63 protein-coding genes, 1 pseudogene and 1 riboswitch (1 of these 65 only partly in view) are annotated in these 84,458 nt (G+C 40.1%); of the genes and pseudogenes, 52 read left to right on the top strand and 12 right to left on the bottom strand.

Going from position 1 to position 84,458, the window contains the following annotated elements:
* Positions 1–196: pseudogene (locus tag BMX21_RS09295) on the bottom strand (ISNCY family transposase); the annotation flags it as partial.
* A gap of 172 nt (positions 197–368) precedes the next feature.
* On the opposite strand from BMX21_RS09295, the gene BMX21_RS09290 reads away from it, so the two are divergent.
* From BMX21_RS09290 to BMX21_RS09190, 21 genes are all read left to right on the top strand, one after another.
* Positions 369–647: a hypothetical protein gene (locus BMX21_RS09290; RefSeq protein ID WP_092043659.1), complete on the top strand. Its 279-nt coding sequence runs from the start codon at positions 369–371 to the stop codon at positions 645–647.
* 54 nt (positions 648–701) lie between these two features.
* Positions 702–1,967 (top strand): alpha/beta hydrolase family protein, encoded by a 1,266-nt coding sequence (locus tag BMX21_RS09285; RefSeq protein WP_092043656.1) that lies wholly within the window; start codon positions 702–704, stop codon positions 1,965–1,967.
* A 571-nt stretch (positions 1,968–2,538) separates the two neighbouring features.
* Entirely contained in the window at positions 2,539–4,662 is a 2,124-nt protein-coding gene (locus tag BMX21_RS09280; RefSeq protein WP_092043653.1) for an HD-GYP domain-containing protein, read from the top strand.
* Positions 4,662–6,776 (top strand): HD-GYP domain-containing protein, encoded by a 2,115-nt coding sequence (locus tag BMX21_RS09275; RefSeq protein ID WP_092043650.1) that lies wholly within the window; start codon positions 4,662–4,664, stop codon positions 6,774–6,776. The genes BMX21_RS09280 and BMX21_RS09275 overlap by 1 nt, the downstream gene beginning before the upstream one ends.
* Positions 6,777–7,280: 504 nt before the next feature.
* Positions 7,281–9,836: an HlyD family efflux transporter periplasmic adaptor subunit gene (locus BMX21_RS09270; RefSeq protein WP_092043647.1), complete on the top strand. Its 2,556-nt coding sequence runs from the start codon at positions 7,281–7,283 to the stop codon at positions 9,834–9,836.
* Positions 9,836–10,567 carry an ABC transporter ATP-binding protein gene (locus BMX21_RS09265; RefSeq protein WP_022757385.1) on the top strand — a complete coding sequence of 244 codons (732 nt, stop codon included), beginning with the start codon at positions 9,836–9,838 and terminating at the stop codon, positions 10,565–10,567. Before BMX21_RS09270 ends, BMX21_RS09265 begins: the two co-directional genes overlap by 1 nt.
* A 45-nt stretch (positions 10,568–10,612) precedes the next feature.
* A complete protein-coding gene (locus BMX21_RS09260) occupies positions 10,613–11,875 on the top strand; it encodes an ABC transporter permease (protein ID WP_092043644.1) in 1,263 nt (420 codons plus the stop codon).
* 210 nt (positions 11,876–12,085) lie between these two features.
* Positions 12,086–12,592 carry an HD domain-containing protein gene (locus BMX21_RS09255; protein ID WP_143057236.1) on the top strand — a complete coding sequence of 169 codons (507 nt, stop codon included), beginning with the start codon at positions 12,086–12,088 and terminating at the stop codon, positions 12,590–12,592.
* Between the two features lie 418 nt (positions 12,593–13,010).
* Entirely contained in the window at positions 13,011–13,217 is a 207-nt protein-coding gene (locus tag BMX21_RS09250; RefSeq protein WP_092043642.1) for a hypothetical protein, read from the top strand.
* On the top strand, positions 13,210–13,749 hold the full coding sequence (locus BMX21_RS09245) for a hypothetical protein (protein WP_092043639.1): 540 nt from the start codon (positions 13,210–13,212) through the stop codon (positions 13,747–13,749). The genes BMX21_RS09250 and BMX21_RS09245 overlap by 8 nt, the downstream gene beginning before the upstream one ends.
* Positions 13,749–14,708 carry a hypothetical protein gene (locus BMX21_RS09240; RefSeq protein ID WP_092043636.1) on the top strand — a complete coding sequence of 320 codons (960 nt, stop codon included), beginning with the start codon at positions 13,749–13,751 and terminating at the stop codon, positions 14,706–14,708. Before BMX21_RS09245 ends, BMX21_RS09240 begins: the two co-directional genes overlap by 1 nt.
* A gap of 112 nt (positions 14,709–14,820) precedes the next feature.
* Positions 14,821–14,919: riboswitch (THF riboswitch) on the top strand.
* Positions 14,920–14,986: 67 nt separating this feature from the next.
* Positions 14,987–16,276, top strand: coding sequence for a bifunctional folylpolyglutamate synthase/dihydrofolate synthase (locus BMX21_RS09235; protein WP_242952904.1), 1,290 nt, complete (start codon positions 14,987–14,989; stop codon positions 16,274–16,276).
* A 126-nt stretch (positions 16,277–16,402) separates the two neighbouring features.
* Complete coding sequence (folE, locus tag BMX21_RS09230; protein WP_022755127.1) at positions 16,403–16,957, top strand: GTP cyclohydrolase I FolE; 555 nt, start codon at positions 16,403–16,405, stop codon at positions 16,955–16,957.
* Positions 16,958–17,024: 67 nt separating this feature from the next.
* Positions 17,025–17,687: an HD domain-containing protein gene (locus BMX21_RS09225; RefSeq protein WP_092043634.1), complete on the top strand. Its 663-nt coding sequence runs from the start codon at positions 17,025–17,027 to the stop codon at positions 17,685–17,687.
* Positions 17,688–17,756: 69 nt separating this feature from the next.
* Positions 17,757–18,611 carry a dihydropteroate synthase gene (folP, locus tag BMX21_RS09220; RefSeq protein WP_092043631.1) on the top strand — a complete coding sequence of 285 codons (855 nt, stop codon included), beginning with the start codon at positions 17,757–17,759 and terminating at the stop codon, positions 18,609–18,611.
* Entirely contained in the window at positions 18,592–19,419 is an 828-nt protein-coding gene (folK, locus tag BMX21_RS09215; RefSeq protein ID WP_092043628.1) for a 2-amino-4-hydroxy-6-hydroxymethyldihydropteridine diphosphokinase, read from the top strand. Before folP ends, folK begins: the two co-directional genes overlap by 20 nt.
* 51 nt (positions 19,420–19,470) lie before the next feature.
* The gene (locus BMX21_RS09210; protein ID WP_092043625.1) at positions 19,471–19,854 is read left to right on the top strand and encodes a DUF5071 domain-containing protein; all 384 of its coding nucleotides are present in this window, start codon (positions 19,471–19,473) and stop codon (positions 19,852–19,854) included.
* A gap of 423 nt (positions 19,855–20,277) precedes the next feature.
* Complete coding sequence (locus tag BMX21_RS09205) at positions 20,278–21,660, top strand: TrpB-like pyridoxal phosphate-dependent enzyme (protein WP_022755132.1); 1,383 nt, start codon at positions 20,278–20,280, stop codon at positions 21,658–21,660.
* A gap of 346 nt (positions 21,661–22,006) precedes the next feature.
* Complete coding sequence (locus BMX21_RS09200; protein WP_027205580.1) at positions 22,007–23,779, top strand: histidine kinase dimerization/phospho-acceptor domain-containing protein; 1,773 nt, start codon at positions 22,007–22,009, stop codon at positions 23,777–23,779.
* Entirely contained in the window at positions 23,780–25,513 is a 1,734-nt protein-coding gene (locus BMX21_RS09195) for an HD domain-containing phosphohydrolase (RefSeq protein WP_051211837.1), read from the top strand.
* Positions 25,514–25,765: 252 nt separating this feature from the next.
* Positions 25,766–28,288: a glycoside hydrolase family 3 protein gene (locus BMX21_RS09190; RefSeq protein ID WP_092043622.1), complete on the top strand. Its 2,523-nt coding sequence runs from the start codon at positions 25,766–25,768 to the stop codon at positions 28,286–28,288.
* A 311-nt stretch (positions 28,289–28,599) separates the two neighbouring features.
* Here BMX21_RS09190 and BMX21_RS09185 read toward each other — a convergent pair whose 3' ends face one another.
* Positions 28,600–29,364, bottom strand: coding sequence for a putative ABC transporter permease (locus BMX21_RS09185; RefSeq protein WP_051199447.1), 765 nt, complete (start codon positions 29,362–29,364; stop codon positions 28,600–28,602).
* A 523-nt stretch (positions 29,365–29,887) separates the two neighbouring features.
* Here BMX21_RS09185 and BMX21_RS09180 point away from each other — a divergent pair.
* The 8 genes from BMX21_RS09180 to BMX21_RS09145 all read left to right on the top strand — a co-directional run bounded on the left by BMX21_RS09180 (position 29,888) and on the right by BMX21_RS09145 (position 41,722).
* Positions 29,888–30,931, top strand: coding sequence for an ABC transporter ATP-binding protein (locus BMX21_RS09180; RefSeq protein WP_022755754.1), 1,044 nt, complete (start codon positions 29,888–29,890; stop codon positions 30,929–30,931).
* Between the two features lie 148 nt (positions 30,932–31,079).
* Positions 31,080–31,952, top strand: coding sequence for a carbohydrate ABC transporter permease (locus BMX21_RS09175; RefSeq protein ID WP_027204260.1), 873 nt, complete (start codon positions 31,080–31,082; stop codon positions 31,950–31,952).
* Between the two features lie 13 nt (positions 31,953–31,965).
* Positions 31,966–32,829: a carbohydrate ABC transporter permease gene (locus BMX21_RS09170; RefSeq protein ID WP_034489943.1), complete on the top strand. Its 864-nt coding sequence runs from the start codon at positions 31,966–31,968 to the stop codon at positions 32,827–32,829.
* 162 nt (positions 32,830–32,991) lie between these two features.
* A complete protein-coding gene (locus BMX21_RS09165; protein ID WP_027204258.1) occupies positions 32,992–34,326 on the top strand; it encodes an ABC transporter substrate-binding protein in 1,335 nt (444 codons plus the stop codon).
* A gap of 154 nt (positions 34,327–34,480) precedes the next feature.
* Positions 34,481–35,824, top strand: a complete 1,344-nt coding sequence (locus BMX21_RS09160) for an MBL fold metallo-hydrolase (RefSeq protein WP_092043616.1) — start codon at positions 34,481–34,483, stop codon at positions 35,822–35,824.
* 100 nt (positions 35,825–35,924) lie between these two features.
* On the top strand, positions 35,925–37,472 hold the full coding sequence (locus BMX21_RS09155; RefSeq protein WP_092043613.1) for a bifunctional metallophosphatase/5'-nucleotidase: 1,548 nt from the start codon (positions 35,925–35,927) through the stop codon (positions 37,470–37,472).
* A 244-nt stretch (positions 37,473–37,716) separates the two neighbouring features.
* The gene (locus BMX21_RS09150; RefSeq protein ID WP_177173985.1) at positions 37,717–38,784 is read left to right on the top strand and encodes a GGDEF domain-containing protein; all 1,068 of its coding nucleotides are present in this window, start codon (positions 37,717–37,719) and stop codon (positions 38,782–38,784) included.
* A gap of 217 nt (positions 38,785–39,001) precedes the next feature.
* Complete coding sequence (locus tag BMX21_RS09145) at positions 39,002–41,722, top strand: beta-mannosidase (protein WP_242952903.1); 2,721 nt, start codon at positions 39,002–39,004, stop codon at positions 41,720–41,722.
* A 125-nt stretch (positions 41,723–41,847) separates the two neighbouring features.
* Here the strand turns inward: BMX21_RS09145 and BMX21_RS09140 are convergent, their stop codons facing one another.
* Together BMX21_RS09140 and BMX21_RS09135 are read right to left on the bottom strand one after the other, a co-directional pair.
* On the bottom strand, positions 41,848–42,630 hold the full coding sequence (locus BMX21_RS09140) for a ZIP family metal transporter (protein ID WP_092043609.1): 783 nt from the start codon (positions 42,628–42,630) through the stop codon (positions 41,848–41,850).
* The gene (locus BMX21_RS09135; protein ID WP_027204254.1) at positions 42,630–43,022 is read right to left on the bottom strand and encodes a pyridoxamine 5'-phosphate oxidase family protein; all 393 of its coding nucleotides are present in this window, start codon (positions 43,020–43,022) and stop codon (positions 42,630–42,632) included. Before BMX21_RS09135 ends, BMX21_RS09140 begins: the two co-directional genes overlap by 1 nt.
* Positions 43,023–43,387: 365 nt before the next feature.
* Here BMX21_RS09135 and BMX21_RS09130 point away from each other — a divergent pair, with 365 nt between their 5' ends.
* Complete coding sequence (locus BMX21_RS09130; protein WP_092043606.1) at positions 43,388–44,875, top strand: Na+/H+ antiporter NhaC family protein; 1,488 nt, start codon at positions 43,388–43,390, stop codon at positions 44,873–44,875.
* Here the strand turns inward: BMX21_RS09130 and BMX21_RS09125 are convergent.
* Entirely contained in the window at positions 44,865–46,115 is a 1,251-nt protein-coding gene (locus BMX21_RS09125) for a GGDEF domain-containing protein (protein WP_092043603.1), read from the bottom strand. The two genes, BMX21_RS09130 and BMX21_RS09125, sit on opposite strands and share 11 nt — an antisense overlap.
* A gap of 498 nt (positions 46,116–46,613) precedes the next feature.
* Between BMX21_RS09125 and BMX21_RS09120 the strand changes: the two genes are divergently transcribed.
* Positions 46,614–47,573 carry an FKBP-type peptidyl-prolyl cis-trans isomerase gene (locus BMX21_RS09120; RefSeq protein ID WP_022756137.1) on the top strand — a complete coding sequence of 320 codons (960 nt, stop codon included), beginning with the start codon at positions 46,614–46,616 and terminating at the stop codon, positions 47,571–47,573.
* Positions 47,574–47,949: 376 nt separating this feature from the next.
* On the opposite strand, the gene BMX21_RS09115 is transcribed toward BMX21_RS09120, so the two are convergent.
* Positions 47,950–49,722 (bottom strand): glycoside hydrolase family 13 protein, encoded by a 1,773-nt coding sequence (locus tag BMX21_RS09115; RefSeq protein WP_092043600.1) that lies wholly within the window; start codon positions 49,720–49,722, stop codon positions 47,950–47,952.
* A 396-nt stretch (positions 49,723–50,118) separates the two neighbouring features.
* Here BMX21_RS09115 and BMX21_RS09110 point away from each other — a divergent pair, with 396 nt between their 5' ends.
* A complete protein-coding gene (locus BMX21_RS09110; protein WP_092043597.1) occupies positions 50,119–51,393 on the top strand; it encodes a hypothetical protein in 1,275 nt (424 codons plus the stop codon).
* Positions 51,394–51,698: 305 nt separating this feature from the next.
* On the opposite strand, the gene BMX21_RS09105 is transcribed toward BMX21_RS09110, so the two are convergent.
* Entirely contained in the window at positions 51,699–52,484 is a 786-nt protein-coding gene (locus tag BMX21_RS09105; protein ID WP_022756140.1) for an SDR family NAD(P)-dependent oxidoreductase, read from the bottom strand.
* Between the two features lie 1,290 nt (positions 52,485–53,774).
* Between BMX21_RS09105 and BMX21_RS09100 the strand changes: the two genes are divergently transcribed.
* Complete coding sequence (locus BMX21_RS09100; protein WP_092043594.1) at positions 53,775–54,173, top strand: hypothetical protein; 399 nt, start codon at positions 53,775–53,777, stop codon at positions 54,171–54,173.
* Between the two features lie 57 nt (positions 54,174–54,230).
* On the opposite strand, the gene BMX21_RS09095 is transcribed toward BMX21_RS09100, so the two are convergent.
* Positions 54,231–55,787, bottom strand: coding sequence for an ABC-F family ATP-binding cassette domain-containing protein (locus BMX21_RS09095; protein WP_022757421.1), 1,557 nt, complete (start codon positions 55,785–55,787; stop codon positions 54,231–54,233).
* A gap of 227 nt (positions 55,788–56,014) precedes the next feature.
* On the opposite strand from BMX21_RS09095, the gene BMX21_RS09090 reads away from it, so the two are divergent.
* The 10 genes from BMX21_RS09090 to BMX21_RS09045 all read left to right on the top strand — a co-directional run bounded on the left by BMX21_RS09090 (position 56,015) and on the right by BMX21_RS09045 (position 67,920).
* Positions 56,015–56,560 carry a tetratricopeptide repeat protein gene (locus BMX21_RS09090; protein ID WP_177173984.1) on the top strand — a complete coding sequence of 182 codons (546 nt, stop codon included), beginning with the start codon at positions 56,015–56,017 and terminating at the stop codon, positions 56,558–56,560.
* 140 nt (positions 56,561–56,700) lie between these two features.
* Positions 56,701–58,335 carry a response regulator transcription factor gene (locus BMX21_RS09085; RefSeq protein WP_092043588.1) on the top strand — a complete coding sequence of 545 codons (1,635 nt, stop codon included), beginning with the start codon at positions 56,701–56,703 and terminating at the stop codon, positions 58,333–58,335.
* Positions 58,336–58,362: 27 nt separating this feature from the next.
* Positions 58,363–59,715 carry a sensor histidine kinase gene (locus BMX21_RS09080; RefSeq protein WP_022757429.1) on the top strand — a complete coding sequence of 451 codons (1,353 nt, stop codon included), beginning with the start codon at positions 58,363–58,365 and terminating at the stop codon, positions 59,713–59,715.
* 269 nt (positions 59,716–59,984) lie between these two features.
* Positions 59,985–61,124 carry an ABC transporter substrate-binding protein gene (locus tag BMX21_RS09075; protein WP_022755763.1) on the top strand — a complete coding sequence of 380 codons (1,140 nt, stop codon included), beginning with the start codon at positions 59,985–59,987 and terminating at the stop codon, positions 61,122–61,124.
* Positions 61,125–61,270: 146 nt separating this feature from the next.
* Positions 61,271–62,788 carry a sugar ABC transporter ATP-binding protein gene (locus tag BMX21_RS09070; protein ID WP_022757431.1) on the top strand — a complete coding sequence of 506 codons (1,518 nt, stop codon included), beginning with the start codon at positions 61,271–61,273 and terminating at the stop codon, positions 62,786–62,788.
* Positions 62,781–63,875 (top strand): ABC transporter permease, encoded by a 1,095-nt coding sequence (locus tag BMX21_RS09065; RefSeq protein ID WP_092043586.1) that lies wholly within the window; start codon positions 62,781–62,783, stop codon positions 63,873–63,875. Before BMX21_RS09070 ends, BMX21_RS09065 begins: the two co-directional genes overlap by 8 nt.
* On the top strand, positions 63,872–64,912 hold the full coding sequence (locus BMX21_RS09060; RefSeq protein WP_027205117.1) for an ABC transporter permease subunit: 1,041 nt from the start codon (positions 63,872–63,874) through the stop codon (positions 64,910–64,912). The genes BMX21_RS09065 and BMX21_RS09060 overlap by 4 nt, the downstream gene beginning before the upstream one ends.
* Positions 64,913–65,206: 294 nt before the next feature.
* Entirely contained in the window at positions 65,207–66,382 is a 1,176-nt protein-coding gene (locus tag BMX21_RS09055; RefSeq protein ID WP_092043583.1) for an ABC transporter substrate-binding protein, read from the top strand.
* 298 nt (positions 66,383–66,680) lie between these two features.
* Positions 66,681–67,064 carry a DUF4342 domain-containing protein gene (locus BMX21_RS09050; RefSeq protein ID WP_027205119.1) on the top strand — a complete coding sequence of 128 codons (384 nt, stop codon included), beginning with the start codon at positions 66,681–66,683 and terminating at the stop codon, positions 67,062–67,064.
* A 433-nt stretch (positions 67,065–67,497) separates the two neighbouring features.
* Complete coding sequence (locus BMX21_RS09045) at positions 67,498–67,920, top strand: metal-sensing transcriptional repressor (protein WP_022755768.1); 423 nt, start codon at positions 67,498–67,500, stop codon at positions 67,918–67,920.
* A 12-nt stretch (positions 67,921–67,932) separates the two neighbouring features.
* Here BMX21_RS09045 and BMX21_RS09040 read toward each other — a convergent pair whose 3' ends face one another.
* Positions 67,933–68,832, bottom strand: coding sequence for an AraC family transcriptional regulator (locus tag BMX21_RS09040; RefSeq protein ID WP_092043580.1), 900 nt, complete (start codon positions 68,830–68,832; stop codon positions 67,933–67,935).
* 384 nt (positions 68,833–69,216) lie between these two features.
* Here BMX21_RS09040 and BMX21_RS09035 point away from each other — a divergent pair, with 384 nt between their 5' ends.
* The 6 genes from BMX21_RS09035 to BMX21_RS09005 all read left to right on the top strand — a co-directional run bounded on the left by BMX21_RS09035 (position 69,217) and on the right by BMX21_RS09005 (position 76,444).
* Positions 69,217–70,587, top strand: a complete 1,371-nt coding sequence (locus BMX21_RS09035; RefSeq protein WP_092043577.1) for an MFS transporter — start codon at positions 69,217–69,219, stop codon at positions 70,585–70,587.
* Positions 70,588–70,789: 202 nt separating this feature from the next.
* Positions 70,790–71,686: an alpha/beta hydrolase gene (locus BMX21_RS09030; protein WP_092043574.1), complete on the top strand. Its 897-nt coding sequence runs from the start codon at positions 70,790–70,792 to the stop codon at positions 71,684–71,686.
* Between the two features lie 170 nt (positions 71,687–71,856).
* On the top strand, positions 71,857–73,704 hold the full coding sequence (locus BMX21_RS09025) for an AAA family ATPase (RefSeq protein ID WP_092043571.1): 1,848 nt from the start codon (positions 71,857–71,859) through the stop codon (positions 73,702–73,704).
* A 94-nt stretch (positions 73,705–73,798) separates the two neighbouring features.
* Positions 73,799–74,302 (top strand): pyridoxamine 5'-phosphate oxidase family protein, encoded by a 504-nt coding sequence (locus BMX21_RS09020; RefSeq protein ID WP_092043568.1) that lies wholly within the window; start codon positions 73,799–73,801, stop codon positions 74,300–74,302.
* A 430-nt stretch (positions 74,303–74,732) separates the two neighbouring features.
* Complete coding sequence (locus tag BMX21_RS09010) at positions 74,733–75,206, top strand: hypothetical protein (protein WP_143057233.1); 474 nt, start codon at positions 74,733–74,735, stop codon at positions 75,204–75,206.
* Between the two features lie 185 nt (positions 75,207–75,391).
* Positions 75,392–76,444, top strand: a complete 1,053-nt coding sequence (locus BMX21_RS09005) for a M42 family metallopeptidase (protein WP_027205541.1) — start codon at positions 75,392–75,394, stop codon at positions 76,442–76,444.
* A 122-nt stretch (positions 76,445–76,566) separates the two neighbouring features.
* On the opposite strand, the gene BMX21_RS09000 is transcribed toward BMX21_RS09005, so the two are convergent.
* Positions 76,567–77,448: a substrate-binding periplasmic protein gene (locus BMX21_RS09000; protein ID WP_022755325.1), complete on the bottom strand. Its 882-nt coding sequence runs from the start codon at positions 77,446–77,448 to the stop codon at positions 76,567–76,569.
* Positions 77,449–77,918: 470 nt separating this feature from the next.
* Positions 77,919–79,103, bottom strand: a complete 1,185-nt coding sequence (locus BMX21_RS08990) for an acetyl-CoA C-acetyltransferase (protein WP_022755323.1) — start codon at positions 79,101–79,103, stop codon at positions 77,919–77,921.
* Positions 79,104–79,488: 385 nt separating this feature from the next.
* Between BMX21_RS08990 and BMX21_RS08985 the strand changes: the two genes are divergently transcribed.
* The 3 genes from BMX21_RS08985 (at position 79,489) to BMX21_RS08975 (ending at position 81,784) form a co-directional block, all read left to right on the top strand.
* Positions 79,489–79,992 (top strand): hypothetical protein, encoded by a 504-nt coding sequence (locus BMX21_RS08985; protein WP_143057232.1) that lies wholly within the window; start codon positions 79,489–79,491, stop codon positions 79,990–79,992.
* 83 nt (positions 79,993–80,075) lie between these two features.
* Entirely contained in the window at positions 80,076–80,573 is a 498-nt protein-coding gene (locus BMX21_RS08980) for a hypothetical protein (RefSeq protein WP_092043555.1), read from the top strand.
* A gap of 128 nt (positions 80,574–80,701) precedes the next feature.
* Complete coding sequence (locus BMX21_RS08975; RefSeq protein ID WP_177173983.1) at positions 80,702–81,784, top strand: alpha/beta hydrolase; 1,083 nt, start codon at positions 80,702–80,704, stop codon at positions 81,782–81,784.
* Between the two features lie 348 nt (positions 81,785–82,132).
* Here the strand turns inward: BMX21_RS08975 and BMX21_RS08970 are convergent, their stop codons facing one another.
* Positions 82,133–84,458, bottom strand: partial view of a pectinesterase family protein gene (locus BMX21_RS08970; RefSeq protein ID WP_177173982.1) — the end only. Its footprint extends 2,330 nt past the window's final position; only the last 2,326 of its 4,656 coding nucleotides appear in the window; its start codon lies beyond the right edge, outside the window — the gene reads right to left on this strand; the stop codon is at positions 82,133–82,135.

The raw sequence follows: 84,458 nt of genomic DNA, 5'->3' as shown, positions 1-84,458 counted from the left end.
ACAGAAGAGCTTTTAAAGGGTATTTACGGGATCTTCCCGTTGATGCATAGAAATGATTTCTAAAGGAAATCGGAATAATTTCATCAAGATCGATATAGGTTTCTAATAGAGACAGAAATGCAGGCTTGTCATTTTCAAATTTATCCTGGCAGTCTGAATAAATATCAGCCAAAGAAAGCTGTTTGTATGGTATCATATATATCAGAATAACTCCTTTCTTGAGTGTTGGTAGGTAGTTTTTGGACAACTCTATTTTACCATATCCGGTGAGGGGTTATTCATTTTTATTGCAATAAAAATGCCGTATTTATGCGGCTTTTGGCGTTTCGCAAACGCCTATAGTTATTTATAAAACGGAGGATAGCAATATGGGAATGATGGAAAGACCCGTTGTCGAGACTTTAAGTGACGGCGGCAAGTATTGGGAACATGAATTCGAACACTTTTATTTAAAGGCCTATGTGCCTGTTAATGACATTGACAGCCAGGCCAATGACTACACATTCAGAGCACCGCTCCTTCTTATCTTCGAAGAAGAAAGACGCAGCAAAGAAGATGCCATCTCTTTTGCCAAAGAGAGCGGCCTTGAGAAGATAGCAGCAAGATATGACTCCAGCGTCCTGTTCGTATATCCTACATGTGACTGAGCATGGGATAGTGCCACAGATGAGCTTTATAAAGAAGTCATCGCATCAGTCAAGATGTATCCTGTATATGAAGACGGCCTTGTAGAATGGAGCGATTTCATCAGTAAGAGATACATGGGTTTCTACATAAGAGGCGCTATCTTTAGAGCTGATATCTATAGTTATGGCAAGTCTGCAGATTATGTTGCAAGGAACCTGTTAAAAACAACTGATGGCCAGTATCTCTGGGGACCTGGCGAGATCACACCTTCTGTATGCTCTATGGAGAGACTTAGTGTAGTTCCTAACGTAGAGAGGAAAGATATAGCTATTGTAAGCGTAGCCAATTCTTCAAAAGTCAACAATGCATTCAAGGACTGTGAACATCTTCTTGTCACAGATGCTGCTGACTATGAGAAGGATTTTGACTCGTTTGTCAAAAAGTATAAGAGATGGTGCGGAGATCTCCAGATAGAGCCTGATTTTGAAGCACTTTCCATGAATGAAGATGTCGGAGTTATAACTGTTAAGACATCTCCTGATAATAAGGGCATATTCAAGGATACCAAGGAGCACAAGATAGGTTATTTTGCTTATTATAATAAGGACATCATGGACGGCTCCAAGGTACCGCTGGTGCTGGGCTTTCATGGAGGCGGAGATACAGCTATGTTCCTGACCTTTGTATCAGGCTGGTATGAAGTTGCTCACAAGTATGGCTTTTTGTATGTTGCTATTGATAACCATCTTGCAGTATCAGCTACAGAGGTTGCAGAGTTCATAGAGAGCCTTAAACTTAGATATCCTATTGATGAGCACAGGATCTACGGAACAGGCTTTTCAATGGGAAGCGGTAAGTCATGGGATATGTTCCAGGAATATCCGGAGATCTTTGCAGGACTTATGCCGGCAAGTGCTCTTTTTCCAAAAGATCATAACCTCTTTGGTGACTATATTGGTGACAGGATCAACAAGACAGTGCCTGTTCCGATCTTCTATTCAGGCGGAGAAGAGTCGCCTCTTCCGGAACTTCCCTTCCAGGCAGCGCAGTGCATTGAAAGAGTTCAGTATGCAGCACAGGTCAATAAGTGCAAAGAAAGGTTCGAAGATCTTGACTTTGAAGACCGTGCTAACTGGGAAGATAAGATTTATGGAAAGAAAGCTGACCGCGTAGAAGTCGTTCATGACGACTCAAGAAACAGCGATCTTACTATACGCTATTATGACAGCGAAGACGGAGTATGCCGCACAGCTTTTGCAAGTGTGAGCCATCAGCAGCATGAATGCCGCCAGCATACATGTGAGAATGCATGGAAGTTCATCTCTAAGTTCACAAGATAACCGGCGCACCGGACGCATACAATTTCAGATTTTAGATACATATAACATAAATATAATCATTGCTATTAACAGCAAAGCCTTAGAGCGATGATCATCTTACGAGATGTGACTTGCTTTAAGGCTTTTTTGTATAAATTAATTCAAACTTCGCACTTGCCAAACATACACCACCCTCTGAGGCAGAGCCGATGCGGCCCGTTTATAATACATTTTCGTATCTTTTGAAGGTGTTATTAAATTCAGGAGCAAGATATCTGGATTTTTATATTCTAGGGTCCACCTGTCTGAGCGAAGCGAGTTTGGACCCTAGAATATAAAGATCCAGATATCTTGCCCTGAATTATAACACCTTCAAGATACGAAAATGTATTATAAACGGGCTGCATCGGCTCTGCCTCGGAGGGTGGCGTATGTTTGGCAAGTGCGAAGTTTAAGTAAATTAAAACTTGATTTTAATTTATATATGTCGATATACAATTTGTAGACTTTTATAATTCAAAAAATACAGATTCATGTTTGAACCGTATGTCATATCTTTAGTTTATTAAAATATTTCATCGGATGGATATTTATGAATAGACTTATAAAAAGCGGATGGATCCTTGGAACTATTATATTTATAATTGCCGTTATCATAAATTGTTTATTTAGTTATATATCTATGAAAATTGGTATACCGCCTATTTTGGGCTTGGCAGGTTCTATGGCTATAGCTATTATGGCGGGATATTTTCCTGCAGTATGGGTTGTTATGTTTACTCATATCATCACAGGTATTTTTATCAATCAGTTTTTGTACTATACTCTCATCAATATTCTTATTGTCATTATTACAGCTTATTATTCTCAAAAAGGTTATTTTAAACGCAGATCCAAGATTGTCAGGTATGTACTGATCACTTCTTGTATTAGTGCAGTTTTAAGCGGCGTAATAGTAGGAGAGACAGGCGAGATCAATGCAGAGATAATGAGAGATTCGATGCCTTTTAATGTATTCTCTCTATCTTCTACGGAACTGCTACTTTTGTTTGCTGTTGCCATTTTTTTTATGGCTATTCCGGCTCAGATCATAGGCCTTGTAATTGCTTTTTTTATAGTCAGGATCATTCCTGAAGATATAAAGAAGACCTTACATGATTTTGGCTGGCTTCAAAAGCCAATCGATGATGAGGAAGTTGAGCTTTTTAACAGGACCAGGACCAGAGTTATTACGACTAATACTGTGTTTATAATCGCGCTTATCTCAACATGTCTTACAGTACTATTATTAGTTGCTTCTATTGGCAGCAGACTCTTTATAGAGCACACTCAGGATGAGCATGAGAAGCTTGCTAAGGGTGTATCTGAGATGGTAGCCAAGGTGGTAGATGGTGACAGGATAGATGAGTATATAGCAAGTGGGGGATATGGTTATGAGTATGAGAAGATGTACAAAGCACTTGAGAATATACGAAGCATATCCGGTGATATCGAATACGTATATGTTTACAAAATAATGCCTGATGGCTGCCATGTTGTCTTTGACCTTGATTCGGAAGATGTTGTAGCTGCAGATCCGGGTGAGGTAGTGCCCTTTGATCCTACTTTTGAACAGTTTGTTCCCACTCTTTTAGAGGGCGGCGATATAGATGTATTTGTATCTGATGACTATTATGGATGGCTGCTTACTTCTTATACACCTATCCATAATTCAAAAGGTGAGACTGTATGCTATGCAGGCGCAGATATATCTATGAAGTATCTGTCCAATTATACAAAACAGTTTTTTATCAGGCTCCTTATTCTGTGTTCAGGAATAATCATAGTGATCATAATTACAGGACTTTGGATAGCCAAATACAGGATCATCTATCCTGTTAATTCTATGGTAGAAAGAGCCAGATTCTTTAAATATGACAGTGAAGAAGCCAGAGTAGGCAATGTGGAACTTCTAGAAGATCTGGATATCCGCACAGGTGATGAGATAGAAAGACTCTATAACTCTTTTTTGCAGGTTACTAAAGACAGCATGAAGAGTTTTAGTAAGATGCAGCAGAAGTCTGATTACATCGAGAAGGTTCAGGCCAATCTCATAGTGATCCTGGCCGGTATGGTTGAGAACAGGGATGAATCTACAGGCGATCATATAAAGAAGACATCCATGTATACCCTTATCATTATGAAGAATATGAGAAAAATGGGTATACACCTTGAAGCCCTTACAGATGAGTATATAGATGATGTCTATAAATCTGCCCCTCTTCATGATATAGGCAAGATCAGAATAACAGATGCGATTCTTAATAAACCGGGGAAGCTTACGCCTGATGAATTTGAGGTCATGAAGCAGCATGCTCTATATGGTGGTGAGATAATCGAAAAGCTCCTTGAATCACTTACTCAGGCAAGCTACCTGGAAGTGGCCAGAGATATAGCCATGTATCATCATGAAAAATGGGACGGCTCCGGTTATCCGTACGGCCTCAAGGGCGAAGAGATCCCGCTTAGTGCAAGGATCATGGCTGTTGCAGACGTATTTGATGCACTTATTTCAGACAGAGTTTATAAGAAGGCATTTTCTTTTGAAAAAGCCATGAGCATAATTCAGGAAGAGTCAGGAACACATTTTGATCCGGAAGTAGTTAAGGCTTTTATGCTGGATCCGGAAGATGTAAGAGCAGCTGCAGATATGCTGAAAAAAGGACAAATAATATAATGAACAAAGTTTCATTGAAAAAATGGTCTGGAGTAATTGCCGTATTTCTATTGGCAGTACTATTCAACTGCATATTGTGTCTGGGGTGTACCAGAATGGGCCTGATGCCGGTATTGGGGATTGCAGGCTCTATGTCTGTTGCTGTTATGTCCGGATATTTTCTGGGAGTCTGGGCTGTGTTTGTGACAGAACTGATCGTCTCATTGTTTATAAAAGAGTACATATACTATGGGTTTGTTAATGTTCTAAGCGTCATTATCACAACATATTATTATAAAAAAGGATATTTCAAAAAAAAGTCCGGTATATTTACATATCTTATCTTTATTGCCGGAATCAATACTATTCTTACGAGCCTTATCCAACTTCAATCAGGTCATCTAAGTGAGGATCTTTTTACGATCAATGCTTATTCGACTGCGGTGGGAAGTCTGCCTGTGAACATGCTTGCCAGGTCGTCTGTCATAGTATTTACTACTGCGATCATATCTCATGTGATATGTCTTATGATAACCTACATTGTAGTCAGGATCGTTCCTGCTGATATCAAAAAACTTCTTAATGAATTTGGATGGCTTCAAAAACCCGTTAAAGATAGTGAACTTGAACAGATCAGTAAGACAGAAACCAGAAAGACTAAGATAGGAACTGTCTTTGCAATATCTCTTATAAGCACATGTCTTATAGTGCTGATCGTAGTTGCAATGGTTGCAAGTTCTCTTTTTGTCCAGCATACAATGGATCAAAGACAAAGACTGGCTGTCGGCGCATCTCATATGGTTGCCAATATCATAGATGGAGACAGAGTTGATCTTTATATACAGAGCAAAGGAAACACTCAGGAATATAAAGATATAAGAGGCGCTTTGGAAAATATCAAAAAGATGTCTGATGACATAGAATACATCTATGTTTATAAGATAACCGAGGATGGATGTGTTGCCGTATTTGATATTGATACTCCGGATATGAAAGCTGCAGATCCGGGTGAACTGGTGCCGTTTGATGCATCAGTAGATGAGTATATCCCTGCTTTACTAAAGGGAGAGAGAATCGAGCCTTTTATATCTAATGAGTATTATGGCTGGCTTCTTACATCTTTTATTCCGGTATATAACTCGGATGGTGAGACTGTGTGCTATGCGTGTGCCGATGTATCTATGAAATATCTGGGCGTATATAGGCGGAATTTCGTAGTACGTATTCTGATCCTGTGTTCAGGAATGATCGTAGTTATCATAATCACAGGACTATGGGTATCTAAGTACAGAGTTGTATATCCTGTTGATACTATGGTCATGATGGCCAAAGATTTCAGGTATGACAGCGAAGAGGCAAAAAAGGCTAATCTTGCGCTTTTAAATAAACTCGAGATTCGTACAGGCGATGAGATAGAGAGGCTCTACAATTCCTTCGTTCAGGTTGCCAAGGACAGTAGTAAGAGTTTTAGCAAGATGGTTCAGAAGACGGATTATATAGAAAAAATGCAGTCTGATCTTATAGTCATACTGGCTGATATGGTTGAAAACAGGGATGAGTCAACCGGTGATCATATCAGAAAGACTTCAATGTATACTCTTATCATCATGAGACAGATGAGGCGAATGGGCATAAAATCAGGCATGCTTACCGACGACTATATACAAGATGTATATAAATCTGCTCCTCTCCATGATATAGGTAAGATAAGGATTCCTGATGCGATTCTTAATAAACCCGGTAAACTTACACCTGAAGAATTCGATATCATGAAAAAACATTCTGTATATGGCGGAGCCATTATTGATGAGCTGATAGAATCTCTTCCACAGGCAAGTTATCTTGAAGTAGCAAGGGATATAGCTTTGTATCATCATGAGAGATGGGATGGTACAGGATACCCTGAGGGGCTTAAGGGTGAGGAGATTCCGCTTCCTGCAAGGATCATGGCTGTTGCAGATGTTTTTGATGCGCTTATATCTGACAGGGTCTATAAGAAGGCTTTTTCATTTGAAAAGGCGATGGATATCATAAAAGAAGAATCAGGAACGCATTTTGATCCTGATATAGTCAAAGCCTTTTTTGCAGTGGCTGATGAAGCCATGGAGACTGCAAAGAAGCAGAGCGGGAAGTAGCAATGGCTTGGCCAAAACGTATGCCGTCCATTGCATCTGTGCAGACACGGGCTGTTTATAAAATCAGACTTTGCCAGGCAATGTGGCATCCACAAAGCTTCGCAAGGTACATTGGCTACACGCAGGCAGATAATAAATCATTGCCACGCTGTTAATTGTTTTATAAATTCATGGCACGATAGCTGGAGTTTTTTATTCTGGGGTCTGAAACTCGCTTCGCTCAGACAGGCAGACCCCTGGCAGAATAAAAAACTTCATCTATCATGCTCATGAATTTTATAAAACAATTAAAAAGCGTGGCAATGATTTATTATCTGCCTGCGTGTAGTCAACGTGCCTCGCAAAGCTTTGTGAATGCCACATCGCCTATCAAAGCCTGATTTTATAAACAGCCCGTGCCAGTATAGTCTTAAGCTACATTTAAGTTTAAATAAAGCTTGCTTTAAATATAGGTCATTATAGTGTACTTCGAAGATTAACGTGAACTATTTTTCGGAGGCTATAATGAAGGATTACGAATTAGATGAGCAGGCAATAGATAATAACGGGGTATATAGCAATGTGGCTGACGGTGATGGAGATATTGCTAATGAAGATACCAGTAGTGAGAGCATTATTGGAGAAGGTGACATTCTTGAGGATAGTAGCAATAAAGATCTGATAGACGAAGATAAGATCTACGAGAAGATGATAGGTGAGGATCTTATTGGCGAATATAATATCCATGATGATATGCTGAGTGATGAGCTTGCGGATGAAGATTCGATCAATGAATATCCTAACAATGAAGAGTCATTTGGTGAAGATTCTATTAATGAAGACTCTAACAATGAAGATATACTAGATGAAGGCTTTGCCTGTGAAGATGAGATTGTAGAAGATGCTTTCGAAGATGACGAGTCTGGTGAATCCGCTTTGTCAAATAAGAAGGATCTTAAGATAAGCCCTAAAGCAGTTCTTATAAAGTGCGGCAATGATATTAAGTCTCATAAGAAGATGGTCTTTGCTGCAATTGCTGTATGTCTTGCCGGCGCTATGGGAGTTTCAGCGTTTTCTTTTGCCAAGGCTAAGGGGGAAGAAGTGGAGGCTGTTCCGGCAGCTACAGAGCAGATCATCAAGCAGGATCTGTCCAAGTCCATAGCAGTAAACGGAACTATTGCAAGCAGTGCAAGTTACAGTCTTTCTAGTGAAGTGACGGATGTTACGGTTAGTGAGCTCAATGTGTCTGTCGGTGACAGGGTCAAGGCAGGAGATGTCATCGCAGTTCTTGATACTACATCTTTAGAAAAATCCCTTGAAATTGCTAACAAGAATCTTGAGACTACCAAGGAAAAAAATGAGCTTGACGTAGATGCTTCAAAGAGAAGCTATTCTAATGCCACAGAGTCAGCTTCTACGCAGAATGAGAGAGCCAAGGATGATGTAGATAAGGCGCAGGATGAACTTAATAAGTCTACTAATGACATGAATACTGCAAGTAAAGATGTAGATACCACCAAGTCTGACTCTCAGAGTAAGGATGCTGCAGTAACAAGTGCCAAAGATGATGTTACCAATGCTACTAATAATGCAAACAGTAAGTCAGATGCAGCTACTAAGACTCAGAAGGAGTATGACAATGCGGTAAGTGCTCTGTCTGATGCCCAGGCGCAGCTTGATACTGCCAAGGCCAATGCTCAGACTGCTATAGATGCTGCCAAGACCAAGGTAGATACAGCACAGGCTGCATATGATACAGCTCTTTCTGACAAGAATACTGCCCAGAGTACTTATGATACTGTCAAGAGTGCCTATGATACAGCTGCAGCTGAACTTGAAGACCTCAGATCTCAGAAAGATTCAGAGAATCCTCCGGAAGATATAGATACACAGATAAGTAATAAAGAAAGCGATGTTGCAACTAAGAAGGCAGATATGGATACAGCCAAGCAGACACTTGATGATAAGACATCTGCCTATGATACAGCTTCATCTACTCTTGACAGTGCTAAAACTGAGCTTAGCAATGCTCAAAACAGCCAGGAGTTAAAAGATGCTCAGGCCAAATATGATGCAGCCCTTGAAGCCAAAAATAAAGCAGAACAGGCCAATGACACCGCACAGACAGATAGTAAGAATGCTCAAAGAGACCTTGAAAGTAAGCAGTCAGCTCTGACAGAAGCCCAGACAGCTCAGTCTGAAGCAAAGAGTAAACAGTCAGAAGCTCAGTCCAAGTATGATACTGCCAAGTCTCAGACCAAGACCAATCAGGAAAGTCTTGATAAGGCCAAAGAGAATCAGGAAGATACTAAGAGAAGTAGTGATAAGAGCGTTGCAGACAGCGCTGATTCTGTAACTAGCAGTAAGCTTTCGGCAGAGTCATCTTTGCTTTCTGCTCAGCAGGAGGTTGACAAGATCACAGCTCAGATTGAGAAGGCTACGATCACTGCTCCTTTTGACGGAGTTATCACAGTCCTGGATGTAAAACAGGGAGATACCTATAAAGGAGGAGAGCTGGCTCTTCTTCAGGATGATAGCGGGTACAAGGTATCAGCTACAGTAGATCAGTATGACATAAGTGATATCTATGAAGGCATGAAGGTTACTATTAAGACTGATACAACAGGTGATGAGCTCATGGACGGAATCCTGACTTTTGTATCACCTGTTCCTAAGGCTACAACGGCATCTTCCTCTACCAATGAATCTGCTGGTGCATCCGCAAGTACAGACTATCCTATAGAAGTTACCATCACTAATCCAAGTGACAGACTTCGTATAGGTATGACTGCCAAGCTTACTATCATCCAGCAGGAAGTTACAGATGCTCTAACTGTATCAGAGTCATCTGTTCAGATTGATGATAACGGTCAGCCATATGTGGAAGTAGTGACAGGAACAGATGCTGACGGCAATCAGACAACTCAGAATATATCAGTATCATACGGACTTAAGACAGACTATTATGTCCAGATAATAGGAGATGGAATCTCTGAAGGCATGGAAGTTAAAATGTCTGATCTTATGACTGATACAGGCAGCAATGAGGATACGGGAGACTTTACGGAAGGCATGTACTGATGAGTGATATTATGATCGATGCAAGAGGCATCATTAAAAGATTTAATATTGGTAAGGAAAATGAGCTTGAGATACTACATGGAGTTGATCTTAAAGTCAGAAAAGGTGAGTTCGTATCCGTAGTAGGTCAGTCAGGATCCGGCAAATCTACTCTTATGAATATAATAGGTATACTGGATAAGCCTACGAAGGGCTCCTATATACTTGACGGAATTGATATTGCTAAGGCCAAAGATAACCAGCTGTGTGCAATACGTAATCAAAAAATCGGCTTTGTATTCCAGACATACAACCTGATCCCCAGAACAAGTGCTCTTAAGAACGTGGAACTTCCCATGCTCTATGCAGGAGTTAAGGCAAGAGAGAGAAAAGAAAAGGCCATGGAACTGTTAGAACTTGTAGGAATGGGCGAAAGGACAGATCATAAGCCTGATGAGCTTTCAGGTGGTCAGAAGCAGAGAGTTGCTATAGCAAGAGCTCTTGTCAATGATCCTGCCATAATCCTTGCCGATGAACCGACAGGAGCTCTGGATAGCGCAACCGGAAGGGCTGTCATGGATCTTTTTCACAAATTAAACGAAGAAAAAGGGATAACCATAGTCTTCATCACCCATTCTAATGAACTGGCAGAAGAAACAGGGAGAATCCTGACACTTCGAGATGGAATGATCATAGGCGAAAGGCAAGGGACTAATCAAAATTCCTATGTTAAGGCAGTCAGTAACTTCTGACCGGATGTTTTAGATTTTTTCATACATAATAAGGAAAAAATAGAAATGATATTAGAAAATATAAAACTGTCTCTTTCAGCTCTCTATGCCAATAAATTAAGAACATGTCTTACGATGCTGGGAATAGTGATAGGTATAGCTTCTATGATAGCTATCATGACAGTAAGTGATGCTATGAATAAATCTACTATGAATTCCATGGGAGATATGGGTGCCAATGTAGTCAGCGTATTCCTCACTCAGAAAGCTGATGAGAACGGAGAATACGCTGAGAATGTCCGCGCCATGAAAGACAAGGACTATGTTTCAAGCCAGATGCTTGAAGGCATCCAGAAGACTTTTGGCAGCAGTATAAGTGGCATCTCCATATCTGCAGAAGTAGGCAGCGTGAAAGTTACTGATAAGAAGAACTATGCCAATATAACCCTTATTGGAAGCAATGCTACAAGTATCAAAAAGAACAATCTTACATTGCTTGCAGGAAGGAGCTTTGTATCAAAAGACTATGAAGATGGCAAAAAAGTCATCCTTGTGAGCGATAAATATGTTCAGAATATGTTCAGTGGTGATAATGAAGGCGCCCTTGGACAGAATGTCGAAGTTGTTATAAACGGCAAATACTACAACTATACTATCGTAGGAGTATATGAATATCATGATACCGGATATAGCAGCGGCATCAGCCAAAAGGACATCCAGACAGGTGCATATATTCCGTATAAGACAGCTGCAAGACAGCTTCGTGACAGCGCCAGGATCACAAGCTTTGATGTGCTGACCAAGGCCGGAGCTGACCCGACACAGTTATCCTTTGATCTTACTGATTATATGAACGAGAACTTCTATAAAAACAATGATGCTTATGAAATCTATGCTTATAGCATGAAGGCTGAGCTTAAAGAAATGGAGAATATGCTTAATACTCAGAAGATGGCCTTCATGGCAGTTGGAGCCATATCTTTACTGGTAGGCGGAATCGGTGTTATGAACATCATGATCGTATCTATTACAGAGAGAACCAGAGAGATAGGCACCAGAAAAGCTCTTGGAGCTACCAATGGTTATATAAGGCTTCAGTTTATTACAGAAGCAGTAGTTGTATGCTTTATCGGCGGAATAATCGGTGTGATATTGGGTATTGTATTTGGAATAGCTGCATCAAATCTCATGAACTATCAGGGAAGTCCGTCAGTAACAGGTATCGCTGCATGTCTACTTTTCTCTATAGTATTCGGAGTGTTCTTTGGATATTATCCGGCAGGCAAGGCTGCAAAGCTCAATCCTATTGAAGCACTGCGGTATGAATGAGGTTACGACTTTGTAAGCCCCCGCCCTGGCGGTGCAGTATCCTCGAAGAATTTGTTCAAGCGGGATAACATCATTAAATATGATCAAATAGTACAATGATAATATAATAAAAATCATAAATACGAAAAATATATTGTTGCAAAAGCATATATTTAAGATTAATATACAAATATCTGTTTGTTTGATGTTTTTTAAAGGATTAAGGTTTTAATGTTGAGGATAAGATACGAAGCACAGGAAACAGTTAAGTTAGTCGGAGCCAAGATCATGGCATCCAGACAGTTTCAGGAAGCAGATCTCCAGACACATCATCACGTTACCACCGTTGCAAGACATAGTTTCAGAGTTGCATGCATATGCTTTTGCATATGTCATTTCCTTTATGCGGTCTTCAAGATAAGGACTAACTGGCAGCTTCTTATCGTATGCGCACTCTTGCATGACCTTGGCATTATAGGCAGACACTTCAAGTATGCAAGTAACTCTGAGTGTTATACGAAACATCCGGTAGATTCAGTTGATATAGCAGATAGTCTTCTTGGTGGACTTGATGATACCGCAAGAGATATCATAGGCAATCACATGTGGCCTGTAACTCCAACACGTCCTCGTACTATTGAGGGATTTATAATAACTGTAGCAGATAAGTACAGTGCCATGACAGATTTCATTCCTATGAATCATAGGCAGATGCTTGTAGAAGCTGCTATTTTATGATGATTATTCTTTTTAACTATTCTTTTAGCCGTCACGTAAAGTGGCGGTTTTTTTAGATTCTATGATTTTTTTTTATGAAAAATATGCTAAATAAATGTCAATAGAACGTTGCTGCGATCGCGAGGTAACGGGATAGCGACATCTACGTGTCGTTCGTCGGATATAATTGACGTTTCGTCAGAATTGCGTGACAAGAAAAATATCAATATTATAATGAGGGCAAAATTTTGTTTTTGGGGAGCAAATTATTTATGGCTTGTAGATGTACAGAAAAAGGTATGTGTGAAAGAGATCTGGTCCGCCTTGCCAGAGCTGATGGATATTATGGTAATTCATCAGAAGATGATGCAGCAATGACGAACAAGTGGTAAAGCGGCTGTGCCCGTCCACTTGACGTCAGATAAAGAAGGCGAGATAGATGCTTCAATCGATGATGTGCATGATGAAATCACCAGTAATATATCGGTATAATGTTAATTCCATAGATTTAGCGTCAGTGGAACAGGTTAACGAAGCTATTGGCCTTGTTGAAGAGGCAGTTGCAAAGCTGGGAATTATCACAGTCACAGAGGAAAGTGTTAAAGACGTGACATCATGGATAAAAGAGGAATCAAAGAATGGTTAAAAATGCGAAGCTTTTTAGAACGATAGTTTTAATTTTATTACTTGTGCTAATTGCTATTGTTATCTTGCAGAGAGAGAATCTTAAAAAAGAAGAGCAATTTAAAAAAGAATTAGAGTTATTATATGAAGATGAGACATTTTCACTAGGAATGGATACATACAACTGTTATAAAGATTTCAGCTATGTCGATGTAAACGTTCTAATCATTAATTTAGCAGCGTATAAGCATTTCAAAGACGGTGAGGAAATAACAGTTGAAGAAGTTAAGACTTTTCTATCTTCGGAATATGATGAAAATGGAGAATTATATGTATTAAATCCGCCAGATGATATAGCAAAGTTTATAAAATGGTATAGAACTGGTGGTAGATCTTTGACGGACAAATATTTTATTTATTTGTGCCGCTATCAAGATGATCATAGCGATAAGTATTCATTAAAAGGTATCACTATGTTGGATGTAAATATGTTATATGAGCTAATAGAAGATTTTGAAAACTGCCCCAATAGAGAGGATTATGAAGTGCATTGATGAAAACCTATTACCACCTTCCAGGGTTATTTGAGTTTTATGAATTTTATAAAGTTTTTTTGCCTATATTTAGGGAACATAGGGAGTATTTCTATGACTGGTGCGATATAGGCTCTATATACGGTGCTCCTGGAGATTGTCTCTGGGGAGGCGGGAGAGTAGGATTTGGAGATGCAGACTCTGTTAAGGTCAAGTCTTTGATGGAAGCATATAACATATCCATGCGTCTTACTTTCAGTAATTCTATGTTAAGACAAGAGCATCTGTCTGACCCAAAGTGCAATGAGCTATGTGCCATGTTTGAGGGTAGGGATACAGTAGCGACCTGCGATTATCCAAAAGCTGTAAAGGGTGTTGCGGGAGCTTTTGAGGATTCAGATGTAAAGAAGAACGGCATAATAATACATTCTGATCTGCTTCTTGAGTATATTAAAAAGAAATACCCGGGCTATTATTTTGTTTCATCCACAACCAAGGTCCTGACTGATTTTGAGGATCTTTGCAAGGAACTTGACAGGGAAGATTTTGACTATGTAGTTCCGGATTTCAGACTCAACAAGGAATTTGATAAGTTAAGCTCCTTAACTGCTGCTCAGAAGGATAAGGTAGAGTTTCTTTGTAACGAGTGCTGTTTCTTTGGATGTTACGATAGGAAGAAATGTTATGAAAATGTCAGTCTCAAGTGCCTTGGACAGAAGGTGGAAGATCATATATGCGTATCTCCTGACAAAGACAAGGGCTATCGCTTCTCAGATGCCATGAACAATCCGGGCTTTATAGGAATAGATGATATTCAAAAAACATACCTTCCTATGGGATTTTCTAATTTTAAGATCGAAGGTCGTAGCCTTGGAAGCGCTATAATCCTTGAGTTCTTGCTATATTATATGACCAAGCCTTCCTATCAGCTCAAGGTAAGAGAAGAGATATATCTTGACAGTTCGCTTGATCTCTTTTAACTAAAATAGAAGTTTAAGATTCTATATTGAATTAATGGATGAAACATAGTAGTATTAGCTACGAAGAAATTCATAGAACGTTTGTTCAAAAACTTTTAAATCAGAATAAAAATGCAGAGTAGATTTCAAAGCGTTAAGTGCTAGGTGAACAGGGAGTTGTCACTTGGACGAAAAGTTAAGTCTTGCGGTTTTGGAGTCGCATCCCGCTGCTACATACCAGGATATTATACCTTCTTATGTAGTTGTCAGGACGAGCATAAGGAGGTTTTTTATTGCAAATGATGAATTATGAACAGGCACTAAATTACATTGAATCAATCGAGAAGTTCGGTATAGACCTAGGACTTGACAGGATGAGAGAGCTTCTTAGGCGCCTTGGAGATCCTCAAGACGGGCTTAGATATGTACATGTAGCAGGAACCAATGGTAAGGGTTCTACAGTTGCTTTTATATCCAATATTCTCATGGCAGCAGGCTACAAGACAGGTATCTACATATCTCCGTCTCTTGACAGATTCACTAAGCGTATTCAGGTTGACGGCAGGGAGATAGACAGGGATGTTCTGGCTGCGCTGACACAGAAAGTCAAAGACGCTGCTGATAGCATGCAGCAAGACGGAATGTCTGTCCCTACAGAGTTTGAGCAGGTCAATGCAATTGCTTTTCTTTACTATAAGCATGAAAAGTGTGATTTTGTAGTACTTGAAGTAGGTCTTGGCGGAAGGATGGACTCTACTAATGTTATTAACTGTCCGGAAGTTGCAGTCATTGCTTCTATAAGCTTTGATCATATGCAGTATCTTGGTAACACCCTTCCTGAGATAGCAGGCGAGAAGGCCGGCATCATGAAAGAAGGCGGAGACGTAGTTGTATATGACCAGGCTCCTGAAGTTATGGAAGTATTTAGAAATGTAGCCAAGGAGCGCGGTTGCAGGCTTCATGTATCAGAAATGCCTGAAGGAGATAAGGCAATAAGATACGATCTTACTGGGCAGTATTTTAAATATGAGTCCGAGATCTATCACATAAGCCTTCTTGGAGACTATCAGATCCGTAATGCGTCGCTTGCTCTGGCAGCTGTTCGTATATTGCAGAGCAAAGGTTATGACAAGATCACAGAAGATGCTATAAGACAGGGGCTTGTTAATACCAGATGGGAAGGCAGATTTGAACTTTTGCAGGATAGCCCCAAGGTGATAGTGGACGGAGCTCATAACCCTGATGGTATCAGAGTATTGTGTACTAGTTTGAAGCGTCTTTTTCCTGATAAGAAGATCATATTTATAGCCGGAGTTCTTGCTGATAAGGATTACAAGAGCATGATGAAGATGGTGGCGCCTCTTGGCAAGGTCTTCCACACGATCACACCGCCCAATAAAAGGGCACTTCCTGCTGAGGATCTTGCGGATACTTTCAGATCCTTTGGTAGTGAGGCTGTATCTCATGGTAGCGTAGAAGAGGCGCTTGATAGTGCGCTAAAAGAGGCAGCAGAAGATGATGTTATATGTGCATTCGGATCACTTTATTATATAGGCCAGATTAGGAAGCTGATCCTTGGAGCGGTATAGAAGGTGTGATCAGGCATTGATTTAGTAGCCACATTATAAAAGTGTCAGTATAGTGATGCTTTTTATTATTCCCTAGAAGAATGGGAATCTATAGATTTATGGTTATATAAACGAGGAGGCAGTACTTTGGACGATAATAAGATTAAAGAAGGCGTAAGACTTATTCTTGAAGGAATAGGTGAAGATATAAACAGGGAGGGACTTCTTGAAACACCCGACAGGATCGCAAGAATGTATCATGAACTGGCAGCAGGATATACTGAGGATGCGGCAACTCACCTAGCCAAGCGCTTTCATGTGGATACTTCAGATATAGTTGTTGAGAAGGATATTCCGCTTTATTCATTTTGTGAGCATCATATGCTTCCTTTCTATGGAACAGCGGCTGTTGCATATATTCCGGATGGAGAGGTTGTAGGCCTTAGTAAGATCGCACGTACAGTAGACGTATTTGCTAAGAGGTTCCAGGTTCAGGAGCGCCTTACATCTCAGATAGCAGATGCCTTTGAGACAGAACTTCATCCCAAGGGAGTTATGGTACTTGTAGAAGCTGAGCATATGTGCATGACCATGCGCGGAATACGTAAACCGGGATCTAAGACAGTTACAGTTGTAACAAGAGGCGCGTTCGCTACAGATAAGAACCTTCAGGACACCTTCTATCGCATGATAGGAAGATAGTTTTAGTCATAAGCTCTGGATGTTCTAACTAATAGTCACTCGTTTTCATTCGTGGCATGAGGCTCATATGAATCATATTGATAACAAAAATAATACTGAAAAAATAAATAATATAAAATCAGTAAATAATAATGAAGCAATAAATAATACTGGAAAAATAGATTATTTAGAAAAAATAAATCATACAGAACATATTTCCAGATGCCAGCTGATATATGATCATCCTCTATATCAGGCGGAGCTTGTAAAAATTGCCGGATATGAATCTGACAGGATCTTTTGCAAGCACACCTTTGAACATTTTATGGATGTTGCGAGGATAGCTTATATTATGAGTTTAGAGAAGGGATATAAGCTTTCTAAGGAGATTATCTATGCAGCAGCGCTGCTTCATGATATAGGAAGAGCTATACAGTACGAAGATGGAACACCTCATGACAAGGCAGGAGCAGAGATCGCAGACAAGATACTTTCTGATTGCGGATTTAGTGATGATGAAAGGAACATGATTGTAGCTGCTATAATAAGCCATCGCGGCAGCGTACATGAAAGCGATATCCATAAAAGTGATAAGGACGCAGAGTATACAGAGCATACAGAGTATACTCGAAATATACTTTCAGCTATCATCTACAAAGCTGATAAATTATCTCGCCAGTGCTTCAGGTGCAACGCTCAAAAAGAGTGTAACTGGAGCATGGAGAAGCGTAATCTTGAGATTAATATATGATGATGTAGAAAAAACTTATAATCCCAACTTGGACAGACATGACTACGACCAGAAAGGTTTGATGACAAAATGAAGATAGGTAACAGAGAATTTGATGTTAATAGTGCTGATCATAAGTGTTATATAATGGGTATACTTAATGTAACACCTGACTCTTTTTCCGACGGAGGTAAGTGGAATACTTTGGGCAAAGCCAGAGACCACGTTGCCGGAATGATAGAAGAGGGCGCCGACATAATAGACGTAGGCGGCGAGTCCACAAGACCCGGGCATGAGCAGATATCTATAGAAGAGGAGATAGAGAGAGTCACTCCTTATATAGAGATGATAAAGAAGGAATTTGACATACCGGTTTCTATTGACAGCTATAAGGCAGATGTTATTGAAGCGGCTCTAAAAAGCGGAGCCGATCTAGTCAATGATGTATGGGGCTTTAGGTACGAGAAGTTCTATGAAGGCTGCGAAGAAATACCAAGGATCGCTCAGATCACCAAAAAGTATGACGTACCTGTATGTCTGATGCATAACAGACCCGATAGAGACTATACTGATTATATAGAAGATGTTATTGCTGACCTACAAGACTCCGTAGATATAGCACTTAGTGCAGGCATTGATAAGGGCAAGATCATCATAGATCCGGGTATTGGCTTTGCCAAAGATCTTGAACAGAACCTTATACTCACAAACAGGCTTCAGGAGCTGGGAAGACTTGGATATCCTATACTTCTTGCAACATCCCGTAAGTCCATGATAGGTCTGTCACTTGACCTTCCATCTGATGAGAGAGTAGAAGGAGCTATTGCAACTTCCGTGTTGGGAGTTATGAAGGGCGCTTCTTTTGTAAGAGTGCATGATGTTAAAGAGAACAAAAGAGCTATAGAAATGACGAGGGCAATTTTAAATGAGCAAAAGTGTTTATGATAAGATCACAATAAAGGGACTTGAGGTATTCGCTAATCACGGCGTATATCCTGAAGAGAACAGGCTGGGGCAGAAGTTTGTAGTTAATGCGGTATTGTATGTTGATACAAGAGCTGCAGGATTATCTGATGATCTTGACTTGTCTGTAAATTATGGAACAGTATGCCATCAGATAACAGATTTCCTTACAGCCAATACCTATAAGCTTATAGAAAGGGTTGCAGAAGAGCTTGCAAGGCATATCCTTATTAACAATCCGCTGGTTCATGAGATAGATGTAGAGATAGAAAAGCCTGGAGCTCCTATAGGACTTCCGCTTGAGACAGTAAGTGTTAAGATTCACAGAGGCTGGCATGACGTAGCTATAGCACTTGGAAGTAATATGGGTGATAGCAAAAAGTTCCTTGATGAAGCTGTAGAGAAGGTTGGACAGCTTCCGGATACCAAGGTCAATAAAGTGGCAACTTATATTACGACTAAGCCATACGGCGGAGTAGAGCAGGATGACTTCCTTAACAGTGCCATGACCATAAGAACTATGCTAACACCAACAGAGCTTCTGGACAGGCTCCATGATATTGAGAGAGAAGCCGGACGTGAGAGAATAATCCACTGGGGACCAAGGACTCTTGATCTTGATATACTTCTATACGATGATCTTGTTATGGATACCGAGGATCTGACTATACCTCATATCGAGATGCATCTTAGAGACTTTGTCTTAAAGCCTCTTGCTGAGATAGCACCCTGGCTTCGTCACCCTGTATATGGCAAGACTGTTGCACAGATGCTGAGCGAGCTTAAGTAGTGAACAATAGAGCAGTGGAGACCGTATATAACACCCGAAAGGATTTTATTTATGAATAGTTTTATGCCTGCAGATGAATCTTTTAATGGAGATATGGAATTTGCAGATCTAATGTCTGATCCGGATGCGCAGCTTCTAATAGCTCAGATCATGGATTGGACACAAGATCCAAATTGGCCTGACACTACAAGAATATTAGAGATATTACATCAGCACGAACAGATCCTGATACCATACATCAGAGATGTACTAAAAAATCAGGACCCGGAATGGAAGGAATGGATCCTTACATATCTCGTTGCATATTTTCCGGATGAATATCTAGCAAAGCTGCAAGAAGAATTAAAGCTAGTCATGAACACAGATATGTATGATAAAGACTATAAAAATATACAAAAAGTAGCAAATGAACTGTATACGAGAATAAAAGGATAATAAACCGCATACAAGTAATTTAACTCAAACTTTCCACTATGACGGTGCAGTATCACCAAAGGCGTTGCAGGGACAGGCAGTATATAGATCATTGCCATGCTTTTTAATCGTTTTATAGAATTCATGAGCATGATAGATGGAGCTTTTTATTCTGCCCGGGGTCTGTATGTTTGAGCGAAGCGAGTTTCAGACCCCAGAATAAAAAGTGACAGCTATCATGCCATGAATCTTAAAACGATTAACGGCATGGCAATGATCTATATACTGCCTGTCCCTGCAACGCCTTTGGTGATACTGCACCGTCCAAACGAGAAGTTATAAAAATATTCCTTAGTACTTTACTCGAGTGCTTTCACGTGGTATTGTGATAAAGTAATTGTCAAAATAGGATTTTTATATGTTCTAAATAGAGAGGAGAGCAGTATGAAAACTGAACAAGATAAGAACATCCCTTATAAGACATACCTTGATGAAAGCGAACTTCCCAAGAGCTGGTACAACGTCCGTGCGGATATGAAGAATAAGCCCGCACCGCTTCTTAATCCTGCAACACATGAAGTTATGAAAGCTGAAGACCTGGCTCCGGTTTTTTGTGATGAGCTTATCAAGCAGGAACTTGATAATGATACAGCTTATTTTGATATTCCTTCAGAGATTCTTGATTTCTACAAGATGTATCGCCCATCACCACTTATAAGAGCATATTTCCTTGAAGAGAAGTTACAGACTCCGGCTAAGATATATTACAAATTTGAAGGCAATAATACTTCCGGATCACATAAACTTAACTCTGCTATCGCTCAGGCATATTATGCCAAGAAGCAGGGACTCAAAGGTGTTACCACAGAAACAGGTGCAGGTCAGTGGGGAACAGCACTTTCTATGGCTTGTTCTTATTTTGATCTTGACTGTAAGGTTTACATGGTCAAGGTTTCTTATGAACAGAAGCCTTTCCGCCGTGAAGTCATGAGGACATACGGCGCCAGTGTAACACCTTCACCTTCTATGGAGACAGAGATCGGCAAGAAGATCCTTGCTGCTCACCCGGGGACTACAGGAAGCCTTGGATGTGCCATCTCTGAAGCTGTTGAGAAGGCTACGTCAACGCCTGGATATCGCTATGTACTTGGAAGCGTACTCAATCAGGTACTTCTCCATCAGTCGGTAATAGGACTTGAGACCAAAGCTGCCCTTGATAAGCTTGGTGTCAAAGCTGATATCATAATAGGATGCGCAGGCGGCGGATCCAACCTCGGCGGTCTTATCTCTCCTTTCATGGGTGAAAAGCTACGAGGAGAAGCTGATTACAGGATCATTGCTGTTGAGCCCGCAAGCTGTCCTTCACTTACAAGAGGTAAGTATGCATATGACTTTTGTGATACCGGAATGGTATGCCCTCTTGCTAAGATGTATACACTTGGACATGACTATATCCCTGCTCCTAACCATGCAGGTGGTCTCCGCTATCATGGTATGAGTTCAACATTGTCTCAGCTTTATGACGATGGTCTTATGGAGGCTGTATCTGTTCCTCAGACCAAAGTATTTGAAGCTGCAGAAGAGTTTGCAAGAGTAGAGGGTATCCTCCCTGCTCCTGAAAGTTCACATGCTATAAGAGTTGCTATAGATGAAGCTTTAAAATGTAAGGAAACAGGCGAAGAGAAGACTATCGTATTCGGACTTACAGGAACAGGATATTTTGATATGGTAGCTTATGAGAAATTCCATGATGGTCTTATGGAAGATTACATTCCTACTGATGCCGAGCTTAACGAGTCTTTTGCCAAGCTCCCTAAGATGGACTAAAAGCTTATTTGAGCATATGTTGTCTTTTTGCGAAAAAACACGAAATAATAATAATTCCTTGTTTGTATACTAATAATGAATTATTATGTTGTTATGATTATATCAATATGTAATAAGCTCTCCGCTTTTTAATAGGCGGAGAGCTTGTTGTGGGTATAAGCGCTTTATATAGGGGAAAGTGTGACCCAAATGGGTGAGGTAAAAGATGAGTGTTGGGTTCAAAAAACGCATACGCACAGCACTGATAGCGATCTTTATGCTATTGGTTTTATGCATGACAATTCAATATTTTAGTATTACTGCTTTTAATTCGACCAAGCATACTTTTAGTAGTATGGATAAAGGGATGATTGATGAGATGTCTGATGAGACTTCAATGGACATCCATTATAGAGGAAATAATACTTCTACATGGATCAAAAGGGACATGGATATCTATGGGATAATATCGGATGTCCGTGTATACAATGGATCTTCTAGTGTTATAAGCTCATGGACGCTCAGAGTTAATATCAAAGGGCCATGTTATATTAATCAGTTCTGGAATGGTGATGTAGAGATACACCAGCATGTGGGCAGGGATGATGAAGTGATCCAGACTTTGAATCTTGCCAATTATGACGAGAAGGAGATCAAACTTGATTATATTATCAATGAGTCTGATCTATTGATTCCACTTGATGAAGGTGATTATTTTGTCTACTATCCTGAGGAAAGTATGCGTGAGATGCCTATAAAATCAGGGGATGAGACAGTAGTTGGCTTTATCATGTACTATGATGATAATATTGATCTTTCAGATTACACTTTTTATTACTATTTCAGTAGAAGTTATTTTGAAGGTCCTGTTTTCCTTATTATCTGTCTTCTTCTTGTATGGGAGTTCTTTGCATTTGGAATGTATCTTACAGCCATGTACGTATATAGAAAGGCTGACAGGGAGATGGAACTTCGTAAGTCCGGCCTTTCGAGCATGTCAGGACTTTATACTATCATTTATATAGTAGATCTTATTGAGGATAAGATCATACCTGTAAGTTACCCTGAAGGACTTGATAAGATCCGTCCCAGAAACCTTGGTGCTAATGATCAGTTCAAGAATCTCTACAAGCTGGATGCTGTTGAGTCTTACATAGAACCTTTGATGGAATTTGGCAATCTTAAAACCCTCCCTAAAAGGATGGAAAACAGAAACAGTATATCAATTGAATATGTAAGTAAAAGGTTTGGCTGGAGCAGGATCAGATTTATCAATATGGATACAGGTTCTGACAGGCCTGTCGAAAAGGTTCTATTCACGATAGAACAGATTAATGAAGAGAAAAAAGAGATAGACAGGATCTTAAGTCAGGTTGAGCAGGCTGAGTCTAAGAGCCGTGTAAAGAGCGCTTTTCTTGCCGGTATATCAAGAGAGATCAGAACACCTATAACCGTGATGCTCAAACTTACAGATCTTATTGTGAATCGCAGTAATGATGATCTTATCAGATCATATGCCAAATCTGTTATAAGCTCCGGCAAAGTCCTTATGGCAGAAGTTAACAGCGTTATAGATTATTCAAATCTTGAAGCCGGTGAACTTGAACTTACCCCGGCAGATTATTCATTAAGAGGATTTCTTGATGAGATGTATGAGCTGATAATGCCGAGGATCAAATATAAAGGAATAGAATTCCAGGTAGATATAACTGATACTATTCCTGATAAGATGCATGGCGACAGCGTCAGACTTATGCAGATACTGATCACACTTATAATGTATACCTTAAGTCGTAATAAAACAGGCGGTATCAGACTTGGTATATTTGGTAAAGTTACAGATGAAAGAAAAGTTCATCTGCTAATATCTGTCAAGGAGATAGAGTCTTCGCGTAGAATTGATGAAAAAACAAGGTCTTATCAGAAGTACATGCAATCTGAAGGTGGACTTCCTCCTGAAAAAGAAAATGAAATAAGTATAGATCTTGTACAAGGCCTTTTGCAGGCTATGGGAGCTATTCTTAATGTTTCAGATACATATGGAGATGGTAATGACTATTACTTTGAGATCGATCAGGAGATAGTCGAAAGAAGCCCTATTGGACAATACAGCCTTAGAGAAAGTGAGATAACCTGGTAAATGATTACTTCCTTTTTTGGTATACTTCTGGTAATATCTGTGCTTGTAATACTATACATGGCACAGAAAAACTATGAAAACATTGATATCTACTACTGGACTCTGGTAATCCTGATTCCTGTTGTGGTTCTTGGATACTGGCTTAAGACTAGAGTTACAACAGTAGAAGGAGCCAAGCTGTGCTTTTGTTTTATCTATATCGACAGTACAGTTTTACTTACTGCAGTGATCTTTAATATCATGCGTTTTATGGGAATCGCAGTTAAATCCTGGATCAAGCTTGTAGCTTATATAGTCGGTTTTGGGCATTTGTTCATTATATGGCTTTGTTTTGACAATGATCTGTATTATAAGAATGTGACGCTGATAGATACAGGACTTGGTACTGCTACTAAGATGGTTAATGGTCCTTTGAAGATTGTTCACTGGATTTATTTGATCCTTGTTCTTGGCATTATTATTGCCCTTATGATAATGGCTATTGTGAGAAAAGGAACTTATTCCAGAAGGACACTGACCCTCTATTCACTTCTTACAGGAGTTGGAATTCTTGTATATATTATTGAGTCAATTCTTGATGTTGATTTTTCTAACCTTCCGGCTCTTTATGTTACGGCAGATATACTTATTGCACTTAATTATGATCACGCGCATACACATGATATAGCATGTCTTATCTCTGAACAGCAGAAATATCACGGGACTAAGGGCTATGTTGCCTTTGATCTTGACAGGAACTTTCTTAGCTGTAATTCAAAAATCTATGATTTTGTTCCGGAATTAAAAAAGCAGATAGTTGATGAAAATCTTCCGCCTGATAGTGAACTTCGAAGCATTTTTTACAGTCTTATAGATGATTACAGAAGAGATTTCAAAAATGTTAAAAAGTTCGACCATGACGGTAGGATATGTCAGTGTGAGATTTCTGAGTTTTCTATAAGAAAAGACGGAAAAGTGCAGGGATATCTTTTTGATATAGATGATGTTACAGAAGAAGAAAAGTTTCTTCAGGTCATGAAGGACTATAACACGACACTTAACAAGGAAGTTGATATTAAGACTGAAAGTATCAAGAATATTCAGGAAAAAGTAGTCCTTGGCCTTGCCAATATGGTCGAGAACCGAGACAACAATACCGGAGGTCATGTTAAGAGAACCAGTGATCTTATCAAGATAGTTGTTAATGAAGCCAAAAGGCAGGGGGTATACAGTATATCCGAACAGTATGCGGAAGATATAGTAAGAGCTGCACCTATGCATGATATAGGTAAGATCACTATTGAGAATTCTATTCTATGTAAACCCGGAGATCTTACCAAAGAAGAGTTTAATATCATGAAGACGCATTCTGTTAAGAGCGGCGAATTCGTTAACCTTATCTTAAAGGGAGTAGAAGAGAAACATTTTGTGGACGTTGCGTACAATGTAGCCAGGTATCATCATGAAAGGTGGGACGGAAGAGGCTATCCGGAAGGCCTTGTAGGCGAGATGATACCTCTGGAAGCAAGGCTTATGGCTATAGCAGATGTATATGATGCTCTTGTAAGTCAGCGTTATTACAAAAAGCCTCTCAAGTACGAAGAAGCTGCCAAGATCATGATTGAAGGCATGGGAAGTCAGTTTGATCCCAATATGTTGAGCGTTTTCCTTGGTTGCAGGCATGAACTTGAAGAATACTATAAGGATATTCAGGAAGATCTCGATGCCCACGATGAGAAGCTTCTGATTAGCTAAGTGTGTTATAAAGTGCGATATATCTGGATATGAATAACAGGCAGGTTCAGAGAGAATTATCTGATACCTGTTCATACGAAAAAGCATGTTAGCTGTTTATGGCTATACATGCTTTTTTATTGTTTGAGATAAAAATATAATTCCCCCCTTTTATTTATAGAACATGTGTGAGATAATCTTAATAACAATAACGGGACACGTGTTCCGTTATAGAAACAGGATATTATTTTTTATGCAGGAGGTTACTTCAATATGGGGAAGTTTTATGCACTTACATCTGATGAAGTTACATCATTAGAAAAGGAGAACCAGGCTCTTGTCAGATTACTTGCCGGAGAATGCATGGTTGTTTTGGAAAACGATGGTGCACTACCGCTTGGTAAAGAGGAAAGAACCATAGTTTTATATGGTAGCGGTGCAAGAAACACAGTAAAAGGTGGCACCGGATCAGGAGATGTTAACTCAAGAGAGGTTATAAATATCTATGAAGGTCTTAAAGCTGAAGGCTTTAATATCCTTTCTGATGACTGGCTTGACAGATATGATAAAACTCTTGAAGATGCTACAAATGCGTACATGGCTGATATTAATGAAAAGGCAGCCAAACAGCATGTTCCGCCTATCATGATAATGTTCTCTACACCTTTTGTAGCTCCGGATGAAGAGTTGATAACACAGGTCAAAGATGCTGATATCGCTATATATGTCATAAGCCGTAATTCCGGAGAAGGTGCTGACAGATATGATGTCAAGAAGGATTATGAGCTTGATGATAATGAGGTCAAGAATATACAGTTTCTTGCAGCAAATTATAAAAAGACCATCGTACTGTTAAATACAGGTGGTGTTATAGATACTAAGGTTCTGAGAAATACTGATGGAATAAATGCAGTGATGATCGCAGGCCAGATGGGTAATATCGGCGGCAATATCGTCAGCGATGTTCTTACAGGTAAGTCAATTCCTTCCGGAAAGCTTGCAGATACATGGGCTGAGAATTATAGCGATTATCCATCATCAGCTACTTTCAGCCATAATAATGGCAATATAGATGATGAATATTATACAGAAGGTATATATGTTGGCTACAGATATTTTGATACTTTTGGTATAAAGCCCGCTTATTCATTTGGTTATGGTAAGGGCTATACTGATTTTGCTTATGAAGTTGATGATGTAATTGCTGATGAGAAGAAGGTATATGTATCTGTAACAGTTACTAATACCGGATCAAAGTATGCAGGACGTGAAGTTATCCAGGTTTATGTAACTTCTCCTGAAGGCGGTATTGATAAGCCTTTCAAGGAACTTAGAGGCTTTGCTAAGACAAGTCTTCTTGGACCTTCACAAAAGGAAACTGTAACTATAACTTTTGATACAGCAAGTATGGCTTCTTATGATATAAACAGAGCTTCTTATGTGCTTGAAAAGGGCAATTACATCATAAGAGTCGGCAACAGCTGTGATAATACAAGACCTGCAGCAGTTCTTACTCTTGATAGAGACGTTGTGACAGTTAAGTGCAGGAATCTTTTTGGACTTGATGAAGCTGTAGAAGAGATACAGGCTCCAAAGAGGGAGAAAGAAGACATAAGTGGTCTTAAGGAGATCGCATTAGACAGCTCAAAGTTTACAACATCCGTGATCGAGTATCAGATTGACAGACCTGTTCTTGAAGATAAGCGCAGCGGCGAAAAGCTTACAATGGATGATGTAAAAGCAGGCAATGCTACCTTGAAAGAACTTGTAGCGCAGCTGACGCTTGAAGAGATGGCAAATCTCTGCGTAGGACTCTTTGATCATAGTGCAAGTAATGTAGTAGGTTCTGCATCAGGATCTGTCGTAGGCGCAGCAGGAGAGACTATAGGAATACCTGACAGGAAGATCATCCCTACTGTTAATGCTGATGGACCTGCAGGACTTAGACTGCAGCCTCACTTTAAGACAACTGCTGATGGTCAGGTTCTGCCAGGCGGAGAAGTTTTTGGAATGTCCCGTAATCCATTCCCTGAAGATACTCCGGAAGATGCTATAGATTATTATCAGTACTGTACAGCAATTCCGATTGCATCTACTCTTGCACAGTCATGGGATATGGAACTTATAGAGAAGATGGGTCATATTGTAGGTACAGAGATGCAGCAGTTCCATGTGCATCTGTGGCTTGCTCCCGGTATGAATATCCACAGGAATCCTCTTTGCGGACGTAACTTCGAGTATTATTCTGAAGATCCGCTTATTGCAGGATCATGTGCAGCAGCTGATACTAAGGGTGTTCAGAGCTTTGCCGGTCAGGGAACTACTATAAAGCACTTTGCAGCTAACTCTCAGGAAGACAACCGTATGTACAATAATGCACATATTTCCGAAAGAACCCTCCGCGAGATCTATCTCAAGGGATTTGAAATTGCTGTTAAGGATTCACAGCCCCTGTCTGTCATGACATCCTATAACCTTATAAATGGTATACATTCTGCCAACAGCAAAGACCTCCTTCAGGGAGCACTTCGTGACGAGTGGGGATTTAAGGGCTTTGTAATGACAGACTGGTTCTCAAGTCAGGATGCAAGATCTATAGGACTTGCTCCTGCCAATGTTAAGTATGACTGTGCATCAAGCCCTGATTGTATCAAGGCCGGCAATGATGTTCAGATGCCGGGAAGTAAGCAGAATGTTGACGATATTATAAAGGGCGTAGAAGATGGCAGGATCACTCTTGGAGATGTACAGTTCTGCGCACTGAACATACTTGGCGTTGTAGCCAAATGCGAATAACTAAGAGCTTATCAGTATAGCAATATAAAATTGCGCTGATACTCTTATGAGTTTAATAAAGTATACATTTTTAACCTCATGTCGCGAGCAAAGCGAGTGACTAATGGTTCAAATTGGTGGAGCTCGCGACACCAATTTGGGTTTGAAAGTGGAACACTTTCAAACTTGGATCTTTGATTCAAAAATGTATACTTTTTGACACTGAGTAAAAAAGGCATCCGGATTCAGAGCATAACTCTGAACTTCGGATGCCTGTTATTAGTGTACTTTACATCGCTTCTTTATGATAAATCAGCACACCTGATACAGTTTCAGATGTCTTTTTCATCAGTCTGTGTATCAACTGATTCAAGCGGATATCCTACAGATATTTTCAATATTCTTATTATTTTTTCTTTGTTTTCAGAAGTGAAGCTGTAGATATTTTTGATAAGATAAGTCTGTTTGGGGCTTAGCTTAGGAACTCTTTTCATGACAGCTTCTTTTATGGCATTGCCACCGTGCTCTTCAATGTATCTGCCGGCAGCATTCTTGCGTTCTATAGCTTCGTGCTCGATATCTTCCATGAGTTTATTAAGATCAGTTATGTTATTGATGGAAAGGAATGTATCACCTCCAAGGAAGCCGGCAAGGAAAATAGCGATCACAGTTGCAGGTTCTGAAGGTATTGAGTCTACAAAGCCTATTATTGGAATAATAGCACCCGGAAGTAATATAACTCCGGCCAGTCCAAAAGCTATGGAACAGGACAAGCATATCCTTCCGTGAATGTTTAGAGGTATTGTAGAATAGTCCCACCATCTTGCGCCAAAGAATTTCTCTAATACAAATGATGTCAGGTATTCGAGAATGGCAGAACTTATCATACATACAAAGAAAAGTTTAAATGGACTACCAATAAATGGCCCAAACAAGGCTGCTGCGATATTGGCGCCAAATCCGTATATGGGACACAATGGGCCATACAGGAAGCCTCTGTTATCGAATTTGCCGGATAAGACTGTATACAGAACTGATTCCCATAGCCATCCACAGAAGCCGAATATTACAAATTTAATTACAAATGCTGCAAACATAATGTTACTCCCTCATCAAAACGTGATAAAAATATACCGCTGTATATTATACATGATAAACAGATTAAAAAAATAGTATATATCTAATCTGTAAGTCAGGTATTATATTATAGGTAATAGAAAATGGTTAATTTGCCCTTTAAAAGTGCTTTAGACACATACATCATAATATATATCGGGAGTATGTGTTATTTTTCTGATAAAACGTAAAAAATAGCAGATGAAATGAACTGTTTTCCTGAAAACTGCCGGTCTGATATAATGTAATGGTCAAAAAGAACTTTCAACATCTGCCTCATAATAACCTTATAAATTGTAAGGATTATAAGTGACAAGTACACTGCACCGTGATAGCGCAGCGCTGTAACAGAGCGAAAAAACGTTAATTTACATATAAAAACGTGCATCATAATTGTAAAATGTGCTGAAAATGGATACTAGATATTGAAAATAGGTACCCATTAATATAATAATTAATAGCTCTGAATATAAATAAGCAATAAATGCAGGGGAGATATACTCAATGAATATCAGAATAGAGAACCTTACTAAGGCTTACGGCGATTTCAAAGCTGTAGACAACATGAATCTGACGGTAGGAGACGGACAGCTTGTCGGACTTCTTGGACCATCAGGTTGTGGCAAGTCTACAACTCTTTTTATGTTAGCAGGTCTTACACAGGCTACTACAGGTCGAATTTTCTTTGGCGATAAGGAAGTAACAAAAGTTGCTCCTGAAGATCGTGGAATCGGTCTTGTATTCCAGAACTACGCCTTATATCCACATATGACAGTTGAAGACAATATCATGTTTCCTTTGATCAACCGTAAGGTTAACAAGCAGGAAGCTAGAAAGATGGCTTATGAGATGGCTGAGCTTGTACAGATTGAAAAGCTCTTAAAGCGTAAGCCAAGTGAACTTTCCGGTGGTCAGCAGCAGCGTGTTGCTATTGCCAGAGCTCTTGTTAAGAAGCCTGAAGTGCTTCTTCTTGATGAGCCTTTATCAAACCTTGATGCAAAGCTTCGTGTAGAAACAAGAGAAGAAATAAGACGAATCCAGCAGGAAGTTGGTATTACAACCATCTTCGTTACACATGATCAGGAAGAGGCAATGAGTATCTCTGATCAGATCGCTGTTATGAAGACTGGTGTTGTTCAGCAGTTTGATGTACCTCAGAATATGTATCTTAATCCTTGCAACAGATTTGTTGCTACATTCCTTGGAACACCTGAGATCAATATCATCGATGTAGAAGTTTCAGGCGGAGCTATAAGGTGCGGCGATGTAGTACTTAGAACAGGTGTTGATGTTAAGAACGGAACATATAAGGCAGGTATCCGTCCTGAGTCATTCACTCACAGAGGAGACGATCACAAGTACAGCGTTAATTCTGTTCGTATGATCGGTAGAGACCTTCTTCTTCATCTTGATATGGCAGGAGGAGATGTTCGCGCTATTACTCATTCAGGTCAGTCCATTTCCGCTGGCGATACAGTTGAGTTCTCAATAAGAGAATCTTCAATCATCTTGTTTGGATCAGATGATAAGGTTATCGGTAAATTCTGATTATAATATTTTGAATCTGTGACTTATTGATCTGCGGGTCAATGAGTCACTACTTCAAAAAGTGAAATAAACAAGAAGCTGACATGTGCGTCTATGAATAAGATCATGAGCTTGTCAGTACATTCGTATCCGGATTGGGAGATCATTTATGGAAAAGAAAAGTATGAAGGGTTGGCTTTATCTGTTGCCGGCTTTAATTATAATTACAGTGTTTACACTGTATCCTCTTGTAAAGGCATTTAGCATGAGTATCATGCTTAATTATGACATGGTACACAATACCTTTACAGGGTATGGCTTTGATGCTTATCAGAAGGTTCTTACTGATAAGACATTTCACAAGGCTTTGCTTAATACAACTATCTATTCTATTGTAGTTGTTCCTTGTTCTATTATTCTTTCACTTTTAATTGCAGCCATGATCAATGGCACTAAGAAGACCAAAGGTCTTTTTCAGACTATATATTTCCTTCCTTACGTTACCAGTGTTATCGCTATCGGTATTGTATGGAGCTGGATCTATAACAGTAGATATGGTCTTTTGAACAGCATCATGGGACTTTTTGGAATAGAGCCTATTCAGTGGCTCAACAAGCCGAAGTATGCACTTCCTGCACTTATCATTTTTGCAGTATGGAAGAGTATGGCTTTCAATATCATGGTATTCCTTGCAGGTCTTCAGACTATTCCCAAAGATGTATATGATGCAGCCAAGGTTGACTCAACTCCAAGATGGAGAGTATTCCTTCGTATCACAGTTCCGGGTATTGCACCTATGATCGTATATTCCTACATCATGGGAATAATCAGTGCATTTAAGGTATACAACGAGGTATATTCACTTTATGGTGGCAAGGCAGGTCCTGCTAACAGCGCTATTACAGTCGTTTATTATATCTGGCAGAAGTTCTACCAGAGCTTCAAATATGATGAAGCAGCTGCTGCAGCAGTTATTCTGTTCTTTATCATTTTGGCATTTACAATGGTTCAGAAACTTGTTCGCAAATTGATGAGTCGATAAAAGGGGCATTACTATGAAATCAACTAAAATTTCCAATATTATTTTGGATATACTTAAATTTGCAATTCTTATATTGGGTGCAGCTATTACTGTGATGCCTTTTATCTGGATGATACTGTCTTCACTTAAGACTGCATCAGAGATCACTGCGATCCCGCCTACATTTTTCCCTAAGGAATTTCGTTGGGAGAATTATAAGGAAGCCTGGAGCAGAGCTCCTTTCCTTAGATATTTCGTTAATACTATCATAGTTGCTGTATGTAGTACTATTGGTGTTCTTATCACCACAGTTCTTTCAGCATTTGCTTTTTCAAGACTTAACTTCCCGGGCAAGAAGGTCATCTTCTCTGTTCTTATGGCTACACTTATGATCCCCGGAGAGATGCTTGTTATCACTAACTACATCACTGTTTTCCACATGAAGTTTGAGATCGGCGGTGTCAGGATCATGGGTATTGATTCTTACGGCGCTCTGATACTTCCGTGGATTGCGAGTGTTTTCTATATTTATCTCCTGACTCAGTTCTTCATGCAGGTTCCGGATGCCATATATCTGGCTGCTAAGGTCGATAAATGTTCCGACTGGAAGTTCATGTGGAAGATAATGCTTCCTATGAACAAACAGGCTGTTGTTACTATTGGTATACTTAATTTTATTAGCAGCTGGAATGCATTCATGTGGCCACTGCTTGTAACAAATGATCCAAGCATGAGAGTATTGTCCAACGGACTTACGCAGTTCCAGTCAGAAGCAGGTTCTGATTATCAGCTTATTATGGCTGCATCCTGTATTCTGGTTATGCCTATCATCATCATCTACCTGTTCCTTAGAAAGTACATCATCGAAGGTGTTACAAGATCAGGTCTTAAGGGATAAGTATTTAAACAGATAATTTAGATAATATATTCAAGACATAATAAAACAGTTTGTCATCTATCATTGATCAGTCGTATGATTGAAGGGGTAGTAAATTGCCTTATGGCAAGTTAACTATACTAGTGCTTACCGTTTATACGGTACAAAAGGAGGATACGTATTATGAAGAAGAAAATGGTTGCAACATTGCTTACAGCAGTGATGGCAGCAGGAGCTCTTGCAGGCTGTGCTCAGAAGGTAGATCCTAATGCAAGTACAGCAGCTTCTAAAGACGAGGCTACACAGGAGACAACTAAGGAAGAGACAACACAGGATGGTACTACAACAGAGCAGGCAACTTCTGAAGAGAAGACAATTGAGCCTTGCGAGATCGAGTTCTGGCATGGAATGTCTAACACACAGGAAGAAGTTCTTACTCAGCTTACAAATGACTTCAATTCTAACAACGAGTACGGAATCACAGTTACACTTGTAAACCAGGGTTCATATGGCGATCTTTCACAGAAGCTTCAGGCAGCTGCAGCAGCTGACGGACTTCCGGATATGGCTCAGGCTTATAATAACTGGCTCAATCCTTACATTGATAAGGTTGTAGACCTTACTAATTTCGTAGAAACAGATTTCGATAACTATGACGATATTATCGAGGCTTATCGTAATGAGTGCAGCGAGTTTGGTTTCATTCACGCTCTTCCTTTCAATAAGTCTACATACGTAATGTTCTATAACAAGACAGTTCTTGATGAACTTGGATTCGAAGCTCCTAAGACATGGGATGACCTTACAACAATTGGTGAAGCTTATGTTGAGAAGTATGGCAACCCGGCATGGGGTGTTGATGACCTTGCAGGTTTCGTAGAGGCTTCTCTTCGTCAGAACGGTGAGGGTTATGTTGATGAGACAGGTGCTCTTTTCAATACAGACGGTGGTCTTGAGACTATGACATACATCATGGACCTTTACAACAACGGATATGCTCGTCTTGTTGGTGAAGACAAGTACTTCTCAAACGTTCTTTCTGCACAGTCTATGCTTGGTTATATCGGATCTTCAACAGGTGCTTCATACATCACAGCTGATGGTTGGGAGATGGGTGTATGCCCTGTTCCTTCAAACAAGGAAAGCGCTGCTTACTGCGCAGGTACAAACCTTGTAATGTTCACACAGGATGCTAACAAGCAGCTTGCAGCTTGGGAGTACATGAAGTGGCTCACATCTGAAGAAGCTACTGTAACATGGGCTACAGGAACAGGTTACCTTCCTGTAAGAACATCTGCTTATGAGTCTGCTGATTATCAGAACTTCATGGCTTCTGATGTAACAGCTACAGCAGCTTACGAGCAGTCTGATGCTTTCTTCACATCTCTTGCATCTTACGATGCTTCTAACGATGTAAGAACAGCTGTTGCTGCTAAGATGGAAGAGCTCATTCTTGATGAGACAGCTCCTCAGGATGCTCTTGATGCTCTTGTAGAAGAGATCAACGCTCAGTTCTGATATAGTATTAGTTAACTTAGAACTATATTTAAGCCGGTGCATATGCACCGGCTTTTTTAGGTGATATTATAATGATATTGGCACATACTCGCTATTGTGATAAAATAGATATCTTGCTCTAGAGATTTTTTCTCACAGGAAAGGAGTAATAGTTATGAGTATGACTAAACTTGGATTTTATAATGGCCTAAAGGAAATAGGCGGGACATTTGTGGTAGTTGAGACTGATACTGCCAGATGTATGTTCGATTTTGGTTTTGCCAATGCTGATATTATTGATAATAAAGTCAGCTGCGCGCCTGGCGATATGGCATATTATTATGTTAATCTCGGTATTCTGACACCGATGGATGGTATATATGATGACAATACTGCTCATAAGCTTGGGCTTAAGTCATTTTCAGAAGATACTAAAAAGAATTTCTTTATTATTTCTCACATGCATATAGATCATATGGGCGGACTTGGTATGCTGGATCCTGATGTTCCGGTATATATGAGCATGGATTCACTTAAGCTTTACAGAGCAATTGCAAGATGCGGTGAAGCAGAAGTTAGAGAACACGCCAACTGCATTGGAGTTGATTATGAAGACAGCTTCACAGTAGGTGATATTACAGTCAAAGTAGTGCAGATAGATCATGATGTAGCAGGTGCCTGCGGATTTATCATTACTACAGCTGATGGAAGTATCTGTTATACAGGTGACTACAGATTCCATGGTTTTCACAGGGATATTACAGAGAAGTTCGCAAGAACCTGCCATGGCGTAGATGTTATGATAACAGAAGGTGTTACTGCAAGCTTTGAAGATATAGATATGCTAAGCCTTGAAGAGCCTGAAGATATGGGCAATTCCGAGGAAGTAGTAGAAGAGTATATGAAGGATAGGATCCGTAATGAAAGTGGTCTTATCGTGATCAACAATTATAACAGGAATGTAGAGCGTATCCACAGGCTTATATCTGTATGCGAAAATGAAGGACGAACTCTCGTACTTGAGCCGATTCAGGCAGAGTATATCAAAGCTTTCTATCCTGAAGATAAGATTAGTGTATATGCACAGAATATTGATGAGTGCAGCTTTACAATATCTCCTGACTGGAAGATGGTTACGAGGAAGGATATACTTGATGATCCTTCAGGATATGTACTTCAGCAGGATTATAAACATATATATGAGCTTATAGATCTTAAAACCGTGCTCTCATTGTATGTTCATATGGATGGTGGCCCGCTTGGTGATTATGATCCTTCATACAAAAAGCTCCATGACTTTATGGAGCAGCTTAACATAAACTACGAGCACAAGGGAACAGGCGGACATTCAAGACCATATTATCTTCGCTATATGATAGATAATATAGCACCCGGTACGCTTATACCGCTTCATTCCTTCAGACCTGAGCAGGTTATGTCTGATAAAGCAGGTTGCAGGATACTGCCTGAGTATGGAGATATCTATACCATGCAGGAAGGAAAATTGTCAAAACGATAATTGATGATTGATTTTTAATTTTAGATTAAGTTTGGACGTTTATACTTACATAAGAATACAAAAAGAACTGACTGATTATAGAAAGTTGAATCAAAGTTTTATGAATAATAACACAAGATCATTAGATATCATATATACATCAGATACACATGGCCACGTATACCCTGTAGATTATGCCAAGAACGGGCCCTCAAACTGCAGCCTTTTGAACATAGCACATGAGATAGACAAGGATGGAAATACACTTGTTCTTGATGGAGGAGATTCACTCCAGGGAACCCCTCTTACTCAGTATTATCTGGCTAACTCAGATAAGTATTCATATCATCCTATAGCCGAAGCTTTTAATGCAATGGGTCTTGACTATTTTACACTTGGCAACCATGACTTTAATTTTGGTTATGAAGTTATCAGAGACTACCTTAATGCAATGAATGCAAAGTGCCTCTGTGCCAATGTGGAAGATCTTGGCGGAGAGTTAAAGCTATATAAGACAGACATAGTAACACTTGATAATGGCCTTAGGATCGGTCTTTCAGGAGTTGTAACAGATTGGGTCAATGTCTGGGAACAGGTAGACAACATCACAAAGACAAGGGTCACAGATCCTCTCAGCGCTGCAGCCAAGGCACTTGCTGAGATTAAAGATCAATGCGATATAACTGTCCTTATATATCATGGAGGCTTAGAAGAAAATCCTAAGACCGGCGAGAAGATGTCTGATACCACCGAGAATATCGGATGCAGAATAGCTCATGAACAGGACTGGGATATCCTTCTGACAGGTCATCAGCATATAGCTAATGAGAAGTTTGTCATAGATGGAACCTATGCAGTTCAGCCGCCTGCCAAGGCAGAGAAGTATATATCCATGCATGTAGAAATGGGTGCACAGCAAGGTGATGATGAACAACTTAAGATCAGTTCTAAGCTTGTAAGTACAGGATCTGAGCATGAAGATATAGTTTATAACAAGATGATTCCACTTGAGCAGGATGTTCAAAGATGGCTTGATATACCGATAGGATCAATAGATGAGCCTATCATACCTGAAGAAAAACTTGATGCAGCACTTAACGGAAGCAGGCTTGCAGCTATTTTTAACCAGACTCAGCTTGAATGGAGCGGAGCGGATTTTTCCTGCACAAGTCTTGGTAATGATCCTTTGGGATTAAAAAAGAATATAACGATTAGGGATATATGTGCTGTTTATCCTTTTTCTAATACAGTATTTGTTGTAGAAGTTACTAAGAAGACTATCAAAGAATCACTTGAAAGGGTTGCTTCATATTTTTCCCTAATAGATGGAAAACCTGCGGTTTCGGAAGAGTTTTTAAAACCCAAGATAGAACATTATAACTATGACTTCTATGCAGGCCTTGATTATGAGTTTGACCTAAGACGCCCTGTTGGCGACAGAGTAGTTAAAATGGTCCGTATTGACGGAACAGAGCTTTCTGATTCTAAAATGTATACACTTGTGACCAGCAATTACAGAGCGACAGGCACAGGTGGATATAAGGCGATTGGAGATAGTAAAGTTTTAAGGAATAGTACAGAGGAAATGCCAGACCTGTTACAGGAATTTATTAAGAAAAACAGTCCTGTTGGAGATATAAAGAATTACAGAATAAAAGTAATATATTGATGTTTCAGATAATTCGTATGCCGTGAAAATATAGTAATTGACCTGGGAACATGCAGTATGTCAGTCATAAGATTTCATATATTGCGGATGACTGATATAAGACAGTTTATAGTATCAGTTACTATAGTACTTGAATAAGATCATTGTCAGATACTATTTCGAATATATTTTCAAGAAACGGGATACAGTACATGTGTTTAGTGATATACTGTTATAGATGCTTGCAAAGAAGGACAATAATCCTATGAAAATATTTAAGCTATTCACCAAAGATGATGATGTTTTTTGCGATTATCGAGATAGAATAAATGAACTGAATTACGAACGTATAGGGAAGCTTTCCATGATGGGAGCCACCCTTCCTATAATGGCTGTAGTATTCTTTTTGATAGTGGGAGATCTTGAGGGAAGTTTCGAATCAGCTATGATCATGATCTATTTTGCCACACTTAGGGTTGTTTATAATTTTCGTGGTAAAGACAGACCATTTAAAAATTCGACAATTATCTTTTATCTTGTAGTAATTCCGATACTTTTATTTGCGGCTTCTGTTGATTCATATTTCGATCCGGAAGAAGAGGGATTTACATCGCTTCTTTTTCTATGTGTGATTCCATGCCTTATCATAGACAAGCCAAGAAGACTTTGGTCTTTCATGATAGGAGTTGCAGTGACATATGGTGTAATATTTGACTTCTATAATGATGGGGCTGTAATGGAAGCTTTTACTTCTCATATAGCTGTTGCTTCCATCGTATCGATAGTAATATCAGGATATGTACTTACTATACAGATCGAGAATATCAGAAGAGGTGAAGTGCTTTCATATCAATCTGAACATGACGGAATGACAGGGCTTTTTAACAGAGCAGGAGGAGAGAAGAGAATCTCAGAGTACTTAGAAGAAGGGTGCAGTGGTTTTTTCTATCTGATAGACGTTGATAACTTCAAGGAAGTCAATGATTCATTCGGTCATGACATAGGTGATGAAGTACTTGAGGATATATCAGGAATACTTACAGAATCCAGTGGTGACAAAGATGTCCTTATGAGAATCGGCGGTGATGAGTTTGTAGGCTTTGCGCAGGGAGTCTTTAGCGAAGAGATGATTCAGAGGCGATTTGAAAGAATTCAAAGCGGCCTTAGATGGACTAGATTCTTTAGAAATTACAAGCAGAAGATAACCCTTTCTATGGGGGCAGTAATCCTTGACAGTAAGACAGACTATACATATAAGACTCTGTATAAAACAGCGGACGAACTATTATACACTTCCAAACGAAATGGCAAAAATGTATTGACTGCGCAGTGATGTGCAGTCTTTTTATTTTATCCCGTTTTCCTTGTTCTGGATTTCAGACTGTTTTGCGATTAAAGAGATATGTTCGACCTGTAGCAGATATTATCAATATTTAAGCATATAACATCAAACTAAACTAAGAGGGTTATGTGATATCATAAATGCATGGCCCTCTTTTATTTTTTTCAGGCTTACAGGGCTTTTATACAGGTATTATGGAGGTATTGATTTGAACAGAATTTCTATTAGTGACAATGATAAATGGAAGATGAGAATTATATCATCAGATTCAAAAGGCAAGTGGATCAAGGCTGTAGTTCCGGGAAGTGTATATACAGATCTTCTTAGAGAAGGACTTATGGAAGATCCATTCTTTAAAGATAATGAAGATAAAGCTCTTATGCTTATGGACAATGATTTTGAGTATGAGACCAGCTTTAATGTATCCAAAGATTTTTTGTCATGTTATGATCAGATACTTCATTTTGACGGCCTGGATACAGTCACAGATGTATTACTTAATGGCCAAAAGCTTGGAAGTACTGAAAATATGCACAGAATGTATGAATTTGATATTAAGGATATAGTTAAGGAGAAAGGCAATAAGCTTACTGTTTTATTTCATTCTCCTACAAGATATATCAAAGAGGCTGTAGAAAAAGACTATGTGGACGGATCATCAGATGCTATGCCGGGATTTCCACATATCAGGAAGACGCATTCAAGCTTTGGCTGGGACTGGGGAGCTCACCTTCCCGATGCAGGAATATATAGACCTGTATACCTGATAGGATCAGGAAGCGTAAGACTTGAAAGCGTGCAGATACTTCAGAAGCATATAACAGTCAAAAATAGTGTATCTGATAAGAAAGCTGTAAAGAGCTCAGGCAGGAATACTAAAACTTCAAATAAAAACAATATAAATGAATCTACTAATGTAAAAATTTCTTTTAAGCCGGAACTTTTAATTAATAGTACTGACCTGTCCGATCTTGAATCAGCTCTTTCCAAGCTGACCATAGATGTCAAGATTACAGATCCTGATGGTAGAGAATTAAGGAGTAAAGAAACAAAGCTATTCCCGTCATCAGGAAGGAATAAGTCTTCTGATAAGAAGCCAGCCATAGATGCTTTTGCCCTTAAGATGTCAGGAATTGAAAGTGCTGACGGACTTGTAGGTGTAAGAGTTAGGGCATTGGAGAATTCTCTTTCTATAACTATAGAAGATGCCAAGATCTGGTGGCCTAGAGGATACGGCCAGCAGCCCCTGTATGATGTAGAAGTGACTTTATATGAAGACGGTCAGAAGATAGATTCATGGACTAAGAGAATAGGACTTAGAACTGTAGATCTTAATCTCAAAAAGGGAAGGAAAGCCGCAGACTTTGCAATAAGAGTAAATGGAACGCCTATATTTGCCATGGGCGCAGACTATATCCCGGAAGATCACCTTCTTGGAAGAGTAAATCCTGCTACTACCAGATCCCTATTAGAAAAAGCTGCTTTTGCAAACCACAACTGCGTACGTGTATGGGGAGGCGGCTACTATCCTGAAGACTGGTTCTATGATATCTGTGATGAACTTGGCCTTTTGGTATGGCAGGATATGATGTTTGCCTGCGCTGTATACCATCTGACGGAAAAGTTTGAAAATAATATAAAAGAAGAGTTCGGGCAGAATTTAAGGAGACTTCGTCATCATGCATCTCTTGGCCTTATATGCGGCAATAATGAGATGGAGATGTTCGTAGACAGAGGGGTATGGGTTCATTCCAAAGAAGAAGTACGTGACTATACGATTATGTATGAACGCATAATTCCCAGCATGCTTACAGGCATAGCTCCACAAGTTGCATACTGGCCATCCAGTCCATCATCGGGAGGAGCCTTCGATGATCCGGGTAGTGAGACAAGAGGAGACCAGCATTACTGGGATGTATGGCATGGAGATAAGCCATTTACAGAATATAGAAAGTTCAGGTTCCGCTTCCTGTCAGAGTTTGGATTCCAGAGCTTCCCTCTTAGAAAGACCATCGACCTTATAACAGATGATGAGAATGACAGGAATATCTTTTCATATGTGATGGAGAGACACCAGCGCAATGGCGCAGCTAATGGCAAGATCATGAATTATATGCAGCAGACTTACCGTTATCCATCCGATTTTGATACTCTGTTATATGCATCACATATGCTCCAGGCAGATGGAATCAGACTAGGAATAGAACATTTCAGACGTTACCGCGGAGAGTGTATGGGCGCAGTAGTATGGCAGCTCAATGACTGCTGGCCTGTTGCATCCTGGTCTTCAATAGACTATGCAGGAAGGCTCAAAGCGCTTCATTATGCAGAAAAAAGAGCTTTCGCACCACTCATGATATCCTGCGAAGAGAACGGACGCATAAACTGCGGCAAAGCTGTTAATGAGTATCCAAAGGATTTTGAGAAGTCCATAAGACTAAATGTTGCCAACGAGAGCATGGAAGACAGGGTAGTTACAGCTATCTGGGAGCTTAGAAATGCCAATGGAACAGCTGTCTCAAAGTCTGAAGTATCATGCCCGGTTTCAGGCACTAAGAAGATCACAGTCCCTGCTCTTACATCAGTATGGCTTGATAAAGTGGATATGGAAGGCGTAGACGAGTTTAGCCAGTATGTAAGCTATCATCTTCTTGATGAAAATGGTATAGAGATTTCAGGCGGCTCAGTAATCTTCTCACTTCCTAAATACTTTAAGTACGAAGATCCAAAGCTTGAATTAGAGGCCAGCGCAGATACCATCACCATCACCTCTAGTGCCTATGCAAGAGGCGTAGAAATACTTAATGACAATGAAGATATAATCTTGTCTGATAACTATTTTGATATGGATAAGGGTACAAAGACGATCAAAGTTATATCAGGAAGCTGCGATAACTTAAGACTTAGAAGTGTTTATGACATAAAATAGAATAATTCAGACTTCCCACTTGCCAAGCACAGCTCCAAGGTTATGAAGCTGTTTGCTAGTAGGAAAACTTGAGTAAAAAAGCTATCGCCAGGAAGGAACAAGCCTGCCAGGTGATAGCTTTTATTTTATCCTAGTGCGACATCCAGTGTCATCATCAGTGTGAATCCCAAAGCGAACATAACTGTACTTACATTAGTATGCTTGCCGGATGCCATCTCCGGAACCAGCTCCTCGACTACTACATACATCATAGCTCCTGCCGCAAAGCACAGAAGATATGGAAGAACCGGAACTATAAGTCCTGCAAGAAGGATAGTGATGATAGTCCCTATAGGTTCTACAAGACCTGAGAGAACGCCGCTTATAAATGCCCTTGTTCTGGACTCGCCTTTACTTCTAAGGGGCATTGATATGATAGCGCCCTCAGGGAAGTTCTGAATAGCAATACCAAGAGCTAGTGCAAGAGCACCGGCAGCAGTGATACCGCTTGTACCTGTAAGCCATCCTGCATATACGACACCTACAGCCATACCTTCAGGTATGTTGTGAAGTGTAACTGCAAGTACCATCATGGTTGTCTTTTTGAAATTGGCTTTCATACCTTCCGGTTCATCGCTGTTCATATGAAGATGAGGAATCAGCTCATCAAGACATAGTAAGAACAGGATACCGATCCAGAAGCCTGCAACTGCGGGTATGAACGATAGCTTACCCATAGAAGCGGATTGCTCCATTGCAGGGATTATAAGACTCCATATTGATGCAGCTACCATGACACCGGCAGCAAAGCCTTCCAGTGCATGATTTAGCTTTTCACTCAGTTCTTTTTTCATGAAAAAGACCATGGCAGAACCAAATGCGGTACCTAAAAATGGTACCAGTACGCCTATTAATAGCTGATTGTTCATCAGAACTCAACTGTGCGCGCAGGCGCTGTAAATGATGAGAAAGTAGCTTTTCCTCCATCAAAATACAGAACAGCAGTATTGCCGTCTCCCGGGGCGTACATATTCTTTAGACCGGGATTTTTATCAAGCATATCTGTTTCTGCTTCGATGCGGTTGTCGTAGACGAGCTTGCCTTCTACTCTGAGCCATTGTCCGTCCTTAAAGGCGCAGATCTCGGCTTTTGGGTTTTTCTCTAACTGTTTGAAGACATCTTTTTTCTTACCAGTCTGGATATAAAGCTTGCCCTCGAATATCTCAGCGGTTCCAAAAGGTCTTACTCTTGGCTGGTCACCATCTACCGTTGCAAGGTAGTAGGTCTGAGCGCTGTGAAGGAATTCTCTTACTTCTTCAATTGGTGTTGTTGACATATTATAGCCTCCTTAGTTATATAAAATTGTGCCTGTTTATAGTCTGTATCTATCGGAAGGTTTTGCTATAGCCTGTTACAGGCTATCCGTATTTATTATATATCATTACACATGATTAAAAAAAGTCATAGATGTTACAAAAATACGTGTATATCAATTGAAAAATTGAGCGCAATATAATAGAATTAAATATACAGATGATCTTTACTTAGACACATAATAAGAATTATTTATTTTATTGATCATTTTTAAATTCATGTCGCGAGTGACTAATGGTTCAAATTGGGTTTTAATATCTATTTTGCAGCTGTTGTTCGTATATTACGCATTGGGTCATAAGGAGGACTTTTATGTTCTATGGTACCTGGGTGTCACTTCTTCCACCGATTATAGCTATAATACTTGCACTTATAACCAAGCAGGCCTATCTTGCTTTGTTTGTAGGAGTTACGACAGGAGCTTTTTTTATAGCAGGTCCTCATCCATGGGAAGCTTTTGGAGTTTTTCTTGATACCATGGTTTCAAATGTAGATCTTACCATCATAATATTCCTGATTCTTATCAGTATAGTTGTAAGGCTCATGCAGATGAGTGGTGGAACCAATGCATACGGAGAATGGGCATATAGGAATCTGAAGAATAAAAAGTCATCTTTGATCGCTACAAGTCTTCTTGGAGTACTTATATTCATGGATGATGGATTTAACTGCCTTACAGTAGGTTCCGTTATGATGCCTGTTACAGATAAGTTTAAAGTTTCAAGGGCCAAGCTTGCATACATAATAGATGCAACAGCTGCACCTGTGTGTATTCTGGCGCCTATATCGTCATGGGCAGCAGCAATTAATTCATATATTCCGGAAGGATATCCTATTAATGGTTTTAGTATGTTCGTAAGAGCGATACCTTTTAATTTCTATGCTCTTCTTACCCTTATTATGGTATTTGGGACATCTGTATTAGGATTCGACTATGGGATTATGAGAAAATATGAAAAAGTAGTAGAGGATGGACAGCCTGACATAAGCGCCGGTAAAAGAAGCAGTGAATCGGCAGATTCTGCCGGAATGAAAGGTGCGGTCATAGATTTGGTACTTCCCATGGCTTTTCTCATAGTTACAGCTATATCAGCTATGATCTATACCGGATATCTGGCAGGCGGAACAAGCCTTGTAGAATGCTTTGCAAACTGCGAATCAGCAAAAAGTCTTGTATTTGCATCGCTCCTTACTATCCTTTTTTGTGCATGCCTTTATCTTCCAAGAAAAGTTATGTCATTTAAGGATTATATGGACTGCATACCTACAGGATCTACGCTTATGGTTCCGTTTATGATAATACTGGTTCTGGCCTGGACACTAAAAGGTATGATAGGAGGCCTTGGCGCAGACGTATTCATAAACTCAGTGATGCAGGGAGCCGGCAGCGTATATCCTCTTATTCCGATATTCCTGTTCCTTATATCTGTATTCGTGTCCTTCTCATCAGGAACCAGCTGGGGGACTTTTGCCATCATGGTGCCTGTAACTGTAGCGATGCTATCATCTGATCAGCAGATGCTGCTTATAGGTATAGCGGCCTGCCTTGCAGGAGGCGTAACAGGAGATCATATATCTCCAATCTCTGATACGACTATAATGTCAAGTTCAGGCGCCGACTGTAATCATATAGATCATGTTAGCTCACAGATTCAGTATCAGATACCTGTAATAGTTGCATCTTCTGTAGGATATCTTATTGCAGGTTTTACAAAAAGCTTTGTTATAGCTTTTCCAGTTGCAGTGTTGGTTCTTGTGATGGAGCTATTCTGCATATATAAGTTTGCAATCAAGAGATAGAGTTATTGATCTTTGATTCCATTGCGCTTTTTAAGCTTATGGAACTGTCGTCAATATCAATATCACCTGTTGGAAGGAGAGGATCGGCTTTGAACATAAAGCTGTCTTTTCCTGTCTTCTTGATTTTGTATAGAAGCTCGTCAGCCATGTCTTTTAGAACCCTAAGATCATTCTCATAGTCGCAGACACCTCTGTAGATACCGCAGCTGATCGTTGGTGAGACATCTGCTTCTTTAATCCTGAATTTTGTCAGGTCTTTTCTTAGAGAGGAGATTCTTTCTTCAAAGCTTTTTTTGCCATATCCCGATATGATGAGGAATTCATCGCCGCCTATCCTGTAGCAGTGTTCTATGCCAAAATACTTGCTAAGAAGCCTTGCTACTTCTCTGATAACGTTATCACCTACAGTGTGACCAAATGTGTCGTTGAAGTACTTGAAATCATCAATATCCATCATCATTACACTTAATATATGTCCGTTGTATTCAGACCAGTCAGCCCTAAGAGCATTTCTGTTCTTAACACAGCTTAGTTCGTCATAGAAACTTATGGAATGAAGCATTTCATTGCTTTCTTCCAACCGCTCTTTGGCCAGAGTAAGTTCTTCATTGACTCTCTTTAGTTCGAAATGATTCTCGTACCAGGTACAGGTCAGGTAGTATCTGATAACACTTATAAAATTTATAAAAAAGAAATACTCCGTCATATTTAGAACGTCCGAATATTCTACATCATAAACCGGAATGAGTACCAGATAGAAACAAACAAGGGAGATGATACTAAGAGTTATGGATCCGTATGGATTGATGACTAGTATTCCAAAAACGCAAAGAGTCATGATAAAAAAGACATATGAGTTGCCGCCAAGAAGAAGGTCATAGACAGAGATATAGATACCAAAGGCTATCTCTATAATGGAATATGCAAGCAGGACGAAGCAGATTTTTTTTACATTGCCGCTGACTTTATTTCTATAACTGATAAGGTACAAGAAGACTATTGCAGATATGAGCATCATCATAACGCAAGAATTGAGCCTTATCACGATATATAGGTGTGGAATCTCCGGATGGAGTATCATGATACTGTAATTCCATAGTGAAAAATAAAGTTCAATAAAGAAATTGACTATAGCGATAAGACTTATGCAATATATGTTCTGAGCTGTGATAGATGCTATGATATCAGAGCTTTTATGCTTAAATAAATAATGAAAAAAAGGATCGAATCTTAGCTTCATGGGACATCTCCTGTTCAAATATCTGACGATTCAAAATTCATGATCTATTATTATTTTTCGACCAAAAAAGTGTATTTGTTAACCATGTTAAAAATTGGTTCAAAAGAGGATATTATGAGGTAGGTGTCAAAAGTTCCTTTTGACACCATATGACTACCGGATTGTTCCGTTTCTTCGAAACTCTCACAATCCTTAAACATTCGCAAATCCGCACTACGTGCTACTTTGCTCATGTTTGGCGGGTCATAAATTCATATTCGATTTCGAGCAAGCTCGAATCGAAATGACTTTTGACCCTTACGTCATATTATAAAAAAGTTAAAACTCCTCCCCCTGTCATTGCCATATATAAGGAAAACTTGCTAATAGGGTGTCTTAAAGTGAACATAAAAAAGAATATATACGGTATTTGCTATAATTCTTTTTTCATAGTAAAATGGCAAAGATGCACTGTATTTGAATCTAAATAAAAGAATAATAGAATAGGAGATCATATATATGAAGTTAGCGGTTACATATGCCGGAGGCGACATTTTTCAGCATTTTGGAAAAACTGAAGAGTTTAAGATCTATGAGATCGAGGATGATAAAGTAGTAGCCAGCACAGTTATTGGCAATGAGGGACTTGGACATGAGTCTCTTGCAGGACTTCTTGCTGAGCAGAAGGTAGAGAAGCTTATCTGCGGAGGACTTGGACAGGGAGCACTTGATGCACTTACAAGCGCTGGAATCGAAGTTATATCCGGCGCAGAAGGCGATGCAGATGCTGCTGTATACGCATATCTTAACGGAGAGCTTGAATCTAAGGGCGTTAACTGTGATCATCACCATGAAGAGGGAGAAGAGCACAGCTGTGGTCATCATGAAGACGAAGCAAGCGGCGAAGAGTCTGGTTGCGGCGGATGTGGCAGTGATGAAGGCTGCGGCGGATGCGGCGACGAAGAAGAGGGCTGCGGAGGATGTGGCAGCAGTGAAGGCGGCTGTGGTGGCTGCGGCGGTTGCGGTGGCCCAAGACCTGTTATCTTCGAGGGACCTAATGCCGGCAAGAAGGTAAGCGTTCATTATAAAGGAACACTTGATGACGGAACACAGTTCGATTCATCTTATGACAGAGGTCAGACACTTGATTTCATCTGCGGTACAGGTATGATGATCGAGGGATTTGATAAGGCTGTAGTTAATATGGAAGTAGGCCAGAGTGTTAATGTACATCTTGAGCCTGAAGAAGCTTACGGAGTTCGTGATGCTTCCAACATCTTTACACTCAATATCACAGAACTTCCGGGATCTGAGAATCTTAACATAGGACAGAAGGTATTCCTTCAGGATCCTGCAGGCAGAGCATTCCCTGTAGTTGTTAAGGCCAAGGATGAAGAGACTATCACTCTTGACGCCAACCACGAACTTGCAGGCAAGGCACTTAATTTCCAGATCGAACTTGTAAGTATTGAGGACTGATAAGTCAATTATATTTAATGACATCTACCTCATTTTTATATGAAAAAAGGATTTAGGTTATAAGAACTTAAATCCTTTTTTTGTGCCTAATAATAACTCACTTACGACAACGATCAAAATATGAAAAAAATTTTCATATGTCAATGTCATAGGGCAGATAGTACCGGATGAACCTAAAATACCTTCCGTATATCAAAAACGGGATGGGATTTGTGATCGAAGAAGCCTGAGTGAAAGGTGTAAAAAAGAGTCCTAGGGTATATTTATTAGGGCTCTTTTTCACGCTTCTATGTGGTCGTTTAGCCTTTCATCATACCTCTTAAGCTGTCCATTTTCGTTACTTCTTAATGCTGTTATGCGGTCGTTTAGCTTTTACTCATACCCTCACAATAAGAACACCTTTACTACCAAGTACTCCAGTCCCATCTTTATCAGAACCATCCCATTTGCGTGTAAATAAGACTTCAGATCCTGCTGATATAGGTATAGTTACATCATCTTCTTCGCAGTTAAGATATACTGCAATAGTCCCTGATTCATCAAGTTTAAGATAAGAGATAACGCGTTTTTCCTTGATATCATTGGGGAAGTGGAAGTTCCTGCTCTTGCAGGCAGGGGTACTCTTCCTCATAGCAATAAGAGCTTTCATAGTGCTTAGCTCTGCGTCTCTAAGACCGCTATCTATCTGATCCCAAGGCATACATCTGCGGCAGTCGGGATCGAATCCGCCTTCCATTGCAACCTCGGTGCCATAGTAGATGCATGGACTTCCCGGCATTGTAAACAGAATCGCCAGTTGCTGATAGAATACATCTATATCGCCGTGCACCTTATCAAGGAGTCTGTTAGTATCATGCGAGTCCAGAAGATTAAAAAGTACGTCATTGACCTGTGAATAGTACATGGTAAAGCATCTGTTGATGTCATATTCAAAGCTGCGTTTATCCCTATCCTTATAGATCCAGAAATCTGATATGGCACTGGCAAGGGGATAGTTCATAACTGCATCGTACTCATCTCCGCGAAGCCAGTTTACAGAATCATGCCAGATCTCGCCAAGAAGGTAGAAGTCATCTTTCATGCGCTTAGTCATGTATCGTACAGCTCTTAAAAAAGAGTGCGATACCTCATTGCCCACATCAAATCTAAGACCGTCTATATCAAATGTATCAATCCAGAATCTTATGATATCAAGAAGATAGTCTACAACTTCGGGATTGCTGGTGTTGAGCTTTGGCATATGCTCTGCAAAGGCAAAAGAATAAAAACGGCCATCTCTTGTATCGCGTCCGGTCTCAACAGGCCACTTATTAACCATATACCAGCTGGCATATCTGGACTTTTCTCCATTTTCAAGGACATCTATCCACATCGGATGGTCCGATCCTGTATGATTAAAAACTGCATCCAGCATGACACGGATACCAGCAGCATGCGCCTCATCAACAAGTGCTCTAAGGTCATCATTGGTACCAAAGTGACTATCGACTTTCTTATAGTCCCTGGTATTATATTTATGATTTGATTTTGATTCAAATACCGGATTTAAATATATTCCGGTGATTCCAAGGTCTTTAAGATAAGGAATCTTGTCACGGATGCCCTTTATATCGCCGCCGTAGAAGTCTCTAAATCCTGTCTCTTTGTATTCCCAGTCAAGTACGTCATCAGGATCTAAAGAGTGATCACCGTTACAAAATCTCTCTGGGAATATCTGATACCATACAGTATCATTGACCCAGGAAGGAGTAACAAATACATCACACGGATTCATCCACGGCATTATGAAATAGGAGAGAGCCTTGCCATCCTGATTCATTTCATCTTCAGTATAGAAGCCGTCTTCGAAATAGTACATGCACTCATCGCCGCAGTGTAGCTCGAAGTAGTATTTACATCTCTTATATTCCGGGAAAAGAGTTGTAGTCCACCATATATGATCTTTGAGACTTTTCTTAAAGCAGATCTCTTCACGTCTGCCGCTCCATCTCTCACATCCGCCCATAATACCGGCTTCATAGGGATCACCATGGATAATATAGACATGGTCGATGTCATAGCCGGTCTTAATATTTATAACAAGGCTGTCTGTATCGAGGCAGTAACAGTACTGATCTGATGTACGGTGATATATTGCTCCTAAATTCATGTTGATTCTCCTAATATAAGTATTGCTTATAACAGATACGTGTTTCTGGGAAAAATAATCCGTTATCAAAAAGACACATAAAAACATGCATCACGGAAAACGTTTTCCTTAAAAGCAATATACACTACTCTGTAAATAAAATCAACCAGAACTTTTTAACATCCATATATATGCAGCAACAGGTAGCCGCAAAGAGTCCTAAGGGTCTTATTTTTTGTGGGAGTATTCTTCTATGAGCAGCTTTTTTATAGGAGGAATGCATTTCATCCCATATTTTTGTCAATTCGTCGCAAAAGTCACACAAGCCTTATTTAAGCTGATATTATGGCTTTCGTGCCTGGGATGATATGAATAATTCCGGCATTAAACTATTTTTTTCGTTCTAGGGAGGAAAGTATGAGTAAAAGAACATCAATTCTAAAAAAACTTATGATCATTACAACAGTAATGACAATGACCCTTGGGGGATCAATGACAGCATTTGCTGCCGAAGGCGGAGTATGCACATGTGACGAACAGGCTACAGTTGTAGTAACCGTTGATGAGCAGGCAGCTACAGAAAATGAAAAGGAAATACTTGGTAATCCTGATGAGCAGCAGACAGAATCAGAGACAGCTATATATGAGGAATATACTAAATCTGATATGGATGAATTTGCAAAAGAGACAGCAGAGGAAATCGAAATGGGAGAGCGCTATGTAGATCCCGAAAATCAGAAGCTGGCTACAGAGTATGCTGATGACAGAGAAGAAGGAGAAGCACCAATAGATCCTTTGGCAGAAGGGAATGCTCATATAACAATCACCGATTCTTCACTTGAAGATGAAGATGTTCTTCAGGGAAGAACAGAGATAATAGCTAATACTACAGACAATAGAATTCCGCTTGAAGCTGATGAGGAATCAGCTGAGGCTACTATATATTTTGTATCTTTAAATTCTACTAATACAGAAGTTCTTGATGGTAAGAATATTGAAGCGGCTGTTACAGTTCCTGTAGCTACTGACTGTGACGATCCTGCAAACGCAGTTGCATATGTTGATCCTCAGCTTGGTACATTCGATGCTATTGATAAAGTAGCTTTGAAATACGATGCTGAGCATGGAACATGGACAATTAATATTACACTCAAAAGTTCATATTCTTATAAAACTATAGATGGCACAGATTATCCTGTATCTTATTACAACTATGGTACAATTTATCTGGTAAAATACGATGCAGTTAAAAAAGAAGTAGTAGTTGAGCCAGTTCAGCCTGGTGTTGAGCCTTCTTCTAACGAGAATGAAACAGTTCTTGCAGTAGTAGATGCAAGCGGCGTACAATCTTCAACAGAGGTATCTACAGTAGCACCTGTTAATGATTACTATAAGTTCAACCTTAACGCTGCAAAGGCTATCAGGGAGGCAGCTTATGGTGCAACAGTAGACATTGATGCAGGTGAGTATGTAAGCTTTGCAGATTTCGTCATCGAAGAGATTGATAAGCGACCTGATCTTACAATCAATGTTAACTATATCGATGCGAAGAATGGTCACTCAAAAGAGCAGATCGTAATCCCTGCAAGACAGGTAGCATCTGATGGAACAGTACTCGGCGAATCAAGAATAGAAGAACCTGAAACCAAGTATTATGGCTTTAGGTTTGTTGATACTAAAGTTAATGCATAATTAGCTTAGGTATTAGAGTGATAAATTGAATTGATTTAAGTCAGAAGATATGCTATACAATCTTTTTTGCTAACGACTGATAGCATATGCACTTTTTGAACTTCCCAATAGCTTTGTTAAAAGAAGAATGGATATAATCCCCGGTAAGACAATGCAAGGGTCTATGAAGTTTTAGTAAAATATAAAAATGTCCTTTTCAAATATCCGGCGCTTTGGAGGTGTTGGTAAAGCGCTCAGATATTTATAGTAAACTACTTAAGAAAAGGACATTTTTTTATGTGGATAATTATAGTACCGGTATAGAATTACATGCTGGTATATCCGCCGTCAACAGGAAGTGCTATGCCGGTTACATAGCTTGCAGCAGGAGATGCCAGGAAGCAGGCAGCAGCATCAAGCTCGCCTTCTACACCGTATCGTTCCATAGGAATTGCTGATTTTGCATATTCCTTGAAGAAATCAGAATCCAAGGTTTCTTGGGTAAGTGGTGTGTAGAAATAGCCTGGGCATATGGAATTGACTGTAATGCCGTGCTTGCCCCATTCACATGCAAGAGCTCTTGTAAGATTGACAACGCCGCCCTTTGCTGCATGATATGGTGAAGAAGGAGCAATTTTGTTGCCCACAAGTCCGTACATGGATGCGATATTAATGATCCTTCCAAAGCCGGCAGGGATCATAGCCTTCTTGGCAACAGCTCTTGCAACCTTAAAGGTTCCAAAGAGGTCTATATTAAGCTCATTGGAGAACTGCTCGTCGGTGATATCTTCAGCAGGTGCTACAGCGCCTGTTCCTGCATTGTTGATAAGAATATCTATCTTGCCAAAGTGCTCTAAAACCTTGTCTACAGCATCTTCAACCATTTTGGTATCTGTTATATCACATCTTACAGCCAGAGTATCAACCCCATATTGTTCGTGAATCTCCTTAGCTACTTGATCGATAAGTTCCTGCCTTCTTGCAAGCGCTACGATACTGGCACCTTGACGGGCAAGCGCCTTGGCCATCTGTACTCCAAGTCCTGTGGAGCAGCCTGTTACAAGTGCTACTCTACCTGTAAGATCGAAAATATTGTTGTTATTGTTGTTCATAAAATCACGTCCTTCCTTATTTTTTTATGGGATATAGAAATACATCCCTGTATTTCTGGACATATCCTGTTTACATCGTGTAAACGGATATAGAAATACATCCCTGTATTTCTTAACATATCCTGTTTACATCCTGTAAACGGATATAGAAATACATCCTATAAATCCTTTGTTTGACTAATCTGCATGATCAATTTGTGGAATGGTTGCGTGCAATCAATTAATTACAATATATCACTGTAATGAATTGTATGCAATATATATTTTTAGTAAACAAAACTTAAACTGTCCCCTTATAAAAATATAAATTTTGCAATATTATATTGACACCAAAGTAATTATATGAGATTATATGCAAGTTAGTTCTGGCTAACTAAAGAAAGCATAACATATTTTCACACGAGGAGTGAAAGTTCCATAATAACAGATCCCGAAACAGGAGATCCTTACGTCATCCCAAGAAGTAAAGCCAGCTAAAAGACTCAAACGTCTCGTATAGGGCAGTACAGTATATTCAAAGGCCATGCAGGGGGTACGTGAACCACGGGCGGGCAGAATATAGATAATTGCCACGCATTAACCATTTTATAAATTCATGGCATGATAGCTGGAGCTTTTTATTCTAGGGTCCAAACTCGCTTCGCTCAGACATGTGGACCCTTGGCAGAATAAAAAACTCCATCTATCAAGCTCATGAATTATATAAAATTGTTAAAATGCGTGGCAATTATCTATATTCTGCCCGCCCGTGGTTCACGTACCCCTGCATAACCTTTGAATATACTGTACTGCTATGGAGGGAAGATATAATAAAAAAGTTCTAAATAGTAAGTTAAGAGCAATAATCGAGGGGATTTGCCTGGCGTATAGCTGTTATACTAATTCTATATTCAAACTTCGCACTTGCCAAACATACGCCACCCTCTGAGGCAGAGCCGATGCGGCCCGTTTATAATACATTTTCGTATCTTTTGAAGGTGTTATTAAATTCAGGAGCGAGATATCTGGATCTTTATATTCTTCTTAGGGTTCACCTGTCTGAGCGAAGCGAGTTTGGACCCTAGAATATAAAGATCCAGATATCTTGCCCGGTTACAGGATGTAACTAGACATGTATAGAAATACATGGATGTATTTCTATGTCCTTGAATTATAACACCTTCAAGATACGAAAATGTATTATAAACGGGCCGCATCGGCTCTGCCTCAGAGGGTGGCGTATGTTTGGCAAGTGCGAAGTTTGAGTTCTATACTTAATGAATAATTGCAAGAAAGGATAGGAGCAAAAATATGGGGAACTGGGGAGACGATGTTGATTATGAAGCAATGTCCATAAAGGATCATAAGGGACGTTTTACCATCAATTTTAAGAAGATATTTATGGACGTAGATGAGATAGCGCTTAAGACGCTTGAGATTACAGACAAGCATCCCAAGGATTCACTGCTCAAACTGTGGGCAGGTACGATGACTGGGATGTTTATTTTCTTTCTTTTTTCGTTTCAGATATTATATTTGGTTACTACGCCGTTTCTGGCATTTTATCTTATTGCACTTTTCAGGATTGCTGGGTGCTGGAAAAGCTTTGGATACAGCGCTGTTAAGTTCTGGGGTATGAGTGTATGCACGATTGCTTGTATGTTTGCATTGTCAAGAGGCGCATTGTTCTTGGTTGACAAGATGATATAACAGTCTCTGATCAGTATAATAAAACAACCCAAGTCTATGCGACCTGGGTTGTTATTATTATATAGTCTTGGTTGTCCATTCAGCGCAGTTCCAAACCTGCGTTGCAAAGGATTTATAGAAGTCCGGTTCGTGGCATACCATAAGGATGCTGCCGGGATATTCTTTGAGGGCGCGTCTTAGCTCGTCTTTGGCATCGACATCCAGATGGTTTGTAGGCTCGTCCAGTACCAGAAGGTTTGATGGATGGTTTATGAGCTTGCAAAGTCTGACCTTGGCCTGCTCGCCTCCTGATAATACCTTGACTTTACTTTCGATATGGTCTGATGTAAGGCCACACTTGGCAAGGGCGGAACGTACCTCGTACTGATTGAATCCGGGGAATTCGTTCCATATCTCTTCAAGGCAGGTAGTCTGGATATTAGGATCTGTCTCCTGCTCGAAATATCCAATCTCAAGATAGTCTCCAAGTTCTACAGTTCCCTGCAGAGGCTTGATTATACCAAGTATACTCTTTAGAAGAGTTGACTTACCGATACCATTGGCACCTGTCAGTACTATCTTGCCGCCTCTTTCCATTTCAAGATTTAGCTCTTTGGAAAGTGGTGAATCATATCCTATGATAAGATTCTTGGCTTTAAAGAGGTACTTACCGGGAGTTCTTGCGGTAAGGAAGTTAAATTCTGGCTTTGGTTTTTCGGCAGTTTTCTGGATAAGCTCCATCTTATCAAGCTTCTTCTGCCTTGACATAGCCATGTTTCTTGTGGATACGCGGGCTTTATTCCTTGCAACGAAGTCTTTGAGCTGGGCTATCTCTTGCTGCTGTCTCTTGTATGCAGCCTCATTCTGAGCTTTCTGCATCTCATATACTTCCTGGAAGTGGTCATAGTCACCTACATATCTGGAAAGTTTGCAACCTTCCATGTGATAGATGATATTGATGACACTGTTAAGGAATGGAATATCATGAGATATAAGGATAAAAGCATTCTCGTATTCCTGAAGATAGCGCTGAAGCCAGTTGATATGCTCAACATCCAGATAGTTGGTAGGCTCGTCCAGAAGCAGGATATCAGGCTTCTCCAAAAGAAGCTTACCAAGGAGAACCTTTGTTCTCTGACCTCCTGAAAGCTCTGTAACATCCTTATCAAGGCCAAGATCCAGAAGACCAAGAGCCCTTGCAACCTCTTCAACCTTGGAATCTATCATATAAAAGTCGTGATTGGTCAGATATTCCTGAAGCATACCGGCTTCATCGAGGTATTCTGTCATTGTGGCTTCGTCAACCTCTGCCATCTTCTCATAAAGCTCAGTAATATGCTGCTCAGTCTGGTAGAGAGGGTCAAAAGCGCTGTGAAGAACGCTTCCAATAGTCATGCCGCTTTCAAGAACCGCATGCTGGTCAAGATATCCGGCCTTAACATTCTTAGACCACTCAACTTTACCTTCATCAGGCTGGAGTGATCCTGTAATGATATTCATGAAGGTTGACTTACCCTCACCATTAGCTCCAACAAGGCCTATATGCTCGCCCTTAAGGAGCCTAAAAGATACATCTTCAAAAATCGCTCTGTCACCAAAACCATGTGACAAGTGTTCAACATTTAAAATACTCATTATAATCCTCAAATCTTTTATTAAAAAACTGCTTGTTTATAATATCGGAATTGTGAATATTATGCAAGAATATTGTGACTAATATATAGGATGGACAAAAAACAAAAACATAGTTAAGATGCGGCATGTAAAAGAATATGATAGAGAGCCGGGAGATAACACATTTTATGGCAGGCCTCTTTAGAATGTGGTAAAATTTGGATATGACAAACGCAGAAGAGATGTTTATGAAAGGCAACTTAAAAGAGGCTTTTAATATATTTCTTTCTCTGGCGCAGCAAGGTGATGGGAGAGCGATGTACTTTCTTGCGCTCTATTATGCCCTGGGCCTTGGCGATATCGATTTTCCGGATGATGTCCTGGCAGGTAAGCTGCTTTCTAAAGGAGCCGAAGCCGGAGATTTACTTGCAAGGCTCAATACAGCATACTTTTTCGATCCACAGTCCCACGAATTTACAGCAACTATAAAGGAACTCTTTGATAGTATCAAGGCACTTGCGGATTCCGGAGATATTTATGCACAAAATGAAATGGCAGATCTGTATATGAACGGTTGGGGCACCGCCAAAGATTTGGAGAAGGGATTATCTCTCTTAAAAGGCTGTTCTGAAAAGGGATTATGGCTTTCTTCCTACAGACTGGCCCAGTACTATGATAGCCTTGAAACAGAAGAAGGCCAGAAAGAAAGTATGTTCTGGCTCCATAAAGCAGCAGATCAAGGCTGCGAGAAAGCTGGAGTAGTCATAAAGGTTATGGAGCTACTTGAAGATTAAATTTAACTATAAAGATTTATATTATCAAAATCTTTCCACTTGTAAAGCTCAGCCCCATGCAATCGCCTCTGCCAGGGGCTGAGCTTTACAAGTGAAAAAACGATAACGAAATACTAAGGGGAGCTTTGGGGGAGTTTTACATGATCAGCGTATTTTTGGTAGAAGATGAAATTGTTATGAGGGAGGGCATAAGGAGCAACATTGACTGGTCTGCCGAGGGCTATAAGTTCGTCGGAGAAGCAGGTGATGGAGAGCTTGCATATCCCATGATAAGGGATCTAAAGCCCGACATAGTCATAACAGATATAAGGATGCCTTTTATGGACGGCCTGGAACTTAGCCGCCTTATCAAAAAGGAATTGCCCTCTACAAGGATCATAATCTTAAGCGGTTATGATGACTTTCAATATGCTCGTGAAGCGATCAGCATAGGTGTTACAGATTACCTTCTAAAGCCTATTTCAGGCGCCCAGCTTCTTGAAGCCATCGGCAAGGTTTCTGATGGTATAAAAGCTGAGCAGGATCAGCTCAGATTTATGGAAAGGTATAAAAAAGAACGTGAAGAAAACCGCATCCTTGAAAAGCGTGTACTTTTCAGGCAGCTTGTTGCGGGAGCTCTTTCTATGCCTGAAATCCTGAATAAGGGCAAGGCACTTGGCATAAATCTTGCTGCCGGAGCTTATGGCATCGTTATGTTCCAGATCAAAGTAAGTGATGAAAGCAGAGGCGAAGGGCAGATAACAGAAAGTTATAGTGAAAGCATCGAGAAGATCACTTCTGTTATCAGGGATAAGTACAATTCCAAAGAAGGCATACAGGTTTATGAGCAGCTTGGCGGAGTTTTTGTATTTCTTGTCCTTGGAAGAGATAGGCAAGAGACAGCTGATAGTATGGATGGACTTCTAGGAGACCTTGAGGATATGATGTCTGATAAGTTGGGGATCAACTATTATGCCGGCACAGGCTGTGTTGTAGACAGAATCAGAGAAGTGGGCAGAAGCTATGAGTCTGCAAGTAAAGCCTTCGCTCATAGATTCCTGTATGATTCCAGCAGGGTCTTTGACGGCCACCGTAATACAGATCAGGCTGCAGAGTCTGCCCCTATAAATATGGATGAAATAGATATAGGCAAGCTTGACAGACGCATTGTCACAAGCTTTCTAAACAATGGAAGCAGTGAAGAACTTCTGCATTTTGTAGAAGACTTTGTTGACAATACAGGAAAAGGCAACTTTCAATCACTTATATTCAGACAGTATATAAGTGTGGATCTGTATTTTACAGTGGTTTCATTCCTTGAATCTATAGGCTATTCAAGAGAAGAGATAACAGAAAAGCTTGGCAATATCGGTGATGGGCAGTCTTCACAGGGAGATACCGATAAGACCAAAGACTATATACACGATATACTCTCTAAAGCCTTGGAAATGAGAGATAAAGTCTGTGATTCAAGATACAGTTCGTTGATAAACAGCGCAAGAAGCTATATCTATGATCATTACAGCGACGAGGATATATCGCTTAATCAGGTAGCTGCCAGCGTCAATATAAGTCCCAACCACTTCAGCTCTGTCTTTAAGAAAGAAACCGGAGAAACCTTCATAGAATTTCTCACAAGAGTCCGAATGGACAAAGCCAAAGAACTCCTTGAAACCACAGATCTGAAAGCGCAGGAGATCGGCTACAAAATTGGCTATAGAGACCCGCACTATTTCAGTTATATCTTTAAGAAGACGCAGAACATCACCCCCAGACAGTATCGGGATAAAGTATAATAAACTACAAATGATATAGAGGCACATATGGCTAAAGATCAGAAGGCGAATATAATCAGTGGTCTTTCTGTGGGCAAAAAGCTGACTGTTATGGTTATGGTCATGCTGATCCCCTTTACATTGATCACTGTATTCTTATTATATAATCTCTATCGATTTGGTAATTCTTATAATCTTGTCGTATCCAATGTTGCGATTGCCAATCAGTACAACCTTGAATTCAGGGAAAAGTACGATGCGGTTCTCTACCAGATGGTAGCAAGATCAATTACCAAAGACCATATAAATGAAGAACTCGGACTGATCAACCCGGATGATATGACAAGCAGTGTCAGACAGAGTTTTGATAGCCTCCTGACATGTTCAACCTCTCCCAATGCCAGAAAAATAGCGGAAAGTGTCCTTAAACTCCTATCCACACTAGATGACAGGTGTAATGATATCAATAACAATATAATCGAAGGCGGATCATATGATGTCAATATGAGCGCTCTTGATAATGATATCCGCGTAATCACTGAGCTTATACAAGAAAGAATCTCCGAATACATCTATTATGAAGCAGGCAGCATGGAAGTTATAAGGGCTGCAATGGATGCTGAGCGTATCAGAGTGATACGCTTTATCGGTATGTTCTTTATTATCTTTTTCATATTTGTACTTCTATTAGTAATATATCTGTCCTCAGCTATAACTCATGAAGTCGACATACTGGTCGGCGAAGTCAAGAGCGAGCAGATCAATTCAAGGAATCTCGAATTAAAGCTCCTTCAGTCCCAGATCAATCCGCATTTTTTGTACAACACTTTGGACAATATAGTATGGCTGTCTGAGGGCGGTCGCAAGGACGATGTAACAGGTATAGTTACGTCTCTTTCAAGGTTCTTTAGGACTACTTTGTCCGGAGGACTTGATTATATAACTATCAGGCAGGAGATATCACACATAGAGTCGTACCTGCAGATCCAGAGATTCAGATATCGTGACATATTGAACTATGAAATTGATATACCGCAGGAGTTTCTTGAATACAGGATCATCAAGATGACACTTCAGCCTGTAGTTGAGAATGCGCTGTATCATGGGATCAAAAATAAACGCGGCGGCGGAACTATCAGGATATCCATGCACTATCACGACAGCGATCTTGAGATAGATGTAGAAGATGATGGTAAGGGTATGAGCCCGGAAGACACCCTCCATCTTCAGCGTCTTGCAGACGGCCTTGAGAAAGCGAGAGAGGATAATGCAGGCTTTGGAATGGCCAATGTCGGCGAACGTATGCGCCTTAACTATGGTGATAAATATGGCCTGAAGATTGAAAGCGAATATGGCAAAGGAACTATAGTAAAAATATTGTTCCCTAAGGAAGCGCAATAATGCGAAATTCACGACTTTCAGATGGATCTGATGACATCTGTCATAATAAAAAATCAAAATTTTTTCCGTAAAAAAACAAACTTTTTTAAAAGTTAATAAAAAATATAACTAAAAAGCGAAAATAATGTATCGAAACCTCGCCCTCCATACAATACAATTGGTAACAGTTACAGACCAACAATTATCAGATCCCTATTCAAGATAAAAGAAAATGCGCTTATCAGATGGCATTTTTTCTTTTCCCTGATAGGGTCCAAAGGAGGGTTCAAATGAAAAAGAGAGTACTTGGAGCATTAATGTCTTCTGCAATGGTTGTAAGTCTTCTGGCAGGCTGTTCATCAGGCACTGCAGAAACTACACAAGAGCCTGCAGGTGACGCTGGTCAGGAAGAAGCTGCTGATAACAGTACTGATACAGCGACTGATGTAGAAGAGGCTGAGAAGGAAGTAGCTGAAAATACCGAGGCTTCAGATGGGGAACTGATCAATATCGGTTTTGCACAGGTTGGACATGAGTCTGACTGGCGTACAGCTTCTACCAAATCCTGCCAGGATGTATTCTCAGAAGCTAATGGCTATAACCTGAGCTTTGTAGACTGCGATAACGATTCTGCAGCTCAGCTTGAAGCAGTTAGATCTTTCATCGAGCAGGACGTTGATTACATTATCATCGATCCTATCGTATCTACAGGTTGGGATACAGTCCTTACAGAATGTGAAGATGCAGGAATCCCTGTAATCGTAATCGACCGTACAATTGATGATTCTGACAAGTATGCAGCATGGGTTGGATCTGACTTCAAGCAGGAAGGTCTTGCAGCTGGTGAGTGGCTCAAAGCATACGCAGATGCTAACGGTATCTCAGAGATCAACGCACTCGTTATCTCCGGTACAACAGGCGCATCCGCACAGATCGGACGTTCTGACGGATTCAAGGAAGTTGCTGACAAGTATGGATGGACAATCCTTGATGAGCAGACAGGTGACTTCACAGAAGACGGCGGACAGGAAGTTATGGAATCATACTGCAAGAGCTACGAAGGCAAGTTCAACGTAGTTGTATGCCAGAATGATAACGAAGCATTCGGTGCTATGACAGCTATGGACAATGCAGGTGTTACATATGGTCCTGACGGCGATGTAATCCTTATCTCTTTTGACGCATGTACAGCAGGTCTTGAGGAAGTTAAGGCTCGTAAGATCACAGCAGATTTCGAGTGTAACCCTCTTGCAGCTCCTACAGTAGAAGAAGTTATCCAGACTCTTAAAAACGGCGGAACACCTGAAGCAGAAGTTTACATGCCTGAGCACTGGTATGCACTTCCTGATGCTATCGTTGAGTTCTCAATTAACGGCGAAGCTCAGGAGATGACAGAAGTTACAGATGCTGTTATCGAAGCTCAGTATTAATTAAAAAAAACGGAATATTTTTTCCACATATAGTTTATTAAAAGATTAAGAAATCCTTTTAAAAGAATACATACTAATAATGGCCAGGATCTTGTCGGGTCCTGGCCATTGTTACAAAAAGATGTTTATGATCAAGGGAGGCGCGAATGGAAGAAAGTGTTGTTCTGACAGCCAGAGGAATCAGTATGACTTTCCCCGGTGTCAAGGCTCTCGAAGACGTAGATTTCACTCTTCGAAAGGGAGAGATTCACGCGCTGATGGGAGAGAACGGAGCCGGCAAGTCTACGCTTATCAAATGCCTTACAGGTATCAATGACTTTGAAGCTGGTGAGATACATATAGACGGGATACAAGGACCGGTACGTAATCATTCTACAAAAGATGCACAAGAAGTAGGTATATCAACTGTATACCAGGAAGTTAATCTCTGCCCCAATCTTTCTGTAGCAGAGAATCTTTTTATTGGAAGAGAACCACTTACCAAATTGCATACTGTCGACAGACGTTCCTATTACAAAAGAGCTGCAATGCTCATGGATGACCTTGGAATAGCTGTTGATGTAACTCAGAACCTGGAAAACTACTCGCTGGCAATTCAGCAGATGGTCGCTATAGCAAGAGCTGTCGATATGGAATGTAAGGTTCTCATCCTCGATGAGCCTACATCATCTCTTGACGATGAAGAGGTTGAGAAGCTCTTTGGCCTTATGAGAATGCTGAAAAATAAAGGCGTTGGAATTATATTCGTAACTCATTTTTTAGAGCAGGTATATGCTGTCTGTGACAGGATCACAGTTCTTAGAAACGGAAGACTTGTTGGTGAGTACAAAGTTGAAGATCTGCCAAGACTTAAGCTTGTAGCTGCTATGATGGGCAAGGATTTCGATGATCTTGCCAAGATCAAATCAGATACATCCAAAAAGATAAATGACGAAGTTGTTATAAGTGCAAGAGGGCTTAGTCATATCGGTACCGTTAAGCCATTTGACCTTGATGTTCACAAGGGCGAAGTCGTAGGAGTTGGGGGACTTCTGGGTTCTGGCCGTAGTGAGCTTGTAAGGACCATATACGGAGCTGATAAGGCCAATACCGGAACACTTAAAGTTAAGGGGCAGGAAGTTAAGATAGCTCAGCCTATAGATGCTATGAATAAGGGAATGGGACTTCTTCCTGATGACAGAAAAGCAGAAGGTATCATAGCTGATATGTCTGTCAAAGACAATATCATCCTTGCGCTGCAGGCCAAGAACGGAATGTTTAAGCTTCTGTCAGCTTCTGAGCAAAATGCGATAGCAGATAAGTATATCGATATCCTGTCTATCAAGACTCCAAGCAGGGATACACTTGTCAAGCAGCTCTCAGGTGGTAATCAGCAGAAAGTCATACTTGCCAGATGGCTTGCGACAGATCCTGATTTTCTGATCCTGGACGAGCCTACAAGAGGTATTGATGTAGGAACCAAGACAGAGATCCAGAAGCTTGTGCTTAAGCTTGCAGAAGAGGGCAAGAGCATCATGTTCATATCATCTGAGATATCAGAGATGATAAGGACCTGTAGTCGTATGGTCATCATGAGAGACGGGGCCAAAGTCGGGGAGATAGACGATGATCTGACCGAAGATCACGTTATGAAAGTCATTGCGGGAGGTAAGGAAAATGAGTAATGAGAAAAAAAGCAAAGATTCATTCTTTGCAAAAGTAAGGCGATCACCTCTTTTTCTTCCTATAGTCGCACTTATACTGGTAATGGCTGTTAATATAATCCATGACGCAGCTGTTGGTTCTAATCCGTTGGGATTTTTTGTAATAAAGCTTCAGAATACGACCAGTAACGGAACGATTCTGTATGGTCGAATTATCGATATTCTAAACAGGGGAAGCGAAGCTGCAATACTGGCACTAGGGATGACGCTGGTTGTGTCCAGCTCGGCGGGAACTGATATATCGGTAGGTTCTGTAATGAGTCTTTCAGCATCATTTTGCTGTATGCTCCTTGCAGGCTACGGCGTATCATCTACCACCGAGCTTGCAGTTCCGCTCTTTGTGGGAATCCTTGGCGGTCTTTTGATGGGATGCGTATGCGGATGCTTCAACGGCTTCCTTGTAGCTTACCTTCATATACAGCCGATGGTTGCGACGCTTATCCTGTATTCTGCTGCAAGAGCTATAGGACTACTTCTATGTAACGACCTTATCGTTTATATAAGAAATGGTTCTTATGGTATATTCGGAAGTTTTCTTGGTCCGATTCCTACACCGGTTATTATTACAGCTGTATGTGTATGTATCCTGGCTATAGTCCTTAAGAAAACAGCCCTTGGTCTTTATATTCAGTCTGTTGGTATTAATTCAAAGGCAAGCCGCATAGCAGGACTTAATTCAAGACGTATCATCTTCCTTACATATGTTATCTGCGGCCTTTTTGCAGGAATTGCAGGAATCGTGAATTCATCCAGGATCACTTCTGCGGACTCCAATAACATAGGCTTGTATCTCGAGATGGATGCAATCCTTGCAGTTGCACTTGGCGGCAACTCTCTTGGAGGCGGTAAGTTCTCACTGGCAGGTTCTATAGTAGGTGCATATACGATCCAGGCTATAACTACAACCCTGTATGCTCTGGGCGTATCAACAGATCAGGCTCCTGTATTTAAGGCAATCATCGTTATCATAATAGTTGCAATCCAGTCACCACCTATCAAAGCATATCTTAGAAAAAGAAATGCAGCAAAGGAGGTGGCTAGAGTATGAGCAAGCAGACAGAAAGTAAAAAGAAGACACTAAACAGCCATACCATCCTACTGATAATAACAATAATACTATTTATAGTATTGTATGCAGGCGGCTGCATAGCATATGGAAGTAAAGGTTTTACCCATCTTCAGACTTTTTTGAATATCCTTATTACTAATGCAGGACTTATCTGCGTAGCATGCGGGCTTACCTGTGTCATGCTGACAGCTGGAATTGATATTTCAGTCGGCGGCCTTATCGCTATGGACTGTATGCTCCTTGCAACAGGTATGCGCAATGGAATCGGAGCATTCCCCATGATAGTTCTGGTACTTGTGATAGGACTTATATTTGGCGCGGTTCAGGGATATCTGATAGGATACCTTGAGATACAGCCATTTATAGTAACTATGGCCGGTATGTTTTTTACCAGAGGTATGACTGCAGTTATATGTACTGAGCAGGTATCTATAACACAGGATATGAACAAGGCATTCTATGATATAGCCAACATCAAGATCAAGCTCCCCTTTGGCGGATATGTCAATGGTAAAGGAGTGTATATGGCTCCATATGTGAGAGTAGGTGTTATCATAGCTTTGTGCGTATTGATCCTGATATTCCTTATGCTAAGGTATACAAGATTTGGAAGAAGCTTGTACGCAGTAGGCGGCAATGCACAGTCTGCTGCGATGATGGGTCTTAATGTCAAGCTTATCAAGATGAAGACTTATATATTGTCATCATTTTTGTGCTCGATTGGAGGCATATGCTTCTGTCTTAATACTATGTCAGGTTCTGTACAGCAGGCTTTGGGACTTGAGATGGATGCCATATCATCAGCGGTCATAGGTGGAACACTCCTGACAGGAGGTGTTGGCAACGTTATAGGTTCATTCTTCGGAGTACTTATAAATGGAACGATCTCTTCAATAGTTAAGACCAATGGTAAGCTTGCAAGCTCCTGGCCCAATATCCTTACAGCAGCGCTTCTGTTCCTATTCATCGTAATTCAGAGCATAGCTGCAACTCTTAGAACAAGAAAAGCAAAGTAATGATGAACCCCCGGCTATGTGGCCGGGGGTATTGTATCGTAATGGTATAAGTTTGAAAATGTAGCGTTTTAAATCCAAATCGAAGACGTTAGTTCCATCAATTTGAACCATTAGGCACTTGCTTTACTCGCGACTTGAGGGTATCTATGATAAAATAAAATCTGATATATATCAGTATGCAAGATTGTCAAGATTTATATAAAGATGTAGATAGATTCACAGACAAGTGATTTGGTCAAAATGTAATACACTAAATTCAATATCGACAGAGAAGGGGCTTGAGCTACGCAACATATGCAAAAAAGACTTGGAAGGATTATATCTATTTTATCTATAATAAGTATTCAATCAATATGTATATGCGGCTGTACGGATCAAAACAGTTCATATCTTCAGGATTACGGACAGATGGTCAATGAAACTGAAGCTGACTCCAATGCTTCGGATACTTCTTTTAATGATGTAGCAGAGTCGGAATCATTGGATGAAGCCGGGATATATGTCAATACAGGAGATACCATCACAGTTGGCTTTTCACAGATAGGAGCCGAGTCTGACTGGAGGCTTGCCTGCACCAATTCTGTGGTATCGGCATTTACAGCGGAAAATGGTTACAATCTCATATATGATGACGCCCAGCAGAAACAGGAGAATCAGTTCAAAGCAATCAGAGAATTCATAGACCAGGATGTTGATTATATAATCCTTGATCCTATCGTTGAGACCGGTTGGGAAGGCGCCCTGCTTGAAGCTAAGGAAGCAGGAATTCCGGTTATAATCGTCGATAGAAGAGTAAGCGTAGAGGATGATTCATTATATACCGCCTGGGTCGGAGCTGATTTCTATCTTGAAGGAGCAAGAGCCTGTGCATGGCTTGATGCCTTTCTTTCTAAAAAAAATATTGAAAGTGAGATTGGCATAATAGATATTCAGGGAACACTTGGAGCGTCTGCTCAGATAGGCAGGAGTAAGGCACTTGAAGATGCTGTGGATACCCATGATAACTGGACTTTGCTTGCAGCAGAAAGCGGAGATTTTGTCAAAGCCAAAGGACGGGAAGTCATGGAGCAGATGATAGAAGAGTATGGCTACAAGATAGACATAGTCTACTGTGAGAATGACAACGAGGCCTACGGCGCTATAGAGGCATTGACTGATGCCGGCTACAAGATAGGAAGTGATATTGAGAATGGTGATGTGATGATCATCTCTTTTGACTCAACAAGAGAGGGCCTGGAGCTTACACTTGACGGGACGATAGCAGTTGATACAGAGTGCAACCCTTTGTACGGGCCTGTCCTGACACAGACTATCGCCTGCCTTGAGAACAATACCTATCTGCAAAAAGAAAGCTATGTTCTTGAAAGTCAGTTCTCGGCGGACAGAACGGTATATTCCACAAGAATAGATGGAAATACATACAAAGTTACTATATTATCTCAAGATATAATAGATAAAAGAGTATATTAGTGAGGTAGGTGTCAAAAGTTTCTATTGACACCTTATGACTAACGGATTGTTCCGTTTCTATGAAACTCTCACAATCTAGTGTTACCATAACTGACACAGCGAATTAACCTGCTTAATTCGCTGATTTTACACTTTTTTATTAGGAAAATAATGATAGAATTATCTTGTAAGCACGAAGTGACTGCCGCAGATGATGGTGGTTGCCACAAAGCTTATGATCCGGTATCTGATCTGACCGGAGATGTTTCTTATTTATTTTCAATGAAAAAATTTATTGGTCACGAAAGGAGATAAAATTATGGATATCACAGTTGAAGCAGTAGAAAAGGTAATTGACGCTACAGGCGTAGATTTTAAGACTGCAAAGAAGGCACTTGAAGAGACAGATGGTAATCCTGAAGATGCTATCAAGTATCTGACTCCTGAGAAAGATAATACTGAGGTTCAGGATATCATCGATAAGATCAAAGCCAGGGTTGAAGAGGGCAATGTTACAAAGGTTCAGATCCGCCGCAAGGATGAAGTGCTCCTTAGCTTACCTGTCAACGTAGGAATTATCGGGGGCGTTGTAGGTGTGGCAGCAGCACCGTGGGCATTCATCGCAGGCGCTATCGCAGCATTCGGATTTGGATGCACAGTTGAGATCGTTAAGAAAGACGGAACTGTTGATAAGGTAGAGTGAGCTGATAGCAGAATATGACAATTTAGTCAAAAGTCATATTGATCGCTGGCTATTTGAGCCAGGATATGATCTTAAATTTGACAATGTGTATGAGCAGCTGGTAAGACTGTAAAGTTTTACCAGCTTTTGTTTTATGACTTCATGTCGATGGCAAAATGAGCGGCCCCGCAGGTTTGGTATATTACACGCCGTGAACGGGAAGGTTGAGCTTGCGGCGCAAGTGCTCAAATCTTATAATATGACGTAAGGATAAAAAGTCATTTCGATTCGAGCTTGCTCGAAATCGAATATGAATCTATGACCCGCCAAACATGAGCAAAGTAGCACGTAGCGCGGATTTGCGAATGTTTGAGGGCGCAAGACATCCGGGGATGTCTGCTTTGCGCCGACCGGAGTGGAATGTAGATGTGAGAGTTTCGAAGAAGAGGTTAGGATGAAAAAAAGAGATGATATTAAAACTCATACGCATATAGATGAAAATGGTCATGAGTATACCCATACGCATGAAGACCATGATCATGTGCATGCTCATGACAATGATGCACATGAAGATCATGATCATGCTCATACTCATCACTCTCATTCACATACCCATGACCCCAAGGAGATGAAAAAGATCATAAATCGTATCTCCAAATCAATCGGTCATATGGAATCCATCAAGCGAATGCTTGAAAATGGTGAAGACTGTGCTGATGTTCTGGTTCAGATAGCAGCAGTCAAATCAGAGATCAATAATGCAGGCAAGGCACTACTCAAAGAGCACCTTGATCACTGCATAGTAGAAGCGGTAGCTCAAAATGATACCGAGTCTGTAGACAAGATGAACAAAGCAATTGATTATTTTATGAAGTAAAATTCACACCTTTTAGGTGGTTGTGTACTTTTTTCTGTACTTTAGAGGGGTTATTCCCTCGTATTTGTTGAACATATTTATCAGACCTCTTGCATCTGAGAATCCGCAGTCCATGGCTATTTCGAGAACGGACTTGGAAGAGCCTGTAAGAGCATCCTTGGCAGAATTGATACGCATTCTTGTCAGGAATTCTTTATAGGTTATTCCCATATTGGATCTGAAGAATCTGGAAAAATAGCTTGCAGAGTATCCAAAGTGCTGTGCGGCAGACATCTCATTTATATCCAGCCTGTAGTTATCTTCTGTGTAGGAGATTATCTTTCTTAAAATATCAGCATTTTTTCTGTCTTTTTTAGGCATTTCCATGTCTTTAAGAGTCAGGTCATCTCTGCAGATATAATATAAAAGCTCATGTACCAGGCCGATGAGGCGCATATTTTCGTATTTATTCAAAGTTTTTCCATCAGCATATCTTGCAAGATCTTTCATTATCTGAGCAGGTCTTTCTTCATTTGTTTTAAATACCGGCAGGAAGTACAGGTCTTCAAAGTTTGGAATGAAGCTTCGAAGAAATGAATCACTTATCTGAAGCACGGTAGTCAGTGTATCTGGCATGTCTTCATATGGAGTTGTCCTGTTGGATATGACTTTGTGAATACTTCTTGAGTTAACGATGATGAACTGGTCAGCTTCCAGATGGTGAGGTACACCATCTGTATAGTATATTCCGTCATTTGAATAAGAGTAGACTATTTCAAGCTCGTTGTGCCAATGATCGAGAACATCACTGGCAGTAGAAAGGTTACCGTTTCTGTAAAGATCCCTTTTATGCACATTTAATATATTGAAAGGCATCTCTGTATGGTAGTGTACTACTTCATATGAGATATCTTGAGTGGTTGATTCCGGCATATTTCCCCTTGTACTTCAGATTATATTTGGCAAAAATGTTTTATTGCATCAGGTATAAATAATTAAGATATGATATCAGGCGTTTTAAAAGACAGCTTGATATAGACATACTGTTATATGTATCAGAGATAATTATATAAGACGAAGATTAAAAGTCAAGAAAACGTAATTTTTGTGGCAAGAAATGTAAAGAGTAAATTATCAATTTTTAATATATTAGTTTCCAGAGAAGGAATTAAGGGTCCGGCTTCATAATAGCCATTATGGTGGCATCAAGGAGTGACACGGCGGCTTACTGATCTAGAGCTCATGCCTATGCAAGAATGGCAGTACGAAAGGATAGCAGCAGCCGGATCGAGGACCCTATATAAAGGGAGGAAACATATGGAAGCTATATACGAACAAAGTCAGGACAAGAAAGTACGTCTTTCTACCACAGAGAAATTATCTTATGGAATCGGTGACTGCGGCGCCAATGTAATAGTTGCTCTGGCATCATCTTTTCTCACAGGATATTATACAGATACTGTAGGAGTTGCTGCAGCTGCTATAGGAACTATGATGCTGCTATGCAGAGTATTTGATGGTATTACTGATCTTATTATGGGTGCAATTGTTGACAAGACTAAGTCAAAATATGGTAAAGCAAGACCATGGCTTTTGTGGACAGCACCACTTATGGGAATATCACTCTTTTTGATATTCAACGTACCGGCATCACTTGGTGCAACTGGTAAGCTCATCTACATCTATCTTACATATATCTTCCAGAACTGCATCATCTATACAGCTAACAACCTGCCTTACAATGCACTTCTTAGCCGTATGACACTTGATGTACAGGACAGAGCTCAGACAGCTTCTATCAGATTCGTAATGACTCAGGTTACATCACTTATCACAAACGTAATCACAGCTAACCTTATAGCAAGCGTTGGCTGGAGATCAATATCAGCTATCTATGGTACTGTTGCATGTGTTATGTGCGTTCTGTGCTTCCTTGGAGTAAGAGAGCACGTAGATGCTGAGGATGATGGAACAGTCAAAGTAGAAAGAGTTCCGCTTTCAAAGGCTCTTCCGGCACTTTTTAAGAACAAATATTTCTTCATTCAGGCACTTATGTTCATGTTCCTGTACATCAACGTAGTAACAACAGGTTCTATGACCTACTATTTCTGCAACAGCGTACTTGGAAACATCGCATTCCTTTCATGGACATCAGTAGCCGGAACTGTACCTGCTATGATCGTAAATCTTATGATGCCGGGACTTGTTGCAAAGTTTGGAAAAAGAAAACTCATGATCACAGGTGCAACAATCATGGCTATAGGCTCTTGCATCATTGGAGCAGCAGGTTCTAACCTTCCACTTGTAGTACTCGGCCTTATTGTTAAGGGATTTGGTACAGGACCTATCATGTCAGGAATATTCGCTACAACAGCTGACGTAGTTGATTATGGTGAATGGAAGACAGGAGTTCGTTCTGAAGGACTTGTTAACAGCTGTACAAGCTTTGGTATGAAAGTTGGTATCGGCCTTGGATCAGCTATCTGCACATGGATCATTGCAATCGGCGGATATGTAGGAACTGCAGAAGTCCAGACAGAAGCTGCGCTTGCATCAATCCGTTTTGGATATGGATACTTTGGAGCAATCCTGTCACTGGTAGTACTTGCACTGTGCATCATCATGAACATTGACAAGCACATCGACCAGATCCAGAGAGACCTTGAAGCTAAGAGATCTATGGCCTAAATGGTATAAAGGCATTTCAACCAAAATAGGGGATAGGAATTAAATAATAGTGCGGATGAACTGATTTTAGGTTCATTCGCATTATTAAATAACAAGTGTAGTAATAAGACTATAATTGATATAATGAAATATAGTTAAAAAATATTATTAAAAAGAATATTTTTAGGCAAAAGATATATATAAACGAAGTGAGGTAGTAAATATGTCAAAGACAAGCGACACAATAAGAGAAATGTTTTCAAAAGGCGATGCCATGAGAGATGCAGGCCTTGAGATTCCTGCAGATATAAAAAGATATAGTGATATTTCTTATGGTGATAAAGGACAGCACCCTGACTGGCAGCTCCTTGATGTATACAGACCGGTTGACTTCCCGGAAGATAAGAAGCTCCCTGTGATCGTAGTGATCCATGGCGGCGGCTGGGTATATGGTGATAAGGAAGTATACAAGTACTACTCAGCTTCTCTTGCACAGAGAGGCTTTGCAGTAGTTTGCTATTCATACAGACTTGCACCTGAATATACATTCCCAGCTAGCCTTGAAGATTCTTGTGCTGTTATTAACTGGATCGTAGATAATGCAGATAAATACGGCTTTGACCTTGATAATATCTTCGGTGTTGGCGATTCTGCAGGTGGTACGCTTATAGGTATCACAGCAGCCTTCCTTACCAACAAGGAGTATGCTGACAAGTTCGACTTCACAGCATCCGACAAGTTCAGGTTCAAAGGCATTGCATTCAACTGTGCTGCATTTGAGATAAAGTCTGTAAAAGAAGCTGATGACAACATGGGATCACTCATGGACGATCTTTTTGGCAAAAAAGTCACAGATGATGATCTTGATGTAATGAATGCCGGCAACTATATAACAAGCGCATATCCGCCATCATTCCTCATGTCCGCAACAGGAGATTTCCTTAAGGATGAGCTTCCCAAGATGGCAGAAGTTATGATCAGAAATTCTGTACCATTTACCTGCAAGTACTATACAAGTCCAAATGGAGAACTCGGACATGTATTCCACTGTAACATGAGACTTCCGGAAGCTGTTCAGTGCAATGACGATGAAACACAGTTCTTTAAATCGCTGATATAAAAGAAAATAGTTCTAAAGTATTGAACCCCCCTTCCATGCGAACAAGAGAAATAATATAATCTTGTACTGCTTGGAAGGGGGCTTTTTGTGAAAAAACGGGAAATGATATTATTGAAACTTCCCATTTCCCGTTTTATTATATTAATATAATAAAAACTCTGAGGTGGAACATGGATTATATCACATCAGCAAAAGCTGCAGAAAAACTTGGAATATCCCGTAGAATGGTAAATGCAATGTGCCAGAAGGGGACTATAAGCGGTTCCAAAAAAGTTGGCAATAGATGGATGATACCATTTGATTATATCGAAAAAATGGGAAATGGGAAATTTTCAAACAAACCACTTCCCATTGGCGTCTCTGATTTTGCCAAGGCTATTACAGATTATTACTATATAGACAAGACTTTGCTGATAAAAGAATTAATCGATAATAGACCGTTGGTTTCTCTTTTTCTACGTCCCAGACGTTTTGGTAAGACATTGAATATGGATATGCTTCGTACCTTTTTTGAAAAAGCTGAAAAAGATACAAGTGTATATTTTCAAAAAACCAAAATATGGTCTTCTGGACGGGAGTATAGAGAATATCAAGGCAAATTTCCTGTTGTGTATTTTAATTTTAAAGATATGAAGTTCGATAAATGGTCTGAAATGCTTATAAATATAAAAGCAATTATTCAGTCAGAGTATGAAAGACTTATATCTCAAATAGAGCAGAGTAATCTAACGGAGCTTGATAGAGTCTATGTTGATAAAGTCATTAATGGTACATTAGAAGAAGCTCTGTGGTCGGGAACATTGGGGAAGCTTACGCAGATTCTGGACAGGTACTGCGACAAGGCCCCTATAATAATGATAGATGAATATGATACACCTATTCAGCAAGGACATATGTATGGATTTTATAATGAAGTCATAGGCTTTATGAGAAACTTTCTATCAGGTGGGCTCAAGGACAATAAGCATATGACAATGGCTTTTCTGACCGGTATATTAAGAGTCGCTAAGGAAAGCATATTCAGCGGACTAAACAATCTGATGGTCAATTCTGTTATAGATAACAATTATAGTTCGTACTTTGGATTTACAGAACCAGAAGTAAAAAAACTCCTAAAGGACTACGGCGTATCTGAGCAATTTGCAAAGGTCAAGGAGTGGTATAATGGATATCATTTTGGTGATACGCAAATATATAATCCATGGTCGGTACTTAATTATGTATCTCAAAACTGTATCACCAAAACCTATTGGCAATCTACCGGAAGTAATGATGTCATAGGCGAGATTATCTCAAACGGATCCAATGAACTTATAGAGGAGATAAGAGAACTTCTTGGAGGAGGCAAAAAAAGTGTATATCTTGATATATCTGTAGTATATCCGGAGATAGGGAAAAGCTTTTCTTCTGTTTATAGTTTTTTGCTTATGGGAGGGTATCTTACTCTTGATTCAGCGGAATCACTGTATGATGGTAATACTGTAGGAGAAGTCAGGATTCCCAATATAGAAGTGATGCATGTTTTTGAACAGGAGATACTTTCAAGAACTGGGAATATAGTCTCAGGTGAAGATGCTATTGGTTTCCAGCACGCGCTTTTAAGTAAGAATAATGAAGAAATGCAGAAACGATTAACTGAATTTCTAAAGGAGACGATCAGCTATTTTGATGCGTCTGCAGAAGGTTTCTACCATGGTATGCTTCTGGGGCTAAGTGCCTCATTGAATAGGTTTTATGAGATTAAGTCCAATAGAGAAGCCGGTGATGGGCGCTATGACATAGCGCTTATTCCGAAAGCCAAGAATAATACAGGATACATAATTGAAGTAAAATCTCTATCAAAAGTCAAAAAAAATATATCCGAAAATGACTTGTTACAGCTACTTGACTACGAAGCTCAAATGGCTTTAGATCAAATAGATGATATGCATTATGCAGATGCTATGAAGAAAGCAAAGATATATAAAATTGGAGTGGCATTTTACAAAAAGAATTGTCGCGTGATCGGAAGAAAATGAGAACATTAAGTATAATATGATGTAAGGAGCAAAAGTCATTTTGATTAGAGCTTGCTCGAAATCGAATATGAATTTGCACAGATCGGAGGGAATTATGTTCAGAAAAATGAGAAGATTCAGGCAGCAGCTACCGGATGAAGAGGCAATCAAGATCCTTGAAAATGGCAAAACAGGCGTACTTGCTGTTAATGGTGATGATGGTTATCCGTATACAGTTCCTATCAACTATCTGTATAGAGACGGTAAGATCATAATACACGGTGCCAAGGCAGGCCATAAGTATGATGCCATGCTTAAAAGTGATAAGGTATCCTTCTGCGTTATCGACAAGGATGAAGTCGTTCCGGATAAGGTTACCAATTACTTTAGAAGCGTAGTAGCTTTTGGACGAGTTAAGATAATAGAAGATGAAGACTTGAGAAAAGAAGCCGCGCTTGCCATAGGCAGGAAGTTCTCTCCTGAAGAAGCTGTTCAGGAAGACATGAAGCGCTCCTATAACAATGTTGTTATGTATGAAATAAATATAGAACATATGACGGGGAAGGAAGCAATCGAGCTTGTGGCTATGAAGGCTACTCAGGGGACAAAAGAGGAGTAATTTGAAGTATAGGTATGAATTTTGGTAAGGAGTGTAAGTTTGAATTTATTTGTGCCATGTTTGCTCTGATAATTTTGATGTTCGGAGGAACTTGTTGGGCTTTATCAACGGTTTTTGATTTTCAGAATTGTCTGAGAGATGATTGGTATAACTATGAGTATGAAACAAATTTGGTATTGTCATGGGTTTGTTTTGGGTATTTCCTGTTTGGCTTATTTGCAAGTCTATTAAATATAGCAGGAATCATCAGATTTTGTATTAATAAAGCTCGTAAGAGGTATTTCCTTGTGCTTAATCTGATAACTCCGGTAGTAACATTGATAAGCTGGATTTTGTGCAAATATTTTGAGGCTAAATTGCCAAATTGGTAAAAAGTTTTAAGGGAGAAGAATTCATTCACTTTTTATAAGTGACTGGATTGTATGAAAAAATGAAGAATAATACTGGCAATGATTTGCTAAAAATGCTGGTTGCTATAATTGTTGGAGGATGTATAATCCTTTTTGCTTTTCCTTTGATTATAATGGGAATAGTTGGTTTATCCGTTCTTTTTGAAGGTGATACAAGACGAGTTAATGATACGTTTATATCGCCAAGTGGAATATATCAGGTGGAGAGTATTAATAACTCCGGCGGAGCTATGGATCAGGGCGAGAGCTTCCTTTGTATCGAATTTGAAGAAGATGGAAAGCCTTATTCTGTAGAAGGAGATAAGCCGTCCAAAAAAGCGGTTGAAATTGATGATATTCATGGCAGATACGCCGCAGAGTATGAGGTTGAGTGGATTTCGGATGACAGCTTTACGGTTACATGGAATGATTATGATAATGAATATATAGCCGATGTCGTAATAGATGGAAGAAGCTGTACAGTAACTAATACACAGACGATTGCCCAGAATTAATGAGTTTTCGTAATTCGATGAATCGATTGATAAATAGGCCAGGTGCCGAAGGTATTCTCAATTGGCCTATTTGATACATTCTTGAACGAAGTGGCAATAATTCATATTTTTGTTAAAAATGGTATAGTGTATTTGAAAAAGATTTTTGAAAAAAAACAACTTAAGAAAGAATAAAGGTGTTAGAAATGGCTAGAAAGAAAAATGATTTTAAGGTTTACACAGATTTTATCATGGAGAAGAGTAAGGAGCTTCTGTCAATTGACTCTCCTACAGGCTATACAGATGATGCAGCAGCCTGGGTTAAGAAGGAGTTTGAAGCTCTTGGATTTAAAGCTTCATTTACAGGTAAGGGCGGCGTTCTTGTAGAACTTGGTGGCAAGGATAAGAAGAATGGCCTCTTCCTTGAAGCCCATACAGATACTCTTGGCGGTATGGTATCTTCTATTAAGGGAACAGGTCGCCTTGTAGTAACACCTCTTGGCGGAATGAATGCTAATAATGCTGAGACAGAGAATGTCCGTATTGTTACTAAGTTCGATGGAGATTATGAAGGAACATTCCAGCTTGTAAATGCATCAATCCATGTTAATGGTGAGTACAATGATATCAAGAGGACTTTTGATACCTGCGAAGTTGTCCTTGATGAAGATGTTAATTCTAAAGAAGATGTTGAAAAACTTGGTATAAGCGTAGGCGATATCGTATGCTTTGATCCTTGTACACGTATCACAAAGTCAGGTTATATCAAGAGCAGATTCCTTGATGATAAGTTCAGCGTAGGTATACTTCTTGGATATGCCAAGTATCTTAAGGATAACAAGATCACTCCAAAGCGTGCAGTATATGTACATGTAACTGTATTCGAAGAAGTAGGTCATGGCGGATGTGCATCAGTTCCTGAAGGCGTAACAGAAGCAATCTCAGTTGATATGGGATGCGTCGGCGAAGGTCTTACATGTACAGAGCGTCAGGTATCCATATGTTCCAAGGATAGCGGCGGACCCTACGCTTATTCAGTAGTTAAGGGACTTATAGAAGCTGCTAAGAAGATGGGCGCTGACTATGCAGTTGATGTATATCCTCATTATGGATCTGACGTAGAAGCTACACTTCGTGCAGGCTTTGATGTTAAGCATGGTCTTATCGGCGCAGGTGTATATGCTTCTCACGGTTATGAGAGAAGCCACAGAGACGGAGCTGAGAATACACTTAAACTTCTTATAGGCTATATAGATTGATATTTAATAAGTATCAAAAGCATACTTTTTGGTTACTATAGTAAAACCACTGCCAATCATTACAAAAACAAGATATTGGCAGTGGTTTTTATATCTTTACAATTATTCAGATTTACGAACTATTATTTTTTTCTCAAGATAGCTTCATTATCAGAGAAATAATACTCGCTGATATATACACCTTCAGGAACAGCAAATATAGAATCAGTAGCAACTGTATCTGTAGGCGAGAGCTTGCTTCCGTTGAACATGATGTAGTCGATAGTCTCAAGTCTTACAGGATTCTGAGCATTTGAAAAATCCATAGACAGAACCCAGAAGATCATATCAACCTTGCCGGATACAAGAGCTGCAGCGCGGCTTCCGGAATTGATCGTTACAAGCTCGATATTCATATCAAGTCTCTTGCCAAGCTCTGCAAGGATTGCCGTATTGAATCCCATAGGAGTTCCGTCTTCTGATACATAGTCCATAGGAGGAAGATCGCCTGTTACTCCGACCTTTAATGTATCTCTTCCATCTACAGTTTCAAAAGTGACTGCTTCAGGCTGACCGCCTTCTATAATCTTGGTTATATATTCATCCTGAAGACTTGATAGCGTCCCATCTTCCTGCATAGCGATGATCGCGTCGTTGCAGGCAGGAAGGAGATCAACATGGGCTTCGCCAACGCCCAGAGAGTAGTTCTCCAAAGGATCAGCTGTTTCTACAACATACTTGCCATCTCCTTGAGTATTAGCGATATATTCTGCTACGGACTTACTCAGAGGAATATAATCAATATCACCGCGGTCAAGTCCCAGGAGCATGGTAGACAGATCATCGTAGCGGACTACGCCCGACTCGGTGCCATCGGTATAGTGAATGACATATTCATAGCTAAGGCTTCCTGCCAGCTCGCCTGATGTAGATCCGGAATCTGTGGCAGTTGTTCCATTATTACCGCATGACATCGTGAAGATACATGAAACAGTTAAAATAGCAGATAACAGTGATTTTTTCATAGTTCTCCTTTCGATTGCTGCTTCAAACGCTTATAGATATTGATTGAGAAAATACCGATATGATCTATAGCTCCATTCCCTTTTATTACTCTTACATTTGGTCGTTTATAAAGTGTTGCAAGGCTGAGAATAATAATACCCATATCATATACATTCTTATCGGATGATATTATCAATTTGTTTAGAAAAAAGAATAGAAGATATGACCTTAATATGTCGAGAATCATAGATTTAAAGGTAAAAGTTTTAGTAATAAGAAATAGAAATAAGATAATAAACTTCCCTGGCATGACACTGACCAAGTGGGAAGTCTGCAAATAAACAAGAAAATAAAAGAGAAAATAGATAAATTTTTAGAATATAAATAAAAACACATGGAGCTTTAGTGATAATCTACCAAAGTTCCATGCGTTTTTTTGCGTGAAATATTAATTTCAATCAAACTACTATTATTGTTATGCCTGAAAGTATTATTCGCGCTCTACAATTGCAGCTGCGCCCATGCCGCCGCCTACGCACAAGGTTGCAAGACCTTTCTTGGCATCTCTTTTCTCCATCTCATGAAGGAGAGTGACGAGGATTCTGGTGCCGGAGCAACCTACAGGGTGACCCAGGGCGATAGCTCCGCCGTTGACATTGAGCTTGTCCATATCAAATCCAAGATCCTGGCCTACTGCAACAGACTGAGCTGCGAAAGCTTCGTTAGCTTCGATAAGATCAAAGTCACCAATCTTGTAACCGCACTTATCCATTACTTTTCTTGTAGCAGCAACAGGTCCGATTCCCATGATCTGAGGATCTACGCCTGCAAGCTCGCCGCCGATCCATGTTGCCATAGGCTTAACGCCAAGTTCTTTAGCTTTCTCTTCGCTCATAACGATGATGGCAGCAGCTGCATCATTGATACCTGACGAATTGGCAGCAGTTACAACGCCTCCGTCCTTCTTAAATGCAGGCTTGAGACCTGAGATGCTTTCTGCTGTAACACCGGCACGCGGTCCTTCATCTGTATCGAAGAGGATAGTTTCTTTTTTCTTTTTAACTTCTACAGGAACTATCTCATCCTTGAACTTGCCTTCTGCGATGGCTTTCTGAGCCTTCTGCTGGCTCCATGCTGCGAACTCGTCAAGCTGCTGCCTTGTAAGGTGCCACTGCTCAGCAATATTCTCAGCTGTGATGCCCATGTGATAGTGATAGAATGCGTCTGTAAGAGCATCTGTGATCATGGCATCTTCCATAGTAGCCGGTCCCATACGATATCCAAAACGAGCCTGACGCAGAAGATAAGGAGCCATGGACATGTTCTCCATACCACCAGCTACGATGATATCAGCATCGCCCATAGAGATGAGCTTGGCAGCAAGGTTCACACAGTGAAGACCTGAACCGCACAGTACGTTGATAGTAGTAGCAGGAACTTCTACAGGTATACCAGCATTGATAGCTGACTGTCTTGCAGGGTTCTGGCCAAGGCCTGCCTGTATTACACAGCCCATGTAGACTTCATCAACCTGCTCTGGCTTAATGCCTGTTCTTTTTAGTGCCTCTTTGATAACAACTGTTCCAAGCTCAGGAGCAGGTGTATTAGAAAGAGTTCCTCCCATTGTTCCTATAGCCGTACGACACGCGCCGGCAAGTACAACCTTTCTTCCCATAAATACCTCCAATATGTTTTGTATTGCAGATGTATACATCTGTAAAAAATACTACTAATAAATATTATATTCTTGAAGTAAAGATATTTCAAAACTAAACTTAAGAGCGCCTCTTCCTTGATTTGCTTTTTAATGTTGTAAGGTGGCGTTTTTTATCAGTGAGTCATTCGCCTCATGAAAATGTCATTTGCCTCATTAAAATGTCATTCGTCGGATGAAATGTGCAATTTGTCGGAAAGTCATTTACAAAGCTCTAATTGTATGTATAATGGCAAAAGCGCTTGGCGGTTGCGGTTTGTGCAGATATATCTGATAAGCAATTCTAGCGTCACCATGTGCAGATGTAGATACAGACAGCATGAATAAAATAGCTAAGGATAAATTGATGAAGAATAAAAAGAAATTATTGTTATTGCCTTTCTTAACGGCAGGCTTGCTATTTTTAACAATGTATTGTATTTCCTTTTTTTATGATATTAAAATGCCTCTGGCAGTAAGTGATTACAAGATATTGTTTTTTTTGCCAATTTTTGTTTTTTTAGGAATTGTATATTTGGTCTCTGGAATCAGATATAAGAAGTCCGAAAAGTTTAGAGGAAGAGTTATTGATAGTAAAGAAGTAGAGATTGTTCACTTTGGTCGTGACGGTGGTGAGATATATGAGACATATTATGTCAGCTATGCTTTTAGAGGTAAGATGCTAAAAGGAGAAGTCCGTACGACTGAAACAGGGCTAAGACCCGGAGCCAAAATAGATGTTTATGTATATGATCCGGAAGGAGTTCATGAAATACAATCAGATATCGACTGGAAACATTTTAAACTTTATGCTATGGCTGGTTTGGTGATGGTTATAATGTTTTTAATATTTTGGCTTAGTGAGCGCTAGTAGATGGTAAGTTATTTATAGTTGTGCTACTAAACAGACCATATAGATTGATCGCTTTTTAGGTAGAAAGGTTTTGGATTACAGTGGAAGTGGAAGTGGAAGCAGTTTGTTTTGCAAGTGGTTGTATTATACCGATATATTGGTTTTTGACAATTATATATTGGATTAAAGGAATAAGATATAAGAAATCCAAATATTTTAGAGGAAAGGTCATTTATAGTAGAGGGACAAAGATTGTTAAAGTAAATAGGAGGCGTGGTGAGATATATGAGACATATAATGTTAGCTATGAATATAAAGGTAAGGCACTGGAAGGAGAAGTGTGCACCAGTGAAAAAGGTCTAGAACCTGGAGATGATATCTTTATTTATATATATGATCCGGAAGGAGTTCATGAAATCCAATCAGATATCAACTGGAGAAAATTTAAATTTTCTGCTGGGTTTAGTTTGCTAATGACGGTAGTGTTTTTGATAAGTTGGTCTTTACGATCAAGTATTGAAACAACACATTCCTATACGCATTTTGATGAGGAAGAGATGAAAAAACTAGTTGAGGAGTATTTGGAACATAAAAAATAGCGTGAAAGAAATAACTCGAATTAATGAATGCCAATAGCATTATTATAGCAATATATAGCTTGTGAGCGGCTTTTTACATGATTATGATGATATTAGAATATGAAAAATGCAGTTCAAAGGGGCCGGTTATGAGAAAGAAAAGCATTTCGATTTTATTGGCAGCAGTTATGACCGCATTGTGCGCATGTGGTGCAAATTCACAGGAGGATAAAGGTATGGGAGCAGAAAACAGTAACGAAGAGATTAGCATGGAAGTAGCAAATAGTAGCGAAGAGAGCAGCGTGACTACAGATAACAGCAGTGAAGACTTAAGCTCTTTTGCTTCAGGAATAAAGACAGAGGATGACTCAGAAGGTGCTGACACAGAGTTCGTTCTTAACGATGAGATAGATGAAAGATGTCCATTACTAATCGAGTCAAAGCGTGGTGATGTAGAATACGGCGAGTTCACACATGCAACTTATTATTCTGAAACCTGCGGACTGGAGAGGGGTTATAGCATACTTCTTCCTGCAGACTATAGCGAAGATAAGCAGTATCCGGTTTTATACCTTTTACATGGTATCTTTGGTAATGAGTATTCTTTTTCCTCAGATGGAGAGAATAGAATTAAAGAGATCGTAGGCAATATGGCGGCAGATGAGCTCATAGAAGAGACAATCGTTGTATGTCCTAACATGTACGCAACATCTGATCCTAATCAGCAGCCTGGTTTTGATAGCGAGAGCGTTCTTCCTTACGATAACTTTATCAACGACCTTGTCAATGACCTTATGCCTCACATTGAGAGCGAATATTCAGTTCTTACAGGTAGAGAAAATACTTATCTTGCAGGCTTTTCAATGGGCGGTCGAGAGACAATTTATATCACCCTTCAAAGACCTGAGCTTTTTGGCTATGTATGTGCAATCTCTGCAGCACCGGGAATCGTTCCCACAACAGATAAATTCATGACTCACGAGGGAATGATCGAAGAGAGCGAGATGAAATTTGCAGATGGCGCAGTAGAGCCTGATGTATTCATTATCTGCTGCGGCAGCAGGGATTCAGTAGTTGGAACATATCCGGAGCAGTATCATGAACTTCTGGAAGCTAACGGCGCTGACCACATCTGGTACGAGATTACAGGCGCAGATCATGATAATAATGCTATCAAGAGCGGTCTTTTCAATCTCTTCAAGCAGATCGCCTATGATAAGAGCAAGTCTTAAACTATAGTTCCCGACCAACTTTTCTAACCACGTTTCAACGACACCTCTGCAGGGCAGGAGATCTTAAATAGCTTGTAGCAATCATTCATGATCTTTGTTGCCTCTGTTGTCAGCAGCTCGGTAGCATATACTTTGCACTTCTGATTGCGGAGGTTCATAAACATTGAAATAGGGTATAATCCATTGAAAAGGGGCCGCGTACTTAGTACGAGGCCCCTCTTTTCCAATCTATTGAATCAGAGATTCATGATTATGAATTTTTTAATCTCATGTCGCGAGTAAAGTGAGCTACTAATGGTTCCAATTGATGAAGCTTGCGATATCAATTTGTTTTGTATATGGAAGTCTTCAAGCTTTTTCTTCGCGTTCCTGCATCTCGATGATGAATATTACCATGCAGCATGCAAGCATGATGATTGCAAGGTGTGCTGCGATAGAGGAACTATCACCTGTAGAAGCAAGTCTTCTTCCTGAGATACTGCTGTCACTGTTTGAAGCAGATGTTCCATCTTCGGAAGGTGTTACTGAAGTGTTAACAGTAGCTGTCTCCTGATCTCTGGAAGCTCCAAGTACAGCGCTTTCGTTAGTTGATGCCGGGCTGCTTTCAACATTAGATGTCTCGTTATTATTCTGAGTATTAGAAGCACTTCCTTCAGAAGCTGTATTAGAAGCTGTCTGAGTTGCGGATGTACTTCCTGTGCCTGCGGCATTACCGGAAGCAGTAGTATTACCTGCTACCGCTGTGTTAGAGCTGTTTGATCCTGAAGCTTCAGTAGAACCGGTAGAGCTTTCGTTAGTTGAACCAGTTGAACCCTCAGTAGAACCGGTTGAGCTTTCATTAGAAGCCTCAGTAGAGCCAGTTGAGCTTTCATTAGAAGCCTCGGTGGAGCCGGTTGAGCTTTCATTAGAAGCCTCAGTAGAGCCGGTTGAACTTTCATTAGAAGCTTCTGTTGAACCGGTTGAGCTTTCGTTAGATGCTCCTGTATTAGCATTTGCCGGATCATCAGAAGGCTCGTCTTCCGGATCAGCTACAGGCTTTTTCTCAGGAGTAACTATACTAACTGATGTAAGAGTCGGCTCCCATCCTAACAGTTTGGTATAACCGGCAAAGGTAAGACCAAGTTCTTCAAGATCTTCGAAGTTATCATAAATAGTACTGTTATATTTAATAGTACCGTCAGTTAATGTTACTTTTCTTTCCTTAACAACTTTATCTTCAAGCTTGTTATTATCTACAGTATTGTATTCTTTATAATTTACATCATATGGCTGTCTGTCATTCATCCTGTACCAGCCGGCATCATAGATAGTAACACCTTTGGAAATAGTAGTACTGCTAAATGTTACCATTGACTGTCCGTCCCAAGGTCTTCCGAAATAGCTTGCGCCAAGTGTTTTGCCGCTATTAGAAACAGCTACTTTGGACTCTGCTATAAATGGATCAGAAGCATCTGAAGTTGTAGTAGTATTAGGACCAGTTATAGTGCAGTCTTCAAAGAGGTATCCGTATGTAGAACCTTCGCCTCTTGCAGCTGTGATATATGAGTGCTTCTTGGCACCATCTGAGTAGCCTTCAAAGTGAAGCTCGCAGTTTTTGAATGCCCAGTCGCCATATCCGAAGATATAGTCAGTATTACCAGATATCTTACTATCTATGAAGTAGCCGCGTGTTCCAGGGCCAGTATAAAGTGTATCCTGGCTGCCAAGAACTGTTACGTTGTAGAACTCTGCATCGGCAGCTTCTATAGCAAGTGCGGTAGCTCTCTCTGTAGCTGCTACGCATGTTACATCTGCGCCTTCTTTTCTTTCGAAAGAAGTCTTTGAGTCGCCATATGCTGCTGCGTTAAGTGTTACGCCGTCTTCAAGCTCTTCTTCAGTCATATAGAGGTTGAAGGAGTTCTCGAAAGTGATACCGCTTGCTTTGAAACCTGTTGCATTTTTTTTGACATATGTTGAAGCGCCCCACTTAGTAACAGTTCCCTTGGAAGTCTGGTTGTAAGCTGCCTCTTCATCATAGTATCCGTTCTTGGCACTATAATAGGTATAGCCGATTCCATAGTACCATGTAAGTTTAACATCGCCGTCTGCAAGAAGAGTTACATTAGGTGTGTTTATAACAACCTGTTCTCTGTATGTTCCGGCATTTATCTGAACTACTACGCGATGGTCACCGGTTCTTGTGTTAGTGATAGCATCGATAGCTTCCTGAACTGTATCGAAATTGTAGTCTCTGCCGTCTGTATATCCTACGTATATTCTGTCTGCATCGCCTACTGTGATGTCAGATTTCTTTTTACCAAAATAGAGGTCTCTTGTAGTATCTTCGCCTGCTACAGTAACTGTAGTAGAAGTTGTGTATTTAGTATTAGATACCTTGACTTTGTAAGTACCGTCTCTAAGACTTACTTCATATCCTGCGTTATCAGCCAGAACAGTTGCCTCATACTCAGCCTTATCCTTGGTATTTACAAATGTAAGTGTTCCAAGATCTGCATCTGCAGTAAGGCCTATGAACTTACCTGTTACCTTGTAAGAGTTAATAAGTGTTGCAACAAAATCATAACCAGAGAGTTCATCATCTTCAGAAACAGTTATCTTGTTATCTGCAGCGATCTCATAATCAGGGCAGTTTGTAAGAGATACAGTGTATTCTATACCAGGTACTACGTTAATG

Source organism: Butyrivibrio sp. TB (assembly GCF_900110805.1).
Taxonomy (GTDB): domain Bacteria; phylum Bacillota; class Clostridia; order Lachnospirales; family Lachnospiraceae; genus Butyrivibrio; species Butyrivibrio fibrisolvens_C.
This window is presented reverse-complemented; position numbering and strand designations above follow the sequence as displayed.

Coding starts and splice junctions, on each gene's coding strand:
- BMX21_RS09290 (WP_092043659.1), top strand. CDS start 369: ATGGGAATGATGGAAAGACCCGTTGTCGAGACTTTAAGTGACGGCGGC.
- BMX21_RS09285 (WP_092043656.1), top strand. CDS start 702: ATGTATCCTGTATATGAAGACGGCCTTGTAGAATGGAGCGATTTCATC.
- BMX21_RS09280 (WP_092043653.1), top strand. CDS start 2,539: ATGAATAGACTTATAAAAAGCGGATGGATCCTTGGAACTATTATATTT.
- BMX21_RS09275 (WP_092043650.1), top strand. CDS start 4,662: ATGAACAAAGTTTCATTGAAAAAATGGTCTGGAGTAATTGCCGTATTT.
- BMX21_RS09270 (WP_092043647.1), top strand. CDS start 7,281: ATGAAGGATTACGAATTAGATGAGCAGGCAATAGATAATAACGGGGTA.
- BMX21_RS09265 (WP_022757385.1), top strand. CDS start 9,836: ATGAGTGATATTATGATCGATGCAAGAGGCATCATTAAAAGATTTAAT.
- BMX21_RS09260 (WP_092043644.1), top strand. CDS start 10,613: ATGATATTAGAAAATATAAAACTGTCTCTTTCAGCTCTCTATGCCAAT.
- BMX21_RS09255 (WP_143057236.1), top strand. CDS start 12,086: ATGTTGAGGATAAGATACGAAGCACAGGAAACAGTTAAGTTAGTCGGA.
- BMX21_RS09250 (WP_092043642.1), top strand. CDS start 13,011: ATGCTTCAATCGATGATGTGCATGATGAAATCACCAGTAATATATCGG.
- BMX21_RS09245 (WP_092043639.1), top strand. CDS start 13,210: ATGGTTAAAAATGCGAAGCTTTTTAGAACGATAGTTTTAATTTTATTA.
- BMX21_RS09240 (WP_092043636.1), top strand. CDS start 13,749: ATGAAAACCTATTACCACCTTCCAGGGTTATTTGAGTTTTATGAATTT.
- BMX21_RS09235 (WP_242952904.1), top strand. CDS start 14,987: ATGATGAATTATGAACAGGCACTAAATTACATTGAATCAATCGAGAAG.
- BMX21_RS09225 (WP_092043634.1), top strand. CDS start 17,025: ATGAATCATATTGATAACAAAAATAATACTGAAAAAATAAATAATATA.
- folP (WP_092043631.1), top strand. CDS start 17,757: ATGAAGATAGGTAACAGAGAATTTGATGTTAATAGTGCTGATCATAAG.
- folK (WP_092043628.1), top strand. CDS start 18,592: ATGAGCAAAAGTGTTTATGATAAGATCACAATAAAGGGACTTGAGGTA.
- BMX21_RS09210 (WP_092043625.1), top strand. CDS start 19,471: ATGAATAGTTTTATGCCTGCAGATGAATCTTTTAATGGAGATATGGAA.
- BMX21_RS09205 (WP_022755132.1), top strand. CDS start 20,278: ATGAAAACTGAACAAGATAAGAACATCCCTTATAAGACATACCTTGAT.
- BMX21_RS09200 (WP_027205580.1), top strand. CDS start 22,007: ATGATTGATGAGATGTCTGATGAGACTTCAATGGACATCCATTATAGA.
- BMX21_RS09195 (WP_051211837.1), top strand. CDS start 23,780: ATGATTACTTCCTTTTTTGGTATACTTCTGGTAATATCTGTGCTTGTA.
- BMX21_RS09190 (WP_092043622.1), top strand. CDS start 25,766: ATGGGGAAGTTTTATGCACTTACATCTGATGAAGTTACATCATTAGAA.
- BMX21_RS09185 (WP_051199447.1), bottom strand. CDS start 29,364: ATGTTTGCAGCATTTGTAATTAAATTTGTAATATTCGGCTTCTGTGGA.
- BMX21_RS09180 (WP_022755754.1), top strand. CDS start 29,888: ATGAATATCAGAATAGAGAACCTTACTAAGGCTTACGGCGATTTCAAA.
- BMX21_RS09175 (WP_027204260.1), top strand. CDS start 31,080: ATGGAAAAGAAAAGTATGAAGGGTTGGCTTTATCTGTTGCCGGCTTTA.
- BMX21_RS09170 (WP_034489943.1), top strand. CDS start 31,966: ATGAAATCAACTAAAATTTCCAATATTATTTTGGATATACTTAAATTT.
- BMX21_RS09165 (WP_027204258.1), top strand. CDS start 32,992: ATGAAGAAGAAAATGGTTGCAACATTGCTTACAGCAGTGATGGCAGCA.
- BMX21_RS09160 (WP_092043616.1), top strand. CDS start 34,481: ATGAGTATGACTAAACTTGGATTTTATAATGGCCTAAAGGAAATAGGC.
- BMX21_RS09155 (WP_092043613.1), top strand. CDS start 35,925: ATGAATAATAACACAAGATCATTAGATATCATATATACATCAGATACA.
- BMX21_RS09150 (WP_177173985.1), top strand. CDS start 37,717: ATGAAAATATTTAAGCTATTCACCAAAGATGATGATGTTTTTTGCGAT.
- BMX21_RS09140 (WP_092043609.1), bottom strand. CDS start 42,630: ATGAACAATCAGCTATTAATAGGCGTACTGGTACCATTTTTAGGTACC.
- BMX21_RS09130 (WP_092043606.1), top strand. CDS start 43,388: ATGTTCTATGGTACCTGGGTGTCACTTCTTCCACCGATTATAGCTATA.
- BMX21_RS09125 (WP_092043603.1), bottom strand. CDS start 46,115: ATGAAGCTAAGATTCGATCCTTTTTTTCATTATTTATTTAAGCATAAA.
- BMX21_RS09120 (WP_022756137.1), top strand. CDS start 46,614: ATGAAGTTAGCGGTTACATATGCCGGAGGCGACATTTTTCAGCATTTT.
- BMX21_RS09115 (WP_092043600.1), bottom strand. CDS start 49,722: ATGAATTTAGGAGCAATATATCACCGTACATCAGATCAGTACTGTTAC.
- BMX21_RS09110 (WP_092043597.1), top strand. CDS start 50,119: ATGAGTAAAAGAACATCAATTCTAAAAAAACTTATGATCATTACAACA.
- BMX21_RS09105 (WP_022756140.1), bottom strand. CDS start 52,484: ATGAACAACAATAACAACAATATTTTCGATCTTACAGGTAGAGTAGCA.
- BMX21_RS09100 (WP_092043594.1), top strand. CDS start 53,775: ATGGGGAACTGGGGAGACGATGTTGATTATGAAGCAATGTCCATAAAG.
- BMX21_RS09095 (WP_022757421.1), bottom strand. CDS start 55,787: ATGAGTATTTTAAATGTTGAACACTTGTCACATGGTTTTGGTGACAGA.
- BMX21_RS09090 (WP_177173984.1), top strand. CDS start 56,015: ATGAAAGGCAACTTAAAAGAGGCTTTTAATATATTTCTTTCTCTGGCG.
- BMX21_RS09085 (WP_092043588.1), top strand. CDS start 56,701: ATGATCAGCGTATTTTTGGTAGAAGATGAAATTGTTATGAGGGAGGGC.
- BMX21_RS09080 (WP_022757429.1), top strand. CDS start 58,363: ATGGCTAAAGATCAGAAGGCGAATATAATCAGTGGTCTTTCTGTGGGC.
- BMX21_RS09075 (WP_022755763.1), top strand. CDS start 59,985: ATGAAAAAGAGAGTACTTGGAGCATTAATGTCTTCTGCAATGGTTGTA.
- BMX21_RS09070 (WP_022757431.1), top strand. CDS start 61,271: ATGGAAGAAAGTGTTGTTCTGACAGCCAGAGGAATCAGTATGACTTTC.
- BMX21_RS09065 (WP_092043586.1), top strand. CDS start 62,781: ATGAGTAATGAGAAAAAAAGCAAAGATTCATTCTTTGCAAAAGTAAGG.
- BMX21_RS09060 (WP_027205117.1), top strand. CDS start 63,872: ATGAGCAAGCAGACAGAAAGTAAAAAGAAGACACTAAACAGCCATACC.
- BMX21_RS09055 (WP_092043583.1), top strand. CDS start 65,207: ATGCAAAAAAGACTTGGAAGGATTATATCTATTTTATCTATAATAAGT.
- BMX21_RS09050 (WP_027205119.1), top strand. CDS start 66,681: ATGGATATCACAGTTGAAGCAGTAGAAAAGGTAATTGACGCTACAGGC.
- BMX21_RS09045 (WP_022755768.1), top strand. CDS start 67,498: ATGAAAAAAAGAGATGATATTAAAACTCATACGCATATAGATGAAAAT.
- BMX21_RS09040 (WP_092043580.1), bottom strand. CDS start 68,832: ATGCCGGAATCAACCACTCAAGATATCTCATATGAAGTAGTACACTAC.
- BMX21_RS09035 (WP_092043577.1), top strand. CDS start 69,217: ATGGAAGCTATATACGAACAAAGTCAGGACAAGAAAGTACGTCTTTCT.
- BMX21_RS09030 (WP_092043574.1), top strand. CDS start 70,790: ATGTCAAAGACAAGCGACACAATAAGAGAAATGTTTTCAAAAGGCGAT.
- BMX21_RS09025 (WP_092043571.1), top strand. CDS start 71,857: ATGGATTATATCACATCAGCAAAAGCTGCAGAAAAACTTGGAATATCC.
- BMX21_RS09020 (WP_092043568.1), top strand. CDS start 73,799: ATGTTCAGAAAAATGAGAAGATTCAGGCAGCAGCTACCGGATGAAGAG.
- BMX21_RS09010 (WP_143057233.1), top strand. CDS start 74,733: ATGAAGAATAATACTGGCAATGATTTGCTAAAAATGCTGGTTGCTATA.
- BMX21_RS09005 (WP_027205541.1), top strand. CDS start 75,392: ATGGCTAGAAAGAAAAATGATTTTAAGGTTTACACAGATTTTATCATG.
- BMX21_RS09000 (WP_022755325.1), bottom strand. CDS start 77,448: ATGAAAAAATCACTGTTATCTGCTATTTTAACTGTTTCATGTATCTTC.
- BMX21_RS08990 (WP_022755323.1), bottom strand. CDS start 79,103: ATGGGAAGAAAGGTTGTACTTGCCGGCGCGTGTCGTACGGCTATAGGA.
- BMX21_RS08985 (WP_143057232.1), top strand. CDS start 79,489: ATGAAGAATAAAAAGAAATTATTGTTATTGCCTTTCTTAACGGCAGGC.
- BMX21_RS08975 (WP_177173983.1), top strand. CDS start 80,702: ATGAGAAAGAAAAGCATTTCGATTTTATTGGCAGCAGTTATGACCGCA.